Below are 112488 nucleotides of genomic sequence, written 5' to 3'. Positions count from 1 at the left end.
TGCAACTGTCGGACCTCTCGTTCACGCACGCAATGTTCACAAGTCCTACGACCAGTTTGAAGTCTTAAAGGGCATCGACCTTGACGTCGCCCCTGGCGAGGTCGTGGTTATCCTCGGGCCTTCCGGCTCGGGCAAATCGACCTTCCTGCGCTGCATCAATCATCTCGAGTCCATCAATCAGGGCTCAATCATGGTCGATGGAGAACAGATCGGCTATCGATTGCGAAAGGACCGGCTTGAGAAGCTCTCCAAAAATGCTATCGCTGCGCAAAGGCGCAAGATCGGCATGGTTTTCCAGCAGTTCAATCTCTATCCACACATGACCGCACTCGAAAACATTATCGAAGCGCCGGTTGGCATCCACGGCGAAAGCCGCAAGGCCGCAATGGAAAATGCGCTGATGCTTCTGGAGCGCGTCGGCCTCTCGGAAAAAGCCGACAGTTACCCGCGCCAGCTTTCCGGCGGCCAGCAGCAGCGCGTGGCGATTGCACGTGCTCTGGCGATCAAGCCGAAGCTGATGCTGTTCGACGAGCCAACCTCCGCACTCGATCCCGAGCTCGTCGGCGAGGTTCTTGCAACCATGCGGGACCTGGCAAGCCAGGGACTGACCATGATCGTCGTCACTCACGAGATTGGCTTTGCGCGCGAAGCGGCCGACCGCGTCATTTTCATGGATGGCGGCAAAGTCGTCGAACACGGTAAGCCCGAAGAGGTCCTCGGCAATCCGCAGCATCAACGCACGAGAAGTTTTCTCGCGCGCTTCATCTAGCCGGCAATCTTTACGCTGCGCACTCCGTCGCGCCGCCAAACCGCGACGGACGATACTGTTCATTCTAGCTATTGGAACCAATTGATGACACGCGACAAGGGCTTTGCCCGCATCTGCGACTTCGAGCCGCTCAAGGAAGAGCTTGTAGCGACCCGCCGGCATCTTCACGCCAATCCGGAACTATCATTCGAAGAGGTCGAGACTGCACGCTTCGTCGCTGATAAACTGGGCTCCTGGGGCTACGAAGTTTTCCGAAATGTCGGCGGCCACGGTGTCGTCGCTCGTCTTCAGATGGGCAGCAGTCCGCGCAGTATTGCGATCCGCGCCGACATGGATGCTCTTCCAATCCAGGAAGAAACGAGCCTGCCTTACGCCAGCCGGGCTGCCGGCAAGATGCATGCATGCGGTCACGACGGTCACACGACGATGCTGCTTGGGGCTGCGGAGTATCTGGCGCGCACCCGCCGTTTTGACGGGACGGTCAACCTGATCTTCCAGCCCGCCGAGGAAGCAGGCAGCGCAAGCGGTGCTGAGGCGATGATCGCTGACGGATTGTTTGAACGCTTTCCATGCGATGCGATTTTCGGGTTGCACAATCATCCCGGCGCGCCCGAAGGCACCTGGCTTTTGCGTTCCGGTCCATTGATGGCAGCTGCCGACACGGTAAAAATCACCATCAAGGGAAAGGGTGGCCACGCCTCCAGGCCGCATCTGACGGTGGACCCGGTGCTCATTGCATGCAATCTCGTCGTCTCACTGCAGTCGGTCGTTTCGCGCAGCATCGATCCGACACAAACCGCAGTCGTCACCGTCGGCTCCATCCATGCCGGTGAGGCCTCGAATGTCATTCCCGACATCGCAACCCTTCTGCTCAGCGTCCGGTCCTTCGAACCGGCGATCAGGGACATTCTGGAGGCGAGAATCCGTAACCTGGCAGCGAGTGTCGCGGAAGGCTATGGCGCCAGGGCCGAGATCGACTATGGCCGCGGCCACCCAGTCGTCATCAACTCCGAGAAGGAAACCGAATTTGCCCGCCGTATTGCGGAGGAACTCGTTGGCCCGGACCAGGTCTTAGCGTGCCCACTGATCCCGGGAAGCGAGGATTTTTCCCATTTTCTCGAACACAAGCCGGGTTGCTTCCTGCGCCTTGGCAACGGTCTGAACTCTGAGATCCTGCATAGCTCGAAATTCAACTTTGCAGACGAGAACCTGACTGTTGGTGCCGCCATGTGGGCGCGGCTGACAGAGAAATTCTTGGACTAGATTTACCCGACACAATCGCAAGCATCGGCGCGCCGTTAACCTTGGCAATAAAGATTGTATTCAGTCTTTTTTGGTAATTTTCCATTAGCCATCAACGTCAGCCGGTCCCGGCGGCATGGGATGGCGTCGGCGGCAGTTGTTTTGCGTACGGGTTCTTATGCGTCTATCGAATGTGACTGCAATCTTTCTTGCCTGCCTGACATTGTCCGGTTGCGCTGCCAATTCTCGTCCTGGGACCGTTCAGGCCGGGCTGCCATCTGAGGAGACGACGGGCTCGGTTGCCCAATCAGCCGTGCCCGTCCCTGCCGCCAATGTGGGCGACCTTGGCCGGCAGGACAACCCACCGCCGCAGACCTTGGCCTGGACAGGATCGGTGCCGCAGCCGCAGGCGTTCGCACCAGCTTCAAGAACCGTTGGCGCGCCCATCCCGTCAGAACGGCCCATTGCCATGCTGGCGCCGGACAAGCCTCAGACAAGGGCTCCGCAGACGCGCTCGCAGATTTACAGCTACGGTTTTCGCGACGCCAAGCCGATCAATTTCGGGTCCATTTCACCGAGAAAACTTGCCGTACACGGCGTCGACGTGTCGCGATGGCAGGCAGAGATCGATTGGGAACGGTTGAGGCGGCAAGGTGCGAACTTCGCCTATATCAAGGCGACCGACGGGGGCGACCATCTCGACCCGATGTTCAGGAAGAACTGGCGCAGGGCCAAGGAGGCTGGCTTGAAGCGCGGCGCCTACCATTTCTTCTACTGGTGCCGGACGGCCGGCGAGCAGGCGGACTGGTTCATCCGCAATGTTCCGAAGGAAGCAGGTGCTCTTCCGCCGGTTATCGACGTCGAGTGGAACGGTGAATCGAGCTGCAAGCGGCGGCCTTCGCGCGAACGGGTGCTGGAAAAAATGCAAGTCTTCATGGACAAGCTCGAGCGACACTATGGCCAGCGTCCAATCATCTACACGGCTCCAGACTTCTACCGCGACAACCTGAAGGGCGCATTTCTCGATTATCCCTTTTGGCTGCGCTCGGTCGCCGCCCATCCCTCCAAGGTGTACCCAAAGCGCAAGTGGGTCTTCTGGCAGTATTCTGGTTCCGGTCTCTCGCACGGCGTCGATGGCCGGATCGACCTCAACGTCTTCCATGGTGATGAAGACGATTGGCACGACTGGGTGGCGTCACGGTAGCGCCGGGCGTTGCCAGCTGGAGACCGCGTGAAAACCGAGGCCTTCTTCCATTGAAGCCAACACATCCTCTTCCCGGTCAGCCTCGCAGAAGATCATCCGGTCGGCATGTAGCCCCGCCTGAGATATGGCCGGAAAAAACAGGTCGGGCCTTGTCAGGCACCACAGGATTTTACCCTTTGTGCGGGCGGCGATTCCCGCCGCAAACAGCGCTGCCGCCGCGCCATCGACAGTCCCAGTCCCGCCGCCGGCGACCTCATGCAACGCTCCGTATGAAAGGCCACCGCCCGGAAGGCGTCCATCGATTTCGGCGACCCCGAACGGCAGGACGACCTTGCGGCGGCTAGCCGTTCCTTCGAGATGCTGGATACGGTCTCGAAGCTCGTAGAGGGTAATGTTCGCGCGCGGCTGCGCCATCTGTGGCCTTCGTTCAGAAGCAGGTTTCCATCTCGTTTAAAAGCGAGAATGTTCCTCTTTTGTTTCCGCGCGAAAAGCGAGTCAATCGGCATGTTTCGGATGGCATCTCAGCTCAAGCGTCCTCCACAGCACGAAACCGTGTGATCCCTTAGTGAAAACAATGCGGTACAGGGAACTCGTCGACGACAGCGGTAGAAAATCTCATCGATAAGAAAAGAATCCTGCGGCGGCGCAAATTTGAGTGAGTGGTCTCGGGCAAAGTCTGGACCGGCCAAGGTGGACGTCTCAGGCCATGAGTCATGGTTGAACCCGACGCCGAATAGTGCCGGGACTGTCGACCTAGGTCTGTTTTGACGATGCGACCGCATCCATCGACTTGTTGCGACGGGTCGCAGAGCTTGTTATCTCGACGCCCGCAGTACTCGCGGCATGGTCGGGAGATTGCAGAAGATGGCGTGACTTTGCCCGCAGTCGTAGCGCTCCGGCATCTGAGGTCAAGATTATGGAAGCAGTTTTCGAGCGCGTCGATATCGACGCGTGAGCCTACGCCGAGGATGGATGGTAGAACCCGCGCGATATCTTGTGACAATTGCCACCTAATTCCGTATTGTTCTAATGTGGTGGAGAGCTTCTTGACTTCGTTGCGGGTTCGGCCTTGCGGCGTGCACGCTTTCTTGATCAGGCAAGGGCGATCACAATGAGACAGCTCAGTGAAGAGGGTCGACGGACCTTGGAGAGGATTGCTCAGCGGTACGGGGTCAGCCTTGGCGCGGTCGAGCACCTTCTGATTGCGATTATCGCCGGGCAGGCGACACAGGCTCAGTTCAACCATCCTGATCTCGGTGGCATGGGGCAATGGTCACAAGGCGGCATGATCATGGTCGGCGACATGTTCAACCATGCTCTGAAGGCGAACGTGGCGGGGATTTGTTCCGAGCTTGCCGCCCTGGTTCGCAGCACGGATTTGCTGGACCTGCAGAGGTCGCACCAGTCCCAATACCAAGGTCAGGGCGGCGTCAGTCTATTCGTGCCTGGGGCGTTGTCGGCCGGCAACTGGTGGCCCGAGGAGCTCGGGCACCCTGCCTCGACCGGGGCGCAGAATAACCTGCGCTATGCCTTTTTCCCGACAACCAGACGACTGGCGATCGATGTTGGTGGCCGGTTAACGGTCTACGACACGAAAGACCATCGCATTGGCGGCTTCTCGCAACAGCAAAGCAGCGACCAGACGCTGAGCTTCACCTCTCAGCATGGGCTCGTGAAGATTTCGGAACTGGATGTGGTCGATCAGGACGGCAAGGAACCGGCAAGCACGTCTGCTATCGGACCATATGCCGCCGCCGTTGCCCCATCGATTTTCGCATCGTCCGCGCAGGAATCCGCCGTGCCACAACAACCGGCGCCTCCAGCGCCGGAGCCTCGTCGGTCCGATGAGGACATCTTCGAAAAGATTGAACGCCTCGCGGCACTTCGTGAAAAAGGAATTCTCACAGATCAGGAATTCGAGGTGAAGAAATCGGAGTTGCTCAGCCGACTATAGCATCCGACGAACAGGGCTTGCCGGACGCAGATCAGTAGATGGCTTCCATCGAGCTCGCATAATCACAATGAAAGCACTCAGTGCCCCACCCTCCCCGGTGAAATAAATTCAAATGCTTTTCCGCGTTTCGGGGGCCTGCAGTTCGTAGTCTGAATGCCAAACTTTGCACACAGATCTGAGCCCGGAGTTGCGACCACATCAGCGACGCAGACACGGCGCGGCACCACCGCCACTGCAAATATTTCTGGCTACACGTGCTGCGTAATCAGCGTTACTGACGGAAAATATGTGCGGTAGCGGCCAAGGTCGCGGGTGAGCAACGGAAGCTGACTAGCCGCTGCTAGGCCCCTATGAGAAAGTCAGGCAATACGCCACTCTTTGATCCTCCGGCGCGGCGATACTGCGTAAATATCCTGCCGGCAAGGAAAAGGGCGGCTCGCGGCATTGCAGTCATTTCAAGCCCAACCTTGTCGAGGAATGCCCTGAGTTCTTCGAACGACCGTATCGCACTGTCAGCTCGGCGCACACCGTATCGTTAATCATTAAAGGCCCATCGAGGCTCGCCGCTTCAAGTTTGGGCAATCGAGCAATCTGCCCACTCATCGGTGACAATCAGGCGCGCCGCAATCCGCGAAGCCGAAACGATGAGCGAAAATCCCTCAATCCCTTGTATCGGCTTCCAAGCGGTCAGCCGCAAGGGAAGACGGTGCCGATTGCATACGCTCTTCGAGTTCCGCTGCGACCCACTCGAGAAAGAGGTTATAGGCCACCGCCAGTAGGGTTGGTCCGAGAAAAAGCCCGATGAATCCAAAAGCTAGAACGCCACCAACGAGCCCGAATAGACCGAGCAGCACTGGCAGATTGATGTTCTGGCTGAGCAGATATGGTCGGAGGAAGTTGTCAATACTGCTGACGAGAAGCAGACCCCATGCAGCGATGAAGATCCCCCACCAAACCGATCCCTGCATGAGAAGCCAGAGCGCAACCGGCCCCCACACGAACGGTGGCCCTGCGGGCACAAACGAAAGCAAAAACGTCAGACCGCCAAGCAATAGCGATTGCGACACGCCGGCGATCCAGAAGCCGATACCGGCCAAAAGGCCTTGGGCGAGGGCCGTTCCGATCATTCCGTAAACGACACCATTCACGGTCATGCCAATGACCGTCAGCAACCTTCTAGCGCGAGTGCCGGCAATACGCTCACCGATTTGACGCATGAAACTGATCATGCGCCGGCCGTGAAGGAACAGGAAAAAAGTGATGAATATACTTAGCGCAAGTTCGATTAGGCCGATGCCGAAAGCTGCACCGCCAGCAAGAGCAATATCGGTGACAGGCCCCGTCAGCTTCTTGAGCTCGAGTAAAAAGGCGGGAGCGTCATGCGTAAAGTTTTCCCAGTAAGCGGCCACACTCTCGCCGACAATCGGAAGGCCTCTTACCCAGATTGGGGGCGCGGAGGGACCTTGCTCGAGGACGCGCGTTATTCCCGCCGCCAGATTCTTTATATCGTCGGCGAGCGCCGTCACGAGGAACGCAAGCGGTGCGGCCACAACAAAGACCACCAGCACCGTCATAGCTGCAGCGGCAGCCGTCCGGTTGCCACCGACAACACGTTCACATCGGCGGTAGATGGGCCATGTCGAAAAACATATCACCGCAGCCCACATTATTGCCGACAGGAAAGGCCAAAGGACGAGAGCGCAACCAATTGCCAGCAGCACAAGCGCGCCGATACCCAGAAGCTGCTCGACCAGTCTGCTTAGAGGAATCATGACTACTCCTCCGGTTCCTTGCGATTCTACTTCATCCGCAAGCATGACACTCATCGACATTCGCAGCTACCTCGCTGTCATGGACGGAAATCACGTGGGACAGATCGCATCGCTATCGCACGGCAAACTGCTGCTTCGCAGCGGCGGCAACGGGCAGCCCGCTTCAGGCGGTCAGCCGATTATAGCGGGTTTGGTGGTCGATTCGGAGGCTATGACTACGGTTATGGGCACGGCGGCATCGGTGTCCTCGGCGGCATGCGGAGGAGAAATCGGCGCCTATTTGAAGGAGTGATTATTAAGCAAGTGCAGCCAACGATGAGGTTTGGCGAAAGAGTCAAGTCGGTGACGCACCGGTTGTCAGCCATCTTGCCGAAGTGTGCGCGCTTTAACCGCGGCACGCAATCTGATTTGCTCTTCATTGTCCAATCGCAGGGCTTTCAGATGGGCGGACTTGGCTATTCTTGCCTTCAGCTTGGCTCGAATCATGTGCGCCGAAACGCGGTGTGTGTTTCCTCCGCTATCGTCATCGGGCGCATTCCCGATGTGCCGCAGCGACCGGGACCATGCGAGGCCTGACTGTGGCCTTGTCCTCCAGCAGTTCAGAATTTGATTTTTCATTCCAGTCGTCGAATGCAATTCTAAGGTTTTCAAGATCGTAAGACGAATGTCTATTGTTGTGATCGAAACGGTCAGGAAAGGACATGACCTTCTCCCCAATGCTTGGGGCGGGAGCGTTGCGCTCTCAAGCGGCAGTGCCCTTTTCAACGGCTGCCGACAATACGCACCCTATGCTCTTCTACCGGGAACGCAATGAAATCATTTGTCCTTCGAGGGGAACAATAACCGACGCGCGGCTTACCGGGTGGTCTGCGGAGGCGGAATGGTCCCGCACCCTGTTCCAGCGCAAGCCTTGTCCTGTGCGGTCCACCATCTCCCCGAGCTCGCCACTTAAGTCTTGCATGGGGCAACCAGCAGAACGAGCCGTTCATCATCAATTTCCATGCCGCAAAACCAGGCAGAAACCGAAGCGCCGATAGGCGCGCCTCACGTTAGATATACGGTTTGGCGGGAAGCTTTCTTCCGCGCAGAAAGCGCAAGACACCTTCAAGCGGTGCGTCGGAAGCCACCGCGCACGTGCCACTTTGCGTCGCCGTCACTGCTTCACCCTTTGAAATCAATAGAGGTAAGCGCAGCAAGGTCGGATCCACTAGCGAGGTCCCTTTGGTACGAATGCGTTTGACTATTCCCCGTTAAAGGCGCGTCATCTTTTTGCGGTCTTTTGACCACACGGCCATTCGATGTTCCTCATCGTAGCCACGCTCAAGGAGGCTAACATGCCAACCACCGAAGCGCTCCGTTCTTATCGTGAAAACACGGTTCGCCTGATCCGGGAAACCAACTTCCGCTCGATAGCGACATACTTTGCAGTTCTTGTCGCAATGTTCATCTCGGTCGCCGTCCTGGGGCATTTGCTGCTCAGGACGTGAGCTATTTGACGTGTGTCTCACGATGCGTGACAGGAGCGACCAGGAAAGGATAGCGCTATGCAGAAATCCAAGGAAGAACAAGTAAAAGCCCGCGCTTACGCTATTTGGGAAAGGGAGGGCTGCCCTGAAGGAAAAGACCGCGAAAATTGGGAGCTCGCCATAAAGGAGATGGAAGGGCAATCCCCTCCGCAAGTGGAAAAGGACCCTTGGCGGACGCCGCAAGACGACGCGACTGGTTAACTGCGCTTTCGCGTAGTCGCGAGGCGTCTCGCCGATAGGCGATTGTAACGTTTGTGTTCGGTCCGCTTGCTAAAGCACTGGCTTCTACGATGATCCCACAACGAGGGACAGACATGATAGAAAACCCTGAAAGCGCGCTTATTGCGAATGTGTTACGTTTCTGTCGCGTGCGGGTGCAAAGCTGCGATGCTGGAAATGATCGGGCGGTTGGAGAGTACGTGCCTGTCACCTGACGAAATCCATCTCGTGGTTGGGTGCATACGAAGACTACGTCATGTTCTTAGCCTAAGTCTAAATCGGCATCCCACTCACAGTTACCTGAGTCGCCAGGCAGTTCGGCGCGTACTTTGGGGTCGCGTCCCCTTCTCAGTGCGCGGCAAACAGGTTCTGTCGCTCATTGGATTTGAATGTGGCTTTAATGGGTCGAGCCAGATGGCTGCGCCGGAAGCCCTTGGATCGCAAAGCGAGAGAAACGCGGAGCTCCGAGCGTAACAGCCTCTTTGTTAGGCTTACCGAAGTGCCGTTCGAGCTGGATAGTCAGTTCGGCTGGACTGGTCGTTCCCTCTTGAAACAGGCCAATCAGAAGCCGGGCTGCGATGGGGAAGGGTCGAGGCTGATCAAAGAGAACATCGTCCGTATAGCCAGCATCCTTCAGCACGCCCTGAAGTAAGTTGAGGTCGTCGCTCGTCATATATTTAATGGATGTTTCGGAAGACATGACATCCTCCTTTCGGTCGGGGCAAAGGGTCTCACGACCCTCAAACAGCAGCGCCCGTAATGATTACTGCTGGAGGCTAGACCATGCGCCCTCGGAATAGACAAAGCAAACAATAACTTTCAAGGATGCTCATATACGACGACAGCATCAAGTCTTCCTCCACGGACGACATGCCCGACTCCTCGGCGCGGTTCGGTGGCAAGTCATGAAGAGCTGCGTTCCCTACTTAGATGATCTTCGCCCGCTGGCGATCGTGCGGCTTGCTGGTCCTTCAGCAGCGCGGCATCGATTTCCGCTCGCGTGACTTGCAAATGCTGCCTCTTGAGCGAAGGCGTTTCAATTGACGGAATTTCCAGATGAGCGGCTAATATCCTGTATGCGGCAAAGGACAGTTCCTCGATCCGTTCTTCGTCCACCGTTAGCCGGTATGTCCCGGCTGCCAGTGGCATAACAAGAGATTGAATGAGAAACGAATGATCGAACCTGATCTCGGTTTCAGTTGTTTTGTTCATGGCAGACTCCGTCTGGTTTGATGCAGAGGCGACAGGGTTTGCCGCGCAGCCAGGAGATCTTTCCGTCCCGGTCAGCTTTCTCTTCATGCGTTTATAGCCTTAGCCCTGACGCGATCTGGGCCGGATCGGGCAGCTCTTTGGTCGGTGCGCCAGTCACCTTCGATTCTCCGCAGCTTTCGAGGCTGCCGCCGAACGCGCGCTGGTTGCGCCGCCTTCGTTCTCCCACGACGCCAGTGCATCCGGGTCTGAGCTTTGCCTACGCCGAAAGGAGGGCGGGTAGCTTTTCGAGGGGATCGTGCCGGCCTCAATGCGGCGGATGATCTCGACCTCCTCGTGACGCTCGGGGCCCTCGTCGGCTTCCATGTCAGATGTCGCATAATTGGCTCGCTTCAGAATTCGCTGCAGCGTCGAGCCCTCGATAGCTGCAGTTTCATCGACGTAGAGGATGGTTACCACAGCCAGCCCCCTGAAATCAGAAACAGGATGAAGGCGAAGCTGAGCGCGACCAGGATTCTGATTGCGACGTGTTCAAAGGAATAGTGATGATGGAACATGGAAGACATCACGTCCTCCTTTGATTGGGGCGAAGGATTTTAACCCTTTTGCGGCAGCGCCCGCTTCAAATGCTGCCGACAGAAATACTGTGCGCTTTGATTAGGTTTTAAGCAAGGCATTTCGCCGCAATTAAAATAAGAACATTCCACAAGTTCCTATGATATGGTACTTACATTGGAAAATTATTGCGAGGAGACGCGTCAATGAAAGCTATTTTTCCAGACATGACCGGACGACAAGTAGCGATATTTCTGATCGAGACGTCGCTCGTGATGGCAGGACTGGTCGTCATCCTTATCGTAGGGATACCCCTGCTTTAGAGTCACAGTCGCTCACGGCTTGGACGCCGCCATGCGAAGCCAGATTAGGATAATTCAGCGGCTGGCGAGGTCTACCGAAGAAGCAATCGCCCGAACGTTAAGAAGGAGTCGCAGCTTCACAAAGCTCCGGAATACGCTTTGACGCAGCACCAGGAGTGACGCCGGCTTCCATTCAGCTGCTCTTTACTCCAACCGCGAACATGCCCGCTGGCTTTTAGCGCCGCCCTCGTCGGCGACGGCAGTCTATGTACATACCCTGAATACTCACTGAACCGCGCATTCCCACGGAGCCGATGGGTCCTGGGACTGGGCTGAACCAGGCGTCGGCATCTCGAGTCTGGTCACGAATCTTGTTTCGAGCTGACCCAAAATGGGCTCGGACCTGGAGAACATGCCGTATTCACGCACCAGCAATGGGGCGAAACTCCACAAGTGCCGACCGGTCAGAACCTTGTTCTTAAAGTCGATGAGCCGTCTCGGTAGCTCGATCCTTGCGGCGCACCTCCAAAGATTTGTTGACTCTGATCACGATGAGAACATAATAGGAACAAACGGTGGAGCGACCGCCCATTGCAACAAATTGAGTAAGGGGAGAACGATCATGCCCCGGCAGCCGATCAAGAGAGAACTGGAACAAGGCACCTATTGGACGCCACCTTGCGAAGTCGCCATTACTGAAGCGCATCCACGATTGCTCAACGCGCTAAAAACCGGCTCGGGATTGGATCGCAAACGCCTCTTCGTGGCAGGCGCCTACGATATGGCCTTCAGTTCGCCGATGGGTCAGTTCGAGGTCGCCATAGATTGCGAAAGCGGGCTTTCCTGCGGCGTCTTCAGAACCATGCGTAACTCGGAAGATGTCTCGGGAAAACCTGTGTGGTTTACCTCTGACGGCGATCCTGACAACGCGGTCGAGACGGTTCTTCGCAGCGCTAAGGCGGAAGGGCTAGTTCCCTGATGCGGCTTGTCAATCGCATCTGGCTAAGAATACGATTTGCCCCGGGTTCGACAAGGACACCGAGGCTGCTGCTCGCTTTTACTCTGAGATCTTTCCCGACAGCATGGTGAGTGCCGTGCACCGCGCATCCGGTGACTATCCGTCCGGCAAAAAGGGCGATGTGTTGACGGTCGAATTCACAGTTGCGGGGATTCCTTGTCTCGGTCTGAACGGGGGACCGACCTCGGTCCAGATCGCCACCGACGACCAGGAGGAGACCGACGCTACTGGAATGCCATCGTCGGAAATGGCGGCGAGGAGAGCGCGTGCGGCTGGTGCAAAGACAAGGGGCTTTCCTGGCAAATCACTCCCCGCGGATTGACTGAAGCGCTTGCGGCTGGCGGTGACGAAGCAAAGCGAGCGTTTGAGGCCATGATGACGATGAAAAAAATCAACGTCGCCGCAATCGAGGCGGCGCGGCGTGGTTGACGCTCGGTGGCGTCCTGTGGCCGCCAGATCGAGGGGCAGGCTGGCCTTTTCTTTCTCCCGAAACGGTCACCGCAGGAACTGTCGAGATTGATGCGCAGCACTCCATCCGACGCGGTGGTGTTTTGGCCCGAAAACACGTTTCTGCGCTGGAGAACAGAAGACGCTCGCCCAGCGATGAGGCTGGCGCAATCGTCTCAACAATCCTGCTCACCGGGCGCGTCTATCTTGGGTCATACCTGTCAGGCCGGCCGCGGCTCGTGGAAGCGGCACCAGCCATAAGGGCTGATTTCACCTGCAACGATCTCACATGCATTGGGCTCCAGGAAATGGGTGCACCCGCCGCATCGTCGTCCCTTATTCGGCGAATTCTGGTAGCGCGCCACAGACTTCGGCGTCGTTCCGGCCCCGCGTGCGGCAGGCTGGCGCGTCATGCAAGAACCAAGCGCAGCTGCACCACCAACCGCGACGCCGGCCATCGCCGCTTTCAAGAACTTCCGTCGGGATACGGCCTGGCTTGAGCGGCCTTGCGCCGGGATTTTCCCCTTATTCATGATCTTGCCTCCCTGTTACCTATGCTGTCAACGTTGTCGAACAGCGGTCAAATCGACTTCAGGTACTCGATCAGATCGCTCTTCTCCTCATCGGTGAGGCCGAGTTTGAGGTGGCGCTCGTAGTGCCTGACGACGTCCTGAAGCGCCGCGAACCGGCCGTCGTCCGTTTCGGAAATCTGCAGCATCTCGGTGAATGCGGTCAGGTCCGGTGCGAGCGCGACGATTGCGCCAATGTTCAGGTCGCGATTGGGCCGGCCGTCCAGTCTCGCCCCGAGGCCTGCTGCGTAGGCATCGTCGACGGTCGAGTGGGACACGGCGCATTGAATTCCTATCGAGGTAAGGGTCTTGCCATCGGCGGCAAAGAAGCCGGTCACGCCCGACAACGGCGTTGGCTTTGAGCAGGACAAGGGTGCTGGCTGGATCGGCAAGATCTGCCTTGCCTCTATTCAGCGCTCCGGCTACGTCTTTCGGGATAGCGTTTACGTCGACTTTCAGGCCTAGCTCGAGCGCCCTTTTCGGGCTGAGACCAGGTCCTTTGCCGCCCAGCTTTTCGCCAGCAATCGCCTCATGAAGCTTCAGCCTACCTCCCCAAAAATCCTCGCTGCCGAACGTATCGTAGCGAAACGTCTCTCGGCCCTCCTCCAGATAGCGTCTCGCCTGCTCCGCCGCAGCCGCGTCGAATTCCCGCATCTCGCCTTTCCCGCTCACTTGAGCAGCGGCTGGGAGCAAAGTCGAAGAGAGAAGAACCGGGAAGTTTACCACGTAAAGGAAGCTTCGAGACATGTCACGCCCCCCGCGGTCGACAACCCGACCAGCGACATCCGATCTCCGACAAAAGAAAAACTCACTATACATTAAACGTATCTAATATACAAAGCTTCACCTCACTTGCGGCGGCATTTCGGTAAGGCTCGGGAATTGCGCGAAGGCTAGAAAGTGATTGCGCGTGGTCAGGACAACCGTCTGCGATGGGATCCGCAGGGCAGCCTCCAACCTGAGTGATCCCAGGATCCGCGGGGCAAGGTTCGCGGGAACATTTACGTTCTTTCTCCTATTTAGCGGGTGTAGGTTTTTGGAGAAGGTTGGCCATGAATGTCAGCGATGAAAGAACCATTCCGTTATGGGCGCAGATCGACGTTGCGCCTGATGCCGTTCCGCTCCCCCACGACGACCACTCCGATGTCGTCGTTGTCGGCTCCGGAATTGCCGGCTTGTCCGTGGCCTACGAGCTCGCTCTCGCTGGGAAGAAAGTGACAGTCATCGATCGCGGCCAGATCGGAGGCGGCATGACTGCCCGCACGACCGCGCATCTTACATCGGTATGCGATGACTATTTTTCCGAACTCATTGGTCTGCGGGGGCGTGAGCTGGCGCGGCTCTTCCATGAGAGTCAATCTGCCGCGATCAATCGCATTGAGGAGATTCAGCAGACAGAGGCGATCGCGTGCGATTTCAGACGTGTCGACGGGTTTCTTTTCCCGTCGACTTCAGCGCAGGAAGCTGAGCTCGAGCGAGAACTCGAGGCCGCATTGCAACTCGGCGTCGCGGTCGAAAGAACCGCCGGCTTGCCGTTTGCGGGGTTCTCCGCGGCACCCGCCCTTCGCTATGCCCGTCAGGCGACATTCCACCCGCTCAAATATCTGCGCGGGCTGGCCGACGGCGTTCGCGCTCGCGGTGGCGGCGTCTATCGGGACACAATAGTCGAAAAGGTTGAGGAAAAAGACGGCGGTGTCCGCGTGGCAACAGCCTCGGGCTTTGTCGCCACTGGAAAATGGGCTGTTGTGGCGACCAATTCGCCAATCAATGACCGTGTCGCCCTCCACACCAAGCAATCGCCCTACCGAACCTATGCAATGTCGTTCGAAATCGGGCGCGGTTTGGTCCCAGATGGGCTCTATTGGGATACTGAAGACCCTTACCATTACGTGCGTCTGCAGCCGGGGGACGGCGAAACGGACTTTCTCATCGTCGGCGGTGAAGACCATAAGACTGGCGCGGCTGACGACGGCAACGAGCGGTTCGCGGCCTTGACGTCCTGGATCAGAGGTCTAGTGCCCGATCTTGGCATCGAGACCCATCGGTGGTCCGGGCAGGTGATGGAGACCATCGACTACGCAGGTTTTATTGGTCGCAATCCAGGCAACGAGCGGGTGTTCGTGGTGACTGGTGATTCCGGCGAAGGCATGACACATGGAGTCGTGGGTGCTCTGCTGATCCGAGATCTAATTCTCAATGGCAACAGCCGCTGGCGGGAACTCTACGAGCCATCCCGCAAGACTTCAAAGGCGATTGGCGATTACCTCGTCGAAAACGCAACGGCGATCAAGAATTTCGCAGAGTATATCGCGCCTGGAGAAATCGATTCTCTTGACAAGCTGCGGCCGGGAGAAGGTGCCATCGTCCGCGTGGGCCTCAGCAAGATCGCCGCCTTCCGGGACGAAGATGGCACGCTTTACAAACGTTCGGCGTCTTGCACGCATATAGGCTGCCACTTGCACTGGAACTCCCTCGAGCGCTGCTGGGATTGCCCTTGCCACGGTTCGCAATTTGCCGCCGATGGTACTGCTCTGAACGGCCCGGCTGTGTCTCCCTTGGCTAATGTCCAGTAGATCCTTACAGAGCTCAGACGGATTTCATTCTCGAGATGCGGGACGCCACGTCGTTGATCTGTACACGATGTGCAACAGGATCGGGTTCCAGGTGAATTCCCACGTCATTGTGGCGACAGAGCAAATGATTCAAATTGGCTCGGGATCGACCACTCCGCTCGGTCGCCGAGAGCTATGCATGAAAGTCCGAGCGACAAGCTCACCTGGCGCAGGCGCAGGTCTTGCGGCTCGGGCAATTGGTAGTCTGTTCCGTCCGTCGCCCAGCCTCATTGTTTGGCAAGGTCCGGGTATCGAAACGGTGCTTCTTTTCCGCCGGACATGCCTCTTACATGAAACTGTCGCGCCGGCCAGAATCTGGCTGTCGCTGGCGATCGGTGGGGGCACTAGCTTCTCTAGGAGATGGCAAGAATCTCGAGTTCTTGGTCACCTAAATTGACGATGTCTCCAATAGCTTTGCCCATTATAGACCTTCCTACAGGGCATGCGAAGGATATCGATCCGGACTTAGGATCCGCTTCATCTTCTCCAACAATGCGATATTTCTGCACGCGGCCGTCGTCGCGGCGGAACGTTACCGTGCTCCCGAATGCGACAATGTCAAATGAAATAGGTTCAGGGACAACCTGCGCAGTACGAATTCTCTCGCTAAAGTAACGCATGTCACGCAAGGGGATTGCTGCCTGCCGCCGCCGTTCATTCACGTCTTCGATTGTACTTGCGGCATCGTAGGCTTCTCGGGCTTCTTGGTGCTGCAATTCCAAAGCCTTCAATCCCGCGGCTGTAACCAGGTTCGGGTGAGGTGAAATCGGACGGTCGGGCAGCAGTATTTCCGAAGCCGTTTCAGCGCTTTCTTCCTTTGTGAACGCGGTGCTCAATCTTAGGCTCCGTTTAGACAATAGACTGGCCAACGACATCGACGATCCGTCACGTGCGCAGCTCGATTTTTATTGCGATTTTTCGATGGTCGCGTACAGATAAGATACCTCTATCCCAATCCGACGACGAGAGGATTTTTGCAGGATTGTCACATTCCTCCTTGCGCCGCCAGGAATGGACATTTCACCGTCAACAGCGAAGCTTTCTGGATAGTAGGAGGCTCATTACCGGATCATCGCTCCGGCCCGCGCCTTTGTGATCCAGATTGAAGCCAAAAGCTCTATCCTGGAGGGATCGCCCAAGGCAACCAGTGCCTCCCGTATCAAGGGCTCAGCCGTCATTTTGCAGAGCGGAGTTCTCCCGAATCGAGTGACCCATCCTTCCAGAGTACCGAGATCGCTGCTCGATACCTTTTCATCGTGCGTTGAATGACGATTTCTCCGAATCCAGCCGCCTCAAGGATGCTGCGAATGTGTTCGGGGTCAGCAAAGCTGATAGCGCTTCGTCGACGGTGGCCTGTATTCCAGCTGCGGAGGGCGGAAGGTGATCCAGTTCGTTGTCCTGAAGCCGGCGCCAGCAGCTAAACGCCAGCGCCTGACGGCTTCAGAATTCGGCGGAAGTTGGGCGAAGGCTTCAACCGGGACATTACACCAAATCGCGAGAACACGGCATCCACGCTCTCAGAAATCCAGAAACTGGGGATCTGCCTGGATCAACCGCGCCTGTGTGCAAGAGGGCCACGTCCACACCGATCACCCGCCCTTCAATTCCGACCCGCTCGGCAAGTTGGAGAAGGGTCTGGCCAGCTCCGCATCCAATATTCAAGAACCGTGTCTCCTGAACTCAGACCCAGGGCTTCTATGGCCCTCAGCCCCAAGGAGAAAGCTGAAGGTCGATTAACTCATACGCCTCGCCCACGCCTTCGCGTGGCGGAGACCTGGGGACGAAACGTTAGCTGAATCTGGACCCACCCAGCATCGCCAATCTATAGCGGGCGAGAACGGCTGGGTCAGCCCCACCTTATGCGATATTCAGCAGTCGCAGAGATGCCGGCCGCTACGGCCAGTTGTGCTGGCACTACCGCGAGTGCCTGCATGGTGGGGACCTCAAATAAGACCAAAGTCCAGCGACTTTCAGGCTTCGGTCCAATATTCTTTGCGGCAAGCTTGATCCATGTTGTGGGCAGCCTGACGCGCACGGATTCGGTAAGCCGCGCGAAGGGTTAAGGGCTTTCCCGGTCCGCCGCCGGGAAGGCCCCTTTTTTGTAGGAACGCGAGCACCTCCTGGCTCGGCCTTGGCTTCTGGACTTCCATGAACGCTCGGGCTATCTGCTGACTGTCGTTCGAAGAATTGAATTTAGGAAGCAACCAAAATGATGAAAAGAATCGTTCTTGTCAGTGTATTAGTAGGTACCTTGGCATCCTGCACTGCGACCGAACAAGGAACTGCGATCGGCGCCGGATCGGGCGCCATCATCGGTGGTGTCGTCTCCAATAGTTGGGGTGGTGCTGCCGTTGGTGCAGTGGCAGGCGGGCTTGTCGGTGCTTTGATCGGACGCTCGACGGAACACCGTGGCTACTGATCGTGATCGCTATGGTCGCCGCTACGAGGCCCGTTGCCGTTAAAGCGGACAAGCCGTCCGAGATACTTCCTGGTCTGACAAGAAAACAGCCGCCTCCTTTCTAACACAAGGGGACGGTTTTCCGTTCGGCGGAACGTCCCGGCCCCCGATGCCGGCAAGGAAGGTGGTCTCCTGTTTCCCCCTGCTCCTCTCAAACAGAGCTTGAGCCAACTGCCACGGCAGCCGACACAGTGTCTCAATCAGGCCAAGCAGCGGCAATGCGACGATGAAGTAGGTGAATTACAAAGCGTCGGGGTGCCGTCACCCAGACTCCACGCGCTTATCTCAATCGGCTCACACCGATTGGATCACAGGCGCTGCTTTTTCCCCGCGCTCTTGCCGTCGGAGCTTTTCGAGCGTTCCTCAAAGCGTTCCGCCCCCTTTGCAAGGTCAGAACCCTTTTCGGCTTCGATTTTCTTTTCCTCCTTTGCAGTGCTCTTTCTCAGTCCGCGTGCGGCTTGCCTACCTTTTTCTGTCGGGGCTTGTTCGATACCCATTGTGTTTCCTCCGCGTCTTGCTGCCGTAAGTTCAACGGTTAAATTCGGACTTCGTTCCGCCGCTCCTTGGCCACCGTCTGCGACCGCGCCAAGAGCGACGCTGGAGAACTGATCCTGGGATTCGAAAACTCTAGGCACCTAAAATGGCCCTGAATTTTGACAACGGGCGGCGTGGAACATCCAGCGCTTCCAGGTGATCAGCTCTAGACGCCCGCTCGCAGGATCGGCATTTCGTTGAAGGACCGAAGATCTTTGGAGTTGGCGGTTCAGCGAAGTGCTGCAAGATCGATAGGATCAACCAAAAGGCGTACTAAGAAGAACCAAAAGGCAACCGAAGGCGAACTAAAAGGGATAGCTTTCTACTCCGTGCTAAACTGGCTTAATGTCACAACATTCCCGGCGACACTTTGAGCCGAGCAAGGGCATAAGCTTGGCTGCATCCGCTATGTGTTGCGAGGGGCGTCATTCTGGCGTCTTCGTTAGGCGTGCTGACCGTCTAACGCTACCCCAGGGGACGGTGACAGGCAAAGGGGCAGACATGGCAGACATTCCATCTACCAGCGTTGGTGGCGTCACTCTTCGCAAGGACTGGATATCGGTCATATCCATTTTATTCGTAGCAGGATCTATCGCCTTTTCCTTATGGGGGCATGGCAGCAACGAACCGGGGGAGGGTAACGCGGTCCTATCGATCGCGCCTAAGACGTCGATAAGCGCGCCATGATGGGTGCCGCGGAAGCCAAGATGGAAATCCAGGAGTTCGCCTGCGCATCGGCGATTTGGTATTCACCTTCCCAGGTTGTCGGCAAGCGAAATGAAATCGCAGTCGGTGATGAATGGAATGCCAGAGAGCCACTCGTGCGTATATTCGGCACCGGAGCACATGATGGCGTCGAGGGGGAGTGGACCTTTGCACGAGTTTTTGCGATCTCGTTGCCGTGCCGTGTGCCTAGGGCGATCCCAGGCATCCGGGGCCTCAGCCCATCTTACAGACGCTGGGCGAGAGTTTTTCGGATTGGCCGGCTCCAGATCAAACTGGTAGCTCGGCCGACGAGAGATCGGCCCATCGGCTGGAGTGGCCGAGAGAGAATGCGACTATCGCGCACGGGGGCTCACGGTCGAAGAGTGCGCGCACTGGTGATCGGGCGTTCCCAATAACGCCGCAACCGCTGCTTCATCCACTGATGAGATGGATTGTCGAGTGCGTAGTAGCATGCGATCCCAACAGCCATACACACAATGAAGACGATGGCGAAAACGCTCAGCTGCTGACTAAGCGATGCGTCCCTCGCCTCAAATCCGGCTTTGTCAAGGATATACCTGCAGTAAGCAATGGTGATGACATGCGAGAGATAGAGTGCATAGGACGCATCGCCGATATAACGAAGAAACTCGATCTTGCGTTGTCTCCCGTTGCGCTCGCACGAAAGTGCGCCAACCAACAGGAGTGCTGCGGGTAATCCCCACAGCAAGACTCTTTTGGATCCGCTCGCCGGCGCTCCCAACCAGAACGACAGCGCGACACCTGCTAATCCCAATGCGATAAGAAGCATGTGCGCGTTTTTCGGCAGAGCCCTGCCGGAGTGGTGCCAGACGCCGATGAATATGCCCGCAAAAAACTCCAACAGTAATGGCGAGGCGACAACTTTTAGCGAAGCGACTTCGCTGGAGAGCAACCGCGCCAGCATCAAAGTTCCCAGGGTTATTGTGAGGTAGATTAGACGGCGCCCTTCCTTTAGCACCAAACCATACGCGAAAATGAGATAGAAATACATTTCCATGTTGAGCGTCCATCCGACGGCGAGTGCTGGTCCGTCAACGCCGTCCCGGGCGGAATAAGGAATAAAAAGCAGCGATTTCGCAACCTCAGAGACCGTCGGGGACGCCTGATCAAATGAGCCTGGAGACAAACGCGCCCCAACCACAAAAATTATAGTGAAGAGCCAGTAGAGCGGGACGATCTTAATAAATCGATGCGCAAGGAACTCGACAGGCCTCATAAGTTTCCCGGCCGTAACCGACCACATAATGAAGCCGCTGACCACGAAGAACAAATCGACACCAGCCGCAAGCGGACGCCATTGCCAGCCGAAGATGAAACCAATGTGATAGACTGCGACCGCCGTTGCGGCAAACGCTCTGAGATATTGAACCGGATAGATCGTGTTCCCTCGTCTGCCGAGCCTCGCGTTGCTCATTATCCCCCTCCTTCCGAAATTCGTCGTTCGTTGGCAGCCTTCACACGTCGATCTGCCGCCAATCCACCAGCTCAGCTTTCGCAGTCTTCACCCACTTCCTGCCGTTTTGAGGAGGTTGTGGGATGAAAGAAGTCTGCGCATCAAATGGCCAATACGGACGCTTGGGGCGGTTCGATATCGCAGCCATCCATATCGTTTGTGGATCGGCTCTCTTAGAAAGAATGCGCCTGCGAAAACGCCAAAGCCCCGAAATGATTGTCGCGATGGATAGATTTTTTCAGGAGTGGTGCCGGAACATTGTTTTCCAGCTGCGGCGCCCGCCGCCAGCAAAATATGTCGACTGCAGTCGACCGGGTGTTTTGCATGAGTTGCCAAAGGAATTGAGATCGGACCGCCAGAGCTACGTTCGTGCACCAGCTGGTGCCGTCCGGATAGCGGCAGAAGGAAAATAAAGAGCGCCGCAACCGCGACAATCAGCCTGAAAGTTCTTCTTCTTAAGCTGAGTCTCAACTTGTCACACCGCACATTCTGCACTCTACAAACAGGAAATAGAATGGTAGCGAATCCTGGGCTTCCTTATAACTCGTCTAAAGTAACTACTTGGCACTGACCTGCCTCTTATAAATTCGGTCAGCCAATCATGCGAAAATAGGTCAACCGGCACTCTCAGGGGACAAACGCGGCCCAGGTGCCGTGGCTTCGGCGAACATGAGAAGGAGACGGTGAAGCCGAGCCCACTGTATGGGCAGCGCCGTGTTGCCTAGTGAGTTGTGTTTGTGCAGCTCGCTACACCCCGGGCGCATTATCCATCGCCTTCCTTGTCACATGGGCTTAGATGTCGGCTATAGGGAAAGTTCGTGCTTACGAGAAGTGGGGTAGCACTTTAACACCTCATCGCATGCGATCACTTGCAAGATTGGCGAATTACCGCACTTTCCAACGCTGCTGGGCCCCAGGCCTGGTGTCGGTTCTCCCGTCACCTTGGGCGACAATGAGGCCACGCAGCCTCGATACAATCTGAATGCGAGGCTCCACTGGAACGGGCGGGACTTCATTCGAAGGGAAACTGGCGAGATTGAGGGCGCAAGTGATAACATTAGCGTCTTGTGATATTGTGCCGAGCTGTTGTCGGTGGCCGAATTCACGAGAACCCTGCGTCATGATGACAATGACGATTATATTACTCACTGGGTCGTTTGCTGTGGGGTGGGCTCGGCTTGGCGACATAGGCCATCCCGAACAATTTCCGCGCGACGTCCAAGGAGAAGCGGGCAATGCGGAAAGCGACGTGTCAAATGTCTTGGGTCGTATCGGCTGGCAGATCGCGGATATTGGAAAGGAGTTGGATCGCGTTCGGTCGGAGGCCCAAGTCTTGACCGCAGCTGCGGCATTGGAGCAATGGATCATCGTATCGCGAAATACCGCGCGCTCCAGCGCGGTGATGCCAATGCCGGCGGCGATTCGCCGAGCGCTCGGAAACTTTTACGACGAGCAGATCTATGACATGGTGACTTACAAAATTGGTGCTAGCGCCCCCCTGAACATCGCTGACTTGGCCATTCGATACGGCAATGCAGACGCGGTTACTTTGATCGACACCATCATTTTCAGAGATGAAGCTGGAGCAAACGATCCTGGATTATGGGTTCATGAGCTTACGCATGTTCAGCAGTTTCGGGACTGGGGAACGCGTAGTTTTTCCATACGATATTTGAGAGACTGGAAATCTGTTGAGGACGAAGCATACGCCGCCACTGACCGATTCGATACGATGAAAAAAAGGACAAAGCCACGGACGCGCTCGCCAGCGAGCCGACGCCCACTGTACCTCAAGCCATAGAGCCTCGGGGCAAATGCAGTCGGTTGTAGAATAGGACGCACGGTATGCGGGGGAACTTCAGGGCTGATCGGTGCCCAGATGCCTGAAGCTCTGAAATCCGAAGGGCGCTCGACCCTTCCGGGGAGCGCCCTTCGCCGACCCGGATAGCGTCGAACGCGCGACAAGATCGCTGCAGGATGCCATCACATTTGGGTGGTAGCCTCCATATGGGTCGTCAGAAGAAGAATTCAATGGGCGCCCAATCAGGTTAGTGCATGTTCTCGCGCGCATGACAGTAGCGCGAGCCCCTTGTGGACATGAGGGCTGCTCTGGCATGTGCAATGGCTTGCGACAGGGGCAGCATCTACTCGGCTTACGCCATTAACACGCCGCGAGCGAAGGCACTCACCTGCCCCGCAGGCCCCTGCAAGCGTGGCGATCCGCTCTCTCGCAAGAAGCTTATGCCGCTTCAGGAATTCGGGCAATGACCTTGATCTCGAAATCAAAACCGGCGAGCCAGTTCACACCGATTGCGGTCCAGTTGGGATAAGGCGGATTGCTGAAGATCTTGTTCTTGACGCCCATGATGGTCGCGAACTGGTTTTCGGGATCTGTGTGGAACGTGGTCACATCGATAATGTCGTCGAAGGTGCAGCTTGCCGCTTTCAGTGTTGCCTTCAGGTTGTCGAAGGCCAGTTCGACCTGACGCTCGAAATCAGGTTCGGGGGTCCCGTCGGATTGACTGCCGACCTGGCCGGAGACGAAAAGGAGGTCGCCGGAACGGATCGCGGCCGAATAGCCGTGTGCTTGGTAAAGTGCATGCCTATTGGCAGGATAAATTGCTTCGCGTTGCGTCATTTGTTGATCTCTCTTTCATCCTGGTGAGTGGGGCACACAATGAGCAAAACTGCTTGGGGAACTTCCCAGGGTCTTCCATCATTGATATACGCTATGTATGTTAAATACCAAACATACGCATCGTATGTCAATGAGTATACGTCACGTATGTGAAAGCAGGAGAATTTATGGCAAAACGACGCGTCGAGATGATGGAGGAGACCCGCGCAAAGCTGGTTGCGGCCGCGCGAAAGGCATTTGCCGAAAAAGGTTATGCTGCCGCCTCAATGGACGAGCTTACCGCAGAGGTCGGCCTCACCCGGGGAGCGCTTTATCACAACTTCGGAGACAAGCGTGGACTTCTGGCTGCAGTGGTCAACCAGATAGATGCTGAAATGGCCTTCCGGGCACAGGAGATCGGCGGCCGAGCGGGAAACGCCTGGGAAGGATTACTCATTGAGGGTACGGCCTATATCGAAATGGCGCTCGATCCCGAAGTACAGCGGATCGTTCTGCTCGACGGGCCAGCGGTCCTCGGAGATCCATCGCAATGGCCCAGCCAGAGCAGCTGCTTGCAGGCAACAAAGCAGACAGTAAAGCGACTGATCGCGCAAGGCGTTTTGAAGCCAGTGGACGCAGAGGCGGCCGCACGGCTGCTGAATGGTGCCGCGCTCAATGCAGCCCTGTGGATTGCGGCCAGCGAAGATCCGAAAGATGTCTTTCCGAAAGCGGCTCAGGCATTCCGTTATCTCGCCACAGGTCTGCTTGCAGGCTGACGTGATCTCCTCGACGCTCACGGGATGTCGCGACCGTGTGCCTGCCCGCCCGCATGCTCTGTATGGCCATGCTCAATGCGACAGCAACGTCGGGAAGCGCACTGTGGAGTGGCAACGCAACGCTCCTTCGTCACCGGTTCGATCTCGTGACGCAGCACGGCTGATTTTTTGCGACCTCTGTCGGATCGGTGTCTCCTCCAACGTCCTTTGAATGCGACGACCAATCGAGAATGGAGAATGGAGATGCTGATTGTCGCGGGCCCGCCGAAGCATTTTGCTTCCCATCCCACCGTGACGCCGCCTGTTTGAAACTGGAGGAAATCAACATGATGAAACTATACGGACTAGGTCCGACGCGCTCGCTTCGCGCACTTTGGGCCCTTCAAGAGCTTGATGTGGAATTCGAGTTTGTGCCCGTCAATCTCCTGGCTGGCGAAAATCGTCGCCCGGACTTCCTGCGCCTCAATCCCGCCGGAAAGCTCCCAGTGCTGGTTGACGGTGACCTTGTACTTACAGAATCCGCCGCGATCGTCATGTACTTAGCAGAGAAATATGGTGCCGAAGGCCTTATGCCCACCGACCTAAGGGAGCGGGCGCGGGCCTATCGATGGTCTATGTTTGCAATCACCGAATTTGAACAACCGCTGTGGCGGATCGCCAAGCACACCTTCCTATATCCCGAAGACAAACGACTGCCAGAGGATATAGCTCTCGCAAGAGAAGAGTTTATGGCGATGGCAGCAATACTTGAGCGTCACATGGACGGGCGGGCGTTCATCGTCGGTGACAAAATAACCATCGCTGATTGCGTCACCGCCTATGTTGTGGACTGGGGCAATGAAAATGGGCTGGTTGACGGCTGTCCAAATCTCAAGGCTTATCTTGAGCGGATGTACGCGCGACCCAAGGCGCCGCAGCGGATTGCCGAAGCCATCGCAAAGCTCCAACCTGCTGCCTGATCGTGGCGATGCCTGCATGTACCAATCTAGGCGTAATCGTCACAGCGACTAGGTGATCCCGGCGAGATCGTCTTCCTGCGTTCACATGCCTGGCTCGGACCGAGCGCGCAGAACATCTCGCTTGGGCGGCGTGAATGCAGCCAGCGAGAGGAGCGTTGTCGATTTCGGCCGCAAGTCCGCACGCGCTGATCGAGCATCTGTACTAGATCGATCGGAGAGCCTCTTCCGATTTCGGCGGCGTAGGCAGGAGGACGCGCAAAACAGATCACCTCTGTTCTAACCGGATACGACGAGGGCTCGTCCAAAAGGTTCAAAAATGGCGAGCCTGTCGCACCGCGTGCGGCGGGCGCTCATCCCAATTCCCGCGGCACTCGGAATCACGGCCTTTGTGCCCCCTTCGAAAAGATGACAAAGTTGACACGAGGGTATACTAGTTAAAAGGATCAGTACGGTGGCGCACCTTCAGCGCAGTGCCGCCGAATTTTTCAGAAGCCAGATGCCTGTCCGTCAGGGTATCAACAATCTCCAATGCCGGCTTCATGAAGGCGATTGAGGGCAGAGTTTCAGCAATGACGGCGACCTTGCGCGTCTCTATGTCGACAATCGACCAACTGCCGACTTGGTCGCGTCGGGCGTAATATTGCGAGCTAGTTCGAAATTATCACCTTAATCGCCTTTTTCAGCAAGCTGAGTGGCGCGCACGTCGATGTCTTCATCGCTGTCGGCCCTGGCAATTAGCCGCACCAGGCTTTGTTCGTTGGTAACACCATGCTGATAGAAATAGATGATCTGGCTTGCGAGTTGGTCGCGCTCATCATCGCTCGTTATGTGATGGGTAGTAGAGATGTGATCGAAGACTCTCTGGCAAATTTCAATATCGCCGTTCTGCAAAGGCGTTTCACGGGCAGAGAAATGGTCTCTGGTCATGGTTGGTTCCTCAACACTCCCTAAGAAGCCAACAGAAACCCCGCCAAAAGCGGGGGCAAGGTACCTCACGAAATTATTGCGACAAGGGCTCGTCTAGAGAGGGGTCGAAGGCGAGCCCAAGCCATCATTTTTAGTGCCCAAGGGATGATCCCTTAGCACTAGGGGCACGTCCGCTTCAGCGACTGGAGGAGGCTGAAATGGCGTGCGAAGATCAACGCGCATGGGAACGAAAAGTTCCAGGGTAATGAGCCGCCCTGAACGGAGGCGCCCCCTCGATGCCCCGGCGACCGCCGAACAGTCAGCACCAAGAGCATCCGCAGATGGCCGAGCACCCGCCCGCACTCGTCATATTGAAAAAACAGGTGGCGAAGGGCCGCCTGACGCGCGCCCGTCAAATATCGGTCGCGAAAGGAGATGTCAGCCACCTGCGAAAAGCCGTTCGATCTTCTCCCAGTCCCTTGCAATCCTGCGCCGGCGCATCCGCCTTTTCAGCCAGGAGACAAGGCAGCGTGTTTCGCCGCCGCCGAAAGAGTACGACCTTCCTGCCGAGATTGCAGTACCGCTACTCCAAAATAGTCCTCGGCCTGCACTCGTGGTCGGGTAACACGCTCGACAGGGCATGCAATACTGGCAGTCTTATCTCACCGTCGAGCGTGGTCAAGGTCGACACCAGTACGACGTCACTGGATTGACGCGTTCAGCGCCCCATCCGCAAAATCTGTCTTGCCAGATCAATGAAGGCGCGCAGCTTCGGCTGGGTTTGAGCGCGCCGCGGAAAGTAAAGGAAAAGACCAGGCGTCGTCGGCAGGTACCGCTCAAGCACACGAACAACCTGGCCGGCGCGCAGTTCGGCTTCTACGGCGATATCGGCGACATAGGCCAGGCCAAGGCCGGCCCGTGCCCAGGAGACGAGCAGCGCACCGTCGTTGACGACCAGGCTACCCGGCGGCTCGACGGAGAAGTTCCGGCCGTCGCGTTCGAATTCCCACCTGTAGAGCGCGCCCGAATTCGGAAAACGATACCGAATTGCCTCATGGCCGGCAAGATCCAGTGGTGCCTCCGGTCGGCCGCGAGCGGCGAGGTATTCGGGGCTCGCCACCACCGCCCAGGTAATGTCCCGTGAAAGACGCACCGCGACCATATCTCGCTCGACATACTCGCCGATGCGGATGCCGGCATCGAAACCGCGTGCGGACAGATCGACTGTTGCATCCTCGACCGCCACCTCGACTGCGACCCTTGGATATGCGCGCCTCATCGCCGGAACGACAGGCTCTATAACCAACGCCACCGCCATGCGCGGCACTGTGAGGCGCAACAATCCCGATGGTTCGCGCACTGAGGCGACGTCCTCGACAGCTGCGATGATTTCGGCGGCTGCAGGAGCGGTGCGGGCTAGCAAAGTCGCGCCGGCCTCCGTCAGCCCGACGCGCCGTGTCGTGCGGATGAACAAGGTCGTCCCAAGCTTTTCTTCGAGGGATTTCACTGCCTGGCTTACGGCAGCCGGGGATACACCGAGTCGCGCAGCCGCTGCGGTGAAACTGCCCGCCGCCGCCGCGGCAAGGAAAGCAGAGAGGCCGTTAAATGGATCCGATCGCAGGCTCATGCGCTGATTATTAACCCATGCTTTAAAATGCTGAAAGTAGATCGGGGTTTTTCCTCGCTATTTCCTCGGTTAGGCTCTGCCCGTCAACGGTAGAGGAGAGAGGACATGACCGACGCAATGATATCCGACACAATGGCTGTGCCACGCCGGGATATTCTCGCCGGCATGCTAGTTGCTGGCGCAACGGTTGGCGCGGGGTTCGCCGCTAAACCGGCAGCAGCGCAGCCTCCTGGTGTCCTTCAGGGAAAGGTCGCAATCATTACCGGGGGAACATCCGGCATCGGCGCGGTGACAGCCGCCGTCCTCGCTCGGGCCGGAGCCAAGGTTGCCTTCAACGGTCGGCGAGAGGCGCTCGGACACGAAGTGGAGGCACGGATTCGCGCCACGGGCGGCGAGGTCGTCTATGTCAAATCGGACGTGCGCGACGCCCATCAGGTCGAGCGTTTCGTGGCTGAAACAGTCGAGCGCTACGGCCGCCTCGACATTGCCTTCAACAATGCTGGTATCGACCGGCCACCAGCGCCAATCGCCGACACCGATATTCTCGGTTTCGATGATCAGATTGCGACGAACCTGCGCGGTGTCTTCGTCGCAATGAAATACGAGCTGCCGCACCTCGTCCGCTCCGAAGGAGCGATGATCAACATGGCCTCGATCGGCGGTCGCCACGCCTTTCCAGACATCGTTGCCTACGGAGCTTCAAAGGCTGCCGTCATCCACATGACTCGCGCCGCCGCACAGGAGTACGGACGGCACGTACGCATCAACGCCATTGCGCCCGGCGCAATCGAGACGCCGATGCTCGAGCGGGTGCGGCGCGACTGGAAAGTGACGACCGAACAACTTGTTGGCCCCTACCCTATGCGGCGCGCCGGCACGCCGGAGGAGGTTGCTTCCCTGGTCGTTTTCCTCGCCAGCGGTGCCAGTTCATACATAAGCGGGCACGTCATCGGGATCGATGGCGGCGATCTTTCTTAGCCTTCTGAGCTGAAAAAGCGTACCGCGGCAACCCCACTTCATATGCCGCCACCAGTGCCTGCGCTGTTCCAGCGGCAGATTATCGGCCAGCCGAACAACACCCGCGAATTGCCGTAACAGGACGTCTTGTTCGGCGGTCGGACGTGCGTGTAGCGGAAAGTGCTGCGGTCCAAGGTGCGCAACCGTGGAATATCGCAACCGGCAGGCATGTCAGCGGCAAGCGGCTCAAGGCCGCTCTCGCGTTCCTTCCCCGGCCGGAATACCGGCGTATCCCGCGAGGTTGAAGGATTCCGTCTGGCGTCAACCCGCGCCAGCTGTGCATGGTCGCGGTGCCTTCACAATCCCCCCGGCCTTCGCCGGAGCAGTCGCACTGCAATTTTATCTCCTGGGGTCGAGGAAAGTGACAGGACCCGTAGTGCTTGCCGTGGTGGCTGTGGCTCTCGTCTCTGGCCCTTCAGCGGCTGGTTGTCGCGCAACAGATCCTTCAAAATTTGACTTCAGCCGATTGTGGCAACAGCCCACTCGCATCGGCACGAAGGAGGCCGGTGCGATGACGCACAGCCTCTTTCAATTGCGAAATCGCAGAAGCCGTCTATTGCGCGGCTTCCTCGATCAACCCGGCGACGAATTGCGGCTTCGAGATCATCACGACATGGGAAGCACCCGCGACCACGACTGTGTGCTTGGAGCCTGCCCGCTCCGCCATGAATCCAAGCGCCCTTGCCGGGATATTCTTGTCACCGTCGCCATAGATGAACCATGAAGGCAAGTCTTTCCAGGCGGGCTCGCCGGATTTCTCGGTCAGTGCCGCCTCGGCGATGGGGCGCTGTCCCGCCGCCATAAGAGCGGCCTGTTCCGACGGTACGTCGTGAGCAAACTGCTGGTGGAACTTTGCCTTGTCGATGTAAAGGTCTACGCCGCCATCAGGCAACTTGACGGGGGCCGCGATCGCTTGACCAAGGGTGCCACCGGGAAATTTGCCAGCCAGGTCGGCTGCCGCTTCTCCAGCTTCCGGTGCGAAAGCTGCGACATAGACGAGCGACTTGACGTTGTCTTGGCCCCTTGCCGCGTTCGAGATCACTTGCCCGCCATAGGAGTGGCCGACGAGAACGACGGGACCCTCGATACTGCGGACGACGTTTGAGACATATGCGGCATCACTGGAAACACCGCGCAGTGGGTTGGCCGCGGCGACGACAGGAAAGCCGTCCTTTTCAAGAATTTGAATGACGCCGTTCCAGCTGGAAGAGTCGGCAAATGCGCCATGCACGAGGACGACGGTGGGCTTGGCCGGCTGTGCGGCAACGGCACCTGCGAAAAGAGCACCAATAACGGCGACAGCGGCTGCAAACCTGGGCATGTCATTTCCTTTCTATCGTAGATTGTTTGTCGGGATGGCTCTATCGTTTCGAAGCGATGCTCGGCTTTTAAGCGAGAGACCTCGCATTAGAACTCGGCTAGATCTATTGTGCACAATTTTATTGGACACGATCTAAATATATCGGCCGGGTGTGATAGTCAATGGCTTGCGAATAGATCGTGCGAAAATGTTCAGGAGGAAAAATGCCCTGAACGCCAATAGCTGAATGCTTTTTTAGCTTTTCGGCGGGATGCGCCTTCAACAAGCTCTATCGGTACCTGTATTGCCGATCTCGGTCCTGCCGACCTTCACTAACCGGTTTTGGTCTCGCTCCTGTGCCGCGACGGACGCACCGTCAAGGAAGTCGGCGCGGCCGAAGGTCGGGCGCTTAAGCCGCGCCCCGGTCTGGAAGTGCAGAAGTTATGGCGACAGTTGCCGAAAGCTCACTGGTGGGCACGATAAAGGTACAAGGCGCTTCTAAATCTGATTGCCGTATGAACCCTGGCTTGCGTCTCCTGACGGCCCTTGATTGCTAAGAAGAAGCTGTTCCATACGGGACTTTTGAATAACGGCCGATTCGGGACACTTTCCTTTCGTTTGGCTCTCTCTAGTTGTTATATTGCTAACCAAAGCGAAACTTGGTTGAAAAAATTAGCTTCAGCGTGTTAGCAATGTCTCGACAGCCTTAGGTGGGAACGAGCTGCGTCTATGAACGGTCAAGCTGATGATTTTGTTTCTTATTACGGGAATAGCCTGAGACTGGTAAGATGCTCTGCAAAAGTTGCACAGGCCTACAGGATCGTAGCCGCCGCAGATGCGACTCTTTGGCAGGTATATCCAGAACTGCTGGACCCCGACCGTAGATCGCGTGTCGAGGCCGTGCTTGCCGGCGGAATCCCGTGCAACATTGCGATCGAACCTGGCGGGTCCCAGGACGGGCGAAATCTTCTCCTTTTCAGCACGGAACGGGGACTGGGCATCATCGAGACGCGAAACCCGATGGCTCGTTCGAAGGCGCTGAATGGAGATGCAGACCGAGCTTTGCTTCTTCATCAGGCTACGCACGATGCATTGACGGGACTGGCCAACCGTCGCCAGTTCAGCAGCGACCTTCAGGCGAATCTCCCTGCGCTTGCAGGGCACAAACTTGCATTGATGCAGATCGATCTCGATGACTTCAAGCCGGTGAACGACACCCTTGGCCATGGCGCCGGCGATGTCGTCCTCAAGATGACGGCGGAACGAATCCAAGCCGTGCTTCGCGACGGTGAGACCGCCTACAGGCTCGCGGGCGATGAATTCGCCGTTATCCAATCCTGTGACGACCAGCCCGCTGAAGCAGAGCGTCTGGCCGAATCCTTGGTCCGGGCGTTCAAGGATCCATTTAGCATCGACGGAATCAGTGTTTTTGTGGGCGCAAGCGTAGGAATTGCCATTGCCCCGATTGACGGCAACGACGGCGAACAATTGATGAAGGCCGCCGACATTGCGCTCTACGCGGCGAAGAATGACGGACGCGGCCGCGCGAGAACGTTCAACCGCTCGATGATGATTATGCTGGAACAGCGTGAGATGCTGAGGCGCAGCTTACGTGTAGCCCTCCAGGAACAACAATTCTTCATAGAGTATCAGCCGCTCGTCGAGATTGTGGATGGAATCATAGGATTCGAGGCCCTCCTGCGCTGGCGTCATCCTTATGCCGGCGTTGTTCCGCCCAGTCTTTTCATACCCATGGCCGAAGCCGACGGCCTGATGGGCGATATTGGAGCGTGGGTGCTCGAACAGGCTTGCCGTGAGGCGGCGACCTGGCCCTCGCATTTTATTGTTTCGGTCAATCTTTCTCCGGCAGAATTCCTGCGCGCCGGTTTCACAGATCGAATAACTCGGATCCTCGACGAGGTCGGACTTCCGGCCGATAGGCTGGAGCTCGAAATAACCGAAACCGTCTTGCTGGAGCGCACGACCAACAACCTCGACACGCTCCACACCCTTGAGGTCTTAGGTACCCGCATCGCGCTCGACGACTTTGGCACTCGCTATTCCTCTCTGAACTACCTACAGAACTTCCCGTTCGACACGATCAAGATCGACAAGCACTTCATCAACGATGTTGAAACGAACCCGAAGAGCCAGACGATCGTGCGTTTCATCATCGGGCTTGCGCATGGATTGGGGATGCGAGTTACGGCAGAAGGCGTCGAGACAACCGGTCAAGCGGATTGGCTTATCAAAAAAAAATGCGACCGACTGCAAGGAAACTTTTTGGGCGCCCCGATGTCCGCCGAAGCGATTGGCGATTTTCTGCGTCAATCGTCGTTCGAGATGCTTTAAGATCTTCCAAGATAACACAGGCGTTGCGCATACCTTCGATTCGTGAGGGAATGCCGCGAGAACACCGAAAATTGCGGTATATCCGCGCCACCCGCACCAACCCCGGTACGAACCTCTCGTGACGAGGGCCCCGATTTACAACATTGGTCAGAATTCATGGACCTCGCTCGACCAGCGGCCGTTACGATCGCAGTTTTGTCAGTCACGGATCTCGATCCAAACTGGCGCGTGATCGCTTGCGTGCGGTAGCGATCGGATAGACTTGTCGACGCCGGCAGCCACCAGATCGTCGGCCAACGATGCGCTTAGTAGAAAGTGATCGATGCGAAGGCCAGCATCCCGAGCGAAGGCGTTGCGGAAATACTTCCAGAATGTGTAGATGCGTTGATCCGGATAAAGATGCCGGATCGCATCGGTCCAGCCCTGCGAAACAAGATCAGCGTAGGCCGCCCTCACCTCAGGCCGGAACAAAGCGTCCTCTCGCCATCTCTCAGGGGCGTAGACGTCGATATCGCTCGGCATGACGTTGAAATCACCAATCAGTGCGCTTGGAACGTCCAGTTCCAGAAGCTCGGCAGCGTAGCTTGTAAGGCGCTCGAACCAGCGAAGTTTATAGTCGAATTTCGGGCCTGGCGCCGGGTTGCCGTTGGGAAGATAGATGCATCCGATCACCATGCCGTTGATGACTGCCTCGATATACCGGCTATGCGTGTCGTCAGGATCACCTGGCAATCCACTCCTGGTTTTTACAGGCTCTTTTCCTTTCGCCAGGATGGCGACACCGTTCCAGCTCTTCTGGCCATGCCAGATGGCACCGTATCCCGCCTTCTCAAGCGCACGTTGTGGGAATTTCTCATCAGGCGCTTTCAGCTCCTGCAGGCATACAACATCCGGCGCGGTTTCCTTCAGCCAACGCAGGATAACATCGAGTCGGCCATTTATACCGTTGACGTTGAAGGTGGCGATTTTCACGGCCAATCAAAGCCTGGTGCGGCGGTTGGTTGGTCACATGCGCGGGCCTTGTCCTTCGCCTCTTCATGGCAATCGGCAGAAACCAAGCCGCCGACGGCAACGTTCCCCTCAAAACGTCCCTTCTCGTTGCGCCGCAAGTAGCGTTTCCCGGCGTTGGCATCGATCAGCTTGCACTTGATCATGTCATTTCATCCTCCCAGGCTGCCGTCCCACTAACAACGTATGTCGCGATAATGAGGATGCATTGAATCTAACGCGTTTCTTCCGCCTGAAAAGTGCAAGATTGAACGCCCAAGGCTCTGAAAATTGAGTAGGTGATTGGCATGCTTCCAGAAATATTGCGCTCGGTCGAATGGATGGGGCCGAGCATAGTTTGCGGTCGCACTTCGGGCGAATTGCCAAGCATCACAGGACTCTTCTTGCACCGTTCGCGAAATCGTTGTGTCCGCGAAGGTGATGCGTCCCATGTCAGGCCCTCGGTCGGGCGAATAGAGAGCAAAGGGGAATCGTGTGAAGCTGCAAGAATGGGTGGGAGCGTTACCCAAAAGAGGTAATTCGTTTTGGCCGGCCTTCGTGGTAGGAAAAACTATCGCGACAGTTGTATTAAGTCGTCGCGGCTTGGACGGGTCGCATCGCCGGATGCGGCCTGTCTCGTTTTCAACCCCACCTGCGGGCGGCTAATGAAGCTCCGCATGAACTCCTCGGGCCACGGACTGCTCCGCCGTTTCCACGGTAAGCGGATCGCACATCTTGGCCCCGGCCGTGCACGTGCTCACAGTGTTAACGACGTTGAGGAATCGTGACTCGACTCATCCCTGAACCCGGTGGTTCTATTTGACAGCAGGCTGGGGAGTTATCGATGGGATATGAGTGGGATGACGCCCGCGAGCGTCGGGCTTACGCTATCAAGGTCGTCTCGGTCGTGCTGGTGTCAGCTGTGACGGCAGGAGTTCCGATTTGGATCGTTGCAAAAGCCATGGGGCTTTGAAAGCGCCGCGGTCAACCTTCAGAGGCAGGGCTCGGTGATACCGCCGTGACGTTTGCCGGGTTCCTTGCCTGTCGCGGCGGTATCGGCCGTAACAAGCTGCGCGATGACGGGATCGGGATCGTGGGCCGCGCTCCAAATCTGTGTCGCCAGCCTTCAATCCTCGGATTCAAACAAAAATTGAGCGAGCCGGAGTGTTCAATTGCCGGTCGCGGGGCAGCTTTTTGAGATGCTCCTGCCTGTCAACTCCCTGCGCGCTCACCTGCGCGAGGTTGCCGCGTGCCGATCTCCTAACTCGGAACCTACGGAACCTTGGGTCGTTTCATCAACGCATCCGAGGAGCTCAAGCGATGACTAAGACGGCAAATACGACCAACTCGAACCTCGAAAAGGATCCTGAAGATTGGATCAGTGGCGATGAGCCTATGACAGCAGCCCAGCAATCCTATCTGAAGACGTTGTCCGAGCAGGCAAACACCCCGGAGATATTCTCCGTGAAATTGACAAAAGCGGAAGCCTCGAAACGGATCGACGCGCTCCGTTCGCAACTTGGCCTCGCAGACCGATGAGACTTTCAGGCACCGCATTTTGTGCCCTTGATCTTTCGGCCTCGGTGCTCGGTAGCCTATTGCGGCATTGCTTGCATTCGATGCCCGTGTCTCCCGTTGGCATATCACAACGGTCGTGCCAGGAGCCGGATCCATCGCGGCATCATTGCATTGCGCCTTGCACCGACATACGAGCGAGAGGCGGTTCCCGATGAAGAGCGTCAGACGTTGCTCAACGGCAAATTGGCGCGTTTAATGGAAATCCTGAGAATTACGAGTGAGCCCTGACATGTGCGGACGCGTATTCATCAAAACCAACCTTGAAAGCATGATGAACGCCTTTGCTTTCGCCGATAGAAGAAGCGTGCTCGGTCTGGCCAACCAGTTCCCGCGATATAACGGCGCCCCTTCCCTCGACTATCCGATCATCATCAGGGAAATGGTGCGCGAACCGGATGTCATGGGACCGGTGTTCGTCAGCGCCGGGTGGGGCTTGATCCCTGGATGGATGAAACCGGGAGGACGGCCGCAGGTCAATGTCCGCTCGGAAGGCATCGCCAGGAACAGCAGATTCAAGGTTGCCTATCAAGCTCGCCGCTGTCTTGTTCCAATCGACGGCTTCTTCGAATGGAAGGACATCTTGGGCACGGGCAAGAACAAGCAGCCATATGCCGTCGCCATGAAGTCGGGCGCGCCCTTCGCACTTGCCGGCATCTGGGAAACCTGGCGCAATGCGGCCGACCTCGATGTTCGCACCTTCGCGATCATCACCTGCCCGGCGAATACCATGATGGCTGCGATCCACGACCGCATGCCGGTCATTCTGCATCCAGAGGACTACGAGCGCTGGCTGTCGCCGGAGCCGGAGCCTGGTGATCTGATGAAGCCGTTCCCCTCCGAGCTGATGACCATGTGGCCGATCGGTAAAGCCGTAGGCTCACCGAGGAACGATACGCCGGACATTCTCGAGAAGATCAATCTTGATCCACAGCCGCCGATTTTGTGAGGCATGCTACGGCGTGGCGCCTTTCTTCAACGAAACATGGCGTTGGACTCGACAAAGAGAAATATCCGGCACGGGTCTTACGCAACGTAAGATTGCTGCGATTGCAATCGTACTGTTCTACGCGTTCGCGGAGCAGAACCCTTCGTCTTGGCCGGACGAGCCAGCGCCCGAAGAGTAATTAATTAAGCGCTTGCTAATTTTATGATGTTGAAGCAACCTCGAAGGTTCGCCCCGTTTCGTGAGCTCCGCTGCCTTCAGCGAAGGGAGGTTCTATGTCTTCCAACATCCATTACATGCCATACGGCTGCCGCGCGGAACAAGACGGCAAATGGACGGTATTCGACACCGTCACCGGCTATCCCGCCATGATAGGATGCAAGCAGTTGACTGATCTGACCGAAAAAAATGCCACCGACTTGATGGAGATCCTCAATCGGAACACTGTCGGGTCCAAATGGCATCGCCTTCCCAGATATGCCATCCAAGGGCTGCCATCACGGATGAGCGGCAGCGACCCCGACCAGAAGACGCGTTCGCCGTCACCCAGGCATCGGTAATCGCTTTACGCAACGCTCGATGCCGTCTCGCCACCGCGACCGACTGACCAGCAAGTCAAAAGACCGCGACCAGATCAGACCTTCCATTCTTTTCAAGATGTCGAACCCATGGCAATGCAGTGCGGCAGCAGCCGAGACATCTGTTGGCACCGGCTGGGCTGCCTGGCGGTCGTGCGCTGCGCAAAGCCGCTTCGCTTCCCGTTCATGTCCGATGATGAGGAGCGCTGCGGGAACTCATTGCGGTCAGGCTCGATCCCTTCATAGTCCGCGCCCCGCCAGGGATGCCAGACGCTTCTCCACTTGCATCGCGCTGTGGTCCTTCGTTAACCTGCTTTTCTGGAGAGGGCGAGATATGAGTAACAGACGTTGGGATCACCCCGTAATGATTGTCTGCAGGAGAACCGGTCAGCTCACGACCATCGCATCCACATCCGAGGCGCTGGAGGTTCTCGCGAATTCTTGGCCGGTGGCGGAGGGAAAGGCATTCATGGCCGCGTTACTGATCTGCTCAGACGTCGAAGCCGGAATTCGGGAACCTCATGAAGCCCGCGCAAGCTTCATCGCCGCTGCGAAAGAAGCAGGTGTCCCGTTCGATACGATGCGCGGTTAGAAAAGAGATGCGCAATGAAGTCCCGTTGACCCGGCATTCGATCGCATCAGTCGGTGCTGTTCGCCGATAGGTTCAACGACTTGGTGGTCATGAGGACAGACGAGCGGTTTTGTTCCCATTAGAAAGAGCCTTGCGTTTCGCCTCAGGTCGAACAGAAAGGCCGCTGCCGTTAAGTCGGCAATTGCTTCGACCGGTGTGCCTTACGCCCGGCGCGCGCCGCGGCAGACAAAGAGCCCGCCACAGACATATCGAATTCATGATGGTTCAGGCCATCCAAGGTTTTGGAACTTCGCTCATGGCCAGCCCTCGCCAAAAGGTTGAGCCAACGCCCGACTAGGACCAAAGTCCCGCCAAAATTCAGACTTCGGTCCAATATCATCCACCTCAAGCTTAATGCATGTTTTGAATGACCCGAAGTGCGCATTACGCGCGCCAAAGGTTAGGGCTCTCCTCGTGCAGCCAGGGAGGGCCCTTATTGGTACTGCGTACTCCAAGTGTCGCAATGCATCGAAGGCAGCCGCGGCACAAGGTACGGCCAGGGCTCGCCTTAGCCCACCCATCCGAAGGCGAGCCCTCGTCGTATCTCATCGGTCAACCGAGCAGGAGAAAGAAAGCGGCCCAGAACATAGCTGACAGTTCGGCCGCCACCAAGAACCCAATCGTTTGCTCGCGCATCCCGTCCTCCCCCAGGTTGGGCCGCCGCACATCAAATGACGAACCCTCCTACCCGAAAATCGCCTGCTAAGCCGTATCAGGAACGCGTGTTTACCGGTCTTGGCAGCGACGCGATATCATAAAATATCAGGATCCTGGACGCCCTTTCTTGGTCCGTTAGCCGAAATCGCGCGACGGCAACAAACAGCGATAAGGATTTGTTGTGTTGGCCTTTGATCGCCCTGTAGAAATAGCGCGAGCTGGGTGCGGACCTTAACGGCTGGCACTGGTGTGGCGTGTTGTGGGACAAAGCCCGCAACAAGCGCTCTTACAGGGACGTTCCATATCCGGCGTCGTTCACGTCGTCGAATTGGCGTCCAACGCTCAGTCGAAAACGCTCAACGTAAAAGGGCTCATACCGCGCGTTTGCGTGTGTTCGGGCTTGGAAGGGCGAAACCCAGAAAGCTTACGACTATTTGGTCGCCACTTTTTCTTGAGCTGTGCATGATCGAGCAAATGCTGAAGGACTTCCTGGCAACATGGTCGCTCGACTGAAAAGCCAAAGCCTGCGCGGTGTCGGCCGACAGCGTACGAAGACGGCGAGGTCTGATCCAGCACCCATGCGTGCGTTCTGCGGCCGGGAGATATCAGGCTCGGAACAGCAGCCGGCATTAGCTCCTCAACATTCTGCCGCTTGAAAGTGGAGTGCTCCGGGAGAAAAGAGTATCCTAGCTGCGATTGCGGCGATACCGCCTTATAGAGCGACGCTTGAAATCACCCAGCCGTTGGAAGCCGCTTGCACGTCATTCTCGTCTGGCGCCGAGCGGGCGGCGTGGCAGGGATCTTCAATCGGAGGGCCCGCATGCGAATAGGACCGTCGTCATTTCCGATCGCGAAGGAGCGATCAAGGCTGGCCAGGGAGGTCGCATCATGTTTTTCGACAGCAAAGAAATGTCCGTCGATCGTCGGCACGTGGTTTACGGCGCCGCCGCCGCCTTTAGCGCCATCGTGGCCGCACTGACGGGCGGCGGTAACCCGGCGCAGGCCCAAACCTACCGGGTCGACGAGGGAAAGGAGTTGGCGCCGGGTGTGCGGGCCGTGGAGCTCGGAAAAGGGGCCGCGATGATCCCCGGCTACAAGACAGTCTCACTCGTCGATCTCGTGTTTCAGCCGCGGTCGAACCTGCCTGTCGGCAGCATGCCCAATGCTATGATCTGCCACGTCACCGAAGGGGAACTAATGGTTCTGCAAGACGGCAAGGAGTTCCAGGCCAAGAAGAACCACGTGTGGACCTGTGCCGAGGGCACGAACGAAGGCGCTCGCAATGACGGAAGCGCACTCGCAATCATGCGGATTGCGAACCTGCTGACGGTATGACGCAACGGGGGTGGAAAGGAGGCCTCGATGCTGATGCGAAGATACGACGCCTTCGCCTGACTTGCCGGCGCCACGCTTTGCTCGGGTGTCAATAGATCGGCGCAGTACGCTTTCCTTTAATCGCTCCAACGCTCGACTTTCCGTCGGGCCGCCTTGATGTCGCCATCACTTGGCCGGTGGAGCCCTTGGATCATGCAGGTGAGCGGTATTGCTGCGACGCCGAATAGAACGAGGTGAGCATAGGCCTTCTTTCGGCCAATGGAATCGAGCGCGTATTCAAACTACTCTGTTGTGTCGTCGCAGCGTTGTTCGCGAATGGCGTCAAGTCTTTTCAAGAAGGGACCGAAAGCCTCGTTTGTGTCTGAAGGCACCGCAAATGTCGGCAGCGTTTGCAACTGCCGAACAAGAGCTTTGTCAGTTTCGTACCGCAGATACTGCAGTACGGCCGCTTCGTCTGGTTGAGATGTCATCCGCCCGAAACGGAAAACCGCAGCGATTGTTCCGCCAAAGATGGAAATTATATTACTAAATGTCACGAGGTCATTCGGCACGCCGCTGTTAGTGCGAACTCGCGCTTTCAATTCCACCCTTTTGGCTGGGCATGGAAGGTCAGAACCCGGAGCCCAAGTCGACGCGCGATCCGGCGCGCTGATGGAGCTTCGCAGATGGTCCGTGCGGTTTCGCCTTTTAGCCCGCTGGCAGACAGCGCAGGCGTCGACGCTTTGGCTCGTCCTATGCCGGATTTACAGATCAATCAGCCGTTGGGCGGTGAACTTGTCCGTGACAAGCATGTCGATGACGCTAATGCGAAGTGCGCCGGCGATGGCGGCGGTCTTCTTAGACCCACCGGCTAAGGCAATCACGCGATCCACACGTTCAAGGTCTTCGAGCGGGATACCAATAACGCGGTCGTCGAGTGGCGTCTTAACTGCCTTACCGTTCTTGTCGAAGAACCGGAGCGAGATATCGCCAACGGCTCCCGCTTCAGCCAGGTCGGAGAGCTCCCGCGACGAAAAAATGTTTCCCGATCGCGCAAGGAGTTCGGACGGCTCGACCGCTCCAATTCCGACAATTGCAAGTGTTATGCTGCCGAACAGGTCCATCGTCTCACGGACGAACGGATCGGCCTGCATGAGCAGCTTGGCCTCTCGCGAGGTCGTCACGCCTTGCACCGGAAGCAGCTTCGGCTCCGCTCCGGTCAGACGCGCCAGTCGGGTAGTCAGCTGAGTGGCATGGGTCTGCACCGAGGGATCGCCCATGCCCCCGAGCGTCTGGACAACGTACTTCGCCTGGGCGCTCTTTTGAGGGTGAATGTTTTCGACCATCTTGAAAATGGTCTGACTCCAGCTCGAAACTCCGATGATCTCGCCAGGGGCAAGGGTGACCTCCAGGAGATGGGCGGCCGCTTCCCCAATCCGCGCCATGACCGCGCCGTCTCGATCCTCGCTACATTCGACGACGACGGCTTCGGGTAGTCCGTATTTCTCCCTGAGTGCGCCCTCAAGGTCACTGTAAGTACCGGCAGGAGGAATGACGCTGGTCCGAACGATATCTTCGGCCTCGGCACGTTTCAGCATTCGCGAGACCGTGGCCTGTGATAAGCGAAGATGTTGCGCAATCTCAGCCTGCCGTCGCCCCTCGATGTGGTACATCTGGGCCACTCTTGACATGAGGCGGAGTTCGTTGAGGCGAGCCATGGCTGATCCCGGTGGGAATTTTTATTCACCTTTAGCCATTGTTTGACGCGACGTCGAGCGGGCGAGAGCATCATTCCAGGTATTCAGCAGCGCCTGCCGGTCAACAGGTTGCGGAGCAATGACCCGCATGGTTCTGGGTAACCCCGCGATGACGTCGAGATCACGCCACAAGCCAAGCGACAGTCCCGCCAAATATGCCGCGCCAAGGGCCGACGCCTCGGGAGCCTCGCATTGGATGACGGCGTGCTCGACAAGATCCGACACGCACTGCATCAGAAAGCGGTTCTGGCTTGGTCCGCCGTCGACATAAAGGGCGCCGAGTTCGCCACCACTTTGTGCTCGCATGGCCGCGACCACATCGTGGGCCTGAAACGCGATCGAATCGGTTACCGAACGTGCCATCTGCGCACGTGTTGTATTGAAATTGATCTGAGAGAAAAGGGCGCGAGCGTCAGAGTTCCAGTAGGGTGCGCCCAGTCCTACGAAGGCTGGCACGAAACCCGGTCCGCCTGCTTCGGCGGTCGCCGCAAGGTCGATCAGTGCAGCGACGTCCGGAAGGCCGAGAATGCCCGCCATCCATGGGAGGCTCGCCGCAGAAACAAGGATGTTGCCTTCGAAAGCGAAAGTCGGCGTTCCGTCGATGCGCCAGGCGACAGTGGTCGTCACACCGTTGCGTGGCGCAATGAACCGAGGAAGGGTTGTCATCACCGACGACCCCGTTCCAAAGGTTATCTTTCCATCACCAGGTTTGAACGCTCCATGGCCGAACAGGGCTGCATGGCTGTCGCCGATCGCGGCCCTGATAGGGGTGCCGTCCGGTACGCCCTTCAGCCCCTTTGTTGTCCCGAAATCGGCCGAGCTGTCGAGCACCTCCGGCAGGAGTGCCGTATCGACATCGAAAATTTCGCAAAGCTCCTTACTCCATGTCTGCTCCTCAAGGTCGAATAATTGGCTCCTGGAGGCGTTCGAGGCATCGCATACGTACCGGCGTCCGCCGGTCATGCAGTGCACGAGCCAACTGTCGATCGTTCCCAGCCGCACTGGTCGGCCCTTCGGCACACGATCCAGAAGCCATCGGAACTTCGAACCTGGGAACATTGGGTCGAGGGGTAGGCCGGTGAGCGCCTGCACGCGATCCAGATGTCCTTCGACAAGGAGACGTTTGCAATCAGGTGCCGTGCGCCTGCATTGCCAACTGAGCACAGGTCCCAGGGCCTCTCCCGTCTCAGCATCCCAAACAGTGACCGACTCGCGCTGATTGGAAATTGCAAGGGCCGCAATGGTCACGTCCGGGACCGCATCCAGGCAGATTTCGATCGCCTCGCAAACAGACGTGTAGAGACGGTTCGGTTGTTGTTCGACCCACCCCGGCTTCGGATATGAAATCCCCACAGCCGCCGAGCCTCGTGCGAGGACTTCTCCCTTTTCGGAAACCAGAACGGCCTTTGAATTGGTCGTGCCCTGATCGATCGCCAAAATAGCGAGCATCGTATCCTCCACAGATTAAAAGACCCGGGGCAGCGGACGGCCCGGCTCGATCGTATGCGACCGGCTTATTTGCGTTTCATAAGCGCCTGGGCGGCATCCGCGATTGCCGGCGGGGCCATGCCGAATTCATCGAGAAGGAACTCAGCCGAACCGGTCGGGGCATAGATGCCCGGAACGCCCAGGCGCTTCATCGGAACGGGCGCATTGTCGACCACCACCTCGGCAACCGCGGAGCCAAGCCCGCCGAAAATCGAATGTTCTTCTGCCGTAACGATCGCTCCGGTTTCCTTGGCAGCGGCAATGATGGCATCCTCATCTATGGGACGTACCGTGGCGAAGTTGAGGACCCTTGCCCGAATGCCACGTTGCGCGAGGATTTCGGCAGCCTTGAGCATACGGTGTGTCAATGTACCGTTCGCAATGAGTGTGACATCGGAACCTTCGCGCAGGAGATTTGCCTTGCCGAGCTCGAACTTGTGACCTTCCGCAAGAAGATCGGGCACGCCCACGCGCGACAGACGGAGGAAGCATGGGCCGTGGTAGGTCGCCGCCCACTCGACGGCCGCCGCGGTCTCGATGCGGTCGCAGGGCGCAATCACAGGAAGATTCGGCAGGACTCGCGTCCAGGCGAAATCCTCGATCGAATGATGGGTCGGACCGAGCTCGCCATATGCCATTCCAGAGGAAATGCCCACGAGCTTAACATTCGCGTTCGAGTAAGAGATGTCCGCCTTGATCTGTTCAAGCGATCTTCCCGTCAGGAACGGAGAGGCGCCGCAGACATATGGTAGATGACCGCCGTTGGCGAGGCCTGCTCCAACCCCGACCATGTTCTGTTCCGCGATACCGACATTGACCAGGCGCTCGGGAAATTTCGACTTGAAGCCGCCAAGCTTCGACGAGCCTACCGAGTCATTGCAGACCGCTACAACTTTCTGATTCTCGGTCGCCAGACGTTCGAGCGTCGCTGCGAACGCGTCGCGGCAGTCATAAAGCTTGGGTGCGTTTACTGGGGCGTTCATTACATTGCCTCCGACAGTTCTGCCAATGCGAATTCGTATTGTTCCTTGTTCGGAACCTTGTGATGCCAGTCGACACGGTCCTGCATGAATGAGATTCCGTGGCCCTTGTTCGTGTGTGCGACAATGCAATGCGGTCGGTCGCCTCGATGTTCGAGCGCAGGAACGATCTCGTGCATACTGTTGCCGTCAATCTCGGTCACCTCCCAGCCGAATGCTTCCAGTTTCGGACGAAGGGGAGCGATGTCGTTGGTATCGGCGAGTGCTGCACCCTGCTGAAATCTGTTGTGATCGATGATCAACGTCAGGTTATCCAGCTTGAATTGGGCCGCTGCCATGATTGCCTCCCAGTTGGAACCCTCCTGCATCTCACCATCGCCGGTGACAACGTAGGTATGATACATCGCTCCGGAGAGCTTGGCGGCCTTTGCCATTCCCACCGAAACCGGCAGACCGTGTCCGAGCGGGCCGGTATTCGTTTCCACCCCTGGAACCTTGTTGCAATTGGGATGTCCATTCAGTCTCGAGTACGGCTGCAGAAACGTGGAAACCTCCTCTTCGGGAATGAAGCCGCGCTTTGCCAGCGTCACGTACAGGGCGCACGCCGTATGCCCCTTGGAAAGGACGAACCTGTCCCGATCGGGATGCTTCGGCTGGTCGGGCCAAACTTTCAGCACGCGGAAGTACAGGGCCGCAAGAATGTCAATTACCGACATCTCGCCGCCGATGTGGCCGGCACCGGCCTCGAAAACCGCCCGAAGATCGCGCAATCGGATCTCCCGAGCGAGGCGCTCAAGTTCTGTGATATCCATGGATTCCTCTGTGCATATTTATTCAATCATCAATATTTTTGCACACAGTCCCATTTAGTCAAGCCCCTTACGCAATATCGAACCGGCAATGGCGCGGACAAATCCAGTTGACAGCCGCAAACCAACTTGTTAATGAATTTTTCAACGGGTGTGAATAATTATTCTCTCCTGCACGAATATTGGCTACCAGCTAGACCCAGGGAGGAACGATGGTGGCGCTCGACATCAATGAACAGAGACTTTCATCCGGTGCCTGGCTGAGCAAACTCAAGGGTGCCACCGGTCCACTCGTGGGGCTGCTTGCTCTTTGCGTCTTCCTGAGCATCAGCACAGACGCGTTTCTCTCGGTTCGAAACGGCCTCAACATCCTCGATCAGATCACAGTCCTTGGCATCATGGCGGTGGGAATGACCTTCGTCATCCTCATCGGCGGCATCGACCTGTCGGTCGGTTCGGTTCTTGCTCTTGCGATGATGGTCATGGGCTGGACCGCCAATATCGCCGGCCTTCCGCTTGCGGTCGGGATCGCTTTCGGTCTGATCGCATCTGCCGTTTCGGGGCTGATCGTGGGCCTGCTGGTGACGCAGTTCAAGGTCCCGGCGTTCATCGCCACTCTGGCCATGATGTCGGCAGCTCGCGGCGTCGCAAACATGATCACCGACGGTCAGCAGATCGTGGGATTCCCTGACTGGTTCATGATGCTCGCAATCGATCGCCATTTCGGCGTGCTGACTGCCACGGTCTTTCTGATGCTTGCCGTCGTCCTTGCCGCTTGGCTATTCCTGCACTTCCGTTCCGAAGGTCGCATGCTCTACGCCGTGGGCGGAAATCCGGAGGTTGCTCGCCTGGCGGGCATCAATGTCCAGCTCGTGACGATCGGCGTCTATGTGATGAGCGCAGTTCTAGCCGGACTGGCAGGCATCGTTCTCGCCGCCCGCCTTGATTCGGTCCAGCCGTCCAGTGGCTTTGGCTATGAGTTGGACACCATCGCTGCCGTCGTCATCGGCGGGACTTCGCTGTCTGGCGGCGCCGGCGGTATTGGGGGTACGCTCATTGGCGTTCTCATCATCGGTGTCCTTCGCAACGGTCTCAATCTTCTCAATGTCTCGCCGTTCCTTCAGCAGGTGATCATCGGCATCGTCATCGTGCTTGCGGTCGGCGCGGAGACAGTTCGTCGGCGTCGCGCCTGACGAGCGGGCCCGCTCCATGAATTCCGCCCGAAGCTTGGGGCGGATCAATACCCCGAGGGGGAGGAATTACCCGAGGGTCCCATCAAACAACGGAGGAATTAAAATGAAAATTGCGCGCACCATGCTCGCGTCTGCCGCACTACTTGCTCTCACGCTCGGGCCCGTACATGCGGCGGAGCTGAAGAAGCTTGGCCTGGCCGTTGCCAACCTTCAGGCAAACTTCTTCAATCAGATCAAGCAGTCCGTCGAGGACGAAGCCAAAAAGCGTGGTATCGAAGTCGTCACGGTCGACGCAAAGGGCGACGGACCGACGCAGGTCAACCAGATCCAGGACCTTCTGACCCAGAACATCGACGCCCTGATCTACATTCCGGCGGGTGCGGCCGCAGCGACCGTTCCCGTCAAGCTTGCCAAGAACGCCGGCGTTCCGGTGGTGAACGTTGACCGAAACGCCGACGGAGCACCCGGCGACACCTTCCTTGCAACGGATTCAGTCGCGTCCGCCAAGGCCGTCTGCGACTACATTCTCAAGCAAGCCGGCGGCAAGGGTAAAATGGTTATCATCCATGGTCAGAAGGGCACCACGCCCGAGGTCGACCGCTCCAAGGGATGCGCTGAATCCCTCAAGGCCAATCCCGACGTGAAGGTTGTTGCCGAGCAGTACTCGAACATCTGGAGCCAGGACGAAGGGTTCCAGATCATGCAGAACATGCTCCAGGCAAATCCCGACATCTCGATCGTGTTTGCCCAAGCCGACGCACTCGCACTTGGCGCCGCGCAGGCGATCAAGGTTGCCAATCCCTCCCAGAAGATCGTGGTGGGCGGCTTCGACGGTGACACAGCAGCCCTCGAAGCGCTGAGCAAGGGTGTCTTCGACGTGACCGCAACGCAGCAAACGCAGAAGATGGGCCGCGACGCGGTCGCAAACGCGGCCAAGCTCGTCGCCGGAGAGAAGATACCGCCGGTACAGCTCCTGGATGCCACGCTGACGACCAAGGAAAACGTCGCAGGTTTCATCGCTAGCCACCCGTAAAAAAGTCGAGGTCTTGAGGAGGTGTGCCGTGACTGATCCGGTTCTTTCCCTGAAGGGCATATCCAAGCGATATGGATCGCTCCAGGTTCTGAGGAATGTCAGCCTTGACGTCTATCCGGGCGAAGTTGTTGCACTTCTGGGTGAGAACGGAGCGGGCAAGTCAACGCTCTCCGGCATCATCGCCGGGTCACGCACGCCATCCGAAGGATCAATGACATGGCTGGGACAGCCTTATGCCCCGGCCACCCCAAGGGAGGCGATCGACAAGGGTGTGGTCCTGATCCACCAGGAGCTGCAACTGCTTCCGCAGCTTTCCATTGCCGAAAACGTCTTCATCGGACGCTGGCCGATGAAGAACGGCGTCGTCGATCGCGCCCAGATGGTTCGCCGCGCAACCGAACAGCTCGCTCGCCTGAACCTTCACTTACCGGCAACTCGGAAAGTGGCCGGTCTTTCGACCGCAAATCAGCAGCTCATCGAAATTGCGAAAGCGCTGGCTCTCAATGCAAAGCTCCTGATCCTGGACGAGCCGACCGCAGCACTGGGGGGTGCGGAGACGGAAGCTCTCTTCCAACAGGTCCGGAAGCTTCGCTCCGAAGGCGTTGGCATCATCTACATCTCCCACCGCATGGAGGAGATCAGACAGATTACCGACCGCATCGTCGTGCTTCGCGACGGGGAGCGCGTGCAGGAATTCGCCGACAGCGCGACGCCGGTACGCACGATTGTCGAAAGCATGGTCGGACGTTCGCTCGACCGGCTGTTCCCGACCCTGCCGGTTCCCACGAAACATCCGGTACTTCAGGTGTCGGGGCTGAGTTCTCCGGACAATTCCTTCCGCAACGTTACCTTTGACGTGAAGGCCGGCGAAATTCTTGGAATTGCCGGCCTGGTCGGCGCCGGCCGCACGGAACTTGTGCGCGCCCTTTCGGGAGCGGACCCGATCAGTGCGGGCTCGATTAAGCTGGAAGGCGAAGAACTCAGGCTCCGCGATCCTGCCGACGCGATCGCCAAAGGCATCGTGATGGTTCCAGAAGATCGCAAGGACCAGGGGTTGGTTGTCGGCCACCGGATAGGCGAGAACATTATCTACGCCAACCTCGACATGCTGGGTGGGCGTTGGATCACACCGCGCGTCAAGCGCTCTTTCGCGGAGAAGGCGGTTGCCAAGTTCGGCGTAAAGGGTCGCGCAGAGCAATATGCTTCGGACCTGTCCGGTGGCAACCAGCAGAAGGTCGTCATCGCGAAATGGCTCATGCGCAATCCCAAGGTCGTGGTGCTCGACGAACCAACGAGAGGCATAGACGTCGGTGCCAGAGCGGGCATCTACGACATCATCGTCAATCTTGCGAAACAGGGCGTGGCGGTCATCGTCGTAAGCTCCGACCTCGAGGAAGTTCTCGGCGTCTCAAATCGCATTCTCGTGCTTGCCCAGGGCAAGCAGGCAGGCATTCTCAATCGTGACGAGGCAAACGACGTCTCGGTCATGGAGCTTGCTACAATCTAAACAGACAGAGAAAGGAAGAGCGGTGTCCGACATCACTCTGAACGCCCCGAAGCTTTTTGATCTCAGCGGCCAGGTTGCCATCGTGACCGGAGCCGGCAGCGGAATTGGGCAGCGCATTGCCATTGGTCTTGCACAGTGCGGCGCCGACATTGCGCTGCTCGACCGCCGAACCGACGACGGACTGGCCGATACGGCTAGAGAAATTCAGGTCGCCGGCCGCCGCTCCATCAAGATCGAAGCGGACGTCACGAGCAAGTCATCCCTCAGCGATGCAGTCACACGCACCGAGGCCGAGCTCGGCGCACTGACGCTTGCCGTCAACGCCGCCGGCATCGCCAACGCCAACCCTGCCGAAGAGATGAACGAGGATCAGTACCAGACGTTGATGGACGTCAACCTGAAAGGGGTCTTCCTTTCTTGCCAGGCCGAAGCCCGCGCCATGTTGAAGAACCGACGCGGGTCCATAGTCAATATCGCGTCCATGTCCGGGGTGATCGTCAATCGGGGACTGAGCCAAGCGCACTATAACGCCTCGAAGGCCGGTGTGATCCATATGTCGAAGTCCATGGCGATGGAATGGGTCGACCGTGGCATCCGCGTCAACACCATCTCGCCCGGATATACGGCGACGCCGATGAACACGCGTCCCGAGATGGTGCATCAGACCAAGCTTTTCGAAGAGCAGACGCCGATGCAGCGCATGGCAACGGTCGACGAGATGGTCGGGCCGGCCGTGTTCCTGCTGTCGAATGCTGCAAGTTTCGTGACGGGCGTCGATCTGCTTGTCGACGGAGGTTTCTGTTGCTGGTGATGCGATGCGAAAGCTGGTTGCCGGCAAACTTCAGATATACGGTCTCGCTTCCTCCCTGGCCGAGATCGTGGCGCTGAAGGGGCTCACGAGCGAGGCGGCGTGGACATCGTCGTCCGCTCGCCCTTCACGCCGATCGAAAATCGCGCGAAACGCTCGAGGGATTGGATCGTGACTGCCGCTGCCCGACACAGCACCGAACGACGCCGGGCGAATGCACCGATGTCGTCGGAGCCGACACGCTCGTTCCATGGGGGCGCATGCTTGATAAAATCCTCGGCCCTTGCGACGTCGCGCGTTCCACAGCACTGATGCCAGAGCCAGGGGCGACTGCGGCTTGAAGGCAGCATGATGCCGGCTCTGCGGCCGACGGGCCCGATATCACCTGGCAACGGGAAAGGAAGAGAGAGAATGAAACGCTTCGAAAACAAGACTGTCGTCATCACCGGAGGCAGCCGCGGAATCGGCGCTGCGATCGCCAAGCGCTTCGCCGCAGAAGGCGCCAATCTCGTGGTCTCGGCAAACGAAGAGTTGGTCCATACGGTCGCCGAGCAAATCAAAATCAATGCCGGCAATGCTATCTCCTTCGTCGGAGACGTCACCGACAGAGCCAGCGTGCGGGCTCTCTATGACGCGGCGGAGAAAGCTTACGGTACTGTCGACGTATCGATCCAGAACGCCGGCGTCATCACAATCGCCCGCATCGAAGACATGACAGAAGCCGAGTGGGACAGGGTCATGGCCGTCAACACCAAGGGCGTCTTCCTGTGCGCGCAGGAAGCAATTCTGCGCATGCGCAGGCATGGACGCGGCGGCCGCATCATCAACACCGCCTCAGGCCAAGCGCGCGACGGCTTCATCTATACACCGCACTACGCCGCTTCAAAAATGGGCGTCGTCGGGATCACCCAAAGCCTTGCCAAGGAAGTCGCGACCGAAAACATTACCGTAAATGCCTTCTGTCCCGGTATCATCGAAACCGACATGTGGGCCTATAACGATCAGGCGTGGGGCAAACTCCTCGGCAACTACGGCCCCGGACAACTGATGAAAGAGTGGGTCGAAGGGATTCCAATGAAGCGGGCAGGATCTGGCGAGGATGTTGCCGGTCTCGTCACCTTCCTTGCCAGCGACGATGCTGCCTACATCACCGGCCAGACGATCAACGTCGATGGCGGCCTGATCATGTCGTAGCTTTATTCGACAACAAGGAACAGTGCGTTCACCGCGAAAAACAGGATCTCGATGGGCCAGCGGCACGGCAGCCTCTTGCAGAACCCGGCCCCGATCCTCTATGTTACACGCGTTCTCAGGGCGGGGTGCAATTCCCCACCGGCGGTATCGAGGCAACTCGGAGCCCGCGAGCGCCTTCGTGGATGCGGAGGGTCAGCAGATCCGGTGAGATGCCGGAGCCGACGGTTACAGTCCGGATGGAAGAGATCAATGCAGCGGACGCCGCCCCATGCGCGGTGTTTCCTATGCTTGTTCGCCCAAGGGAAAATGGTGGCTTGACAGGCCATGCACGCCGCTCACAACGGCTAACCCTTGAAAGGCAAGAAAATGGCAATTTCCAGAATCGACGATGCGATCGCCGCTATTGCGCGGGGCGAGATCGTCGTCGTTGTCGATGATCGTGACCGGGAAAACGAAGGCGATCTCGTGATCGCGTCGGAGGCCGTCACTCCGCAAGCAATCGCGTTCATGATGAACCACGCCCGTGGTCTTGTCTGCGTTGCGATGGAAGGCGACAGGCTCGACGAGCTCGATATTCCGTTGATGGTTCCACGCAACACCGAGGCGCTCGAGACCGCCTTCACCGTCTCCGTGGACTACGTTCCAGAAACGACGACCGGCATATCGGCCGCCGACAGGGCTGCCACGGTTCAAGCACTTGTCAGAAAAGGCTCTCGTCCCGAGGATTTTGCCCGGCCAGGTCATATCTTTCCGCTTCGGGCCCATCCGAATGGCGTTCTTTCCCGCCCCGGCCACACCGAAGCAGCAGTGGATCTTGCCAAGCTCGCCGGTCTGTCCCCATCCGGGGTGATCTGCGAGGTGGCCAACGATGATGGCACGATGGCACGGCTTCCCGAACTCGAACGGTTTTCTGAACGGCATGGCCTCCATCTGATCACCATCGAAGACTTGATCGCCTACAAGGTAGCGAATGTTCCCGTTAAGGCGGCCTGAAATACGGTTGGTCGCCTTTTCCAGGGGTTGGCGGCCTTCCTCCCGAAGCAGTTTGAATCGGCGCATCGAAGGACGGGCGAAGCGTCCTTCGATGCGCACAATCAAAGGAACTTACATGGATTGTGAACTTTGCCATTCGACAACATCGGCGCTTTGAACCCAGATGGTTTCCTCTTCGCCGGCGCGGCCATGCTCCATTTTATATGTGGCGACCTCGCCGAATGTGTCGGCATAAGCCAGCAGGCGCTCCAGCGACGCGTCGGGCGGCGACGCTATTCGCTCCATCGCCTCGCGCGTTACGATCACCAGCCAGTTCGACGCAATGTCGGTCATCGGGATATGGCCGTTCTCATTGGTGACGAACGGTGGCATGTTCGGGCGCATTTTTAGCGACATTTACTCTCCTCAATCGAAGGAAGGTTGTCTCCGGACCGGCTCGACCGTCCTTCAGAGCTTGCCTGTACCGGTGATCAGCGAACGGCGATCAAAGCCGGCATCATCCGATTTTGATTTCAGGAGCGCCTGCTCCGGAGCGATGCGGGGGTAGTGCTTAAAGCCGTCGATCTCAATCTGGGCCTTAAAGTAGGCCTCTCTCCAAAGCCCGTAGCGAACCGGATCCGCTTGGGGAACAAACGGATTGTCACCCAGCAACTTCCCGGTTTTTGGCGCAAGCGCGCCTAGTTTTTCAGCTTGCCGATCGTCCACTTCCCTTCTGAAGCCTTCAAACATCGTTCACTTCCTCGTCAATCGAAGCACTCCATCTGCCACCCGCACGATCGATCCTCACCCATGGGCAGGGCATTAATGAACAATGGAACGGAGTTCCGTCGGAAGACCTTGGATCGCGAAGCGATGAAGCGGTGAACCTGCAAAAGCCGTCCCCATTTTCCGAGACTTCCCGAATTGCCGATCAAGTTCATTGGCGAGGTCTGTGGCATCCGTCATTCCCTGCTGAAAGAGGCGGATCATCAGCCTGGCTGCTGTATTGAAGGGTCGAGGCGGTTCGAGAAGAATGTCGTCTGTATATCCAGCATCACTCAGCACCTGCTGCAACATACCGAGGTCTTGGCTCGTTAGATATTTCGTAGAAATTTCGGAAGACATGAGGTCCTCCTTTCGGTCGGGGCAAGGACATGGCGCCCTCAAACAGCAGCGCCCGTGATGATGACTGCTGGAGGCCGGAACCATGCGCTGCCACCGGAAGCAAAGCAAATGAAATCTTCCGAACATGCTAAAATACACCCGACTCGCAATCGGGCCGCAAAGGAAATGCGGCGTAGATGGTCAGAGGACACGACCTCTGCGTCAGGTGGGCCTGCAAACAACCTGCATGCGGACGCGATTGCGTGCCGTCAGCGGTTCGTTTGAGCAGTAGCTTTTTTCAATTGTGGCCCGCTCGGCGCTGATTCTCGAATGCGCCATCCTTGCCTTCTGCGCGGGGAACCTGGAAAGACGTTGCCCGAAGATCATCCGCCGGTTCTGCCGGCAGAGAAAATGCAAGTTCAAAGATCAGGCCGCTGGTCTCGTAAGTGGAAAGGCTTTTTGCCTGATATTTCGCCGTGAAGGCCTTTTCGATGAGTACCGAGCCGAATCCTCTAGCGATTGGCTGAGTGACCTTTGGCCCCCCTGTTTCCTGCCAAGTCAGTTGAACCCGCCGGTCCTTGAGCGTCCAGTCTACGGCAATCCGGCCCTCGTCGGTACTCAGTGCGCCGTATTTCATCGCGTTCGTGCCGAGCTCGTGCACAACCAGCGACAGGGCCAGCGTGAGTTCCGCCGGTAGAGAAACCTGTGGACCCGTTACCTCCACTCGGCTGGCAACGACCTCGTGGTGGGGGCGCAGGGACTTTCGGATCGTCTCGGACATATCCGCCGAATGGGCCTCTCTTGTGAGAATAAGATCATAGGCACCTGCCAGCGCCGTCAGCCTTTCGGAGAACACGGCATAACGGGAAGGATCGCTCTTCGCAAAACTCTGTCGGGCGATCGCCTGCACCAAAGCGTAGCCGTTCTTGACTCTGTGGGCCATCTCCCGTGACAGCAGGTCTCTTTCGTCCTCTGCCTCCTTAGCTTGCCGGTGCCGGGTGTCCAGTTCGTCAAGGAGACTGTCCAATGTGGCTCCCACGGCACCAAGATCATCCTTGGCGGGATCCATCCGCGTGCGTACGTCGGTCCTGCCGGCGCGCCAGTCTCCCATCACGCGAGCGATGTGGTGGATCGGTCTCACGATGAACCGGTTGCCTATGAGGACGGCGGCCAGGAAGGCGAGCAGTGCGCCGCCGATGATGGACAGCGCGTTGACTTCCGTCGCTCGGTTGATCGGTGCGAATGCCTCCTCCTTCGAGATGCTTGCGTCAATGTAAAGCGGGTTGTTTGGAAGCTCGATCGGGCGATATCCCAGGATCCGTACGATTCCGTCCTGTCCTTTAACCTCGATGATACCTGGAAAACCCGCATAGATCAGGTGTCGAAAGGCAGCAGGGATGGCGGTGCCGACAAAGCGGCCGGGATTTGGCACGTGTGCCAATATCGTCCCGTTGCTGTCGGCAATCGTTATGGCGTTGCCACCCTCCACGCCGCGTTCTGCGATCCTGTCCTGCAGCCACTCCAAGCGCAGGCCCGTCACCAGCACACGTTGGGCGATCCCCCCCTTCATCAGCGGCATCGCTACCGGAAGGACTGCACCCTTCGACATCCGGCTGTCGGTGTAGGTGCCGACCACAAACCTGCCTGAGGCAAGAGCTTGCCTGAAGTAGTCCCGATCCGCGAACCGGACGCCACTTGGCGGCTCGACGCTGCCGCAGACAGGATGCCCCGACAAGTCGGTCACAAAAATCGTGCGAATATTGGACACGCTCGAGGCTACCGACCGAAGAGCCCGGTCGCAAGCAGCCGCGTCGAGGTCCTGGATTGCGGGCATTGAGGCAACGGCGACGAGAAGACCATGCAGTCCTTCGATGATCCGTTCGACTTCGGAAGCCGCCAGCCGCGCGGCCTGCGCAGCGTTGCCCCTGATTTCCTCGTTGCGCTGAAGGCGTGTCTCCAATTCGTTATAGACGAGCATCGCGACAACTGGCGCTAGCGCCGCAACCGCGACTGCAACGAGCTTCAGTCTCATTCCACCGCCCTTTGGATCTTGTCGATCCGTTCCCCACTCGCGTTTCGATAGCATGACTATTCAGGCATGACTATCCATGTCTGACGTTCCTACACTGGATCGCCCTCGAACTCAGAACGTGAACGCGGGCCATGAATGAGACGCCCTTGGCTAAGCAAACGGAGATGGGAAGCGCTTGCGAAAAAAGTCGCGATCAATCAGCGTCGCGCACGGTCAATGCGAACTGATTGCTGCACAAAGAGACGACTTGCGGCGCTCGAAGCTGCAGTGCATTCAAACCGCACTTTCTCGCACCCGAAACCCAGCGTACACCGCATGCTGCAGGGCTTAAATGTCGGCAGCCGATGAAGATCCTGCATCCATGAAGCATGGGCCGATTGAAATCGGGGTCGCAGCCTGAAGCGGTGTCGAACGGAAACTGGCGCGATGCGCCTGGGCGCGACCATGTAAATAAAGGCCTCCAATCGCCCATCCGACGTGCTGGTCATCGCGCCTCAAATGCGTCGAACCATTCCCAGTGGTCCGGGAGGATATTTCCAACAGGCCCTTGAGCAGGCACCTGGTTCTCTCGCCGTGCACGCGGGCAGACCTTCGCACTCGCGCATCAAACGCGCCCTCGACTACTTTCGCCTGCGCCGTTCACGGGAGCGCGCAAGCCTTCGGGCGGACCTCAGCTCATCGATGCTCGGAAGCCACCATTCTCGCCTCCGGTTTTCTGAAACCGGCTTCGCGGGCCATGTGTGGATCAGTTCGTCCAGCGTCGGCGTCCGCCATAGTCCCCAGACGTGGTCTTTCGTCGCGCCGGGATAGAAATCCGCAACGGTATCTGGCTCGACGAGTTCGCCGGTGATCTCCGTGAAGACGATGACGCCGTACTGTTCGGTCGCCACCGGCCGCTGCAACGGCGGCAGGTCGTTGCACGCCAGCAGATAACGATGACGCTTTCGCTCCGCCGAGCGACGTCGGGCGCGTCTGTCGTCTTCGGTGCCCTTTCGCTCTTCAGCCCGGCGCCTTCTTTCTTCGGGCTCGTTTCGCCGTGCCGCCGCCTCGATCGTCGCCCATCGCCGCCGGAGGGCGTCGAACGACCGGAAGGGCACATGCCAGACCCTAAGATCGCTGTCCCAATGGGCCCAGGGAATTTCGCGTAGCTGATCGACGACAGTCCGTGAATAGGGCGTCCGGACCCGCAAGCCCGCCTCCCCGACCTCCAGATATGGACTTTCGATCGGATCAAACTGGAAGGCGTCGCGTCCCTTCTCGTCCGCATAGGCTTCGACCTGCGTTGCCTCGCGCGCGCGCCAGCGGGCGATCCGGCGAGCGGCAGTTTTGCCGGGAACGAACCATGCCTTGAGGTCATCATTCCATCGCGCCCGGGGAAAAGCCGCACGGAAACGCTCGACTGTCAGTCGGTCGTAGGGGAACGAGGTCGTTTCCCCGATCTTCTCTTTGAAGGCGCCTTCGGGCGTCTGATGTTGTCGGCGGTTCGACATGATGCGTTCGACTTTTCCTCGAAACGCTGTAACGGGCTGCGCGGTTCGACGGCTGCGGTCAGATTTACCTTCGACGCTCGACCCGCTCGCGGCGAATTCCTAGGCTTTGTGGAATCATTGGAGTGCGGCAGCGTTGCTACCTGTCTCCGAGGCATTTGGTCCTTCCGTGACGATGACATGGAGAGGGCCTAGACGGCGGCACCGCGCTGAGATGCAGGACCGACCGGGAGAGGTCCGGCTTGACGAGGGGCCGGTCTTTGTCCGTGCGGCGGAGCAAGAGTTTCCTTGGTCTGTTTCTCACCGGATTTGCATGTTGAAGAACTGAAGAGAGTGGCGCGGTCTTTGTTTCCGGATCTTTATGCAGCGCCCGCCCGCTTCGCACCCCCGCTCGTTATGGTGACGTCAAAATCACGTCATTGTTAACTTGATTTGTCATATTTCAACCTCGTCGGACTTGGCTATTGGCCCGGTTTCACGGCAGATGTGTTGCATCGCAATGAACGGAAAGGTGACCCTATGACAGATTTTGCCGACAGCCGACCCCGCCCGATGGTGCCGGCACTTCAGAGAATTTACATGCCGTTTAACACCATCGCTGAAACGGCTCTGCGTGTCATCGCCGGCGGACTGCTGGTGACCCACGGCTACGGCAAGATCCTCAATCCGTTCGGAGCTGTCGGCATGGTGGAAGGTCTCGGCTTCTATCCCGGTTTGTTCTGGTCGCCATTGCTTGCGGCAACCGAATTCTTCGGCGGCATTTTGATCGCAGTCGGGCTCTTCACGCGGCCAGCCGCTTTCGCTGCAATGATCGTGCTTCTGGTTACTGTGTATTTCCATGGCGTCGTGCGAGGTGAAGGCTTCGGTGGGGCGGAAAAATCGATCCTCTGGACTGCCATTTTCCTGTTCTTCGCGGTTCGTGGATCCAATTCGCAGTCTGTGGACGCCAAACTCGGCAAGCAGATCTGAATCCGAAGCCCTGTAACTGTCTCGGGAAGCGGGCACGGCGCCACCGCGGTTCGCTTGTGAGTGCGACATTCGCAACCGGATGAGACGAGGGCGGAGAAAAGAGCGGGCTCAGCGCCCGGTCTTTTTTCGCCATCGGGCATAGTCGTTTTGCGCTTTGTCTGTCGTTGGTGGATAAAGGCCTATCACAGCAGCGCCGTCTTGGACCTGTTCGAGAACAAACTCCTCGAAGCTTTCCATGCCGGTGCATTCCTCGGCGATCTCGTCTGCCAAATGCGCTGGAATGATCATGACGCCGTCACCGTCGCCGACGAGCACGTCGCCGGGGAAAACGGGCGCGTCGCCGCAGCAAATCGGCACGTTGATGTCGAGCGCTTCGTGGAGGGTTAGATTGGTCGGCGCCGACGGGCGCTGATGGTAAGCCGGCATGTCCAACCTGGCGATGCCTTCGGCGTCGCGAAAGCCTCCGTCAGATACGACGCCGGCGCAACCGCGCATCGCAAGCCTTGTGACGAGGATGGAGCCTGCCGATGCGGCCCGCGGATCTTTCCTGCTGTCCATGACAAGCACCCAACCAGGCGGGCAGGTTTCGACCGCGACACGCTGCGGGTGGTTTGCATTGCGGAAAACGGCGATGGGATTGCGATCTTCGCGCGCCGGGATGTAGCGAAGGGTGAAGGCCTGTCCGACCATGTTCTTGCCCTTCCAGGCGACCGGCCCCACATTCTGGATGAACTGGTTGCGCAGGCCGCGTTTGTAAAGCGCTGTGGCAACAGAGGCCGTCGACGACTTCATCAATTTTGCGCGGGTTTCGTCGGAAAGAGCGTATTCGGTCATTAACATCTCCGGCTGAAGGATCAGTTGATCGCTGGTTCATCGACCTGAGGGCCGAATTCGGTCTTAAGGAAATCGAAATCGCAGCCCTTGTCGGCCTGTTCGATGTGTTTGGAGAACAGGAAACCGTAGCCGCGGCCATAGCGTGGAGCCGGTGGCTTCCACGACTGTCGGCGAAGGGAAATTTCTTCATCCGACACGAGCATGTTCAAGCTGCGGTTGGGGATATCGAGCTCGACGATGTCGCCAGTCTTCAAAAGCGCCAGCGGGCCTCCGACATAGGCTTCCGGTGCCACATGAAGCACACAGGCGCCGAAAGATGTACCGGACATGCGCGCATCGGACAGTCGTACCATGTCTCGCAGGCCGAGCTTCAACAGCGCCTTGGGCATGGGAATCATCCCCCACTCAGGCATTCCAGGCCCCCCCTGCGGGCCGGCGTTGCGCAAGACGAGAACGGTCTCCGGCGTCAAAGGATATTCGGGATCGTCGATGATCGTCTTCAGTTCGGCGTAGCTATCAGCCACGAGAGCCGGACCTTTATGGCGATGGAATTTCGGGTCGCAGGCAGCGGGCTTGATCACCGCGCCGTCGGGACTGAGATTGCCCTTGAGGACAGCGAGCGATCCCTCGTGATAGACCGGGTTCGACAGCGGACGGATGACGTCGTCGTTCCAGACCTTTACCAAGTCGAGGCCCTGCGTAAGCGGTTTGCCGCTAACGGTGATCGCCGACGAGTTGAGCTTGCCGCCCAATTGCTTCATCAGCGCCCGCAGACCACCGGCGTAGTAGAAATCCTCCATGAGGTACGTGTCACCCGATGGCCGGATATTGGCAATGACGGGCGTTTTGCGCCCAATGCGGTCGAGATCGTCCAGTTCCAGCGGGATCCCGGCGCGGCGCGCCATGGCGATCAGATGAATAATGGCATTCGTGGAACAGCCGGTCGCCATCGCCACGGTCACTGCATTCTCCACGGCTGCCGCCGTGACGATCATGTCCGGCGTCAAGTCCTCCCAGACCATATCGACGATGCGCCGGCCGCATTGGGCCGACATGCGCTGGTGGCCCGCATCGGCGGCGGGGATGGAAGAGGCGCCAGGAAGCGTCAGTCCCATGGCCTCGGCAATTGCCGTCATTGTCGATGCAGTCCCCATGGTCATGCAGTGGCCATGGGAACGGGCAATGCCTCCTTCGATCCCTTGCCATTCTTCCTTGGAAATCGTCCCGGCGCGGCGTTCGTCCCAGAATTTGAAGCCGTCGGTGCCTGAGCCCAGATGCTTGCCCGCCCAGTTTCCGCGCAACATCGGCCCGGCCGGCAGGAAGATAAAGGGAAGACCCATGCTGAGCGCTCCCATCACCAGGCCTGGAGTGGTCTTGTCGCAGCCGCCCATGAGCACCGCGCCATCGATGGGATGGGAGCGCAGCAATTCCTCGCTCTCCATCGCCAGCATATTGCGGTAGAGCATTGTCGTTGGCTTGACGAAATTTTCAGACAGTGACAGCGCTGGAAGCTCCATCGGAAAACCTCCGGCCTGCAGCACGCCGCGCTTGACCCATTCCACTCGGTCTTTGAAGTGCATGTGGCAGGGCTGCGCATCCGACCAGGTGTTGAGGATGGCGATGATCGGGCGTCCCTCCCAGTCGGTGGGATCGTAGCCCATCTGCATGGTGCGCGATCTGTGGCCGAAGGACCTTTGATCATCGGGGACCATCCAGCGGGCGGAGCGGAGCTGCTCGTAGGTCTTGCGTTTTTTCATGGTACTGTCCGAAAAGCATGATGAACGGAGGCGAACCCAGACAAGAAAGCTGACTTCATTCCTTCATGCCCCATTTCTGGATGGTGTGGCGTTCGATCGTCTGGAAGACCAGATTTTCGACCACCAGACCGATGACGATGACCGTCAGCAATCCGGCGAAGACGGCCGGAATGTCGAGAAGGTTGCGGTTTTCGAAGATGAACCAGCCAAGACCGCCCTGGCCGGAGGAGACGCCGAAGACGAGTTCGGCGGCAATCAGTGTGCGCCAGGCGAAGGCCCAGCCGATCTTAAGACCCGTGAGGATCGAGGGAAACGCAGCCGGGATGAGAATGCGAGCGACGTAGGAGAAGCCGGACAAGCCGTAATTGGCGCCAACCATGCGCAGGGTGCGGGAAACTCCGAGAAAGCCGGAATGAGTGTTCAGCGCCACAGCCCAGAGCACGGAATGCACGAGCACGAAGACGAGACTGGAGGCGCCGAGGCCGAACCAGATGAGCGCCAGCGGCAGAAGTGAAATGGCCGGAAGCGGGTTGAACATGGCGGTCATCGTCTCCAGGAAATCCGTGCCGATGCGCGTGTTGATTGCCAGCACGGTGAGGATGGCCGCCAGAATCGTTCCCGCCGCATATCCCATCAACAGGATCTTCAAGGTGGTCCAGATGCGCGCCGGAAGCGTGCCATCGGCAAATCGATCGACGAGCGTCACCAATGTGTCGGTGAGGGTCGGAAACAGAAGCGGGTTGTCCAGGTAAGTGGCATAGACCTGCCACAGTAGCGCAAGTACGATAATCAGCAGTGCCTTTCGGACAGCGCCGATACCCCAGATGAGCTCAACTGGCCCGAGCTTCTGCTCGATCGCGGCGATGTTGGCATAGGCCGGGCGCATGTTTGCACTTTCTTCAGCCAGCAGGATCCTTGGTGCGTTCATGGTGGCTTACTCCCGATGGCCAGGTTCGCAGAACAGAAGATCGTGGATATCCCGTTCAAGTGCAGCTGCGGTTCCGTTCTCGTTGGAAGCTTTGTCGACATCCACGACTTCCGCTTTGACACGCCCAGGGTGGGGTGACAGAAGCAGGATACGGTTGGAGATCTTAATCGCTTCAGCGATCGAATGGGTAACGAAGATAACGGTAAACTTTGTATCATCCCAAAGCTGAAGCAGTTCATCCTGCATCTGGCGGCGCGTCAGCGCGTCGAGCGCCGCGAAAGGTTCATCCATCAGCAGGATGTCGGGTTGCATCGCCATGCCGCGCGCAATGGCGACGCGCTGTTTCATCCCGCCAGAAAGGGTATGGGGAAAACTGTCGACGGCGCGCGTCAGCTTCACCTTGTCGATGTAGGAGCGGGCGATTTCCTCCGCCTCTCTTGGCAGCAGCTTGCGCGCAACCAGCAGCGGAAACATCACGTTCTCCAGAACGGTCTTCCAGGGCATCAGCTGATCGAATTCCTGAAACACCATCATGCGATCCGGACCCGGTTTCGTCACCGTCCGCCCACTGATGCGGATGGAGCCACTGACGGGCTTCATGTATCCGCCCACTGCCTTCAGCAGCGTCGATTTACCGCAGCCCGATGGACCGAGAAGCACGAACCGATCTGATTTCCGGACGCTGAAGCTGACTTGTTCGGTGGCGGTGACCAGGAGATTGGGCGTCTTGTAGCGCAGGGTGACCTTCTCGACACTCAAGAGTGGTTCAGCCGCTTGCGCAATTGCCTGATGCGCCGGTGAAACAGTTGCTGCGGACTGGAGCATTGACTACGTCCTCACATGAAAAAGGGTCGGGCTCATCCGGCAGACAGCTGCCTGCCGTCTGCCGAACGGATGCTGCTCAGTTGCCGTTGAGGTCGGCGGATTCAGGCAGGTAATAGTCGGTCCATGCTTTCGGCTGCATCTTCAGCGTGCCGATCTTGTTCAAATGCGTCGCGAACTTCATCGTGCCCTGCGGCTCGGTCCGATAGTCGTCGATGAAGCCCGGCTCGTTCATGATCGCCATAAGATCGTCGATCGACGTTTTGTCACCGGTGATCGTCTTGTAGGCTTCAAGGGCGCCCTTTGGATCGTTCTTGATGTAAGCCACTGCCTGCTTGGTTGCCTCACGCACTGCCTTGATGATGACGGGATTGCTTTCGGCAAACCCGGTCGTTGTGAAGAACGTCGCCTGCGTGAGGGAACCTCCGATGATTTCGCGCGAGTCCGTGACGCGATGCACGCCCGGCTGTTTCAGCTCGATGTACTGGAAGGGCGGTGCTGAGAAATGGTTCTTGACTTCATGATTGGGGTTGGCGATGGCCGCGACTGCATCCGGATGGCCAAGCTGTACAGTGTTGCTGTCGAGCTTGCGGACCTGGTCTTCCCCGTATTTTGCGGCAGCGGCCATTTGCAGCAAAATCGCCTGGGTCGAGACGCCGACCGTAGGAACGGCGATCTTGTCGCTCGCACCAATATCATCGAGCGATTTGATCTTGGGATCGTTGGAGACCATGATGACCGGCTGCGCAGAGCTCGGAATGATGCCCTTTACCCGGCCTTTCGTGCGATCCCAAAGCAGAAGTAGGTTTCCCGACCCGGTGTTGACGATATCGACATTGCCCGCGAGCAATGCATCGGTCTGCGCCCCTCCGCCGCTGAAGGTTCGCCATTCGATGCTGAGGCCGTCGAGACCCTCCTTCGCAGCCTGTTTTTCGATGAGCTTTTGCGTCTCCATCACGTGACTGGCAAGGTACAGAATACCAGGTTGCCGTGTGATGGAGATCGCCGTCTTTTCCTGAGCCGAAGCCGGAAGCGTGGCCGCAATAACGGCTGCGATCGCGAAAGCACCCAAAAGTCTCGACATCCTATCCTCCCACTGAAATTACGAAACGTGCCTCCCAGCACCAACTGAGTGAAACACTAAAATATCAGTTGGTCAACTATGTTAATATATTAGTTTGAGATGGCGCTCCGTAGCGGCTATAATGCGCGTCGAAGTGAGGTTTCATGGACGCTCTGAACGACCTTTCCCCGACAATGGCGCTCAAACGCACCTCGACATCGCGCCAGCTCTACGACGTGCTGCGCGCTCGCATCATCTCGCTCGATCTGCCTCCAGGCATGCATCTGTCGCGCAGCGAGATCGCCCTGGCCTACGGCGTCAGCCAGACACCGGTGCGTGACGCTCTGCAGATGCTGGAGGCAGAAGGCCTCGTCGTGGTCTATCCGCAGTCCCGCACAGAGGTCACCCGCATCGATTTGCGCCAGGCGCGCGAGACGCAGTTCCTGCGGCTCTCTCTCGAGCTGGAAGTCGTGCGGTATCTAACGGAAAACCAGCCTGAGGCCGTCATCAAACAAGCCGATCGCCTGGTGGCGCTTCAGGAAACGGCGCTTAACGTGGATGACGACCTCGCACGCTTTGCGCTTCTCGATCGCCAGTTTCATCAAACCATGTTCGAAGGCGCCGGAGTTGCGGACCTCTGGGCCCTGGTCCAGTCGCGATCCGGGCATATCGATCGGCTTCGCAAGCTCAACTTGATGGATCCCGGCAAAGCCGGCACGATCTTGTGTTCGCACCGGGAAATTATGGACAATATTCGAGACAGGAATGTCCCGCGGGCACAGGAAGCGGTACGCCGCCACCTCACAGGCACGCTCGCCACCGTCGACGCTATTCGCGAGGCACATGCTCACTTCTTTTGAAAGGTCGCTTTTCTGTGGAAGGAGATGATGATCCGGGCAAACACCAGACTGTTGGAAATCGGAAGATCAGTGTCGAATGACGGTCCAGACGTCGACGGAAAGAGGTTCTATCGTCCGGCTTCAACCTCAACAGAACACGTGCGCGGCGCCGGGGTCGAATGCGAGATGAACGCGGTCCCCGGGGCTCAGACCGGCAATTGCCTCATGCCCGAATGGCAATCGCACCGACAAGGCTTCACCGGCGGCCGTAGCCGTTGCCACATGAATATTATTTCCTAGGAAGGTGATGTCTCTGACGGTCGCGCTAAGACCGCTGCTGCCATCATGACGCGATAGCCGCATGCGCTCGGGCCTCAGCATGAGAGCCCCCTTCCCGCTCAAGACCGCTTTGCCATGGAACGGGATTCGTTCAAAAACCGCCTCACCGAGTGAGATCGTCGCCTTTCCATCTGCACATGACAACAGATCGCAGGAGATGAAGTCGCTGTCGCCAATGAATTCAGCGACAAAACGCGTTCGCGGGTTGGCATAAAGTTGCGGCCCGGTACCAATTTGATCGATGACGCCATTGGAGAATACCGCAATGCGATCGGAGAGCCGCAGGGCTTCTTCCTGGTCATGGGTCACGTAAAGGATCGTCACTTCAGTTTGCTGGTGGATCCTGCGTATTTCGTGCTGAATTTCCTCCCGCAGCTTCTTGTCCAGGGCCGAGAGCGGCTCGTCCATCAGAAGAACCGGAGGATCATAAGCAAGCGCCCTTGCCAGGGCGACACGTTGCTGCTGGCCACCCGACATCTGTACGGGCTTGCGATCTTCGTATCCTTCAAGTCTAACGAGACGCAGCATCTCCTTCACCTTACGGTCGACCTCGGCCTTGGATTTGCGCCTGACCTTCAGTGGAAAGGCGATGTTTTCACCAACACTCAGATGCGGAAACAACGTGTAGCGCTGAAAGACCATTCCGATGTTGCGTTTGTGCGAAGGAGTTTCAAGCAGGGTCTTGCCGTCAAGCGTGATGTCACCGCTTGTCGGTGACTCGAAACCCGCCAGGATGTAAAGCGTCGTGCTCTTTCCCGACCCCGACGGTCCCAGGAAGGTCAAAAACTCACCGCGCTGAACATGCAGGTCGACATCGTGAACCGCGACAACAGGGCCGTACTCCTTGCGGATGCCTTTGATCTGAAGGAAAGCGTCATTCATGATTTCAGTACCTTGCGTGCAAGAGCGACAAGCGCCATCAAGAGGATCGTCAACAGGATGAGAAGTGTCGAGGCGGCGGCCACGACCGGCGTAAGATCCTGTCTGAGAGTGGCCCATACTTTTACCGGCAGGGTCTGCAGCGTCGGGCTTGCCATGAAGATTGCCACAACCACCTCGTCCCAGGATGTCAGGAACGAAAAGACAGCGGCGGAAAATATCCCGTGGCTGATTGCAGGCAGCGTTACCCGGATCCTCGCCTCAAGCGGCGAGGCGCCGCAAAGTATCGCCGCGTCCTCGATAGACCTATCGAAACCTTCAAGCGCACTTGAAATGGACAGAATGGAGAACGGAAGAGCAAGGACAAGATGCGAAATCACGAAGCCGGCCAGGGTTCCACCGAGGCCCACCCTCAGAAAGAACGCGTAAAGTCCGACGGCAAGGACGACGACGGGAAGGATCATCGGCGTCAGGAAAAGCGCCTTCAACGCGTCACGGAACAGGAACGTACCCCGAACCAACCCGAACGACGTCACAAGACCGAGCAGAACTGATAGCACAGTGACGATCGATGCAATCTTAAAGCTGGTCCAGGCCGATTCCAGCCACCGGGGATCGGCCAGAAGTTCGCGGTACCATTGCAGGGTCCAGCCTGGAGGCGGGAAGATCAGCCACTGCGAAGACCCCAAGGAAAGCGCCGCGATAAAGAAGATCGGTAACAGCAAAAATGCAGCCGCCAGGATGGTGATCGTCAAAAGCACGTATTTCCACCAGCCGAGATGATCGAAGTTAAGCAGCATGTCAGCGCCCTCCGGTGTTCTGGCTGCCGAAAAAACGCAGCTGAAGGACATAGAGCGAAAGCGTTACAACGAGAAGCACCAGGGCAGCCGCTCCCCCCATACCCCAGTTGACCAAGGACTGGACAAACTGGGCAATCAGTTCGGCCAGCATCATGTTCGCCGTACCGCCGAGAAGCGAGGGGGTAACAAAATATCCAAGTGACATGACGAAAACCATGAGGGCACCGGCAGCGATGCCCGGCATGGCCAGCGGCAGGAGAACACGCGTTAGACATTGCCACCGGCTGGCACCGCAAAGGGCCGCCGCCTGCAGGATTGCCGGGTCGATCTTCTTGATCACGCCGTAGAGCGGCAGGATGATGAAGGGCAGCATGATGTAGGTCATGCCGATCGTCACGCCCGTCAGATTATTGACGAGCGGCAAGGGCTGATTGATCAGCCCCATGCCCATCAGCAGTTTGTTGATGGGACCCGTTCGTTGCAAAAGCACCATCCAGGCATAGGTGCGCGCCAGCAGATTTGTCCACATCGACAGGAGCAGGATCGCAAAAATCACCGATGCCAGCCTTCCAGGCATGATTGCCAGCGCCCAGGCGACGGGAAAGCCGATCAGGAGGGCAATGGCGGTCACCAAGCCTGATACGATGAAGGTATTGACGAATATCTTCAGATAGGTTGCAGATCCGAGCAGCTCGGCATAATTGCCGAAGCCGGGAACTGGTTCCAAAACACTTCGCAGCAACAGCACCGCCACCGGTACGATGAAGAAGATGGCCACAAAAGCGAGAGCCGGAACGACCCCGCTGAAACCAGTTGGCCTTCGCGCTCTTGGCATCGGCGCATTTAAGCCGGAGGCATCACTAAAGGTTGACATGACAGTCCTTCCTGCCCGAACGTCCAGAAACAAGCGCCGCAGCTACCGGGAGCCAACAGAGCATGCTGCGCTTGGCACGGCGGCATGGGTCGCCGCGCGTCGCGCTGCATTTTCAGCCTATTTTGCCTGCCATGCGTACCACCGCTCGCCGATGGCATCCCGGTTTGCTGCCCAGTAGCTCATGTCCGCATTGACTTGGCCGGCCGTTTGCTGATCCGGCAGTGTCTTGGCCGTCTCAGGATCCATCAACTTGGCCGATTCCAAATTGATCGGTGCATAACCAGTGGCTTTTGCGAGCGCTGCCTGCGCTTCTGCCGAGGTTGCCAGTGCGATGAACTTCATGGCCGCCTCGAGATTCGGAGCGCCTTTCGGAACGACAAGCGAATCTGCGGCGGTGATGTTCTGCCCCCAGGAGGTCTCGGCGTTAACGTCGCTTTTGGCGAGCGCTGTCATGCGGCCGTTCCAGAGGCTTCCAAAAGGTGCTTCGGCTGATGCCAGCAGCTGCTGCGACTGGGCGCCGCCCGACCACCAGACAATCTCCGACTTGATCGTATCGAGCTTCTTAAATGCTCGATCAAGGTCAAGCGGATAGAGCTTGTCGGCGGGAACACCGTCGGCCAGGAGAGCTGCCTCGATCACACCGGGCGCCGACCATTTATAGAAGGTGCGCTTGCCTGGAAACTTCGCCGTGTCGAACAAATCGGCCCATGTCTTCGGGCAAGCAGCAACCGCATCCGCATTGCAGCCGATCACAAAGGAATAATAGAAGCTTCCGACGGAATAATCCGTTACGAAACGCGGATCGAGCTTGGACTTGTCGATGACGGAAAAATCCAGCTTTTCGAGCAGTCCGTTTTTTCCTGCCTGTGCGGCATAGTCACCTTCGACATCGACGACGTCCCATGTAACCTGGTTCGCCTCGACCATGGCTTTCAGCTTGCCGTAATCAGTGGGGCCATCCTGCACCACTTGCAGTCCGGTCTTTTCCGTATATGGGTTCGCCCAGGCGGCCTTTTGCGCGTCCTGCGTTGTCCCTCCCCAGCTTGAGAAGACGAGCGTTTCGGCTGTTGCGGGAATGGCTGCTGCCATGATTGCCGCAAAGGCGGTGAATGCAAACGTGTGTTTCATGTTCCCTTTTCCTTGTTCTGGAGTGTCTTATGCCCATTCCTATGCCGGCAATCCGTCTCCGCTTTTTGGAGAGAAGCTGGTTGCCTTCATAACCTTGTTTTCCGCCACTTCGATCAGATCGCAAATCTTCGGCAGAAAGGGCTGCCACTGAGGGTCAGCCAAAAGGCGGACGCGCCGGGCCTCACGATCGTCGAGGCTCGAAAACGCCCAGATGTGGACGATCTCGTTGATGATGCCGATCTCTGAATAGAAATAACCGACGAGGTTGCCGAGATGGCTCGTTTGGATGGCTATCCCCTCCTCTTCCACCACCTTCAGATACTGCGGGATCGCACCGTTCTTCAGTCTGTACGTCCGGATCTCGTAAAACATCGCCATCACCGCATCACGAAAGGATCAGGGATCGGATCGTCCGACGTTCTCAACCAGATCGTTTTCGTCCGGGTGTAGTCGAGCGCTGCGGCCATGCCGCCTTCCCTGCCATGCCCGGACAGGCCGAAGCCCCCAAATGGCGCGATCGGCGAGACGGCGCGATAGGTGTTGACCCAGACGATGCCGGCGCGAATGGCCTTCATCAGGCGATGAGCACGCGTCAGGTTTTGGGTGAATACGCCAGAGGCAAGCCCATAGTGCGTATCGTTGGCAAGCGCGAGCGCTTCGGCTTCTGTTTCGAACGAGACGACGGACAGAACCGGACCGAAGAATTCGTTGACCAGCGAAGGGGAATTGACGCCATCGCAGTCAAGAATTGTCGGCGGGAAGTAATAGCCTTCAAGGCCGGGCCTGTGGCCTCCGGTGACAAGGCTGGCACCGCTTTGAACCGACTTACCGACGAGCGCTGCAATGTGCTCCTGCTGGCGTCGTGTTGCAAGAGGACCGATCTCGGTCGCCATCTCCAACGGAGGACCCATGCGGATCGCTTCAGCTTTGCCCTTCAAGAGGGTGAGGAACTCATCCTTGACACGCCGCTCGACAATCAGGCGTGAACCGGCGACGCAGCTTTGGCCGGTTGCAGCAAAGATACCTGCGACCTGAGCATTGGCAGCACTCTCAAGGTCGGCATCGGCGAAAACGACGAAGGGCGACTTGCCTCCCAGTTCGAGCGACGTGGAGGCAAGGTTCTCCGCCGAGTTTCGGACGATTTGTCGCGCCGTTTCGGGGCCCCCGGTGAAGGCGACATGCGCAATCTTCGGATGCCGGCAGAGTGCTGCCCCGCAGGATGCGCCAAAGCCGGTGATGATATTGACGACGCCCGCAGGAAAGCCTGCCTCGTGAATGAGGCGCGCAAATTCCAGAAGCGGCGCCGGCCCGTCTTCCGAGGCCTTGACGACCATCGTGCAGCCGGCCGCAAGAGCCGGCCCGATCTTGACGGCAGACAAGAACAGCTGGCTATTCCAGGGCACGACCATCGCAACGACGCCGATCGGCTCACGGCGAAGCCAGACATCCATGTCAGGCTTGTCGATGGGAAGATAGGACCCTTCGATTTTGTCGGCGATGCCGGCATAGTAGCGGTAATAGTCCGCGACATAGGCGATCTGCGCCGACGTTTCCCTGATGATCTTTCCCGTATCGCGAGTTTCGAGCTCTGCCAGCTTCTGTGTATTGGCTGCGACAAGATCAGCGAGTCGGTAGATGAGCTTGCCGCGTTGCGTGGCCGTCATCTTTGACCAGGCCCCGTTATTGAGCGCCTGTTCAGCGGCATTGACCGCCCGATCCACATCGCTCTCGCGGGCTTCCGGCAAGTCAGCCCATTCCTTCCCGGAGGCCGGATCAACACTTGGAAAGCGCGCTTCACCGTCCAGGAATTGACCATCGATATAATACTGGAAATGCTGCATAGGCTTCACTCCGCAAATGCCGGCATCACCTCGGCGATAAAGCGCTGAAGCGATGCTTTCTTGCGCTCGAAGCTCATGCCCGTATCGATCCAGAAGGAATATTCGTTGTAACCTATGGCCTCGTAGGTCTTGAGCCTCGAGATGACGGTTTGTGGACTTCCCATGACGTTGTTGGTGCGCATCACAGCGTCCGACAGCATGGCGTTTGAGCTGATTTCAGCTTCGGGAATTCGCTCAATCAGACCTTGAGTGACCGGCTTCTCGTTTTTAAACCAGGCGAAGAAGTAGTTGTAGTAGACGCTGAGCTCATGAGCCGCCTGCGCGATGTCTGCGTCCGATGAACCGACATAGGTATGACGCAGCAGCATGATCTTCGGCCGCTCGATCGTCGGATGCTTGGCGCAGGCGTCATTGAACCGTCCCATCAACGCCTCCACCTCGTCATCACCCTGCCAAAGCGGAGTCACCTGCACGTTGCATCCGGCTGCAACAGCGAATTCGTGGGAATTCGGATCGCGGGCCGCGACCCAGATCGGTGGATTGGGCTGCTGCAGTGGTTTCGGCGCCGACGTGGTTGACGGAAACTTGTAGAACTCGCCGTCATGGGCGTAGTCGCCCTTCCAAATACCTTTGACAGCCGGGATGAGCTCGCGCATGCGCTGGCCGGCAGCCCAGGCATCCAGACCGGGAAGCAGACGCTCATATTCGAACGAATAGGCCCCACGGGCAATCCCGATATCGAGCCTGCCGTCGCAGATGATGTCGGTCATGGCCGCCTCGCCGGCAAGCTTGATCGGATGCCAGAACGGTGCGATCACCGTTCCCGTGCCCAATCTTACTTTCGACGTGCGACGCGCCAGGTCGGCGATGGTCACGAAAGGATTGGGCGCGATGGTGAAATCCATGCCGTGATGCTCGCCCGTCCAAATCGCATGCATGCCACCTTTGTCAGCGATCTCGCAGAGCGCCACGAACTCGTCATACAGACGTTTGTGGTTTTCGTTAGCGTCGAGGCGTTCCATGTGGACGAAGAGAGAAAACTTCATGGCTGTGCCACCTTCGCTGCAACCGGGCGGACCGTACCTACAGTCTCATCCCCGAAGTAAACCCCGAAATTGCCGATCGAACTCTCCAGCGCAAAACGCGCGATGATGTCGGCCGTCGAACTTGTCTTGAATTGCTCGGCAGTGAGTGTTTTGGGCTCGAGAAATCGTCCAGCGGCCGGATCGCCTTCCGATGCAAAGGCACGGTAGACAATGTGCTGCTTTCCCTCGCTCTTGTCTTCATAGACCGAATAAAGGAAACCGATCGAAACCTTCAATCCGGTCAGACCTTCAAGATAATCTTGCAGAATTTCGGTCGGGCTGCCTTCCTTGACGTCGCAGCCCGGCAGCGAAAGAGTCTGATCGCCGAGAAGGAGTACATCTCCGTCGCGTTCGAGAACGGCACCAAGTTCGATATTGCTTTCCGCTGCGGCCGAAACGGCCCGGCTTGCAAGGATTGGAGTGAAGTAACCGCCGCGGGCATAGCCCAATCCGTTGCGGCCGGAATTCTCGAATGCCATGATGCGGCCCATCAGGATGACGTGGTCGCCGGCGTCCACCATCTTTTCCATGGCGCACTCGAACCATGCTGCCACATTGGCCAATATCGGACTGCCGGCCCTGCCTTCAGACCATTCGACTGCGGCGAAGCGGTCCTCGACTGGCCGTGCAAATGTGTTCGACACTTCTTTCTGACTTTCCGAAAGGACGTTGACTGCAAAGTGTTTCGCCCCCGTCATCGTCGCATAATTGCGAGAGGTCTTTGCCAGGCAGACAAGCAGAAGAGGCGGATCGAGGGACACCGATGTAAATGAGTTTGCTGTAAAGCCGATCGGCCGGTCGGCGCAGTCGCGGGTGGACACGACCGTCACACCGGTCAAAAAGGCGCCGAAGGCGTCTCTCAATGCGCGGGGGTCGATTGATTCCGGCGTCATCTCGGCTCCTCCTCTTGATGTTCAAGCCATTCCGCAAGCAGCCTATTCACGTTGTGAGGCGCGGTGAGATTGACCATGTGCCGATGCCCTTCGACGATGCGAGCCCAGCCATTTTGGGTGATCGCCGCCATCTGCGTCGCCATTTCCGGCGTCGAATTTGGATCGTCGGAGCCTGTCAAGAACAACGCCGGGCAGCGGACATCACGCCAGCGATCCGCATAGGTGTCGTCGCCGCCGGCAAAGGCGCAATAGGCGATGGCGTAACCCTCGGGATCGACCATGCCGAGCCAGCCACGCGTGAGATCGCGTGCAGAAAGGCTACTGTCATCGTCGCCGAACCACCGCTTCAGCGGGCCATCGCGGTCGACGCCATTGGCGCGGATCGCGTCGGCGCGAGACATGACCGCTGCTTTCGCCTCCGGATTGCGGCGATAGACGCCGTTAAGATATGCGACCCGCCGAATCCGCCTGCCGAAGGTAGCAGCAGCCCCACCGGAGATCAGAGCTCCCATGGAGTGGCCAGCGATATTGGCGGCATCGATGTTCAACTCGTCGAGAAACCGGCCGAACCAGGCAACGAAATCTTCAAGCTTGCTTCCGGTTGGCAACCTGGCGCTTTCTCCGTGTCCAGGCATGTCCACGGCAATGACACGATGTGTTTTTGCAAACGTCGCGATCTGCGGGGCCCAAGCCTCGAGCCGCATGCCGACGCCATGGATCAGAACCAAGGGTTCGCCGTCACCGGCCTCGAAATATGAGACGCCGTTGATGGTGTGCTGGCGCTGGAACTGCATCAATGGCTCTTGCGACAAAATGGAGTGTCTCGTTTGCATGGCGCCAGTTGGTCTTTCTTAAACGCCAGCAGGATTGGTGACGTTGTGGCCCAGATCCTTGAGGTCTTGATAGCGGTCGCCAATGCGATGATGCGGACGCCCTCCCACGGAGGCGCCCAGTGCTACGACGATCTCGTCGGCGGCCGGGGCATCGGGAATGGCTGCCTGAATGGTTAGGTAATGCGAACGGCGGCCCTCGTCGTTCTTGTCCATCAGCGGGATCATGATCGGCGCATTGGCCGGGCCACGGGTATTGCAGAAGGCAAGATAAGACTTGGCGCCGACGGCATTGCGGTAATGATTGCCAAACCGCAATGTGTGGATGAGCGCTGAAGCATGCTCGAGTTCCCCATCGAGGCCGACGACCGCAGCCTTGCCGTAACCTTCGACGGCTTTTCCCGAACCAACGGCTTCAATGATCATGCGAGTGAGCAATTCTCCGAGCACCGGGGCGATCGCACGGATTTCCGGCTTGAGGTCCTCGACAAAGCCTTTGCCTGCCCATGGATTCTTGACCACCGCGAAAGCCGAATAAAGTCTGAGCGGCAGCGGTGCGGCTTTTCTGCCTTCGATCAAGATGGTCTCAACTTGCGACATCGTCTTGCGAATCTGGATGCTCATGCGCCGTCCTCAGTTACATATGATGTTATGGTATGCCATAATATTATTTCGTCAATAGCCCACCGAACAGGCGGCTGGGGAGTCGGGACATGAAATCCCGCCGCGACCAAGGCTGTCGACAAAGGGATGGTGACTGCGTAAGGCGCTTTGCAACCGCCCGCACGCTGGGGGCTCCCATCGCACTCACTTTAGAGCGCGGGGTCGCTAGCGGTCCCGATATATGCTGAACGTGCAGCGTGAGTAGGAAGCAACGCCCGCCAATGGGGCCTGCCTGCGGTGCTTCACGTCGACGACAGGGATGTCGGTGATTGGCCGGAAATCACGGCGACGGCGATGGCAGCCGCACTTGTTACATGGTCCATCGCAGCGCGATACGCGCCTTCACCGTCCCCCCGCCTGATCGCCTCGATAATCCGCTCCATCTGTGCGGGACCCTCGATGTTGCGGTTGTCCGTCTTGATCGTCATCGAGCGGAGATGATTGATCCTGACAGTCAGAAGATTGACAATGCCCCAGGCAACGTGGCGATCGACCTTGCTGAAAAGCACCTGGTAAAAGGCCGAGGTACTGGCCAGCACGCCCGGCATGTCCTTTTGGCGGTAGCATTGGCGGATATCGTCCAGCGCTGCCTCGAGCGCTTCAACGATTGTGGAATCGCCACGCTCGGCGCACAGTCGCGCCGCCATGCCCTCCAGCGCGCCGCGTATTTCATAGATTTGTCGGGCTTCATCTGCACCGAGCCGGGCTACGATCGGGCCCTTGTTCGGAAGATTTGCAACAAGTCCTTCCGACTCAAGATGGCGTAGCACCTCGCGAACAATCGTCCGGCTTACGCCAAGTTGGGCGCAGAGATCTCGCTCCACAAGGCGATCTCCCGGCTTGAAATGGCCGCTGTCGATCGCCTCTCGAACCTTGTCCAGCGCCAGTTCGCGCAAGGTTTTCGCGGGCCTTTCCACTTTGATCGTCGAATCTTTCAAACCAACCGTCATTGTCCGCCCCCGTCTCGACAATGCCATGCTCGCTGGTGTCGCCCTGGACCGACAGCACCATATTATGGCCTACCAAGTACTTATCGTCGGGGTTGGGCAATTGCAATGGTGGCCGCGCTATTGGGCACGCCGTATTTTACCCCATGCGCTCGGACGCGTAGCTCCCCGGGCTTGGCGGAAAGACGATTGTGCGGTTGCCGTTGATGAAGGTGCGGCGATGGATGTGCGCGTGTATGGCGCGCGCCAGAACCTGCGCCTCGACGTCGCGGCCTAGCGACACGTAGTCTTCAGGGCTCTGGGCATGGGTGACGCGCACAGTGTCCTGTTCGATGATAGGGCCTTCGTCAAGGTCTGCGGTAACATAATGAGCCGTTGCGCCGATCAGCTTCACGCCGCGACCGTAGGCCTGCTTGTACGGATTGGCGCCCTTGAAGCTCGGCAGGAAGGAGTGGTGGATATTGATGATCTTGCCTGACATCTCTGTGCACATGCGATCAGACAGGATCTGCATGTAGCGTGCGAGCACGATGAGCTCAGTGCCGCTTGCTTCCACCAGGTCCATGATCCTGGCTTCGGCCTGCGGCTTGTTCTCGCTGGTCACCGGAATATGATGGAACGGTATATCATGATTGACCACCACTTTCTGGTAGTCGAAATGGTTGGATATGACGCCGACGATATCGATCGGCAGCGCGCCGATTTTCCAGCGATAGAGAAGATCGTTGAGGCAATGGCCGAAACGTGAGACCATCAGCGTGACCTTCATGCGGCGCGAGCCATCGTGGATCTTAGCGTCCATTTTGAACTTTGCGGCGATCGGCCGTAGACCTTCGCCAAGCGCTGCAAGGCCTTCTCCCTCTTCCGACAGGAAGCTGACACGCATGAAAAAGAGACCGGTATCGAGATCGTCAAATTGGGACGAGTCGATGATATTGCAGCCCGCGTCCGCCAGGTAACCGGATAAGGCGGCCACGATGCCGCGCGTTGATTTGCAGGTGACCGTCAGAATGAATTGCGTCATGGCAGGCTCTCTTCCAGTGCGCAACGCGGGGGGCCGCGAAGGACAGCGGTGAAATATCACACGTCGAGGGTCGTTTCATGCTCCCAGGCGGTAAACTGCGAGCAATAGGTGTTCCACTCGCCCTGCTTTAGCTTCAGATAGGCCGCCGAGAATTCGGCGCCGAGGGCAGCTTGCAGTTCGGTATCTTTTTCGTATTCGCGAAGTGCATCCAACAGATTGAGCGGCAGTTTGGGAGCATCGGTCACGCTATGCCCGTCGCGATACATGTCGATATCGTGATGCGGGCCCGGGTCGGCGTTGCTGCGAAGGCCAGAAAGCCCCGCCGCGATGATGATCGCCTGTAGCAGATAGGGATTGACGGCACCGTCGGGCAGCCGTAACTCGAAGCGGCCGGGACCTGGCACGCGCACCATATGAGTGCGGTTGTTGCCGGTCCAAGTCACCGTGTTCGGCGCCCAGGTTGCGCCGGAGATCGTCCGCGGCGCGTTGATGCGCTTGTAGGAATTGACAGTCGGATTGGTCACCGCGGCCAGTGCCGAGGCATGTTTCATGATGCCTCCGAGAAAAGTCTTGCCCTTGGCGGAAAGACCAAACGGCATTGCCTTGTCGGCAAACGCATTGTTTCTACCCTCCAGGTCCCAGACGGAGATATGGGCATGGCAGCCGTTGCCGGTCAGGCCCTTGAAGGGCTTTGGCATGAAGGTGGCGCGAAGACCGTGTTTCTCGGCAACCGACTTCACCATGAATTTGAAGAAGGAATGCTTGTCTGCCGTTTGCAGCGCGTCGTCATATTCCCAATTCATCTCGAACTGGCCGTTGGCATCCTCGTGATCGTTCTGATACGGCTTCCAGCCCAGTTTCAGCATGCAGTCGCAGATCTCGGCGATGACGTCGTAGCGGCGCATGACAGCCTGCTGATCATAGCAGGGCTTTTCGGCGTTATCGAACTCGTCGGAAATCTTCGAACCATCTGGCGAGATCAGGAAGAATTCCGGCTCGACGCCGGTCTTTACGCGCAGGCCGGCCTTTTCAGCTTCGCCAATCAGTCTCTTGAGAAGAACCCGGGGAGCCTGCTCGACTGGTTGATCTTCCATGACGCAGTCGGCTGCGACCCAGGCCACATCCTTTTTCCACGGAAGCTGGATGACCGAGGATGCGTCGGGAATGGCAAAAAGATCGGGATGGGCAGGCGTCAGATCGAGCCAGGTGGCAAAGCCCGCAAAACCCGCGCCGTCTCTTTGCATGTCTGCGATCGCTTCGGCCGGCACCAGCTTGGCGCGCTGGCCTCCAAATAGATCGGTAAAGCTGATCATGAAATATTTGATGCCGTGGTCCTCGGCATATGTCGACAGATCCAGTGTCATGTCATTCCCCTGTTTTATTTCAGACACTCAACGGAAACGAGCCGCATCCTCCCAAACGCGGCTCGATATTCTGATGCGGTTTCAGAAACCTCCCTTGCCCGGATACCAGCTCGTCCCGGCGAGCGGAATCTGCGCCATGGCAGCTGCTTCCATCGTCAGCGCGCAAAGATCCTCCGGCTCCAGGTTGTGCAGGTGGTTCTTGCCGCAGGCACGGGCGATGGTCTGGGCCTCGAGCGTCATGACCTTCAGATAGTTAGCGAGGCGGCGGCCGGCGGCGACCGGATCCAGACGAGCCGCCAGTTCCGGATCCTGTGTCGTAATGCCAGCCGGGTCCCTGCCTTCGTGCCAGTCATCATACGCACCGGCCGTAGTCCCGAGCTTTCGGTATTCATCTTCCCATCTCGGGTCGTTATCGCCCAGTGCAACCAGCGCCGCCGTACCGATGGCAACGGCATCGGCACCAAGCGCCAGAGCCTTTGCGACATCCGCACCGGAGCGGACACCACCCGACACGATCAGTTGCACCTTGCGATGCATGCCGAGATCCTGCAGGGCCTGAACTGCCGGGCGAATGCAGGCAAGGGTCGGCATCCCGACATGCTCGATGAAAACGTCCTGAGTGGCAGCAGTGCCGCCCTGCATGCCGTCGAGGACGACGACATCCGCACCGGCCTTCACAGCCAAAGCCGTATCGTAATAGGGGCGCGCGCCGCCGACCTTGACATAGATGGGCTTTTCCCAGTCGGTGATCTCGCGCAGTTCCATGATCTTGATCTCAAGATCGTCCGGGCCGGTCCAGTCCGGATGGCGGCACGCCGAACGCTGGTCTATGCCCTTGGGCAGATTGCGCATGTTGGCAACGCGATCGGAGATCTTCTGGCCAAGCAGCATGCCGCCGCCGCCGGGCTTTGCGCCTTGGCCGACAACCACTTCGATGGCATCGGCGCGACGCAGATCCCTGGGATTCATGCCGTAACGCGACGGCAGATACTGGTAGACCAATATCTGCGAATGGCCGCGCTCTTCATCGGTCATCCCACCGTCTCCGGTGGTAGTGGAGGTCCCGGCAATCGTCGCACCGCGTCCAAGCGCTTCCTTGGCATTGCCGGACAGGGCGCCGAAGCTCATGCCGGCAATGGTGATCGGTGTCTTCAGGTGAACGGGCTTCTTGGCAAAGCGCGTGCCGAGGACGACCGACGTGTCGCACTTTTCGCGATAACCTTCGAGTGGATAGCGCGAGATCGACGCCCCGAGAAACAGCAGGTCGTCGAAATGGGGAACCTTCCGTTTGGTGCCAGCGCCACGAATGTCGTAGATGCCGGTCGCCGCGGCGCGTCGGATTTCCGCCAGCGTATAATCGTCGAAGGTCGCAGACTTGCGCGGCGGGGTATATGGGTTGTGATAGCTCATGATGGTCCCTGGCCTTAATACGCCTCGGCGTTGTCGATATTGAAATTGTAAAGATTGCGGGCCGAACCGTAACGCTTGAATTCCTCGGGCCTCACTCCGGTCACGCCGGCCTTTTCGAGGAGTTCGACCAGCTTCGTCAGATGCTCGGGCCGTAGCTCCTTTTCGATGCAGTCGGCACCCAAGCTCTTGACCGAGCCGCGCACGAAAAGCTTTGCCTCGTAGAGCGAATCGCCCAGCGCATCGCCGGCATCGCCGAGCACCACCAGATGACCGGATTGGCCCATGAAGGCGGACATGTGGCCGATATTGCCATGAACGACAATATCGATGCCTTTCATCGAGATGCCGCAGCGCGACGCAGCATTGCCCTTGATGACCAGCAGGCCGCCGCGGCCCGTTGCGCCCGCATACTGGGAAGCGTCGCCTTCGATCACGACTGTGCCAGACATCATGTTTTCCGCGACCCCCGGGCCCGCCGAACCATGAACGGTAACGGATCCGCCGTCGTTCATCCCGGCGCAGTAATAGCCGACGGAACCCTTCACTTCGACCGTGACAGGCGTATCGATGCCAACGGCAACCGAATGGCTGCCGCGCGGATTGACGACCTCGAAGGAAAGGTCGTTCGAACCCGGCTGGATGCCGTGCAGGGCGCTGTTGAGTTCACGCAAAGGGGTGATGGCGAGATCAATGACAGGCATGTTTTCAAAGAATCCTTGGAGGAATGCGCACAGAGGTGCCGCTCAGGCGACTTTCTGATGATCCCAGAAATAGACGGTTGCAGGCTCAGGCTCCCAGACGCGTGCCGTTTCGATGCCCGGCAGGTTGACGAGCGCCCGGTATTCGGAACCGAAAGCGACATATTGGTGCGTTTCGGCCATGACAGCGGGCTTGCAGGCAATCGGATCGCGCACGACGCCGAAGCCGGATTTCGTGCCGACCACGAAGGTAAAGAAGCCATCGAGGTCGTCGAGCGCACCGCTCAGCGCCTGCCCGAGGTCCTTGCCCTTGGCCATTTCGGAGGTGAGATAGGCAGCTGCAACTTCCGAATCGTTCTGTGTTTCGAAGGTCATGCCCTCCCGCACCAGTTCACGGCGCAGGTTGTTGTGGTTCGACAGCGAACCGTTGTGCACCAGGCATTGATCTGAACCGGTCGAAAACGGGTGTGCCCCGAGCGTCGTGACAGCCGATTCCGTCGCCATGCGGGTGTGGCCGATACCATGCGAGCCTCCCATGGAGCGGACGCTGAAACGGGCGACGACATCCTTCGGCAGGCCGGTTTCCTTGTAAATCTCGACGCTGTCGCCCGAGCCCATGACACGGACATCGGGCCGAAGCGTGGCCAGGATCGGCCTGATTGCCGTAAGTTTGTCCGCAGCGATCGCAATGACGGCATGGGTGCTCTTGATGCTGACGTTCGCCGGTATTCCCGCTTTTGCCAAATCATCTTCAAGTCGGGCGAAATCCGCCTCCGACTTGGCCGACTGGATTGTCACCTTCGCCTTTCCTTCGGCGGCCGAACCGTAGATTGCGATCCCGGCAGAGTCGGGACCGCGATCTGTCATGGTGATCAACATTTCCGAGAGCAGCTGACCTAAATGGCGTTCTAGGCTCCGGTCTTTGAGAAACAGTCCAACAATGCCGCACATGACCTAGGCAACCTCCGTTCGTGTCTGAAATGAGTGCTACCAGAGGGTCTGATGATAATCAACTATGAAGAATAATTTTTTCCTTTAAGGCAACTACCATTCTGGCGGAGATCGGTTGTGTTATCTCTCCACCAGAAGATGGAGACACTCCGTTACCGTCCTGCCTATGGAAGAGCGCCAGAAAACGGACCGGATCTGAAGACGGAAGCGCGGCCGGTTAGATGACGGACATTTCGCAGCCGCCAGCAGAGGCTGACCGCGATCGCCGCGAACCGGTCTTCCGTCATCCTACCGCCGCGCATCCCTCGGATTTTCACCGAATTCGGCTTTGAACGATCTGGAGAAATGACCGGGACTCGAAAAACCGGTGGCAAAGGCGATCTCCGAAATGGACAGCGGACTTTGCTCCAGCAGTCGACGGCTGTGTCGCAGGCGGATCTGCCGGTAAGTGTCCAGGAAGGTTATGCCGCGATGGTTGAGAAAGAGGCGATCGAGATGGCGCGCGCTGATGCCGGCCAGTCTGGCCATCTCCGCACGGCTGAGCGGATTTTCGATCGCAGTCTCCATTTTCTCCAGCACTGTGAGAAGCGCCGGGTGATTGGTCCCGAAGCGCTTTGCCGCCGACGCCCGCTGCGGATCGCTCGGCTCGGCGACGGCAGTATGCAGGTACCAATCGCTCACCCGACGGGCAAAATCGGCGCCCATCCGCTCGGAAATCACGGCATGCATCATGTCGAGCGGCGCCACCCCTCCGCCACAGGTCACGCGTGCACCATCGATGACGAACCGCGCCTGGCGCGGGGCAAGATGCGGGAATGCCTCTTTCAGAAGGGGGGCATGTTCCCAGTGGATCGTAAAGTCGCTGTTGTCGACCAGGCCCGCCGATGCCAGCACGTAGGAGCCGCTCGATATGCCGCCGATCCGCACGCCGCTACGCGCGAACTTTCTCAGCGGCGCATGCAGCGACGTACTCTCATACCAGTCTTGAGGATCGCCGCCGGCACAAACATAGATCGTATGACAGGTGCCGCCAGCCTTAGAAAGCTTGTTGCAGCTGATCGTCAGGCCGGACGAACTGCGCACCGGAAGACCATCTGTCGATAGCGGGACTGCTTCATATAGCGCAGTTCCGGCAATCAGGTTCGCTGCCCGCAAGGGCTCGGTCGCCGAGGCATATGACATCAGCGCGAAATTCGGCACGAGAACAAAACCGATCCGCTGAAGGTTCTTCTGGTCGCCATGACTCATGTCCTAAAGTTACATTGAAATGTCCCATAAATGCAACGCTGGATCTCTTCCTCATGTTATCAGTCCGCTAACAGGTCCTTTCTCGGAAAGAAGCATCGATGCGCTACTCGGCACTGTCCCTCTTCCTAAACGGACTTTTTGGAAACAGGAACTGGTCGCCCGCATGGCGGCAGCCCGAGCCCAAGCCGCATTACGACCTGATCATCGTCGGCGGTGGCGGACACGGCCTTGCCACGGCCTACTACCTCGCCAAGGAATTCGGCATCACCAATGTGGCGGTGCTGGAGAAGAATTATGTCGGTTCCGGCAATGTCGGCCGCAATACGACGATCATCCGCTCCAACTACCTGCTGGCGGGCAACAATCCGTTCTACGAGCTTTCCATGAAGCTGTGGGAGGGGCTGGAGCGGGATTTCAACTTCAATGCCATGGTGTCGCAGCGCGGCGTGCTCAATCTCTTCCACTCGGATGGGCAGCGCGACGCCTATACCCGCCGCGGCAATGCCATGCGGCTGCACGGCGTCGACGCCGAGCTTCTCGACCGCGTTTCGGTCGAGAAGATGCTGCCCTTTCTCGACTATGACAATGCCCGTTTTCCGATCCAGGGCGGCCTGCTGCAGAAGCGCGGCGGCACCGTTCGCCATGACGCGGTCGCCTGGGGCTACGCGCGCGGTGCCGATCAGCGCGGCGTTGACATCATCCAAGGCTGCGAGGTGACCGGCATCCGTCGCAGCAATGGGCAGGTAACCGGCGTCGAAACCAGTCGCGGCTTCATCGGCTGCGGCAAGCTGGCACTCGCAGCAGCCGGCAATTCTTCGCAGGTCGCCCGGATGGCCGGCCTGAAGTTGCCGCTCGAAAGCCATGTTCTTCAGGCCTTCGTCTCCGAAGGCCTGAAGCCTTTCATCGACGGAGTAGTCACCTTCGGCGCCGGACACTTCTATATCTCGCAATCCGACAAGGGCGGCCTCGTCTTCGGCGGCGACATAGACGGCTACAATTCCTATGCCCAGCGCGGCAATCTGGCGACGGTAGAACATGTGGCGGAAGCCGGAAAGGCAATGATTCCGGCGCTGTCGCGCGTGCGGGTGCTGCGCTCCTGGGGCGGCATCATGGACATGTCGATGGACGGCTCGCCGATCATCGACCGAACCCCTATCGATAATCTCTATCTGAATGCCGGCTGGTGTTATGGCGGTTTCAAGGCGACCCCGGCGTCGGGCTTTTGCTTTGCCCATCTTCTCGCCCGCGGCGTCCCGCAGGAGACGGCGGCCGCCTTCCGGCTCGACCGCTTTCAGCGTGGCTATCTCATCGACGAAAAGGGCCAGGGCGCCCAGCCCAACCTTCATTGATTTCGCGCATCAAAGGGACATTCGAAATGGCTAGTCTGGTGCCCTGCCCGCATTGCGGGCCAAGACCGAAAGAGGAGTTCACCATCAAGGGCGCTGCCCTTGCAAGACCGACGCCCGATGCCGGTCCTGACGATTGGTTCGACTACGTCTATCTGCGCGACAATCCCCGCGGCGCCTACGAGGAATATTGGCATCATACGTCCGGCTGCCGGCGGTGGCTGGTCGTCGACCGCAATACCGCGACCCATGAGATCGCTGCATGCCGCGACGCTACGTCTGGCAGGAAGAAAGGTTTAGGCGCATGACATCTTACCGTTTGCCGCAAGGCGGGCTGATCGACCGCTCTAAGTCGCTGTCTTTCACCTTCGACGGCAAGGTGATGCAGGGTCTTCAGGGCGACAGCCTCGCCTCTGCACTGCTTGCCAACGGCCGCCAGTTCGTGGCCCGGAGTTTCAAGTATCACCGGCCGCGCGGCATCCTAACTGCAGGCGCAGCCGAGCCGAATGCACTGATGACCATCGGCAGGGGCGGCCGCACCGAGCCGAATACGCGCGCCACCATGCAGGAGCTCTATGCCGGCCTCGAAGCGAAAAGCCAAAACCGCTGGCCGTCGCTCGGCGTCGACATCGGCGCGCTGAACAGCCTGCTGTCGCCCTTCCTCGGCGCCGGTTTCTACTACAAGACCTTTATGTGGCCCGCCCCGTTCTGGGAAAAGATCTACGAACCCTTCATCCGCAAGGCCGCCGGACTGGGCAAGGCAACATATCAAGCCGATCCAGACGCCTATGATAAGTGCTGGGCACATTGCGACCTGCTCGTCATCGGTGCCGGGCCCGCGGGGCTGGCTGCCGCAATCAGTGCCGGCCGTGCCGGCGCCCGCGTCATTCTCGCCGATGAACACTCGGTTGCCGGCGGGGCGCTTTTGAGCGAGACCGCATCGATCGGCAGCAAGGCGGCAGCCGATTTCGCAGACGACTGCATCTGTGAACTCGAATCCATGCCGAATGTGACCCTCCTGACCCGCACGACCGTCTTCGGCTGGTATGACGGCAATGTCTTCGGCGCCGTCGAGCGGGTGCAAAAGCATGTTTGCGAACCGCTGCCCAATATACCTGTGGAACGCCTGTGGCGCATTGTTGCCAAGCAGAGCGTCCTGGCGACGGGAGCGGAAGAGCGTCCTCTTGTGTTCGGCGGCAACGACATTCCAGGCGTGACGATGGCAAGCGCCATGCGTTGCTACCTTAACCGCTATGCACTCGCCCCCGGCAAAGCGACAGCGATCTTCACCACCAATGACAGCGGCTATGCACTGGCCCGCGATCTCGAAGCGCGCGGTATTCAGCTTGTTGCCATCGTCGACAGCCGCGAGCACGGCGGTAACGGCTACGTTGGCCCGGCGCGCATCATCAGGGGTGCCGTGGTATCGGATGCCAGGGGCGGCAAGGCGTTGAGCGCAGTCGATATCCGCTCAAAGGACCGCACGGAAAGGATAAACGTCGACGGCTTGGCCATGGCAGGTGGTTTCAGCCCGATCATCCACCTCGCCTGCCACCGCGGAGGAAAGCCAGTCTGGTCGAATGACAATGCAGCCTTCCTCGCACCGGGCAATCTGAACGGGATGGTACTGGCCGGCTCGGCTTGCGCCGTTAGCGGCCTTGCGGCTTGCCTTGCGGACGGCGCGCGGCAGGGCGCGGCCATGGCAGAGGAGCTCGGCTTCAAGGCGGCACCTGCTGAATTCGGCGCGGTGGAAAACGATACCATCGCCCCACCTGAAAAGGCGGTATGGTCCATAGCCGGCGTCAAGGGCAAGGCCTTCGTCGATTTCCAGAATGACGTGCATCGCAAGGATCTCTACCTTGCCGTCAGCGAGGGCTATGGCCATGTAGAGCTTGCCAAGCGCTACACCACCAATGGCATGGCGACCGATCAGGGCAAGCTTTCGAATATCAATGCCATCGGACTTCTGGCTGAAGCGCGCGGCGCCTCGCCGGCCGATGTCGGCACGACGACTTTCCGGCCTTTCTATACACCTGTCTCCTTCGGCGCGCTGACTGGCGCCCATCATGGGCATCACTTCCAGCCGGTGCGCAAATCACCCCTGCACGGCTGGGCGGAGAAGAACGGCGCCGTCTTCGTGGAGACCGGCCTTTGGTATCGCTCCTCCTGGTTTCCGCGAAAGGGCGAAAATACCTGGCGCGAGAGCGTCGACCGAGAAGTGCTGAACGTGCGCCGGAATGCGGGGCTGTGTGACGTGTCCATGCTCGGCAAGATCGAGATCTGTGGCAAAGACGCGGCACAGTTTCTGAACCGGATCTATTGCAATGGCTTCGTGAACTTGCCGGTCGGCAAGGCCCGCTACGGCCTGATGCTGCGCGAGGACGGCATGATCTACGATGACGGCACGACGAGCCGCCTTGAGCAAGACCGTTTCTTCATGACGACGACGACGGCCTATGCGGCGGGCGTCATGAACCATTTAGAGTTCTGCGCGCAGGCGCTATGGCCGGATCTTGACGTTCGCCTCGCATCGGTTACCGATCAGTGGGCACAGATGGCGATCGCCGGGCCAAAAGCCCGCTCCATCCTCCGGAAGATCGTCGACGACGACATCTCCGACCTTGCCTTCCCTTTCCTCGCAGCGAAGGAGATCTCGCTTTTCAGAGGCACGCTTCACGGCCGCCTCTTCCGGATTTCCTTTTCGGGCGAACTTGCCTTTGAGCTTGCGGTGCCGGCCGGTTACGGCGAAAGCGTCGCCGATGCCTTGATGGACGCCGGAAAAGACGATGGCATTATGCCTTATGGTGTCGAAGCGCTCGGCGTCATGCGCATCGAGAAGGGCCATGTCACCCACAATGAGATCAACGGCACCGTCGTACCGGCCGATCTCGGTTTTGCAAAAATGGTTTCGGCGGCAAAGGCTGATTTCATCGGCAAGGCAATGGTGGGGCGCGAAGCTCTTGCGGCCGGCGACCGGCCATGCCTGGTTGGTGTTGTGCCGCTTGATTCCAACCGATCCTTCCGCACAGGCTCCCATGTCCTCTCCAAGAATGCGGCTGCAACGCTCGAAAACGACCAAGGCTACGTCACTTCAAGCGCGTTTTCACCCCATGTCGGATCAACCATTGGTCTTGCCCTCGTCAAGCGCGGATCCGACAGGCACGGCGAGGAGGTGGTGGTCTGGAACGGCCTGCGCAACGAAATCACCCCCGCACGGCTGTGCAACCCGGTTTTCTTTGATCCGCAGAACAAGAGGCTCCATGTCTGATTTCCGACCGACCCTTCGCCCGGCGCTCGGCGCCAAACCGGTGATTTCTTCTCCCGCCGTCAGCCTCTCTGCGCTTCCCGAAGGCGTTGTCATTCATGTGATCGTAAAGCCTGGCGAAAGCGATGTAGCGTCTTTCCTGGACTGCCTCGCTAAAAGGGCCGCCCTCACCGTTCGCTCCCTTTCGCCCGGACAGTGGTTCATCATCGGTGAAAAACCGATGGCATATCAGGACATGAAGGATCTGGTCGACGGGCTCGAACCGCGCGCATCCGGCGTCGACCAGAGCCATGGTCGCGTGCGTATACGGATCAGCGGCAAGTTGGCCAGGCACGTCCTTTCGAAAGGTACGGCGGTCGATCTTGCGCCCGGCTCATTTCCCGTCGCACAATCCGCAACGACGTTGATCGGCCATATCGCGGCCCATATCACCTGTGTCGATGCCGACACATTCGAGATTATCGTCCTGCGAGGATTTGCCGAAAGCCTATGGGACGACCTGGCGCGCATGAGCGCAGAATTTGGCTGAACGCAGGTTTGTTGGAAGACCAGGGGAAAGCTCATTGGCACTTGCTGACGAGTGTCGGCTTGCTCGCGGACAGATCGAAGGGCTTTCGCACGGAGCGAGACGATGTCGTCGCTGTTTCAGCCGAAAGCATGCCTCTTATCAGAGACGCGGGAACGGCTTCACCGGCAAATGACAAGTAAGTGTAGCGCCTGCGCAATGTGATGATCCTGCCATTGTCACGGCTCTCCGGAAAGAACGGAACTTTTCATCCTCCTCGATGTTTGCTGCGGTGGATGACGTGGCGCGTTCTCCTCCCTTGCGCGAGCTGCCTCATCCGAGTGCTACGGAAGATAATCCTTCCTCTCCAAGCACACTCAAGTGGACAAGGGCTCGTCTTCCTCCCCGGCTTGAGGCGAGCCCTTGGCGTATTGCAGTTCTGCCGATGATAACAGGCCGCCACGTTACGCTTCGCGCTTGATCCGGATCACCTCTTGCCCGGTCATGGAAAGTTAACTTGCATCAGCAAGGTTGGTGCCTCGTCGCCGACATTTCGCAAAGATGTCGAGCGCAGGGTCATAAACCTTTGTCGACACGTCCATGAGCCCGAGAACACTGTGAAACAAGTTGTCATGGGAATTGGGGAGCGCTTTATTCCGATCCAGGCACCCCATGTCAAACCCGCCGGAGTGTTGCAGGTCGTCCGCAATCCAAACGAGGAAGGGGACATGGGTTTGCTGCGATGGCGCGAAGACATATGGCGCGCCATGCAGATAAAGGCCGTGCTCACCAAGCGACTCGCCGTGATCTGAAAGGTAGATGACCGATCCGGCAATCATGGAGGAGCGCGCCTTCAGTCTATCGATCACCTGCGACACGATGTGATCGGTGTAGAGGATCGTATTATCATAGGCGTTGTTGATTTCCTGCGCTGAGCAAGCGCCAAAGTCATTTGCTCGGCAATCTGGCACAAAGTGCCTGAAATCATCTGGATATCTCGAGAAATAGGCTGGGCCGTGGCTTCCCAACTGATGCAGGATCAAGACACTATCACCCCTGACGGAGCTGAGCCACGAATCCATGCGATCGAGAAGAATGGCGTCCAGGCATTCGCCGTCCTTGCAAAACCTGGGGTCGGCAGAACTCGGGAGGAATTGGTAAGCGACGCGGTCTGCCACATGATAACTGCCGGTATCATTGTCAAACCACGACACAGATATGTTTGCATGCGATAGGACGTCGAGCACGTTTTCTGTCTCGAGGGCCTTGCGATGTGTGTAGGCACGGCGCGGATAGACCGAAAACATGCACGGTATCGAGACCGCCGTGGACGTGCCGCAGCTCATCGTGTTTGGAAAGTACACGACGCCGCGCTCGCGGAGGTCCGGATTCGTTTCCCTGCCATATCCGCCTAACGAAAAATTGTCTGCCCGAGCGGTTTCACCTGCGACAATCACAGTCACTCGCGGCTTTGGCCTCAAGCCGGTGCGATGTGCGTCCACGCCCAGTGGGTGCGCGCTAACCTCGGCGTCCCTTGTCGCGTCTACTATGAACCGGACGGCACTCGATATCGGAAAGAAGGGATTGAGCGGATCGAGGATGTCCCGGTGCGCCCGGCCGACCCCGGCAAAGGTTCGATAGTCGCAGGCAGCTGCCAGCGCAAAGATCGCGATGCATCCGACAATGATTGCGCTGTTGTGCGCCAGTTTCGTCAAGAACGGCCGATGCGCGACCCTTACCCAGACGACCACAAGCGATGGAAGGATCCCGGTCACAAGCAGATGGGTTGCAAAGCGCAAGGTTAAGAGATGCCCTGCCTCAGCACCCGTTGAGACGGCGGCGTTTCGGATCATCTCGCGATCAACGACCACACCGAACTGATCGGTGAACCAGGATGCCGCAGACGCGGTGACGATAAAGAAAATCAAAAATATCCTGGTTATGTATTTCGCAGAAAAGGCCGTGATGATGGCCATGCTCATTGCCGAGATGCCAACGGCAAAAAGAATTAAGGCAAAGTGATCCCTTGCCAGGTAACCGGACGCCTTCGTCCAGAATGTCCAGTTGGTGACAAGAAGCAGATATAGGGTCGTGATCGCGCATATTGTCACGCTTCCAACCGTGGGCCGATAGATGTGCAAGACCTTGTTCATCTTAATGCATCCGATCCGCGTGATGTCTCGGTGCGGTGCAAAAGGTTTGGAATTTCCGGGCTGTGGATTTCAGGCATGGGCGCTTCCAGAGAGGGGAGCACTTAGGTGGCTGAAGAACCTGACAGACACCTGAACGGACCCAGGCGACGACGTCTTGACATGACGCTGTTCCACCGGAGGCGCGTTATTGTAGCGCCCGCCCGCGTGCGACCCTGCAAGGACTGGTAAACCGGCGAACGATGCTGGTGGCACATATCCGTCCATCGCCAGCACCGCTCGAAATTTTGTATGGATTGGACATCAGCCGATGCGCCTGGCACCGCGGCGCGAACGATCTCCCTTAAGATTTCACTGCGCAGTTCAGATATCGAAATTGGTCGGCAGCACAACGACATCGCGAATTGTGACATTCCGCGGCCTGGTCAGCATGAAGATGATGGCATCGGCTACCTCCGACGGTTCGATGAGGCTTCCCGATTCCTTGGCCTTTTGGAGATTTTCTTCTGGCCAGTCGGCAAGGAGCGCGCTGATGACCGGCCCGGGCGAAACCGACCCCACGCGAATGCCCTTTTTGTTGACCTGGCGCCGTACGGTCTGAACGAAGCAGGTCATGGCCCATTTCGAAGCCGAATAGACAGGCTCCCATGGAACGGGATAATGGCCCGCCACTGAACTTGTGACGATAATGTCTCCCGAGCCTCGCGCGATCATATGCGGCAAAACGTCATGGACGTTCTTCATGACTGCGTTGACGTTGAGATTGAGCATCCGGTCAATAACGGCGGTGTCGGCCTCGATCAGGTCACCCCCGATGTAGGTGCCCGCATTGGCATGAAAAATATCGAGTTGGCCGGTGAGCTTCTCGATAGACGGCATCAGGGTTGCGCAGCTGGCGGGATCGAGAAGATCGATCACCAGGGGGATTGCGACATTGCCGAGTTCCGCACACACTGCGTCCAGCGCCTTCTGGTCGCGATCGACGAGCACCACGCGCGCACCCTCGGCAACCATCGCCCTCGTGCTCGCAAGTCCAATCCCGGAGGCCGCACCCGTAACCGCCGCGACCATGCCTTCCAATTGCTTGACCATGCTCGTCTCCTTCTGCGTCAGATCAAATTCTGCAAATCCAGCCGCCACCTTGATTCAATGGCTTCCCCACTTATGTGCCGTTTCCAGGCATTGCTTCCACTCAACGACGCCGTCGGTCGTGCCCGCGCTCCGTAGCGAACAGGCGGCCGCGGCATGACCGAGCCAAAGACAATCCTTGATTGCCCAGTCTTCGTGCAGGCCGTACATGAAGCCTGCCGCGAAGGCATCTCCCGCACCGTTCGGTCCGACAATCGCATTCCGAGGTATCTTGACTGAGGGCACGAAGATCGCCTCTCCTGCCCGCGTGACGGTGATCGCGCCTTCGGGAAAGTGGATGGTGACAAGCCGCATCGCGCCCTGTGGGAGAATGACAGCCGCCGCCGCTGCGCAGGCGTCAACGTCAGTCCTGCCTTCCCGAGTGGTTTCCATCTCTGCAAGCGCCCCGATCTCTTTGTCGTTGACAATCAGCGTATCGAGATGCGGTAGGCAGGGCACGATCAGGCCACGTAGGCGTTCCGGCGTGACCGTGCAAAGTTCGAGATTGGTTTCAAGGCGAGCGGCGCGAGCGGCTTTGAGCACTGTCACCCAGCCGTTGGCATTGTCTTTCCAAGGCGCATCCATCGTGGGATGGATGCCGGGAAGTCCCAGATGCAAGAAGCGCGCCGTGGTTCGGGAGAAATCGAAATGATCCGGCGAAAGCAGCGCCGAAACGCCGATCTCGGAAATATGTGTGCGCAGTCCACTTGCCTGCGAGATGAAGGCTTCGGTCGTATGGGTGGTCGCTTGGTCGCTGACATGAATCTGCCGGTGGTCGAGACCAGCTCGTTCGGCTTCGGCGATGAGTTTTCGGCCGGCCTCGTCGTTGCCGACCAACCCGATGGTTTCGACCGGGATTGCCGGATCGAGCCTCTTGACGTCGATGGCAAGATTGCAGGCCGGACCGCCGCCACGTTCTTCAAGCCCCCAGGCGATACCGACGCTGTCTTCCTTTGGCCATGCGTCTATCCTGCGATTTCGGTCGAGGCACCAGGTCCCTCCGGCGATGAAGCCGCGCCTGCTCGTTCCGGCCATGCTCACCTCCCTTGGCGGTGTCAATTCATCAGAACCTTTTCGGTGATGATCATGTCGTTTGACAGTGTCCGCATCGGCTTCTGCCCGCCTGCCTGCAGCGCGCCGTGATAGGCCCTGACGGCCTCCTCTGGCCTGAGATCACCGTCTGCCACGGCACGCATGAATTTCACCATGGCGAGCGGGTCTTCGGCGAGATTGATCTTGCGACCGAAAAGCGCCACACGGGCGCCGTATTTCTCCGCCTGGTGGATGAGTTCGAACGTGTCGCGCGCAGTACCCGCACCGCCGCCCAGCACGCCGACGATCAGGCTCGGGTCGTAGGTCGTGAGTTCCTCCAGCGCCTTTGGGCCATTGAACGGAATCTTCAGGAATTGCGGCCGCTGCGCACGTGTCAGCCCGGCCAGCGCCCGGCATATGCAATCATTCACAAAATGTGGCTGGAGGTCAGGCGATATGCCGGTGTCGACGTTCGGATTGAAGACTTCGAGAAAATAATTGAAGCCGTTGTCGTGCGCGTCCTCTACAAAATCCATGAAGGCGAGCAGCGAATTGTAGTCCGCGTCGAGATCATTGTTGAAGGTGATCGAGTAGAGGCCGAGGTCGGTATGGCGCCGGCTGACCGACAGAGAAGCAGTGCGATAAGGCCTGGACGGCTGCGAGGCATAGGTCGCACCGCGCCCAACCCAGATATCCGTCGCATCATTGGCTCGAATTGCGGGTTTCACATTGCTGCCTGCGTAAGCGCCGCTTTCCGTCAGCAGTTCGAGATTGGAAGCGGAGGTCAGCATGATATCGACAATGTCCTGGGTGATCACGGCCTTGACCTGGTCGAGGAATTCCGCACGCGTCCGGTAGCGCGTGTAGGAGCAGTCCTTCTCGAGCTTCGGGCCACACGATAAAATGCTCGGCCCCATGTCACCATCTTTCGCGTCCGCGATGATGAAATCCGTCCGCTTGTAGTTGCCGGCCCTGATCTTGGCGATTTTTGCATCAAAGCGTGTCATGGGCTGATCCTTGAAAATCTGAGGCCGCCAGACCGCGGCGGGAAGGCTTAAATTTGAGGCATCTGCCTCGCAAAATCGTCAGGCGATCATGTAACCACCATCCACAGGCATCGACAGGCCGTTGACCATTGCTGCCTCGTCAGAAAGCAGGAAAAGAATGACCTCGGCAACGTCTTCGGGTTCGGCGAAACGGCCGACAGGAATGCGGTTGAGCATGCCGGCTGCCTTTTGTGGATCGCTCCAGGCCTTGATGGCCATGGGCGTAAGCGTCACGGTGGGATGCACGCCGTTGACCCGTATGCCCTTCGGCGCAAGTTCCTTGGCCATCACCCGGGTCAGCCCGTCGAGAGCGGACTTGGAAGCGCAGTAAGCGGCGTGATCGGGAATACCGACAAAGGCCGCGACGCTCGATACGTTGACGATTGCGCCTTTGCGGCCGTTCTTCACCATGTCGCGGGCATATTCCTGCGAAGTGATCATCGGTGCCCTCGTATTGACGGCGTAGAGCAGATCGAAGTTCTCGACCTTGAGATCGAGAAAAGACTCAAGCTCGGTCGTGCCGGCGCAATTAATCAGAAAATCGGCCGGCAGGGACTTAAGGGCCGCCGCGCGTGTCGCGTCCGGATCGGCAAGATCGACGGCCACCGGGATACATCCTATTTCATTCTTCAATTCCTCAAGATCGGCCACCGAGCGCGATAGCGCGGTCACCTTGGCCCCACGCTGAGCCAGCATGACGGCGGTCGCCCGCCCGATACCCTTGCCGGCGCCGGTTACCACCACATGCCTGTTCGAAAAATCCATCGCCAATCCTCCTACCAGCAAGTGAAGCCGCCGTCGGCCTTGACGGTCGCGCCAGTGATCAGGCTCGATGCGTCGCAGGCTAGAAAATGTACCACCGACGCAATCTCATGGGGTTGGCCCATCCGGCCCATCGGCGTGTCACGAATCCAGATGTCCATCATCTTCTTGTCGACCACAGTCTTCGTCATTTCGGTTTCGATATACGTCGGTGCGACGGCGTTGACGCGCACGCCACGCTCAGCCCACTCCACAGCAAGTGACGCCGTCAGGTGATGGACGGCGGCCTTTGAGGCGTTGTAATAAGTCTGCAGCTGTGGACGGTTGACGATATAGCCGGACATCGAACCGATATTGACGATTGCACCGCGGCCGGCCTTCAGCATGTACCGGCCGAAGGCGCGATTGCACCAGAAGACGCCGTTGTAGTTCACATCGTTGACATTGAGCCAGAGTTCGTCGGGGGTATCCTCTGCGGCCGTACCGGTTCGCGCAATGCCTGCGTTGGCGACCAGCGCGTCGATGCGACCGTGCTTTGCGAAGATATCCGCGGCGGCCGTGTCGACGGCTGCAGAATCGGTGACATCGAGGACCAGCGCATCGGCTTCGACACCCTTGCCGGCCAAGACATGCCTGCCCGATTCGGCCACCGCTTCGTCGCGATCGATGATGACGATTCGGGCGCCCGCCTCGGCAAGCGCTTCGGCACAGGCAAGGCCGATACCCCGTCCGCCGCCGGTCACCACAGCGGTTTGACCATCCATCCGGAATTTCTCGAAGAACATATCTCGCTCCGTGACCATGCAGAATTAAAGACGCCGGCCGCTCCTGGCATCGAACAGATGAACGCGGGCCGGTTCGATCCGCAGCGAGACAGCCTCGCCCGGCAGCGCGGCGATGCGGTCGCGAACAGCCGCCATGATGGCATCGCCGCCGAGATGTGCAAAGATCTGTGTTTCCGAGCCGGTAGGTTCGAGAACCGAGATCGTCGCAGGCATTCCGTCAGGCCGCACATCGATATGCTCTGGACGGACGCCGTAGATGACAGGCTCGCCGTGGCTCGGCGCTCCCTCCGGCACCGGCAGCACGGTGCCCTTGTCGCTGACAAACACCGGCCGGCCGCTTTCCTTTGCCAATCTGCCGGGAACAAAATTCATCGACGGCGAGCCGATGAAACCTGCCACGAAGACATTGGCCGGACGATCATAAAGATCAAGCGGCGCGCCGATCTGCTCCACCCGTCCGTCGCGCATCACGACGATCTTGTCGGCCATTGTCATGGCCTCGATCTGGTCATGCGTCACGTAGATGGTGGTCGTCTTCAGCCGCTGGTGAAGTTCCTTGATTTCGACGCGCATGGTCACGCGCAGCTTGGCATCGAGATTGGAAAGCGGCTCGTCGAACAGGAAGACCTGCGGATCTCGGACGATCGCGCGCCCCATGGCGACGCGCTGGCGCTGGCCGCCCGAGAGCTGTTTCGGGTAGCGATCAAGCAATTTGCCGAGATCGAGGATTTCGGCCGCCCTTCGGACCTTCGCTTCGATCTCGCTCTTTGGCGCGCCCTTGAGCTTGAGAGGAAAGCCCATATTGTCTGCTACGGTCTTGTGCGGATAGAGCGCGTAATTCTGAAAAACCATGGCGATGTCACGGTCCTTTGGAAGGACGTCGTTGACGACTCTGCCGCCGATTGCGACCGTGCCTCCGGAGATCGTCTCAAGCCCTGCGATCATTCGCAGCAGGGTGGACTTGCCGCAGCCGGACGGCCCGACCAGCACGACGAATTCGCCATCGGCAATATCTATGCCGACACCGTGGATGACCGGCAGCGCACCATAATTCTTCGTAACGTTCTTGACGGTGACGTGAGCCATATGAGTTCCTCTATTGCGGCAGTGCGATCTGCATCTTGACTTCGCCCTTCGCAGCGGAAGCCGCGATCTCGAAAGCACGGACGCTCTCGTCGAAATCGAATGTACGGGTGATGAGCGGCTTCACGTCGATCGCGCCTGATGACAGCATGGCCACGCAACGCGGAAAGACATGGGCATAGCGAAAGACATGCTCCACGCGCGCCTCCCGCACCATCGCCTTGCCGACGTCGTAGTGGATCGGATGGACCTGCGAGCCGATGAAGACCACACGACCGCCAGGTGCCAGCGGGTCGAATACGCCCTCGGCGCCTGCGGGATGGCCGGAGCACTCGAAAACGATCTCAACCCCCCAGCCGCCGGTGGCGGAAAGGATCTCCCTGGCCAGTTCCTGCCGCAAGACGTTGACCGGTGAGATCGGACCGAGCTTGGCGGCAAGCTCCAGCTTTGCGTCATCGATGTCGCTCACGAACACCCGCGCGCAGCCGGCCGCGACAGCCGACAACGCTGTCACCAGGCCGATCGGACCAGCGCCGATCACCAAGGCTATGTCGCCCGGCCTGACCTGCGCCTTGGTGGCGGCATGCACACCCACAGCCAGCGGCTCGACCATGGCGGCTTCGGCGAAAGACACGTTGTCGGGCAGTTTGTAGGTGAAATCGGCCGGGTGGACGACCGTCGGCCTGAGTACGCCATGGATGGGCGGCGTCGCCCAGAAGCGGACTGCCGGATCAATATTATAGAGCCCCAGGCGCGCGGCGCGGCTGTTGGAATCGGGAATGCCCGGCTCCATACAGACCCGGTCGCCGACCTTGAGCGAGGTGACCTCGGCTCCGGTTTCGATCACCGTGCCAGACGCCTCGTGGCCGAGGATCATCGGCGCCTTCACCTGGAAGATACCGGTGCCGCCATGTGTATAGTAATGGACGTCGGAGCCACAGATGCCGACGGTGTGAAGCTTGATGCGAGCGTCGCGTGGGCCGAGCACCTCGTCACGCTCGATCGGGAAATCGCGCAGCGACAGCTTCATCTTCTCTTCCAGTACCAGTGCTTTCATTGTCTCTGTCCTATTTTCTCAAGAAGCATCAGCCGCGCCATACGATCAGGACTGCGAGCGCGATGGCCAGGACGTGGCAGACCGTCAGCGGAATCGATTGTTCGAGGAACCGCATCCAGAAGAGTTCGAGCGCCACGAACAGGTAGATGCCGACGAAGACGCGGTCGAACCAGTTGGTGGTGATCGGCAGGAAGCCTCTCCGCTCGGATTTGCGGCCCGCCACTTCCGGTTCGGAATCGATCTGTCCGGGGTCAAATGGCTCCTGCATCGCTCTACTCCTTGACTGCGCCGAAGGTGAGACCCGCCACGATATGCCGCTGAACCACTGCGAATATGATGAGCGCGGGGATGAGCGTGATCACGGCGATCGCCGCCATCGCCCCCCATTCGGTTCCCGTTGTCGTCACATATTCCGAAAGTCCTGTGGTGATGGTGCGCGCGTTGAAGCTGGTCAGGGTCGCGGCGAGCAGGAACTCGTTCCAGGCGAAGACCCAGGTGAGGATCAGCGTGACGGCAAGACCTGGCCGTGCAAGCGGGAAGATGACTTCGTGGATAACCTGCCACGTCGAGGCACCATCGACGGTCGCGGCCTCGTCGAGCTCTTTAGGAATTCCGTCGATGGTGGGCCTCAGCGTCCAGATCGCGAAAGGCAGGTTGAACGTGCAATAAAGCAGGATCATCCCGATTTTGGTGTCGTAAAGCTTCCAGTCGCCGAAGGTGATGATCTGGGTGAAGAGCAGGAAAAACGGCAGCAAGAACACCGCCGCCGGCGCCATGCGGTTGGTGATCGTCCAGAAGAAGATGTTCTCCTTGCCTGCGAGGTCGAAGCGCGAGAGCGCATAACAAGCCATGAAGGCCAGCACGGTGACCAGCACGGCGTTGCCGCTGGATATGATCATCGAATTGAGCATGTAGCCGCGCAGCGTCTCATTGCCCAAGACGTTGACGTAGTTCTTCCAGTAGATCGCGTCGAGGAACAGGCTCGGTGTCGTGAACAGATCGACTGCCGGCTTCACCGAAATGACGAAAAGCCAATAGATCGGGAAAAGCGTCAACAGACTGAGGAACAGCCAAAGCGCCATGTAAAGAAGGGGATTGCGGCCCTGCATCAGAATGTCCTTTTGCGTTGGCGTCGAGCCACGAGGGCGACATAGAGCAGCCAGCACATCACCAGGGTTAGGTAGAGGACGATCACCGAGATCGCGGCGCCATAGCCGTAGTCGGTCTTTGGGAAGACGATCTTCCAGATGTGCAGACCGACATAACGGGTTGCCGCCCCCGGCCCGCCCGATGTCAGCATCCAGACTTCGTCGACAGTGCGCAGCGCGTCCATCAACCGGATGAAGACCGTTGCGAGGATAGCCGGTCGGATCATCGGCAGTGTGACGTGCCAAAAGATCTGGCGGCGGTTGGCGCCATCGATCTGCGCCTGTTCGAACGGCTCTTTGGGCAGGGCGAGCAGTGCGGCAAGCAGTGTCAGCGTCACCAGCGGCGTCCAGTGCCAGATGTCCATGATGACGGTCAGGGTGAAAGCGGTGGTGGCGTCACGGCCGATGTTGAGATCATAGCCGAACCAGTTTCTCAGGAGATAGGGGATGATGCCGATGCTGGGCGTCGTCATCAGACGCCAGACCGAGCCGACGACGATGGGCGCGACGATCAGGGGCAGTGTGTGGATCGTGCGGAAGAAGCCACGTCCGGGAAACTCCTTCATGAAGAGCTGGGCGAGGAGATAGCCCAGCGCGATCTCGCTCAGTACCGCAAAGAATGCGAACTTCATGGTGAAGGCGATGGAGGTCAGGAATTCGGCGTCGAAGACCAGACGGCGAAAATTGTTGGCGCCGTTGTAGATCATGTCGGGGCTGGCGCCAAACGGGTTCCACTGGTGGAATGCCACGTAAAGCACGTATAAGAAAGGGATGATGCCGAAGACGCCAAGGATTGCGATCGTCGGGGCGAGCATCAGCCAACCGACCGTGTTTGAACGCATGAATTCGTGCTCCCGAAAGAAGTTCGCGCAGATCGACAGCCTGCACCAAGGGCAACTGCGCCCGGATGGCGGTCCTGGGAGGGGCCACCCGGACGCAGGCACTTGTCGGTGTTATTTGCGATAGCCGAGATTCTTCAGCTCTGTTTCGGCCGCCTCAGCCATCTGGTCGAGGCCTTCATCGGGACCTACTTCGCCCAGGAGGATCTTGTAGAAGATCGGCGCCGTGGCTTCACGAACCTGCGCATGGAAGGGGAAAGGCGGCGCCCCGGCGAAGAGCTTTCCCTGGTCCTTGAGCATGGTGTAGTAGCCATTCAGCTTCTTATCCATGTCGAGGACCTTGGGATCATCATAGGTCGAGGTATTGGTGATGCGGGGTGCGGCAATCGCCCAGTCGGGCTGAACCGAATCCTGGCCAATGAACTGCAGGAAGAGCAAGGCCGCTTCCTTGTTCTTCGATGTGATCGGCAAGCCGAAGGCACCGCCGTCATAGTAGCCGAGATAGCCCTTGCCGCCCTCGACCTCCTTGAGGACATCGGCTTCGGTGGGCGGAAGCGCGACGCCCACATTGCCGACGACCTTGGACTTTTCTGCATCAGAGGCGATCCAGGCGGCGTTCTCGCCATAAACCAGGCCCTGCGCGACGCGGCCGGCGGCAAATGTCGTCCCGACTTCCGTCCAGGTTGAAGCAGCAGATTCAGGCGGAGCGATGTCGCGCAGATGCAGCCAGTACTTGATGGCAGCCTTGGCCTTGTCGCTGTTCATCTGGCCGCCATTCTTCACGGAGGCGGCATAATTGTTGCTGGCGTCGATACCCCAGTTGTAGACGCCGAATGTCGGAGCGATCGACTCGAAGAATTCATACCAGGAGGCCGGGTGACCGGTATGCGCCTGGGCCGTCGTTCCCCAGAGCTCCAAACCGTTGTCCTTGCCGTACTTGGTGAAGAACTCAGCAATCTGCGTATATTCCTCATGGGTCTTGGCCGGAGCCAGGGCCTTGCCGGTCTCCTTCTTGAAGGCTTCCTGGATTTTTGGATCGTTGAAGAGGTCGGTGCGATAGAGATAAACCTTGATGAAGGCTTCCATCGGAATGCCGAAGAGATTGCCCTCGGCATTCTTGAAGTAGTTGGCGAATGTCGTGAAATGGGTTTCGTCGAATTCCGGCGCCTTCAGCGACGGATCGTCCTTCAGCGCTTTCGAAATGTCGATCAGGAAGTTTCGCGCCAGATAGGCATAGATGATGTCCTGCTCGATATAGACCATGTCATAGATGCCGGTCTTGGCTTCCATGTCCTTGATGGCCTTGTCGTACATCTGGTCCCAGGAGGTGGTCTCGATCTGGACCTTGATGCCTGTCTTCTTTTCGAATTCCGGCGCAAGCACGTCCTTGATGTAGTTGGACGGCGGCGTGCTTTCGGTCACGCCGTGCAGGACGACCCCCTTGTACTTCGCGCCGGCATCCGACCAGAAATCGGCCTTTGCGGGTATTACGCTGGTAAGAACACCGATCGCAAGCGCGGCGATCCCAATTCCACTTTTCCTGATCATAATTCCTCCTCCTTGTGCCTTTGCACCACTTGCGGGCGCTGGCCGGCAAGTACGTTCCCACGACCGACAGATGTCGGCTCCTCCCAGGTTCCGGCAGCTCGGCTCCTCCCGGCTTCCAGATACGGTTCGCCTTTGCAGGATCGCGGCCTGTGGGCTTTTTTCCCGGCTTCGTTCCTATTGGCGTGGGAAGAGCTTAGTGTGCGGCCTTTTGCTCCGCCACGCGTGGTTTGCTGGCGACCTATACTTTTTCGCCGACTGCGACGGCCGAATAGGCGCGGATTTCCCGGAAGGGATCGCTTCGCGCCTGCGTTCCGATCTTGTGTGCGTTGCGCCGGTAATCCGAGGGTGTGCGCCCGCAGATCTTGAAGAACTGCCTGTTGAAATTGGCAATGTTGTTGAACCCGACCTCAAAGCAGATCTCGGTGATCGGACGGTAGGTCTGGGTGAGCAATGAGCAGGCGGCATAAATGCGCGCAAGGATGACGTAGCGCGCGAAGGTGTGACCGGTCTGGCGCTTGAAAAAGCGCGAGAAGGCCTGCGGCTCGAGACCGCAGACCTTTGCGACCGAGGCAAGGTCGATGTCGTCGCTGTAGTGCTCCAGCACATAACGCATTGCGACATCAAGTTCATGGGGCAGATCCATCTGAAAAGAGGCTGGCGCCAGCCGCGACAGCCTGCGCCGCTCGGCGGGATTGCGTGCCAGCGCGATCATCAGCTGCAGGAAGAGCACTACACGCTCGGCGCCGTGGGCGGAGCCCACCTGCGCGAGCAGCCGCCGGCCTTCGAGCGCAGTTGCGCCCAAGAACTGCACGCCGTAGACCGCATCTTCATAAAGCGGCTTAATCGTCCCAAGCTCGGGACAAAATGAGCCTACGCGATCGGCCCATTCGGGCGTGAACTGGATCAGCACATCGCGGTTGCGGATCAGCTTGCCGGGCTCGATGTCGCTGACCCAATTGTGCGGCACGTTCGGACCAGTCAGTACCAGGCAGCCAGGCTCGAACTCGCCGATATAGTCGCCCACCATCATAACGCCCGAAGTCGTGCGGGTGAGATGCAGTTCGTATTCAGGATGGTAGTGCCACTTCGCCCGGAAATAAGGGTAGTCATGCATGTTCCAGCGAAAGGATTCTGCTGGCGGGCAGATGATCATCTCGAAATCGGGTACGATCCGCAAATCGGCTTTCATGGAAATAACCTCCTCCCGACAGGCAGGTCGTGGTTCCCAGGCGGGCCATGTCGGCATGCACGCCAAAAGAGCTTCTCGTCGTTCGGCTCCTTGGGCCAGTCGCAGCTTAAAAGCAAGCGAGCGCCTTTGGATCACCCTGCACGTCCGCCTTCCGTTTGGCGCTGGTTTGCGCCTTATATGTTGCCCTAAAAAACAAATTAGTTCATTTGGAAAGGCTGTCAATACCAATCTCACGACCCCAAGGTTTGCCGCGCTCGTGCGCGTCTCTTGGGACATTTCCGGGCATAATAAGGCATTTGCTCATATCGGCATCGAATGCTCGAGCAGCACGGATGTTCAAATCCGCTTGACAGACGCAGTCGAAGTTTTATTTGTTGCACAATGCAACATACCTTTTGGAGGGGAGACATGGGCCGGTTGGGTATTCATTCCTTCGTTTGGACGGGCGGACAAACCCAGTCGATGCTCGAGGAAGCAATGGAGAAATCCGCCTCCTGCGGTTACAACCTGATTGAGTTCGCCTATCTGCGACCAGAGAAATTCGATCTCGATGCACTGTCAAGGCGAGCTGCCGCGCTTAGCCTCGACATCGCCGTCACCATGGGCCTTCCGGTCACCCATGACGTTTCGAGCGAAGACGGGCAGGCGGTGCGAGCGGGCGAAGACATGCTGGCCGACGCCGTGCGCGCCGTGCGCGACATCGGCGGGACAAAGCTCGGTGGCATCCTTTATTCCGCCCACACGAAATACTCCCGCATGCCCACCAAAAAAGGATGGGACAATAGTGTCGCGGCGATCGCCAGGACGGCCGACCTTGCCCAGTCTGCAGGGATCGACCTTGTTCTCGAAGTGGTGAACCGCTTCGAGACCAATCTTCTCAACACCACCGCCCAGGGCCTCGCCTTCATCGAGCAGGTAGGCTCGCAGCATGTGCGGCTGCACCTCGACACATTCCACATGAACATCGAGGAAGCGAACCCGGCGGCGGCCATCAGGCTTGCGGGCGACAAGATCGGCTATTTTCATATTGGCGAAAGCAATCGCGGCTATCTCGGCGACGGCGTCATCAATTTCGATCGGGTGTTCGACGCATTGCTTGACATCGACTACCAGCGCGACATCACCTTCGAATCCTTCTCCGGCGCCGTCGTCGACGAAGGTCTGTCGCTTGCCTGCGCGATCTGGCGCGACACCTGGAGTGAAAACCTGCCGCTCGCGCAGCATGCAAAGCAATTCATCGATCTCAAGTTGGACGAGGCGAAACGCCGTCGCGCGACCGTTGCGCGGCCGTGACGGCGAAAGATGGAGGCAAGGCAGATCCCTAAATACCGAGGCGTCGTAATCGGTGTTCCGAAAAGAAAGGCAAGGAGAACCGTCCGTGAATGAAATGGGTTCGATCGCGCCTGCGAGCGGAATCCGCCAGCGCAATGAACTCGCAGCGATGCGGGCGCTCTATCGTCACGGGCGCTTGAGTCGGGCGGAGCTCGCTCGCATTTTAGGCCTCAATCGCTCCTCGTCCGGCCATATCATTGCCGGCCTCACCGCCGATGGCCTCGTCCGCGAGGTGGGAACCGCCGAGCAGGCACAGGCGACCCACGCCGGGCGGCCGGGCATCATGCTCGAACTTATGCCCGGCGCCGCCTATTTTCTCGGCATCGAGATCGGCGTCGAACACATCACGGTGGTCGAGGTCGATCTCGCCTGCCGCATCGTCAACAACCGCATGGAGCCCTTCGACGGCCCGTCCGTCGATGTCGAGGCTGCCGTTTCGCGCGCCGTCGCGATTGCCTTCGAGACATTGCCGGCCGAACATCGCGGCCGCTGCGAGGGGCTCGGCATCGCCGTGCCGGCGCAAATGGACCGAAAGGGGTTGATCAACACCGCTCCCCTGCTCGGCTGGCAGAACATACAGCTCGCCGATCTCGTGCGTGCGGCCGTGCCGGCACAACTGCCGATCATGGTGGAGAATGATGCAAACGCCTTTGCGACCGGCGCAAGCTACGGCGCTCGGGAGGTCCATTCGGGAGTCACGCTCTATCTCGTGATGGAAAGTGGCGTGGGCGGTGGTATCGTCGTCGACGGAACCGTTCTTCGCGGCGCGCGGGGACTGGCCGGGGAAATCGGGCATCTGCGCATCGATGGTGCCGATGCGCCCGGCCGCAGCCTTGAAAGCGTCCTTGGTCTGGAGTGCATCCTGAGCATCTATCGTTCCGTCTCGAGGCAGCCGGAACCGAACTTCGCTACTTTTCTGACCGATGTGCGCGATCGCGTTCCCGGCGCCGTCGCCATAGCAGAAGACTGGGCCCGTGCGCTGGCTTACGGCCTGATCCAGGCCTGCAGGATCATCGATGCCGACAGGATCGTGCTTGGCGGTTCGGTCGCCGCGCTCTATCCGCTGATGGCGGCGCGCGTGCTGCATCACATTCGCTCCATGCAGGAGGAAAGCTTTCCGCTGCCTTTGATCGAAACAAACGACGATGAGACGGTAGGGCCAGCCTTCGGCGCTGCCTGCATGCTTCACCAGCGCTATCTCCTGGCCGACAGCGCGCGCCCTGCCGAGGATGCTGCATGACATCGAACGGCTTAGCTCCCGATGCCCTTGGACCAACGATAACGATCGGCGAGATCCTCGTCGAGATCATGGCAACGGATCGCGGCACGGGCTTTCTCGAGCCGATCACTCTTATCGGCCCCTACCCCAGCGGGGCTCCGGCGATATTTATCGATCAATGCGCCAGAATAGGCGGTGCGGCCGGCATCATCGCCTGCGTGGGCGACGACGACTTCGGCCGCGTCAATGTCGCGCGGTTACGTGCAGACGGCGCCGACGTCTCGGCCATTTCGATCAGCGCGGAATTTCCAACCGGCAGCGCCTTCGTGCGCTACCGCACGGATGGTACGCGCGATTTCGTTTTCAACATAGCAAGATCCGCCGCCGCCCAGATCGACCTTAGCGCCGCCGCGCGGGCGCTCATTGCCCGATCGGGCCATCTGCATGTTATGGGAACCGCGCTGGCCATATCCGGCACCATCGAGATTATCGAACACGCGATTGCGGCGATCAAGGCTCGCGGCGGCAGCATCTCCTTCGACCCGAACGTCCGCAAGGAACTGCTCGGGCAATCCGAAACGCGCGCCCGCTTCGCAAGTCTTGTCGATATCGCCGACCTGATCCTTCCGTCTGGAGATGAGCTGTTCGTCGCGGCTGGCGTTACGGGCGAAAGCGAGGCGGTGCGTGCGCTCTTCGCCCGCAACGCCAGCGAAGTCGCACTCAAGCGCGGCGCGAAGGGTTCGACCGTCTTCACGCGGGACGGCAGACGCATCGACTGCCCGGCCTTCGCAGTCGAAGAAATCGATCCGACCGGCGCCGGAGACTGCTTCGGCGGCGCCTATGTCGCGTGCCGCCGGCTCGGTATGCCGATCGAACAGGCGCTCACCTATGCCAATGCCGCCGGCGCGCGCAATGTTACCGCCAAGGGACCGATGGAGGGAGCCGGCACCCGCGCCGAACTTGACGCCTTCATCGCCATGACACCGGGGCGCAGCCGATGACGTCCATGCTCGGCAACCTGGCTCGCAGCCGACGCACGGGCGGCATGGCTGGCATCACTTCCGTTTGCTCGGCTCATCCCATCGTGATCCGCGCTGCCCTACGACAGGCCGTGGGGTGCGATGGTCCGGTATTGATCGAGGCGACCTGCAACCAGGTCAATCAGTTCGGTGGTTACACGGGCTTGAAGCCCCGTGATTTTGTGGCGCTGGTGGAGCAGATTGCCGACCAAGAGCGTCTGCCGCGAGACAAGGTCATCCTTGGAGGCGACCATCTTGGCCCAAATCCATGGCGTGAGGAACCTGCCGATGTCGCCATGGCCAAAGCGGAAGACATGATCGCCGCCTATGTCGAGGCTGGCTTCTGCAAGCTCCATCTCGATACGTCCATGGGCTGCGCGGGTGAACCGGTCGCGCTCGACGACGCCACGACCGCCGAGCGGGCGGTGAGGCTGGCGGCTGTGGCAGAACGGTGCGCTGCCTCTTCAGGCGGTGAACGACCGGTCTATGTCATCGGCACCGAAGTACCGCCGCCTGGCGGCGCGGATCATTTAATCACCACGCTCGAACCGACGCACGTGGACGCGGCGCGCAAGACAATTGCTCTGCATCGGACGCAGTTCCACGAAGCGGGGCTCGCCAGGGCCTTCGACCGCGTGCTGGCGCTCGTCGTCCAGCCCGGAGTCGAATTCGGCAACGAAAACGTCATCGTCTACGACCGGGCGAAAGCGCAAGCCCTTTCTGCGCTGCTCGACGAGGAGCCCGCCCTTGTCTATGAGGCACATTCGACTGACTTTCAGGGCGTGGAGGCGCTGCGACAACTCGTCGAGGACGGGTTCGCCATCCTCAAGGTCGGACCGGAATTGACCTTCGCACTTCGAGAAGCACTGTACGGACTCGACCTGATCGCAAGCGACTCCATCCCCGGTTATCCGAGCCGAAACCTCATGGCCGTTATGGACGGGCTGATGAGGGAGAACCCCGGTCACTGGAAGGGCCACTATCACGGTTCGCGGGCCAAGCGACACACCCTGCGACACTATTCCTATTCCGATCGAATTCGCTACTACTGGAATCACCCGGCGGCGGAAGCGGCCACCTTCCGGCTCATAAAAGCTCTCGACGGCCGGATCATCCCCGCACCTCTTTTCCGGCAGCATATGCCCATTTTTGCAAGGTACGCCGGAAAGCCGCTCGAACCGCAGGAATTGCTGATCGATGCGGTGCGGGCGGTTCTCGACGGATACCAAAGTGCTCACCGGCCGGACCGATTACCACGGGCATGCTCTCAAGGATAAGCTCGCACCCGCGGCAAATTGCTCAACAAAACTGGTTTCGGCAGAGGCCGATCAAGCCTGGTTTGTCACGCACTTGTCTGCCTCGAAGCCTCCGCAGTTCCGCGACTCCAGAGCATAAAGGACATGGGCGCATGTCGGTCTCACGTGCGTTTTAGAATTACGTCTTCTTCCTCGTCCCGCTGTCGGCCTCCCAGTGCTGCGGCAGCAGAGGCAATGAAAGCACCTATCAGGAGCGACAGGGCGCCGAGCATTGCTGTCGTTGCCGCTGCCTCACGTGCCTCGTCTGCAGTCTTTTGAGCCGCGACCTTGGCATCCTCCACACGCTTCAAGATGGCCTCGACGCGGGTCTTTGCATCGGCCTCCGAAAGACCTGCATGTGATGCCACGATCATAGCGAGGTAGTCTTTGTCTTCTGCGGGGATCCCGCCTTGAGCGGCACCTTGCAGAAGAATTCTCGAAACTTCAGCCGTGGCTGCGCCTTGGTCGGTCGTGGCCTGCGCGCGATTTCGGTCTGGTCGAAGCAGAGCATCGGTGAAATAGGCCGCCGACAGATCGGTTGCCGGCGACTGTGATGATCCTGCTGCGACAGCGCCAGCAAGGCTGGCATTGGTCGCTGCCTGGCCGACTGCCTGCGCGCCGGCCCCGGCAAGCGAGGTCAAAGATGACGTCAGGAAGCCGACCACGAAAATCGTGGCGACCGCCCAACTGATCAAGCCATGGGCAGTATCCCGGAAGAAGACCTCGTCGGTGTGAACAGCGGCCCATCTTGTGCGAAGCCGGCCGGTGAGGTAGCCACCCAACGCTGCCGACAACCACTGCACGACCACAAGCCAGATCGCGGCGGTCACACCAATTGACTCTGCCGAGGCGCTCTGTCCCGTCCAAGGTGACACCATCGTCAGCCCGACGCCAGATCCTAGAAGCAGAAGGATGAGGGTAACGCCCGTGGCAGCAATAGCGCCGCCGAGGATCGGTCCCCACGACATCGCGGACTTGGACGATTCGACAGGAGTGGCCGCGACGTCTGGACCTGTCATGGACATCGACATTGACACCTCCTATCGCATGAAGAGAACAAGGAGAATGACGATCGGCAGTGGAATACCGAGAAGCCAAAGAAGAATACCGCGACCCATGGCGTTGCCTCCGATCTTGAGGTTTTGAAGTTATTGCAGAGACTTAACGCTAACGCCTGTTCAATGTTCCGGTAGTCTGTCTCCCGACCACCATTGCTAAACTCCGACCGCACCGGCAACAGATCGCGGCCTTGATTATGTCAGCCGATCGATCATTGCGAAGATGCGGGGGATGTGCGTTTGCATGTGGCAGGCTGCGCCGCTGCGGATCGGATCCTGGACGATGGAGGCAGGGTCCGCGGCAAGATTGAATAATGCAGAACTTGCGCGTGCTACCAGCTGCCAGCCGGACGAAATGGAAGCCAGAAATGTTCGCTTTGCCATACCCAGCTGCTATCGGACACATGACCTCGAAGACCACACTGGAACAAACCCTGCTGATCGTGGTTTGCAAGTCATGAGCGACCAGGAAAAATGGACAGGCGGATGCCTCTGTGGAGGATGCCGGTATGAATTTCACGGCGAACCGCCCCATTCAGGCTATTGCCATTGCAATATGTGCAAACGGGCAACGGGCGGACCGTTCGCGGTTCTAGTCCAGGCAAGGCTTTCTGATTTCGTTTGGACGACGGGAAAGCCGTCCGTCTACCGGTCGTCACCGATTGCAACACGTGGATTCTGCGCCAACTGCGGGACACCGCTCTTTCTGCAGTATGACGGGGACGAATTGATAAGGCTGACCGCCGGGTCTCTCGATCATCCCGAGCGGATTCGACCGGCGGGGCACTACGGCGTCGAAAGCCGCCTGCGATGGGCGGAATGCGGACCCGGTTTGCCAGAAGAACAGACGCAGGAGAGATTCTAGCTTGCGCTGGATTACAACGCGCTGTCGTCATTTCCGGTTTGGCGCATATGCGGGTGCGCCGGCAGTTCTTTTTTCGAAGGCGCACGCGGCCCGAAGATGGAGGGCAAAGCGGTTCACTGTCGGCGGTTGATTGGCCTGGCAACTTGGTGCGCTGCACGCCCCGGCCCTCGCTTGGCAGTTCCCACGCCGACACTCCGGGTTGACACACCTAGCTCAAACTCTAGCTGCAGTGCGGGCGCTTCAACATCGAGCGGATGACAAGTGCTGCAGCTAGATTGTGTAACCTTGCTAAGCGCACGTCGCAAACCGAAGAAGATTTCGTCGATGAAGAACGTCGCTTTCGTGTCGCAATAGCAAACGCCCGTAGGCAGCTCGAACGGCGACACCGAGGAAAAACCAGTATTAACAGGGAGATGAAAATGCCTCAACTCGATAGAATTCCGGCTATTCCGCTCCACGATGAACATGTCGTCACAGCAAGAGAGGCGCTTGAAGGGCTCTATCTGAAACTTCAGCAGGAGGCCGAAGTGCGTCTGGTTGCTGCCGCGATGCGGGCAGGCTGGTCCCCCGAGGAAGCGATAGATGCCATCGACGACCTTCGGAAGGAAGACATGGAGGTCGTGGATTGACACGGCGAGGTTTGCCGCAACGATGCCTGGTGGGCGGCTTGAGAATGATGGCCATCATGATTGGCAATTTTTGCCGCTTTTTGTTGGTGGACCGGCGATCCGCTCGATTGCACATAAAGGTAGAGGAACTTTATCATCGCTCCGGTAATTGAAGCTAACGGCCGCGTGCAATGCTGCAGATTGGAAGGCAACATCCGCCAGCACGTGCGGCCAGGGGCTCGCCTCTTGCTTCTTTGGAGGCGAGTCCATGATGACCAGCCTCCCATAGCCGTCCTTTTGGCTGGATATCATCGGCAGAGGTGTCGTTTCTCATCAAGCCGATCGGCGCCGGCTTTCACCGCTTGCCGGTTAGAGGCCATGATGCCGAAGACTGGGGATATCCGGCTTCGCGATCGGTCGCCGGCGGCCGGCCCCTTGAAGTACCTGCAGATCGATCGTTCCGGACGGCAAGCCGTTATGATCGGGATTTGTAGTCCTTTGCCGCGCGATCTCCCCGCCAATCAAGAGGGCAACGTTGGGAACCTCGAATGTGCTGACTTGTTAGGATGGAACAATAACAACAACAGGAGAAGTGTCATGAAACTCACTTCGTTGACGCTGATTGCCGTCTGCATGGCAGCTTTGACATCCCATCCGAGCTTCGCCGACTGCGTGGACATAACCGGGTCCACAAAGACGGAGGAACGTAGCGGCATCGCCAAAGATGGTGCGCATGCTCCGATGGAAGGCAGTCAAACCACGCAAGCGCAAGCGAACGCGGCTGGCGCCAACGCACCCCAGAAGGAAGGTGGCACAGTGCCGTTGGCCAAAAACCCCAATCTTGCCACGTCTGAACAGGACATGGTGGCACAGCAGCATGGCGAAAAAACCGCTGCAGCAAAGGCCCGGAAAGAAAAATGCGATTAATCACGCGACCACATTGCGGTTGGTGAGTGAGGCACCCCGCAAGCAGAGCTGGCCGCCCAAAGTGTGCGAGAGCGAGGTGCCGTGTTAGACGGCCCTGCTTCTCGGTGTGCAGAAACGAACAAGGAGACTTTTGCGGGGCAGGTACGGGCGGCCCGTTGTCATTGATCTTGCCGTCGCGAGAAATGAAACCCGGCGTTCAGCCGGGTTTGTTTCTTAATGCCACGTCTGGTTTCTTAATGCCACGTCTGGTTTTCATACCAATCATCGACGTCTCGATGGACGCGGTCGCGGGCCAATCCGTAGCGCTCCTGGATCTTTCCCTCCAACTGATCGCGCTTGCCGGCGATCTGATCAAGGTCGTCGTCGGTGAGCTTGCCCCACTGTTCCTTGATCTTGCCTTTCATCTGTTTCCAATTACCTTCGACGCGGTTCCAATCCATAGTGCTTCCTCCTTTTTGTTGTTTGGACAAAACGGTCCGTGGCATGTTTTGTTCCTTGAAGGGCGGCACCTGACGGGGCATACAAGTCGTTCGAGTGGGCCGTCAGCGCCTTTCACGACCCGGCTATGACGGCTGCCGCGGCTTGCCTTGCGTGCGTGCGTGCGCCGTGCTGTGCACCAACAAAAGTCCGCGCATTCGCGAGTATCCGAGCTTTCTTGAGTGATCGACCTTCAGCCTCCTGTGGACACCACGAACCCGTGGAGCCTGGGCCGGGCCGCAGAGGCCCGGGGGGCGGTTTTGGTCAAACGAGCTCGCCCGTCCGCGACTTCTCAGCGCGTGCTTTGGTACTTCCGTTGAGCCCGGGGCTGCTTGAGAGCTTACACGGATGCCAAGCTGCTGCCGAAGCAGCACGTCTGATCACTGTAGTCGTCGTACCAGATTTGCTGAGCGCGTACCGATCAACTCGCGGCTCGTCCGGGTCCGTCGGCATGTTTACTTCTTGCTGTTTCCGGGTGAACACTTGCTGATTGGCCCACTATCCCAGATCGGCAGACTGAAATGGACCGTATCGATGCAATGAAGGTATTCGTCACCGCGATCGACGAAGGCAGCCTGGCAGGGGCCGCCCGGCGGCTGAAACGATCACCGACTGCGGTCAGTCGGGCGCTGAGCTTCCTGGAAGCCCATGTCGGCGTTGAACTGCTGCATCGAACGACCCGCACCCTCAAGCTCAGCGACGCCGGTCAGCGTTACGCCGCAGCCTGCCGGCGGGTGCTCGTCGATCTCGAAGAGGCCGACATGCTCGCCGGCGGTGAGCGTTCCGCCCCTCGTGGGATGCTGACGATTTCGGCGCCGCCGATCGTCGGGGAAGAGGTGGTGCGTCCCATACTGGACGATTTCCTTGACTTGCACCCGCCCGTTTCAATCCGACTTCTCCTGCTGGATCGGTTCGTCAATCTGGTGGACGAAGGCGTCGACATTGCCTTGCGGATCGGCCATCTCGCCGATTCATCACTCATTTCCACCCGGCTCGGTGGCGATGTGCGGCGCGTTGTTGTCGCATCTCCTCGCTATCTTGCCGCTCATCCCCGCGTCGAAGAACCGGCAGATCTCACAAACCACCAAATCGTTGCATTTACGAATTTCGGTCTCGACTCGTGGAACTTCACGCCGGCCCAGGGCTCATCCATTCCCCGGACAGTCCAGTTCACGCCGAGGTGCATCGTCAACAGCGTGCGCGCTGCAGCCGCTTTGGCCGCTGCGGGTCGCGGTTTGACCAGGCTCTATTCGTATCATGTCGCGGAATTTGTGCGGGATGGCCGGCTGAAAATCGTGCTTGCAGATGCCGAGCACGCCCCGTTGCCGGTTCATCTACTCGCGCCACATGGCCGCATGTCCGTACCCAAGGTCCGCGCCTTTGTCGATTTCGCCACGCCGCGTCTGCGCTCGGAATTTGCACGACTGGCAGCGCAGGCAGGCACACTCGGCTGATTATGCCGATTTTCGGAGGAGTGTTACCCAGACAGCGGCAATTCTCCCGACAACCGGATGGATCTAAATCAATTGCACCAACGCCGAGGGCGAAGGGCTGGCGCAAAGCGCCGCTGCATTTGAAAAGGATGTAGGTCCATGAGTACTGAACGAAATGTCGTCATCATCACCGGCGCATCGCAAGGGATTGGCGCTGAATTGGTCCGCGCCTACCGCGAGGAGAACTACCGTGTTATCGCCACATCTCGCTCGATCAAGCCCAGCACGGACCCGGATGTGCACGCCGTGCCCGGCGACATCAGTCACCCGGCGACTGCCGAACGGATCGTGCGCGAAGGGATTGAGCGCTTTGGCCGCATCGATTCGCTGGTAAACAATGCCGGCGTCTTCCTCGCCAAGCCTTTCATCGAGATGACCCAGGAAGACTATGACCACAACCTCGGGGTCAATGTGGCCGGCTTCTTTCACATTACCCAGCGCGCTGCCGCCGAGATGCTGAAGCAGGGTTCTGGCCATATCGTCAGCATCACCACGAGCCTTGCCGATCAGCCAATGGTCGGGATGCCATCGGCGCTCGCCTCCTTGACCAAGGGCGGTCTGAACGCCGTGACCCGGTCACTGGCGATGGAGTTCTCGAAGAGCGGCGTTCGCGTCAACGCGGTGTCTCCAGGCGTGATCAAGACGCCGATGCATCCGGTGGAGACGCATTCGGCTCTCGCCAAATTGCATCCAGTTGGTCGAATGGGCGAAATCCGCGACATCATCGATGCCGTCCTTTATCTCGAAACCGCTCGTTTCGTAACCGGCGAAATCCTCCACGTCGATGGCGGCCAGAACGCCGGTCGCTGGTGAACTTCTCGAAGGGAGACCAAAATGCCTATCGTCACCGTACAGGTTACCCGCGAGGGGACCACTGCTGACCGCAATTCGATCACCGCCGAGGAAAAGGCCGCCATTATCAAGGGCGTCAGCGAGGTGCTGCTCGACGTGCTGAACAAACCCCTTGAGTCCACCTATGTGGTGATCGAGGAGGTCGATCTCGACAATTGGGGCTGGGGCGGGCTTCCGACGGCGCAGTATCGCGCCAGGCGTGCGCCGGCAGCAAAACCTTGAGCCGCCGGCAGGAAGTTCGCACGTGAGGGTTTCGCCCAGAAACTCACGATAGGACTGAGATCGCTGCGTCGATGTGAGATCGTCAAAGGGTTGTACTGGGCGCCGCCCTTTCAAAAAAAGGGAAAAAAGTACCATGGCGCTCGTATCCATAGCGAGTGGCCGCAAAAGGTCGACCCTCGACGTGAGCGATTTTTGTTCCTCTACATGGCGTTACAAAAAGCGCAGCCCGCGGACACATCGACGATACAGGCCCTCGCTCAAATGGCGCTGCTGTCCTCGAAGATGACGGTTTCGGTCCCAATACGAAAGGATGACCATATGACAACGATCAGACTCATTGCAGCTGCCCTGACGATAGCCGCAAGCGCGGTGACGCCGCACATGGCGCAGGCTCAACAATTGACAATTCAGCGCACCGATCTTCTGCGGCACGACCTTGACGTGCCTGGACGCGAACTTGTTCAGGTGCGCGTCGACTTCGAACCTGGCGCAATTGCCGCTAAGCATTCTCATCCCGGCGAAGAGATCGCCTATGTCCTGGAAGGCTCGCTGGAATATCAGCTCGGGGATAGGAGGCCCATCACGCTCAGGGCCGGCGAGACCTTGTTCATTCCCGCAGGAGTGCCCCACGTCGCGAAAAACGTCGGCAGCGGCAAGGCCTCTGAACTCGCCACATACATCGTCAAAAAGGGGATGCCACTCGTCGTACCGGCCAAGTAGATGATGCGCTCAGCGTACTGTCGCAGTCCGCAACGAAGACCCCTTCCTCCGGCAAGCAAAACACAGACACATTGTTTCCCGCCCGGGCTGCAGCATCAATCACATGGCGGGTCGGGCTTCAGGCTGGTTTCTGAAATCAAGGTGTTGGGGCGCAGCAATCGGCCGGATTTTCTGGGCGATTGCTCCAATTGACGGGACGGTCTGCGGCACGGGAACGACGGCTCGTTCTTCGATTGTTTGCCTGGCTGATCGAAGTCGGACCTTCACGAGCCTGGAATTCTTTTCTGAGCGATTGCCTGATCGTTGCGATGAACGTCAGCTGGATCGCTTGCGGCGGTCGATCCGACGTTGACGTCGCCAGGTTAGTGCAAAGGACCGCGGGGTCCCGTAGCCCATGGGCCTTACCGACTGCCTACTTCGAGCTGCAGATCTAGTTCAATGCCAACAAGAACAAGGCCTGCCCGACGCATTGACAGGCAATCCCGGGTTGCTAAATGCTGGCTTTGGTCCTATATAGAAACAGCTGCCGCGTGTACCTTCTCCTCCCGGTGCCGCCAGCTGTTCCCCTCTGGAGGTTCACACCTTCACATCTCATGGGCCGCAATTACCTGCGGCCCATTTTTTCGACAGTCAAGCTCCATGACCGGCAAGCCGTCTATTGTGGAGTGGTTGTTTTTGCCATGCCGGAAACTGCACGAGCGAGGTCGGCAAGGTGACGAACGGTGGTTCGGCAGGTGGGACAGCTCCGTTCAAGTCAGCAGTCGTCCTCTAGCCACTTTGTCGGCGGGCATCCAGTTCATGCGAGGCGAGCCCGTCGCATCTGAGCCGCAAAAGGTCAATCTACGGCACCTAGAAACCTTGAGCGGTGCCGCTGCGCAAGCCGTTGCGCATCCGTGCAAGGCAAAGAGTGCCACAGTCCCCGTTATGACGATGCCGAAAATGAAGTATTCCAGCCACTTGCGGCAAACACCAGAACCACCGTGCAGAAAAAATGCCCCGCAAGCGGCGGGGCACTGAGAAATGCGAAAGCGCCGCAGAGTGGACGACTGAGCCTAGTTTAGCTTGGAGGCGTTTTCCGTCAACTTGGACTAAGGTCCCAAATCACCGAAAGGCGCTCTGGTTGTACTCGGATCATCTGCCGGTGGTCCGGCTGGTGCCTTTTACAACGGGAGCGTAGGCCCACCGGTGCGGGCGGAATGTTCAGCCGAACCGATAGCAGCTCGTGAGAGAGCGGCGAGCAGTCTCTCGGGCTCACAGGGCTTCCAAAGCAGCTGGCCTGCGGAGAAAGCGGGTTCGCTCTCGATCGCCGCATCTGGTTCGCCGGAATAGAGAATGAAGGGGACGCTGCGCTCTGCAAGGGTCTTCACCGCAAACGAGCACATTCCATCGCTGAGACGCGGATCGACGATGGCGATATTCGGGGTGTTGACACCCAGCCATCCGATAGCCTCGGCACAGGTCGACAGGGTAATAACCTTCTCGGCGCCGTTTTCCTGAAGAAGCTTCTCGACATCGAGAGCGATGATCGGCTCGTCCTCAAGGAGCAGAACAGTTCCAATCGTCATCTTGCACCCCCCAGCTGTCGCCATTGCGCGCCATCAAATAGCGTACATTCGATAGGGCTCAAAGTCACTTCACATTGTAAAGCATCGAATGCAGCGCGCAGTTGCAACTTCCGTGTCATGCCATTGGCCCCTCTGTCTACGCAGCGTTGCTTTTGTCCGCCGCTGACCGACAGCAATTCCCGGTCAGCAGGCTGAAGAAACCCCGACGCTGGCGATATTTGACGTGGGTCGTGCAGCAGCAGATTGTTTTTAAATAGCAATCCCCCGGCACTTCATTACTGCGGACTAATGCCATTGGGTGAATTGCAATCGGACGTGATAAATCGCCTCATTGAAAGCGGGGATTTTGGTTTTCCTTTGCCGGTGCTGGTCCCCGCTTGGCCCCTGCGTAGATTTGGGCGGTTCGACCATGCGCCTTATTGTCGTGAACGACGTTTCCGTTGTCCAAGGTGGAGCGACGAAAGTCGCGATCCAGTGTCTGCAGGCCTGTGCGCGGGCCGCCATGGATTGCACTTTCTTCGTTGGCGACGACGGGACCGGCCTTGAAGAATACGGTCTGCGCTTACCGACG

111 protein-coding genes, 4 pseudogenes and 1 riboswitch (2 of these 116 only partly in view) are annotated in these 112488 nt (G+C 58.5%); of the genes and pseudogenes, 48 read left to right on the top strand and 67 right to left on the bottom strand.

The genetic code is table 11. The features are described from left to right. The 3 genes from EV130_RS03850 to EV130_RS03840 all read left to right on the top strand — a co-directional run. On the top strand, positions 1-769 hold the 3' portion of the coding sequence (locus tag EV130_RS03850; RefSeq protein ID WP_074064139.1) for an amino acid ABC transporter ATP-binding protein. The gene continues 11 nt to the left of window position 1, outside the view; the window shows 769 of its 780 coding nt (coding positions 12-780); its start codon lies beyond the left edge, outside the window; it ends in the stop codon at positions 767-769. An 84-nt stretch (positions 770-853) separates the two neighbouring features. After that, positions 854-2032 carry a M20 aminoacylase family protein gene (locus EV130_RS03845; protein WP_074064138.1) on the top strand — a complete coding sequence of 393 codons (1179 nt, stop codon included), beginning with the start codon at positions 854-856 and terminating at the stop codon, positions 2030-2032. A gap of 157 nt (positions 2033-2189) precedes the next feature. Then, entirely contained in the window at positions 2190-3215 is a 1026-nt protein-coding gene (locus tag EV130_RS03840; RefSeq protein WP_132659316.1) for a glycoside hydrolase family 25 protein, read from the top strand. A gap of 30 nt (positions 3216-3245) precedes the next feature. On the opposite strand, the pseudogene EV130_RS03835 reads toward EV130_RS03840, so the two are convergent. Beyond that, a pseudogene (locus EV130_RS03835) lies at positions 3246-3629 on the bottom strand (ImuA family protein); the annotation flags it as partial. A gap of 697 nt (positions 3630-4326) precedes the next feature. On the opposite strand from EV130_RS03835, the gene EV130_RS03830 reads away from it, so the two are divergent. Beyond that, positions 4327-5169, top strand: a complete 843-nt coding sequence (locus EV130_RS03830; RefSeq protein WP_132659314.1) for an SHOCT domain-containing protein — start codon at positions 4327-4329, stop codon at positions 5167-5169. Between the two features lie 248 nt (positions 5170-5417). Here the strand turns inward: EV130_RS03830 and EV130_RS33170 are convergent. Both EV130_RS33170 and EV130_RS03820 read right to left on the bottom strand, forming a co-directional pair. After that, positions 5418-5815, bottom strand: a pseudogene (locus EV130_RS33170) (type II toxin-antitoxin system VapC family toxin). A gap of 13 nt (positions 5816-5828) precedes the next feature. Then, positions 5829-6941, bottom strand: a complete 1113-nt coding sequence (locus EV130_RS03820) for an AI-2E family transporter (RefSeq protein ID WP_132659312.1) — start codon at positions 6939-6941, stop codon at positions 5829-5831. Between EV130_RS03820 and EV130_RS03815 the strand changes: the two genes are divergently transcribed. From EV130_RS03815 to EV130_RS03810, 3 genes are all read left to right on the top strand, one after another. After that, positions 6940-7233 (top strand): hypothetical protein, encoded by a 294-nt coding sequence (locus EV130_RS03815; protein ID WP_165918483.1) that lies wholly within the window; start codon positions 6940-6942, stop codon positions 7231-7233. The genes EV130_RS03820 and EV130_RS03815 overlap by 2 nt on opposite strands. Positions 7234-8275: 1042 nt before the next feature. After that, positions 8276-8428 (top strand): hypothetical protein, encoded by a 153-nt coding sequence (locus tag EV130_RS32455; protein ID WP_165918482.1) that lies wholly within the window; start codon positions 8276-8278, stop codon positions 8426-8428. A 57-nt stretch (positions 8429-8485) separates the two neighbouring features. Further along, a complete protein-coding gene (locus EV130_RS03810) occupies positions 8486-8668 on the top strand; it encodes a DUF2934 domain-containing protein (protein ID WP_074064134.1) in 183 nt (60 codons plus the stop codon). 415 nt (positions 8669-9083) lie between these two features. On the opposite strand, the gene EV130_RS03805 is transcribed toward EV130_RS03810, so the two are convergent. The 3 genes from EV130_RS03805 to EV130_RS03795 form a co-directional block, all read right to left on the bottom strand. After that, on the bottom strand, positions 9084-9386 hold the full coding sequence (locus EV130_RS03805; protein WP_132548955.1) for a hypothetical protein: 303 nt from the start codon (positions 9384-9386) through the stop codon (positions 9084-9086). A gap of 203 nt (positions 9387-9589) precedes the next feature. Then, positions 9590-9898, bottom strand: coding sequence for a hypothetical protein (locus tag EV130_RS03800; RefSeq protein WP_132659308.1), 309 nt, complete (start codon positions 9896-9898; stop codon positions 9590-9592). Positions 9899-10051: 153 nt separating this feature from the next. Continuing rightward, entirely contained in the window at positions 10052-10354 is a 303-nt protein-coding gene (locus EV130_RS03795; protein ID WP_074064132.1) for a hypothetical protein, read from the bottom strand. Positions 10355-11374: 1020 nt separating this feature from the next. Between EV130_RS03795 and EV130_RS03790 the strand changes: the two genes are divergently transcribed. Next, a complete protein-coding gene (locus EV130_RS03790; protein ID WP_074064131.1) occupies positions 11375-11731 on the top strand; it encodes a hypothetical protein in 357 nt (118 codons plus the stop codon). Between the two features lie 19 nt (positions 11732-11750). Beyond that, a pseudogene (locus EV130_RS03785) lies at positions 11751-12199 on the top strand (VOC family protein). A gap of 239 nt (positions 12200-12438) precedes the next feature. Here EV130_RS03785 and EV130_RS34190 read toward each other — a convergent pair. Both EV130_RS34190 and EV130_RS33165 read right to left on the bottom strand, forming a co-directional pair. Beyond that, a complete protein-coding gene (locus tag EV130_RS34190) occupies positions 12439-12750 on the bottom strand; it encodes a twin-arginine translocation signal domain-containing protein (protein ID WP_074064130.1) in 312 nt (103 codons plus the stop codon). A 47-nt stretch (positions 12751-12797) separates the two neighbouring features. Beyond that, positions 12798-13064: a hypothetical protein gene (locus EV130_RS33165; protein WP_245520011.1), complete on the bottom strand. Its 267-nt coding sequence runs from the start codon at positions 13062-13064 to the stop codon at positions 12798-12800. A 31-nt stretch (positions 13065-13095) separates the two neighbouring features. On the opposite strand from EV130_RS33165, the gene EV130_RS33160 reads away from it, so the two are divergent. Beyond that, positions 13096-13251 (top strand): hypothetical protein, encoded by a 156-nt coding sequence (locus EV130_RS33160; protein WP_245520010.1) that lies wholly within the window; start codon positions 13096-13098, stop codon positions 13249-13251. 587 nt (positions 13252-13838) lie between these two features. Further along, positions 13839-15359 carry an FAD-dependent oxidoreductase gene (locus EV130_RS03770; RefSeq protein ID WP_132659306.1) on the top strand — a complete coding sequence of 507 codons (1521 nt, stop codon included), beginning with the start codon at positions 13839-13841 and terminating at the stop codon, positions 15357-15359. A 392-nt stretch (positions 15360-15751) separates the two neighbouring features. Here the strand turns inward: EV130_RS03770 and greA are convergent, their stop codons facing one another. Then, positions 15752-16234, bottom strand: a complete 483-nt coding sequence (gene greA / locus EV130_RS03765) for a transcription elongation factor GreA (RefSeq protein WP_132659304.1) — start codon at positions 16232-16234, stop codon at positions 15752-15754. Positions 16235-16880: 646 nt separating this feature from the next. Then, positions 16881-17060 carry a hypothetical protein gene (locus EV130_RS34385; protein WP_483475591.1) on the bottom strand — a complete coding sequence of 60 codons (180 nt, stop codon included), beginning with the start codon at positions 17058-17060 and terminating at the stop codon, positions 16881-16883. 547 nt (positions 17061-17607) lie between these two features. Here EV130_RS34385 and EV130_RS03760 point away from each other — a divergent pair. Next, positions 17608-17860 (top strand): annotated as a pseudogene (locus EV130_RS03760) (YMGG-like glycine zipper-containing protein). A 304-nt stretch (positions 17861-18164) separates the two neighbouring features. Here the strand turns inward: EV130_RS03760 and EV130_RS03755 are convergent. Both EV130_RS03755 and EV130_RS03745 read right to left on the bottom strand, forming a co-directional pair. Then, positions 18165-18353 carry a hypothetical protein gene (locus tag EV130_RS03755; protein ID WP_074064126.1) on the bottom strand — a complete coding sequence of 63 codons (189 nt, stop codon included), beginning with the start codon at positions 18351-18353 and terminating at the stop codon, positions 18165-18167. A gap of 1112 nt (positions 18354-19465) precedes the next feature. Continuing rightward, positions 19466-20551, bottom strand: coding sequence for an acyltransferase family protein (locus EV130_RS03745; protein ID WP_074064124.1), 1086 nt, complete (start codon positions 20549-20551; stop codon positions 19466-19468). 122 nt (positions 20552-20673) lie between these two features. Here EV130_RS03745 and EV130_RS03740 point away from each other — a divergent pair, with 122 nt between their 5' ends. Further along, positions 20674-21003: a hypothetical protein gene (locus EV130_RS03740; RefSeq protein WP_132659300.1), complete on the top strand. Its 330-nt coding sequence runs from the start codon at positions 20674-20676 to the stop codon at positions 21001-21003. 707 nt (positions 21004-21710) lie between these two features. Next, positions 21711-22391: an eCIS core domain-containing protein gene (locus tag EV130_RS03735; RefSeq protein WP_165918481.1), complete on the top strand. Its 681-nt coding sequence runs from the start codon at positions 21711-21713 to the stop codon at positions 22389-22391. A 438-nt stretch (positions 22392-22829) separates the two neighbouring features. Here the strand turns inward: EV130_RS03735 and EV130_RS03730 are convergent, their stop codons facing one another. Beyond that, positions 22830-23228: a RidA family protein gene (locus tag EV130_RS03730; RefSeq protein WP_132659296.1), complete on the bottom strand. Its 399-nt coding sequence runs from the start codon at positions 23226-23228 to the stop codon at positions 22830-22832. Between the two features lie 167 nt (positions 23229-23395). Here EV130_RS03730 and EV130_RS03725 point away from each other — a divergent pair, with 167 nt between their 5' ends. After that, positions 23396-23983 (top strand): TetR/AcrR family transcriptional regulator, encoded by a 588-nt coding sequence (locus tag EV130_RS03725; RefSeq protein WP_074064121.1) that lies wholly within the window; start codon positions 23396-23398, stop codon positions 23981-23983. Positions 23984-24309: 326 nt separating this feature from the next. Next, positions 24310-24942 (top strand): glutathione S-transferase family protein, encoded by a 633-nt coding sequence (locus EV130_RS03720; protein ID WP_132659294.1) that lies wholly within the window; start codon positions 24310-24312, stop codon positions 24940-24942. A gap of 666 nt (positions 24943-25608) precedes the next feature. On the opposite strand, the gene EV130_RS03715 is transcribed toward EV130_RS03720, so the two are convergent. After that, on the bottom strand, positions 25609-25869 hold the full coding sequence (locus tag EV130_RS03715; RefSeq protein ID WP_132659292.1) for a hypothetical protein: 261 nt from the start codon (positions 25867-25869) through the stop codon (positions 25609-25611). 320 nt (positions 25870-26189) lie between these two features. Between EV130_RS03715 and EV130_RS03710 the strand changes: the two genes are divergently transcribed. Next, positions 26190-26561 carry a hypothetical protein gene (locus EV130_RS03710; RefSeq protein WP_132659290.1) on the top strand — a complete coding sequence of 124 codons (372 nt, stop codon included), beginning with the start codon at positions 26190-26192 and terminating at the stop codon, positions 26559-26561. 5 nt (positions 26562-26566) lie between these two features. Here the strand turns inward: EV130_RS03710 and EV130_RS03705 are convergent, their stop codons facing one another. After that, positions 26567-27475: a LysR family transcriptional regulator gene (locus EV130_RS03705; RefSeq protein ID WP_132659288.1), complete on the bottom strand. Its 909-nt coding sequence runs from the start codon at positions 27473-27475 to the stop codon at positions 26567-26569. 105 nt (positions 27476-27580) lie between these two features. On the opposite strand from EV130_RS03705, the gene EV130_RS03700 reads away from it, so the two are divergent. After that, positions 27581-28453: an SDR family NAD(P)-dependent oxidoreductase gene (locus tag EV130_RS03700; protein WP_132659286.1), complete on the top strand. Its 873-nt coding sequence runs from the start codon at positions 27581-27583 to the stop codon at positions 28451-28453. Here the strand turns inward: EV130_RS03700 and EV130_RS34185 are convergent. Then, entirely contained in the window at positions 28403-28651 is a 249-nt protein-coding gene (locus EV130_RS34185) for a helix-turn-helix domain-containing protein (RefSeq protein WP_074064117.1), read from the bottom strand. The genes EV130_RS03700 and EV130_RS34185 overlap by 51 nt on opposite strands. A 394-nt stretch (positions 28652-29045) precedes the next feature. Further along, entirely contained in the window at positions 29046-29813 is a 768-nt protein-coding gene (locus EV130_RS03690; protein WP_132659284.1) for an alpha/beta fold hydrolase, read from the bottom strand. Positions 29814-30521: 708 nt separating this feature from the next. On the opposite strand from EV130_RS03690, the gene EV130_RS03685 reads away from it, so the two are divergent. Beyond that, positions 30522-32144 (top strand): putative bifunctional diguanylate cyclase/phosphodiesterase, encoded by a 1623-nt coding sequence (locus EV130_RS03685; protein WP_074064115.1) that lies wholly within the window; start codon positions 30522-30524, stop codon positions 32142-32144. A 198-nt stretch (positions 32145-32342) separates the two neighbouring features. Here the strand turns inward: EV130_RS03685 and xth are convergent, their stop codons facing one another. Together xth and EV130_RS03675 are read right to left on the bottom strand one after the other, a co-directional pair. Then, on the bottom strand, positions 32343-33116 hold the full coding sequence (xth, locus tag EV130_RS03680; protein WP_074065600.1) for an exodeoxyribonuclease III: 774 nt from the start codon (positions 33114-33116) through the stop codon (positions 32343-32345). Next, entirely contained in the window at positions 33113-33298 is a 186-nt protein-coding gene (locus EV130_RS03675; protein WP_074064114.1) for a hypothetical protein, read from the bottom strand. Before EV130_RS03675 ends, xth begins: the two co-directional genes overlap by 4 nt. A 677-nt stretch (positions 33299-33975) precedes the next feature. Here EV130_RS03675 and EV130_RS33820 point away from each other — a divergent pair. From EV130_RS33820 to EV130_RS03650, 5 genes are all read left to right on the top strand, one after another. Next, complete coding sequence (locus EV130_RS33820; RefSeq protein WP_257788709.1) at positions 33976-34104, top strand: hypothetical protein; 129 nt, start codon at positions 33976-33978, stop codon at positions 34102-34104. 347 nt (positions 34105-34451) lie between these two features. Further along, complete coding sequence (locus EV130_RS03670; RefSeq protein WP_074064113.1) at positions 34452-34670, top strand: DUF3072 domain-containing protein; 219 nt, start codon at positions 34452-34454, stop codon at positions 34668-34670. Positions 34671-34938: 268 nt separating this feature from the next. Next, a complete protein-coding gene (locus EV130_RS03665; RefSeq protein WP_132659282.1) occupies positions 34939-35655 on the top strand; it encodes an SOS response-associated peptidase in 717 nt (238 codons plus the stop codon). A gap of 909 nt (positions 35656-36564) precedes the next feature. Next, positions 36565-36822 (top strand): DUF982 domain-containing protein, encoded by a 258-nt coding sequence (locus tag EV130_RS03655; RefSeq protein ID WP_074064110.1) that lies wholly within the window; start codon positions 36565-36567, stop codon positions 36820-36822. Between the two features lie 1584 nt (positions 36823-38406). Next, entirely contained in the window at positions 38407-38853 is a 447-nt protein-coding gene (locus tag EV130_RS03650) for a hypothetical protein (RefSeq protein ID WP_245520009.1), read from the top strand. A gap of 743 nt (positions 38854-39596) precedes the next feature. Here the strand turns inward: EV130_RS03650 and EV130_RS03645 are convergent. The 4 genes from EV130_RS03645 to EV130_RS03630 all read right to left on the bottom strand — a co-directional run bounded on the left by EV130_RS03645 (position 39597) and on the right by EV130_RS03630 (position 43869). Then, a complete protein-coding gene (locus EV130_RS03645) occupies positions 39597-40550 on the bottom strand; it encodes a sugar-binding transcriptional regulator (protein WP_132659280.1) in 954 nt (317 codons plus the stop codon). A gap of 21 nt (positions 40551-40571) precedes the next feature. Continuing rightward, on the bottom strand, positions 40572-42038 hold the full coding sequence (locus tag EV130_RS03640; RefSeq protein WP_132659278.1) for an FGGY family carbohydrate kinase: 1467 nt from the start codon (positions 42036-42038) through the stop codon (positions 40572-40574). Between the two features lie 65 nt (positions 42039-42103). After that, positions 42104-43060: a transketolase family protein gene (locus EV130_RS03635; protein WP_074064106.1), complete on the bottom strand. Its 957-nt coding sequence runs from the start codon at positions 43058-43060 to the stop codon at positions 42104-42106. Beyond that, positions 43060-43869 (bottom strand): transketolase, encoded by an 810-nt coding sequence (locus EV130_RS03630; protein ID WP_074064105.1) that lies wholly within the window; start codon positions 43867-43869, stop codon positions 43060-43062. Before EV130_RS03630 ends, EV130_RS03635 begins: the two co-directional genes overlap by 1 nt. Before the next feature lie 209 nt (positions 43870-44078). Here EV130_RS03630 and EV130_RS03625 point away from each other — a divergent pair, with 209 nt between their 5' ends. The 4 genes from EV130_RS03625 (at position 44079) to EV130_RS03610 (ending at position 48410) form a co-directional block, all read left to right on the top strand. Then, positions 44079-45059, top strand: coding sequence for an ABC transporter permease (locus EV130_RS03625; protein ID WP_074064104.1), 981 nt, complete (start codon positions 44079-44081; stop codon positions 45057-45059). 103 nt (positions 45060-45162) lie between these two features. Beyond that, positions 45163-46092, top strand: a complete 930-nt coding sequence (locus EV130_RS03620; RefSeq protein ID WP_132659276.1) for a sugar ABC transporter substrate-binding protein — start codon at positions 45163-45165, stop codon at positions 46090-46092. Between the two features lie 28 nt (positions 46093-46120). After that, positions 46121-47599 carry a sugar ABC transporter ATP-binding protein gene (locus EV130_RS03615; protein ID WP_074064102.1) on the top strand — a complete coding sequence of 493 codons (1479 nt, stop codon included), beginning with the start codon at positions 46121-46123 and terminating at the stop codon, positions 47597-47599. A gap of 22 nt (positions 47600-47621) precedes the next feature. Then, positions 47622-48410 (top strand): SDR family oxidoreductase, encoded by a 789-nt coding sequence (locus tag EV130_RS03610; RefSeq protein WP_132659274.1) that lies wholly within the window; start codon positions 47622-47624, stop codon positions 48408-48410. 83 nt (positions 48411-48493) lie between these two features. Here the strand turns inward: EV130_RS03610 and EV130_RS32450 are convergent, their stop codons facing one another. Continuing rightward, positions 48494-48757 (bottom strand): hypothetical protein, encoded by a 264-nt coding sequence (locus EV130_RS32450; RefSeq protein WP_165918480.1) that lies wholly within the window; start codon positions 48755-48757, stop codon positions 48494-48496. A gap of 61 nt (positions 48758-48818) precedes the next feature. On the opposite strand from EV130_RS32450, the gene EV130_RS03600 reads away from it, so the two are divergent. Both EV130_RS03600 and ribB read left to right on the top strand, forming a co-directional pair. Continuing rightward, the gene (locus EV130_RS03600) at positions 48819-49601 is read left to right on the top strand and encodes a glucose 1-dehydrogenase (RefSeq protein WP_132659272.1); all 783 of its coding nucleotides are present in this window, start codon (positions 48819-48821) and stop codon (positions 49599-49601) included. 107 nt (positions 49602-49708) lie between these two features. Then, positions 49709-49853, top strand: a riboswitch (FMN riboswitch). Between the two features lie 114 nt (positions 49854-49967). Continuing rightward, entirely contained in the window at positions 49968-50594 is a 627-nt protein-coding gene (gene ribB / locus EV130_RS03595) for a 3,4-dihydroxy-2-butanone-4-phosphate synthase (protein WP_132548995.1), read from the top strand. A 111-nt stretch (positions 50595-50705) separates the two neighbouring features. Here ribB and EV130_RS03590 read toward each other — a convergent pair whose 3' ends face one another. The 5 genes from EV130_RS03590 to EV130_RS03570 form a co-directional block, all read right to left on the bottom strand. After that, the gene (locus EV130_RS03590) at positions 50706-50990 is read right to left on the bottom strand and encodes a hypothetical protein (protein WP_074064099.1); all 285 of its coding nucleotides are present in this window, start codon (positions 50988-50990) and stop codon (positions 50706-50708) included. Between the two features lie 51 nt (positions 50991-51041). Next, entirely contained in the window at positions 51042-51323 is a 282-nt protein-coding gene (locus tag EV130_RS03585) for a hypothetical protein (protein ID WP_074064098.1), read from the bottom strand. A 72-nt stretch (positions 51324-51395) separates the two neighbouring features. Then, complete coding sequence (locus EV130_RS03580) at positions 51396-51698, bottom strand: hypothetical protein (RefSeq protein WP_074064097.1); 303 nt, start codon at positions 51696-51698, stop codon at positions 51396-51398. A 277-nt stretch (positions 51699-51975) separates the two neighbouring features. Beyond that, complete coding sequence (locus EV130_RS03575; RefSeq protein ID WP_132659270.1) at positions 51976-53709, bottom strand: sensor histidine kinase; 1734 nt, start codon at positions 53707-53709, stop codon at positions 51976-51978. Between the two features lie 620 nt (positions 53710-54329). Beyond that, the gene (locus EV130_RS03570) at positions 54330-55199 is read right to left on the bottom strand and encodes a hypothetical protein (RefSeq protein WP_245520008.1); all 870 of its coding nucleotides are present in this window, start codon (positions 55197-55199) and stop codon (positions 54330-54332) included. Positions 55200-55715: 516 nt separating this feature from the next. Between EV130_RS03570 and EV130_RS03565 the strand changes: the two genes are divergently transcribed. Next, positions 55716-56165, top strand: a complete 450-nt coding sequence (locus tag EV130_RS03565; protein WP_074064094.1) for a DoxX family protein — start codon at positions 55716-55718, stop codon at positions 56163-56165. A 108-nt stretch (positions 56166-56273) separates the two neighbouring features. Here the strand turns inward: EV130_RS03565 and EV130_RS03560 are convergent, their stop codons facing one another. The 5 genes from EV130_RS03560 to EV130_RS03540 form a co-directional block, all read right to left on the bottom strand. Further along, on the bottom strand, positions 56274-56999 hold the full coding sequence (locus EV130_RS03560; RefSeq protein WP_132659268.1) for a ribonuclease activity regulator RraA: 726 nt from the start codon (positions 56997-56999) through the stop codon (positions 56274-56276). 20 nt (positions 57000-57019) lie between these two features. Next, positions 57020-58756, bottom strand: a complete 1737-nt coding sequence (gene araD, locus EV130_RS03555; RefSeq protein ID WP_074064092.1) for an L-arabinonate dehydratase — start codon at positions 58754-58756, stop codon at positions 57020-57022. A gap of 55 nt (positions 58757-58811) precedes the next feature. Continuing rightward, a complete protein-coding gene (locus tag EV130_RS03550) occupies positions 58812-59684 on the bottom strand; it encodes an ABC transporter permease (protein WP_132659266.1) in 873 nt (290 codons plus the stop codon). Positions 59685-59690: 6 nt separating this feature from the next. Then, entirely contained in the window at positions 59691-60509 is an 819-nt protein-coding gene (locus EV130_RS03545; RefSeq protein ID WP_081377217.1) for an ABC transporter ATP-binding protein, read from the bottom strand. Positions 60510-60585: 76 nt separating this feature from the next. Beyond that, on the bottom strand, positions 60586-61590 hold the full coding sequence (locus tag EV130_RS03540; RefSeq protein WP_132659264.1) for an ABC transporter substrate-binding protein: 1005 nt from the start codon (positions 61588-61590) through the stop codon (positions 60586-60588). Between the two features lie 143 nt (positions 61591-61733). On the opposite strand from EV130_RS03540, the gene EV130_RS03535 reads away from it, so the two are divergent. Continuing rightward, the gene (locus EV130_RS03535) at positions 61734-62429 is read left to right on the top strand and encodes a GntR family transcriptional regulator (RefSeq protein ID WP_132659262.1); all 696 of its coding nucleotides are present in this window, start codon (positions 61734-61736) and stop codon (positions 62427-62429) included. Between the two features lie 126 nt (positions 62430-62555). On the opposite strand, the gene EV130_RS03530 is transcribed toward EV130_RS03535, so the two are convergent. The 17 genes from EV130_RS03530 to EV130_RS03450 all read right to left on the bottom strand — a co-directional run bounded on the left by EV130_RS03530 (position 62556) and on the right by EV130_RS03450 (position 79382). Continuing rightward, positions 62556-63629: an ABC transporter ATP-binding protein gene (locus EV130_RS03530; RefSeq protein WP_132659260.1), complete on the bottom strand. Its 1074-nt coding sequence runs from the start codon at positions 63627-63629 to the stop codon at positions 62556-62558. Continuing rightward, the gene (locus tag EV130_RS03525) at positions 63626-64426 is read right to left on the bottom strand and encodes an ABC transporter permease (protein ID WP_132659258.1); all 801 of its coding nucleotides are present in this window, start codon (positions 64424-64426) and stop codon (positions 63626-63628) included. The genes EV130_RS03530 and EV130_RS03525 overlap by 4 nt, the downstream gene beginning before the upstream one ends. Before the next feature lies 1 nt (position 64427). Then, complete coding sequence (locus tag EV130_RS03520; protein ID WP_132659256.1) at positions 64428-65300, bottom strand: ABC transporter permease; 873 nt, start codon at positions 65298-65300, stop codon at positions 64428-64430. A 117-nt stretch (positions 65301-65417) separates the two neighbouring features. Next, positions 65418-66428, bottom strand: coding sequence for an ABC transporter substrate-binding protein (locus tag EV130_RS03515; RefSeq protein WP_132659254.1), 1011 nt, complete (start codon positions 66426-66428; stop codon positions 65418-65420). 39 nt (positions 66429-66467) lie between these two features. Then, positions 66468-66800, bottom strand: a complete 333-nt coding sequence (locus EV130_RS03510) for an NIPSNAP family protein (RefSeq protein ID WP_132659252.1) — start codon at positions 66798-66800, stop codon at positions 66468-66470. A 5-nt stretch (positions 66801-66805) separates the two neighbouring features. Next, positions 66806-68269 carry an aldehyde dehydrogenase gene (locus EV130_RS03505; protein ID WP_132659250.1) on the bottom strand — a complete coding sequence of 488 codons (1464 nt, stop codon included), beginning with the start codon at positions 68267-68269 and terminating at the stop codon, positions 66806-66808. 5 nt (positions 68270-68274) lie between these two features. Next, positions 68275-69315 carry an LLM class flavin-dependent oxidoreductase gene (locus tag EV130_RS03500; RefSeq protein WP_132659248.1) on the bottom strand — a complete coding sequence of 347 codons (1041 nt, stop codon included), beginning with the start codon at positions 69313-69315 and terminating at the stop codon, positions 68275-68277. Then, positions 69312-70247 (bottom strand): flavin reductase family protein, encoded by a 936-nt coding sequence (locus tag EV130_RS03495; protein ID WP_132659246.1) that lies wholly within the window; start codon positions 70245-70247, stop codon positions 69312-69314. Before EV130_RS03495 ends, EV130_RS03500 begins: the two co-directional genes overlap by 4 nt. Then, positions 70244-71041: an alpha/beta fold hydrolase gene (locus EV130_RS03490; protein WP_245520007.1), complete on the bottom strand. Its 798-nt coding sequence runs from the start codon at positions 71039-71041 to the stop codon at positions 70244-70246. Before EV130_RS03490 ends, EV130_RS03495 begins: the two co-directional genes overlap by 4 nt. Before the next feature lie 57 nt (positions 71042-71098). Further along, positions 71099-71701 carry an amino acid synthesis family protein gene (locus EV130_RS03485; protein WP_132659242.1) on the bottom strand — a complete coding sequence of 201 codons (603 nt, stop codon included), beginning with the start codon at positions 71699-71701 and terminating at the stop codon, positions 71099-71101. A gap of 281 nt (positions 71702-71982) precedes the next feature. Continuing rightward, positions 71983-72690 (bottom strand): GntR family transcriptional regulator, encoded by a 708-nt coding sequence (locus tag EV130_RS03480; RefSeq protein WP_132659240.1) that lies wholly within the window; start codon positions 72688-72690, stop codon positions 71983-71985. Between the two features lie 136 nt (positions 72691-72826). Further along, positions 72827-73711, bottom strand: a complete 885-nt coding sequence (gene purU / locus EV130_RS03475; protein ID WP_132659238.1) for a formyltetrahydrofolate deformylase — start codon at positions 73709-73711, stop codon at positions 72827-72829. Positions 73712-73767: 56 nt separating this feature from the next. Beyond that, positions 73768-75075 (bottom strand): type III glutamate--ammonia ligase, encoded by a 1308-nt coding sequence (glnT, locus tag EV130_RS03470; protein ID WP_132659236.1) that lies wholly within the window; start codon positions 75073-75075, stop codon positions 73768-73770. 81 nt (positions 75076-75156) lie between these two features. Beyond that, positions 75157-76485 carry an FMN-binding glutamate synthase family protein gene (locus EV130_RS03465; protein ID WP_074064088.1) on the bottom strand — a complete coding sequence of 443 codons (1329 nt, stop codon included), beginning with the start codon at positions 76483-76485 and terminating at the stop codon, positions 75157-75159. Between the two features lie 14 nt (positions 76486-76499). Further along, a complete protein-coding gene (locus EV130_RS03460; RefSeq protein WP_074064087.1) occupies positions 76500-77186 on the bottom strand; it encodes a GltB/FmdC/FwdC-like GXGXG domain-containing protein in 687 nt (228 codons plus the stop codon). 42 nt (positions 77187-77228) lie between these two features. Continuing rightward, complete coding sequence (locus tag EV130_RS03455; RefSeq protein WP_074064086.1) at positions 77229-78134, bottom strand: class II glutamine amidotransferase; 906 nt, start codon at positions 78132-78134, stop codon at positions 77229-77231. Between the two features lie 288 nt (positions 78135-78422). Then, complete coding sequence (locus EV130_RS03450; RefSeq protein WP_132549007.1) at positions 78423-79382, bottom strand: GlxA family transcriptional regulator; 960 nt, start codon at positions 79380-79382, stop codon at positions 78423-78425. Between the two features lie 98 nt (positions 79383-79480). Here EV130_RS03450 and EV130_RS03445 point away from each other — a divergent pair, with 98 nt between their 5' ends. The 4 genes from EV130_RS03445 to EV130_RS03430 are packed head-to-tail and all read left to right on the top strand — an operon-like array spanning position 79481 to position 84522. Beyond that, positions 79481-80731: a sarcosine oxidase subunit beta family protein gene (locus EV130_RS03445; RefSeq protein WP_074064084.1), complete on the top strand. Its 1251-nt coding sequence runs from the start codon at positions 79481-79483 to the stop codon at positions 80729-80731. A 26-nt stretch (positions 80732-80757) separates the two neighbouring features. Then, positions 80758-81036, top strand: a complete 279-nt coding sequence (locus EV130_RS03440) for a sarcosine oxidase subunit delta (RefSeq protein WP_132549009.1) — start codon at positions 80758-80760, stop codon at positions 81034-81036. Continuing rightward, complete coding sequence (locus tag EV130_RS03435) at positions 81033-83996, top strand: sarcosine oxidase subunit alpha (RefSeq protein ID WP_074064083.1); 2964 nt, start codon at positions 81033-81035, stop codon at positions 83994-83996. The genes EV130_RS03440 and EV130_RS03435 overlap by 4 nt, the downstream gene beginning before the upstream one ends. Beyond that, positions 83989-84522, top strand: coding sequence for a sarcosine oxidase subunit gamma family protein (locus EV130_RS03430; protein ID WP_132659234.1), 534 nt, complete (start codon positions 83989-83991; stop codon positions 84520-84522). The genes EV130_RS03435 and EV130_RS03430 overlap by 8 nt, the downstream gene beginning before the upstream one ends. 488 nt (positions 84523-85010) lie before the next feature. On the opposite strand, the gene EV130_RS03425 is transcribed toward EV130_RS03430, so the two are convergent. The 13 genes from EV130_RS03425 to EV130_RS03365 all read right to left on the bottom strand — a co-directional run bounded on the left by EV130_RS03425 (position 85011) and on the right by EV130_RS03365 (position 98265). Then, complete coding sequence (locus EV130_RS03425) at positions 85011-86651, bottom strand: phosphoethanolamine transferase (RefSeq protein ID WP_132549015.1); 1641 nt, start codon at positions 86649-86651, stop codon at positions 85011-85013. 360 nt (positions 86652-87011) lie between these two features. Next, the gene (locus EV130_RS03420) at positions 87012-87740 is read right to left on the bottom strand and encodes an SDR family oxidoreductase (RefSeq protein WP_074065594.1); all 729 of its coding nucleotides are present in this window, start codon (positions 87738-87740) and stop codon (positions 87012-87014) included. Between the two features lie 54 nt (positions 87741-87794). Then, complete coding sequence (locus EV130_RS03415; protein WP_074064080.1) at positions 87795-88811, bottom strand: carbohydrate kinase family protein; 1017 nt, start codon at positions 88809-88811, stop codon at positions 87795-87797. Between the two features lie 20 nt (positions 88812-88831). Further along, positions 88832-89815: a beta/alpha barrel domain-containing protein gene (locus tag EV130_RS03410; protein WP_074064079.1), complete on the bottom strand. Its 984-nt coding sequence runs from the start codon at positions 89813-89815 to the stop codon at positions 88832-88834. A gap of 78 nt (positions 89816-89893) precedes the next feature. After that, positions 89894-90619 carry an SDR family oxidoreductase gene (locus tag EV130_RS03405; protein WP_074064078.1) on the bottom strand — a complete coding sequence of 242 codons (726 nt, stop codon included), beginning with the start codon at positions 90617-90619 and terminating at the stop codon, positions 89894-89896. 11 nt (positions 90620-90630) lie between these two features. Next, on the bottom strand, positions 90631-91401 hold the full coding sequence (locus EV130_RS03400; protein WP_074064077.1) for an SDR family NAD(P)-dependent oxidoreductase: 771 nt from the start codon (positions 91399-91401) through the stop codon (positions 90631-90633). 24 nt (positions 91402-91425) lie between these two features. Next, positions 91426-92487, bottom strand: a complete 1062-nt coding sequence (locus EV130_RS03395; protein ID WP_074064076.1) for an ABC transporter ATP-binding protein — start codon at positions 92485-92487, stop codon at positions 91426-91428. 10 nt (positions 92488-92497) lie between these two features. Continuing rightward, a complete protein-coding gene (locus EV130_RS03390; protein ID WP_074064075.1) occupies positions 92498-93541 on the bottom strand; it encodes an NAD(P)-dependent alcohol dehydrogenase in 1044 nt (347 codons plus the stop codon). A gap of 28 nt (positions 93542-93569) precedes the next feature. Next, positions 93570-93809: a DUF2160 family membrane protein gene (locus EV130_RS03385; RefSeq protein WP_081377214.1), complete on the bottom strand. Its 240-nt coding sequence runs from the start codon at positions 93807-93809 to the stop codon at positions 93570-93572. A 4-nt stretch (positions 93810-93813) separates the two neighbouring features. Further along, positions 93814-94650: a carbohydrate ABC transporter permease gene (locus tag EV130_RS03380; RefSeq protein ID WP_074064074.1), complete on the bottom strand. Its 837-nt coding sequence runs from the start codon at positions 94648-94650 to the stop codon at positions 93814-93816. Next, entirely contained in the window at positions 94650-95531 is an 882-nt protein-coding gene (locus EV130_RS03375; protein WP_074064073.1) for a carbohydrate ABC transporter permease, read from the bottom strand. Before EV130_RS03375 ends, EV130_RS03380 begins: the two co-directional genes overlap by 1 nt. A gap of 111 nt (positions 95532-95642) precedes the next feature. Further along, on the bottom strand, positions 95643-97076 hold the full coding sequence (locus EV130_RS03370; RefSeq protein ID WP_074064072.1) for an extracellular solute-binding protein: 1434 nt from the start codon (positions 97074-97076) through the stop codon (positions 95643-95645). Between the two features lie 238 nt (positions 97077-97314). Then, the gene (locus EV130_RS03365) at positions 97315-98265 is read right to left on the bottom strand and encodes a helix-turn-helix domain-containing protein (RefSeq protein ID WP_074064071.1); all 951 of its coding nucleotides are present in this window, start codon (positions 98263-98265) and stop codon (positions 97315-97317) included. A gap of 408 nt (positions 98266-98673) precedes the next feature. On the opposite strand from EV130_RS03365, the gene EV130_RS03360 reads away from it, so the two are divergent. The 4 genes from EV130_RS03360 (at position 98674) to EV130_RS03345 (ending at position 103112) form a co-directional block, all read left to right on the top strand. Further along, on the top strand, positions 98674-99558 hold the full coding sequence (locus tag EV130_RS03360) for a sugar phosphate isomerase/epimerase family protein (RefSeq protein WP_074064070.1): 885 nt from the start codon (positions 98674-98676) through the stop codon (positions 99556-99558). Between the two features lie 94 nt (positions 99559-99652). Continuing rightward, complete coding sequence (locus EV130_RS03355; RefSeq protein WP_074064069.1) at positions 99653-100837, top strand: ROK family transcriptional regulator; 1185 nt, start codon at positions 99653-99655, stop codon at positions 100835-100837. Then, positions 100834-101817 (top strand): tagatose kinase, encoded by a 984-nt coding sequence (locus tag EV130_RS03350; protein ID WP_074064068.1) that lies wholly within the window; start codon positions 100834-100836, stop codon positions 101815-101817. Before EV130_RS03355 ends, EV130_RS03350 begins: the two co-directional genes overlap by 4 nt. Beyond that, complete coding sequence (locus tag EV130_RS03345; protein WP_074064067.1) at positions 101814-103112, top strand: D-tagatose-bisphosphate aldolase, class II, non-catalytic subunit; 1299 nt, start codon at positions 101814-101816, stop codon at positions 103110-103112. Before EV130_RS03350 ends, EV130_RS03345 begins: the two co-directional genes overlap by 4 nt. A 140-nt stretch (positions 103113-103252) precedes the next feature. Here EV130_RS03345 and EV130_RS03340 read toward each other — a convergent pair whose 3' ends face one another. Beyond that, the gene (locus EV130_RS03340) at positions 103253-104161 is read right to left on the bottom strand and encodes a hypothetical protein (protein WP_074064066.1); all 909 of its coding nucleotides are present in this window, start codon (positions 104159-104161) and stop codon (positions 103253-103255) included. Positions 104162-104411: 250 nt separating this feature from the next. Between EV130_RS03340 and EV130_RS33960 the strand changes: the two genes are divergently transcribed. The 3 genes from EV130_RS33960 to EV130_RS32445 all read left to right on the top strand — a co-directional run bounded on the left by EV130_RS33960 (position 104412) and on the right by EV130_RS32445 (position 106588). Then, positions 104412-105053, top strand: coding sequence for a GFA family protein (locus EV130_RS33960; RefSeq protein ID WP_335727738.1), 642 nt, complete (start codon positions 104412-104414; stop codon positions 105051-105053). A 419-nt stretch (positions 105054-105472) separates the two neighbouring features. Continuing rightward, on the top strand, positions 105473-105682 hold the full coding sequence (locus EV130_RS03330) for a hypothetical protein (protein ID WP_132659232.1): 210 nt from the start codon (positions 105473-105475) through the stop codon (positions 105680-105682). 357 nt (positions 105683-106039) lie between these two features. Further along, positions 106040-106588 (top strand): hypothetical protein, encoded by a 549-nt coding sequence (locus tag EV130_RS32445; RefSeq protein WP_165918479.1) that lies wholly within the window; start codon positions 106040-106042, stop codon positions 106586-106588. 233 nt (positions 106589-106821) lie between these two features. Here the strand turns inward: EV130_RS32445 and EV130_RS03320 are convergent, their stop codons facing one another. After that, positions 106822-107028 (bottom strand): CsbD family protein, encoded by a 207-nt coding sequence (locus EV130_RS03320; protein ID WP_074064062.1) that lies wholly within the window; start codon positions 107026-107028, stop codon positions 106822-106824. A 558-nt stretch (positions 107029-107586) separates the two neighbouring features. On the opposite strand from EV130_RS03320, the gene EV130_RS03315 reads away from it, so the two are divergent. The 4 genes from EV130_RS03315 (at position 107587) to EV130_RS03300 (ending at position 110352) form a co-directional block, all read left to right on the top strand. Next, a complete protein-coding gene (locus tag EV130_RS03315) occupies positions 107587-108519 on the top strand; it encodes a LysR family transcriptional regulator (RefSeq protein ID WP_132549019.1) in 933 nt (310 codons plus the stop codon). Positions 108520-108657: 138 nt separating this feature from the next. After that, positions 108658-109371, top strand: a complete 714-nt coding sequence (locus EV130_RS03310) for an SDR family NAD(P)-dependent oxidoreductase (protein WP_074064060.1) — start codon at positions 108658-108660, stop codon at positions 109369-109371. A 21-nt stretch (positions 109372-109392) separates the two neighbouring features. Further along, on the top strand, positions 109393-109632 hold the full coding sequence (locus EV130_RS03305) for a tautomerase family protein (RefSeq protein ID WP_074064059.1): 240 nt from the start codon (positions 109393-109395) through the stop codon (positions 109630-109632). Between the two features lie 318 nt (positions 109633-109950). Then, the gene (locus EV130_RS03300; protein WP_074065591.1) at positions 109951-110352 is read left to right on the top strand and encodes a cupin domain-containing protein; all 402 of its coding nucleotides are present in this window, start codon (positions 109951-109953) and stop codon (positions 110350-110352) included. 1160 nt (positions 110353-111512) lie between these two features. On the opposite strand, the gene EV130_RS03295 is transcribed toward EV130_RS03300, so the two are convergent. Further along, positions 111513-111917 (bottom strand): response regulator, encoded by a 405-nt coding sequence (locus EV130_RS03295; protein ID WP_237358644.1) that lies wholly within the window; start codon positions 111915-111917, stop codon positions 111513-111515. A 409-nt stretch (positions 111918-112326) separates the two neighbouring features. Here EV130_RS03295 and EV130_RS03290 point away from each other — a divergent pair, with 409 nt between their 5' ends. Then, on the top strand, positions 112327-112488 hold the 5' end (the start) of the coding sequence (locus EV130_RS03290) for a glycosyltransferase family 4 protein (protein WP_074064058.1). It continues 1050 nt past the right edge of the window; the window shows 162 of its 1212 coding nt (coding positions 1-162); the start codon lies at positions 112327-112329; its stop codon lies off the right edge, out of view.

This window comes from Rhizobium azibense (genome assembly GCF_004342325.1).
Lineage (GTDB): Bacteria > Pseudomonadota > Alphaproteobacteria > Rhizobiales > Rhizobiaceae > Rhizobium > Rhizobium etli_B.
This window is presented reverse-complemented; position numbering and strand designations above follow the sequence as displayed.

Coding starts and splice junctions, on each gene's coding strand:
- EV130_RS03410 (WP_074064079.1), bottom strand. CDS start 89,815: ATGACACGCTTTGATGCAAAAATCGCCAAGATCAGGGCCGGCAACTAC.
- EV130_RS03815 (WP_165918483.1), top strand. CDS start 6,940: ATGACTACTCCTCCGGTTCCTTGCGATTCTACTTCATCCGCAAGCATG.
- EV130_RS03540 (WP_132659264.1), bottom strand. CDS start 61,590: ATGTCGAGACTTTTGGGTGCTTTCGCGATCGCAGCCGTTATTGCGGCC.
- EV130_RS03635 (WP_074064106.1), bottom strand. CDS start 43,060: ATGAACGCCCCAGTAAACGCACCCAAGCTTTATGACTGCCGCGACGCG.
- EV130_RS03710 (WP_132659290.1), top strand. CDS start 26,190: ATGGCCGAGCACCCGCCCGCACTCGTCATATTGAAAAAACAGGTGGCG.
- EV130_RS03440 (WP_132549009.1), top strand. CDS start 80,758: ATGGCTAGTCTGGTGCCCTGCCCGCATTGCGGGCCAAGACCGAAAGAG.
- EV130_RS03560 (WP_132659268.1), bottom strand. CDS start 56,999: ATGACCGAATACGCTCTTTCCGACGAAACCCGCGCAAAATTGATGAAG.
- EV130_RS03665 (WP_132659282.1), top strand. CDS start 34,939: ATGTGCGGACGCGTATTCATCAAAACCAACCTTGAAAGCATGATGAAC.
- EV130_RS32445 (WP_165918479.1), top strand. CDS start 106,040: ATGATGCCGAAGACTGGGGATATCCGGCTTCGCGATCGGTCGCCGGCG.
- EV130_RS03755 (WP_074064126.1), bottom strand. CDS start 18,353: ATGGGTATCGAACAAGCCCCGACAGAAAAAGGTAGGCAAGCCGCACGC.
- EV130_RS03570 (WP_245520008.1), bottom strand. CDS start 55,199: ATGTCGAACCGCCGACAACATCAGACGCCCGAAGGCGCCTTCAAAGAG.
- EV130_RS03700 (WP_132659286.1), top strand. CDS start 27,581: ATGACCGACGCAATGATATCCGACACAATGGCTGTGCCACGCCGGGAT.
- EV130_RS03380 (WP_074064074.1), bottom strand. CDS start 94,650: ATGCAGGGCCGCAATCCCCTTCTTTACATGGCGCTTTGGCTGTTCCTC.
- EV130_RS03740 (WP_132659300.1), top strand. CDS start 20,674: ATGAAAGAAGTCTGCGCATCAAATGGCCAATACGGACGCTTGGGGCGG.
- EV130_RS03655 (WP_074064110.1), top strand. CDS start 36,565: ATGAGTAACAGACGTTGGGATCACCCCGTAATGATTGTCTGCAGGAGA.
- EV130_RS03685 (WP_074064115.1), top strand. CDS start 30,522: ATGAACGGTCAAGCTGATGATTTTGTTTCTTATTACGGGAATAGCCTG.
- EV130_RS03630 (WP_074064105.1), bottom strand. CDS start 43,869: ATGGATATCACAGAACTTGAGCGCCTCGCTCGGGAGATCCGATTGCGC.
- EV130_RS03395 (WP_074064076.1), bottom strand. CDS start 92,487: ATGGCTCACGTCACCGTCAAGAACGTTACGAAGAATTATGGTGCGCTG.
- EV130_RS03350 (WP_074064068.1), top strand. CDS start 100,834: ATGACATCGAACGGCTTAGCTCCCGATGCCCTTGGACCAACGATAACG.
- EV130_RS03735 (WP_165918481.1), top strand. CDS start 21,711: ATGATGACAATGACGATTATATTACTCACTGGGTCGTTTGCTGTGGGG.
- EV130_RS03385 (WP_081377214.1), bottom strand. CDS start 93,809: ATGCAGGAGCCATTTGACCCCGGACAGATCGATTCCGAACCGGAAGTG.
- purU (WP_132659238.1), bottom strand. CDS start 73,711: ATGACGCAATTCATTCTGACGGTCACCTGCAAATCAACGCGCGGCATC.
- EV130_RS03420 (WP_074065594.1), bottom strand. CDS start 87,740: ATGGTCAAGCAATTGGAAGGCATGGTCGCGGCGGTTACGGGTGCGGCC.
- EV130_RS03345 (WP_074064067.1), top strand. CDS start 101,814: ATGACGTCCATGCTCGGCAACCTGGCTCGCAGCCGACGCACGGGCGGC.
- EV130_RS03360 (WP_074064070.1), top strand. CDS start 98,674: ATGGGCCGGTTGGGTATTCATTCCTTCGTTTGGACGGGCGGACAAACC.
- EV130_RS03315 (WP_132549019.1), top strand. CDS start 107,587: ATGGACCGTATCGATGCAATGAAGGTATTCGTCACCGCGATCGACGAA.
- EV130_RS03600 (WP_132659272.1), top strand. CDS start 48,819: ATGAAACGCTTCGAAAACAAGACTGTCGTCATCACCGGAGGCAGCCGC.
- EV130_RS03415 (WP_074064080.1), bottom strand. CDS start 88,811: ATGGCCGGAACGAGCAGGCGCGGCTTCATCGCCGGAGGGACCTGGTGC.
- EV130_RS03435 (WP_074064083.1), top strand. CDS start 81,033: ATGACATCTTACCGTTTGCCGCAAGGCGGGCTGATCGACCGCTCTAAG.
- EV130_RS03705 (WP_132659288.1), bottom strand. CDS start 27,475: ATGAGCCTGCGATCGGATCCATTTAACGGCCTCTCTGCTTTCCTTGCC.
- EV130_RS03320 (WP_074064062.1), bottom strand. CDS start 107,028: ATGGATTGGAACCGCGTCGAAGGTAATTGGAAACAGATGAAAGGCAAG.
- EV130_RS03810 (WP_074064134.1), top strand. CDS start 8,486: ATGCAGAAATCCAAGGAAGAACAAGTAAAAGCCCGCGCTTACGCTATT.
- EV130_RS34190 (WP_074064130.1), bottom strand. CDS start 12,750: ATGAATAAGGGGAAAATCCCGGCGCAAGGCCGCTCAAGCCAGGCCGTA.
- EV130_RS03405 (WP_074064078.1), bottom strand. CDS start 90,619: ATGGATTTTTCGAACAGGCATGTGGTGGTAACCGGCGCCGGCAAGGGT.
- EV130_RS03445 (WP_074064084.1), top strand. CDS start 79,481: ATGCGCTACTCGGCACTGTCCCTCTTCCTAAACGGACTTTTTGGAAAC.
- EV130_RS03690 (WP_132659284.1), bottom strand. CDS start 29,813: ATGCCCAGGTTTGCAGCCGCTGTCGCCGTTATTGGTGCTCTTTTCGCA.
- EV130_RS03550 (WP_132659266.1), bottom strand. CDS start 59,684: ATGAACGCACCAAGGATCCTGCTGGCTGAAGAAAGTGCAAACATGCGC.
- EV130_RS03730 (WP_132659296.1), bottom strand. CDS start 23,228: ATGACGCAACGCGAAGCAATTTATCCTGCCAATAGGCATGCACTTTAC.
- EV130_RS33960 (WP_335727738.1), top strand. CDS start 104,412: ATGCGGGGGATGTGCGTTTGCATGTGGCAGGCTGCGCCGCTGCGGATC.
- EV130_RS03515 (WP_132659254.1), bottom strand. CDS start 66,428: ATGAAACACACGTTTGCATTCACCGCCTTTGCGGCAATCATGGCAGCA.
- EV130_RS03770 (WP_132659306.1), top strand. CDS start 13,839: ATGAATGTCAGCGATGAAAGAACCATTCCGTTATGGGCGCAGATCGAC.
- EV130_RS03830 (WP_132659314.1), top strand. CDS start 4,327: ATGAGACAGCTCAGTGAAGAGGGTCGACGGACCTTGGAGAGGATTGCT.
- EV130_RS03485 (WP_132659242.1), bottom strand. CDS start 71,701: ATGAGCATCCAGATTCGCAAGACGATGTCGCAAGTTGAGACCATCTTG.
- EV130_RS03300 (WP_074065591.1), top strand. CDS start 109,951: ATGACAACGATCAGACTCATTGCAGCTGCCCTGACGATAGCCGCAAGC.
- EV130_RS03450 (WP_132549007.1), bottom strand. CDS start 79,382: ATGAGTCATGGCGACCAGAAGAACCTTCAGCGGATCGGTTTTGTTCTC.
- EV130_RS03375 (WP_074064073.1), bottom strand. CDS start 95,531: ATGCGTTCAAACACGGTCGGTTGGCTGATGCTCGCCCCGACGATCGCA.
- EV130_RS03480 (WP_132659240.1), bottom strand. CDS start 72,690: ATGACGGTTGGTTTGAAAGATTCGACGATCAAAGTGGAAAGGCCCGCG.
- EV130_RS03670 (WP_074064113.1), top strand. CDS start 34,452: ATGACTAAGACGGCAAATACGACCAACTCGAACCTCGAAAAGGATCCT.
- EV130_RS03425 (WP_132549015.1), bottom strand. CDS start 86,651: ATGAACAAGGTCTTGCACATCTATCGGCCCACGGTTGGAAGCGTGACA.
- EV130_RS03505 (WP_132659250.1), bottom strand. CDS start 68,269: ATGCAGCATTTCCAGTATTATATCGATGGTCAATTCCTGGACGGTGAA.
- EV130_RS03625 (WP_074064104.1), top strand. CDS start 44,079: ATGGTGGCGCTCGACATCAATGAACAGAGACTTTCATCCGGTGCCTGG.
- EV130_RS03390 (WP_074064075.1), bottom strand. CDS start 93,541: ATGAAAGCACTGGTACTGGAAGAGAAGATGAAGCTGTCGCTGCGCGAT.
- EV130_RS32455 (WP_165918482.1), top strand. CDS start 8,276: ATGCCAACCACCGAAGCGCTCCGTTCTTATCGTGAAAACACGGTTCGC.
- EV130_RS03465 (WP_074064088.1), bottom strand. CDS start 76,485: ATGAGCTATCACAACCCATATACCCCGCCGCGCAAGTCTGCGACCTTC.
- EV130_RS03525 (WP_132659258.1), bottom strand. CDS start 64,426: ATGCTGCTTAACTTCGATCATCTCGGCTGGTGGAAATACGTGCTTTTG.
- EV130_RS03840 (WP_132659316.1), top strand. CDS start 2,190: ATGCGTCTATCGAATGTGACTGCAATCTTTCTTGCCTGCCTGACATTG.
- glnT (WP_132659236.1), bottom strand. CDS start 75,075: ATGACACTGGATCTGTCGACATATGCCGAGGACCACGGCATCAAATAT.
- EV130_RS03305 (WP_074064059.1), top strand. CDS start 109,393: ATGCCTATCGTCACCGTACAGGTTACCCGCGAGGGGACCACTGCTGAC.
- EV130_RS03495 (WP_132659246.1), bottom strand. CDS start 70,247: ATGACGCCGGAATCAATCGACCCCCGCGCATTGAGAGACGCCTTCGGC.
- EV130_RS03520 (WP_132659256.1), bottom strand. CDS start 65,300: ATGTCAACCTTTAGTGATGCCTCCGGCTTAAATGCGCCGATGCCAAGA.
- EV130_RS03500 (WP_132659248.1), bottom strand. CDS start 69,315: ATGAAGTTTTCTCTCTTCGTCCACATGGAACGCCTCGACGCTAACGAA.
- EV130_RS03295 (WP_237358644.1), bottom strand. CDS start 111,917: ATGACGATTGGAACTGTTCTGCTCCTTGAGGACGAGCCGATCATCGCT.
- EV130_RS03580 (WP_074064097.1), bottom strand. CDS start 51,698: ATGTCTTCCGAAATTTCTACGAAATATCTAACGAGCCAAGACCTCGGT.
- EV130_RS03620 (WP_132659276.1), top strand. CDS start 45,163: ATGAAAATTGCGCGCACCATGCTCGCGTCTGCCGCACTACTTGCTCTC.
- EV130_RS03675 (WP_074064114.1), bottom strand. CDS start 33,298: ATGATCAAGTGCAAGCTGATCGATGCCAACGCCGGGAAACGCTACTTG.
- EV130_RS03790 (WP_074064131.1), top strand. CDS start 11,375: ATGCCCCGGCAGCCGATCAAGAGAGAACTGGAACAAGGCACCTATTGG.
- EV130_RS03430 (WP_132659234.1), top strand. CDS start 83,989: ATGTCTGATTTCCGACCGACCCTTCGCCCGGCGCTCGGCGCCAAACCG.
- EV130_RS03370 (WP_074064072.1), bottom strand. CDS start 97,076: ATGATCAGGAAAAGTGGAATTGGGATCGCCGCGCTTGCGATCGGTGTT.
- ribB (WP_132548995.1), top strand. CDS start 49,968: ATGGCAATTTCCAGAATCGACGATGCGATCGCCGCTATTGCGCGGGGC.
- EV130_RS03640 (WP_132659278.1), bottom strand. CDS start 42,038: ATGCTCGCTATTTTGGCGATCGATCAGGGCACGACCAATTCAAAGGCC.
- EV130_RS32450 (WP_165918480.1), bottom strand. CDS start 48,757: ATGCTGCCTTCAAGCCGCAGTCGCCCCTGGCTCTGGCATCAGTGCTGT.
- EV130_RS03725 (WP_074064121.1), top strand. CDS start 23,396: ATGGCAAAACGACGCGTCGAGATGATGGAGGAGACCCGCGCAAAGCTG.
- EV130_RS03355 (WP_074064069.1), top strand. CDS start 99,653: ATGGGTTCGATCGCGCCTGCGAGCGGAATCCGCCAGCGCAATGAACTC.
- EV130_RS03590 (WP_074064099.1), bottom strand. CDS start 50,990: ATGTCGCTAAAAATGCGCCCGAACATGCCACCGTTCGTCACCAATGAG.
- EV130_RS03310 (WP_074064060.1), top strand. CDS start 108,658: ATGAGTACTGAACGAAATGTCGTCATCATCACCGGCGCATCGCAAGGG.
- EV130_RS03745 (WP_074064124.1), bottom strand. CDS start 20,551: ATGAGCAACGCGAGGCTCGGCAGACGAGGGAACACGATCTATCCGGTT.
- EV130_RS03565 (WP_074064094.1), top strand. CDS start 55,716: ATGACAGATTTTGCCGACAGCCGACCCCGCCCGATGGTGCCGGCACTT.
- EV130_RS03800 (WP_132659308.1), bottom strand. CDS start 9,898: ATGAACAAAACAACTGAAACCGAGATCAGGTTCGATCATTCGTTTCTC.
- EV130_RS03845 (WP_074064138.1), top strand. CDS start 854: ATGACACGCGACAAGGGCTTTGCCCGCATCTGCGACTTCGAGCCGCTC.
- EV130_RS03650 (WP_245520009.1), top strand. CDS start 38,407: ATGTTTTTCGACAGCAAAGAAATGTCCGTCGATCGTCGGCACGTGGTT.
- EV130_RS03530 (WP_132659260.1), bottom strand. CDS start 63,629: ATGAATGACGCTTTCCTTCAGATCAAAGGCATCCGCAAGGAGTACGGC.
- araD (WP_074064092.1), bottom strand. CDS start 58,756: ATGAAAAAACGCAAGACCTACGAGCAGCTCCGCTCCGCCCGCTGGATG.
- EV130_RS03715 (WP_132659292.1), bottom strand. CDS start 25,869: ATGACCAGAGACCATTTCTCTGCCCGTGAAACGCCTTTGCAGAACGGC.
- EV130_RS03645 (WP_132659280.1), bottom strand. CDS start 40,550: ATGGCTCGCCTCAACGAACTCCGCCTCATGTCAAGAGTGGCCCAGATG.
- EV130_RS03330 (WP_132659232.1), top strand. CDS start 105,473: ATGCCTCAACTCGATAGAATTCCGGCTATTCCGCTCCACGATGAACAT.
- EV130_RS03340 (WP_074064066.1), bottom strand. CDS start 104,161: ATGTCGATGTCCATGACAGGTCCAGACGTCGCGGCCACTCCTGTCGAA.
- EV130_RS03820 (WP_132659312.1), bottom strand. CDS start 6,941: ATGATTCCTCTAAGCAGACTGGTCGAGCAGCTTCTGGGTATCGGCGCG.
- EV130_RS03365 (WP_074064071.1), bottom strand. CDS start 98,265: ATGAAAGCCGATTTGCGGATCGTACCCGATTTCGAGATGATCATCTGC.
- EV130_RS03805 (WP_132548955.1), bottom strand. CDS start 9,386: ATGTCTTCCGAAACATCCATTAAATATATGACGAGCGACGACCTCAAC.
- EV130_RS03535 (WP_132659262.1), top strand. CDS start 61,734: ATGGACGCTCTGAACGACCTTTCCCCGACAATGGCGCTCAAACGCACC.
- EV130_RS03575 (WP_132659270.1), bottom strand. CDS start 53,709: ATGAGACTGAAGCTCGTTGCAGTCGCGGTTGCGGCGCTAGCGCCAGTT.
- EV130_RS03490 (WP_245520007.1), bottom strand. CDS start 71,041: ATGCAGTTCCAGCGCCAGCACACCATCAACGGCGTCTCATATTTCGAG.
- EV130_RS03510 (WP_132659252.1), bottom strand. CDS start 66,800: ATGTTTTACGAGATCCGGACGTACAGACTGAAGAACGGTGCGATCCCG.
- EV130_RS03545 (WP_081377217.1), bottom strand. CDS start 60,509: ATGCTCCAGTCCGCAGCAACTGTTTCACCGGCGCATCAGGCAATTGCG.
- EV130_RS03585 (WP_074064098.1), bottom strand. CDS start 51,323: ATGTTTGAAGGCTTCAGAAGGGAAGTGGACGATCGGCAAGCTGAAAAA.
- EV130_RS03400 (WP_074064077.1), bottom strand. CDS start 91,401: ATGTTCTTCGAGAAATTCCGGATGGATGGTCAAACCGCTGTGGTGACC.
- EV130_RS03455 (WP_074064086.1), bottom strand. CDS start 78,134: ATGTGCGGCATTGTTGGACTGTTTCTCAAAGACCGGAGCCTAGAACGC.
- EV130_RS33820 (WP_257788709.1), top strand. CDS start 33,976: ATGGGATATGAGTGGGATGACGCCCGCGAGCGTCGGGCTTACGCTATC.
- EV130_RS03460 (WP_074064087.1), bottom strand. CDS start 77,186: ATGCCTGTCATTGATCTCGCCATCACCCCTTTGCGTGAACTCAACAGC.
- EV130_RS03720 (WP_132659294.1), top strand. CDS start 24,310: ATGATGAAACTATACGGACTAGGTCCGACGCGCTCGCTTCGCGCACTT.